This window comes from Micromonospora sp. C28SCA-DRY-2, from assembly GCF_030519475.1.
In the GTDB taxonomy this organism is placed as follows: Bacteria; Actinomycetota; Actinomycetes; order Mycobacteriales; family Micromonosporaceae; genus Micromonospora.
Genome location: NZ_JAUMKD010000011.1, coordinates 1 through 115,343, shown reverse-complemented (window position 1 = coordinate 115,343; position 115,343 = coordinate 1). Strand labels below are relative to the sequence as shown.

Annotated in this window: 96 protein-coding genes, 1 pseudogene and 1 riboswitch; of the genes and pseudogenes, 54 read left to right on the top strand and 43 right to left on the bottom strand. The window is 74.3% G+C overall.

Going from position 1 to position 115,343, the window contains the following annotated elements; translation table 11 throughout:
- Positions 1-21: 21 nt before the first annotated feature.
- A complete protein-coding gene (locus Q3W71_RS30345; protein ID WP_302922902.1) occupies positions 22-864 on the bottom strand; it encodes a peptidase M23 in 843 nt (280 codons plus the stop codon).
- Positions 865-1,284: 420 nt separating this feature from the next.
- On the opposite strand from Q3W71_RS30345, the gene Q3W71_RS30340 reads away from it, so the two are divergent.
- The 3 genes from Q3W71_RS30340 (at position 1,285) to Q3W71_RS30330 (ending at position 3,482) form a co-directional block, all read left to right on the top strand.
- Positions 1,285-2,205, top strand: a complete 921-nt coding sequence (locus Q3W71_RS30340; RefSeq protein WP_302922901.1) for a proteasome assembly chaperone family protein — start codon at positions 1,285-1,287, stop codon at positions 2,203-2,205.
- Positions 2,206-2,290: 85 nt separating this feature from the next.
- Positions 2,291-3,088, top strand: coding sequence for an exodeoxyribonuclease III (locus Q3W71_RS30335; RefSeq protein WP_302922900.1), 798 nt, complete (start codon positions 2,291-2,293; stop codon positions 3,086-3,088).
- Between the two features lie 82 nt (positions 3,089-3,170).
- On the top strand, positions 3,171-3,482 hold the full coding sequence (locus Q3W71_RS30330) for an antibiotic biosynthesis monooxygenase (RefSeq protein ID WP_302922899.1): 312 nt from the start codon (positions 3,171-3,173) through the stop codon (positions 3,480-3,482).
- Between the two features lie 64 nt (positions 3,483-3,546).
- Here Q3W71_RS30330 and Q3W71_RS30325 read toward each other — a convergent pair whose 3' ends face one another.
- Together Q3W71_RS30325 and Q3W71_RS30320 are read right to left on the bottom strand one after the other, a co-directional pair.
- Positions 3,547-4,212 (bottom strand): class F sortase, encoded by a 666-nt coding sequence (locus Q3W71_RS30325; RefSeq protein ID WP_302922898.1) that lies wholly within the window; start codon positions 4,210-4,212, stop codon positions 3,547-3,549.
- A 10-nt stretch (positions 4,213-4,222) separates the two neighbouring features.
- Complete coding sequence (locus tag Q3W71_RS30320) at positions 4,223-4,756, bottom strand: hypothetical protein (RefSeq protein WP_302922947.1); 534 nt, start codon at positions 4,754-4,756, stop codon at positions 4,223-4,225.
- A gap of 216 nt (positions 4,757-4,972) precedes the next feature.
- On the opposite strand from Q3W71_RS30320, the gene trmB reads away from it, so the two are divergent.
- The 6 genes from trmB to Q3W71_RS30290 all read left to right on the top strand — a co-directional run bounded on the left by trmB (position 4,973) and on the right by Q3W71_RS30290 (position 13,720).
- On the top strand, positions 4,973-5,602 hold the full coding sequence (gene trmB, locus Q3W71_RS30315; protein ID WP_302922946.1) for a tRNA (guanosine(46)-N7)-methyltransferase TrmB: 630 nt from the start codon (positions 4,973-4,975) through the stop codon (positions 5,600-5,602).
- A gap of 82 nt (positions 5,603-5,684) precedes the next feature.
- Entirely contained in the window at positions 5,685-8,189 is a 2,505-nt protein-coding gene (locus tag Q3W71_RS30310; RefSeq protein ID WP_302922897.1) for an RNA helicase, read from the top strand.
- 196 nt (positions 8,190-8,385) lie between these two features.
- A complete protein-coding gene (locus tag Q3W71_RS30305) occupies positions 8,386-11,124 on the top strand; it encodes a LuxR C-terminal-related transcriptional regulator (RefSeq protein WP_302922896.1) in 2,739 nt (912 codons plus the stop codon).
- 222 nt (positions 11,125-11,346) lie between these two features.
- Positions 11,347-11,838 (top strand): SRPBCC domain-containing protein, encoded by a 492-nt coding sequence (locus tag Q3W71_RS30300; protein WP_302922895.1) that lies wholly within the window; start codon positions 11,347-11,349, stop codon positions 11,836-11,838.
- 193 nt (positions 11,839-12,031) lie between these two features.
- On the top strand, positions 12,032-12,676 hold the full coding sequence (locus Q3W71_RS30295) for a hypothetical protein (RefSeq protein ID WP_302922894.1): 645 nt from the start codon (positions 12,032-12,034) through the stop codon (positions 12,674-12,676).
- A gap of 147 nt (positions 12,677-12,823) precedes the next feature.
- Entirely contained in the window at positions 12,824-13,720 is an 897-nt protein-coding gene (locus tag Q3W71_RS30290; protein WP_302922893.1) for an endonuclease domain-containing protein, read from the top strand.
- Positions 13,721-13,820: 100 nt separating this feature from the next.
- Here the strand turns inward: Q3W71_RS30290 and Q3W71_RS30285 are convergent, their stop codons facing one another.
- From Q3W71_RS30285 to Q3W71_RS30270, 4 genes and pseudogenes are all read right to left on the bottom strand, one after another.
- Complete coding sequence (locus tag Q3W71_RS30285; protein ID WP_302922892.1) at positions 13,821-14,765, bottom strand: ABC transporter substrate-binding protein; 945 nt, start codon at positions 14,763-14,765, stop codon at positions 13,821-13,823.
- 323 nt (positions 14,766-15,088) lie between these two features.
- Positions 15,089-15,853: pseudogene (locus Q3W71_RS30280) on the bottom strand (ABC transporter ATP-binding protein); the annotation flags it as partial.
- Positions 15,854-15,915: 62 nt separating this feature from the next.
- On the bottom strand, positions 15,916-17,007 hold the full coding sequence (locus Q3W71_RS30275) for an iron chelate uptake ABC transporter family permease subunit (RefSeq protein ID WP_302922891.1): 1,092 nt from the start codon (positions 17,005-17,007) through the stop codon (positions 15,916-15,918).
- Entirely contained in the window at positions 17,004-18,050 is a 1,047-nt protein-coding gene (locus tag Q3W71_RS30270; RefSeq protein ID WP_302922890.1) for an iron ABC transporter permease, read from the bottom strand. The genes Q3W71_RS30275 and Q3W71_RS30270 overlap by 4 nt, the downstream gene beginning before the upstream one ends.
- A 153-nt stretch (positions 18,051-18,203) precedes the next feature.
- On the opposite strand from Q3W71_RS30270, the gene Q3W71_RS30265 reads away from it, so the two are divergent.
- Entirely contained in the window at positions 18,204-18,563 is a 360-nt protein-coding gene (locus tag Q3W71_RS30265; protein ID WP_302922889.1) for a YciI family protein, read from the top strand.
- A gap of 22 nt (positions 18,564-18,585) precedes the next feature.
- Here Q3W71_RS30265 and Q3W71_RS30260 read toward each other — a convergent pair whose 3' ends face one another.
- Entirely contained in the window at positions 18,586-19,026 is a 441-nt protein-coding gene (locus Q3W71_RS30260; protein ID WP_302922888.1) for a cytidine deaminase, read from the bottom strand.
- Between the two features lie 227 nt (positions 19,027-19,253).
- On the opposite strand from Q3W71_RS30260, the gene hrpA reads away from it, so the two are divergent.
- Positions 19,254-23,312 (top strand): ATP-dependent RNA helicase HrpA, encoded by a 4,059-nt coding sequence (gene hrpA / locus Q3W71_RS30255; RefSeq protein WP_302922887.1) that lies wholly within the window; start codon positions 19,254-19,256, stop codon positions 23,310-23,312.
- A 13-nt stretch (positions 23,313-23,325) separates the two neighbouring features.
- Here the strand turns inward: hrpA and Q3W71_RS30250 are convergent, their stop codons facing one another.
- Positions 23,326-24,258 carry a LysR family transcriptional regulator gene (locus Q3W71_RS30250; RefSeq protein WP_302922886.1) on the bottom strand — a complete coding sequence of 311 codons (933 nt, stop codon included), beginning with the start codon at positions 24,256-24,258 and terminating at the stop codon, positions 23,326-23,328.
- Between the two features lie 77 nt (positions 24,259-24,335).
- On the opposite strand from Q3W71_RS30250, the gene Q3W71_RS30245 reads away from it, so the two are divergent.
- The 7 genes from Q3W71_RS30245 (at position 24,336) to Q3W71_RS30215 (ending at position 32,420) form a co-directional block, all read left to right on the top strand.
- Positions 24,336-25,025, top strand: a complete 690-nt coding sequence (locus Q3W71_RS30245) for a succinate dehydrogenase cytochrome b subunit (RefSeq protein WP_302922885.1) — start codon at positions 24,336-24,338, stop codon at positions 25,023-25,025.
- A gap of 1 nt (position 25,026) precedes the next feature.
- A complete protein-coding gene (locus tag Q3W71_RS30240) occupies positions 25,027-26,964 on the top strand; it encodes a fumarate reductase/succinate dehydrogenase flavoprotein subunit (protein WP_302922884.1) in 1,938 nt (645 codons plus the stop codon).
- Positions 26,961-27,722, top strand: coding sequence for a succinate dehydrogenase/fumarate reductase iron-sulfur subunit (locus Q3W71_RS30235; protein WP_302922883.1), 762 nt, complete (start codon positions 26,961-26,963; stop codon positions 27,720-27,722). The genes Q3W71_RS30240 and Q3W71_RS30235 overlap by 4 nt, the downstream gene beginning before the upstream one ends.
- Positions 27,723-27,950: 228 nt before the next feature.
- Positions 27,951-29,135, top strand: a complete 1,185-nt coding sequence (locus Q3W71_RS30230) for a zinc-dependent alcohol dehydrogenase (protein ID WP_302922882.1) — start codon at positions 27,951-27,953, stop codon at positions 29,133-29,135.
- A complete protein-coding gene (locus tag Q3W71_RS30225; protein WP_302922881.1) occupies positions 29,132-30,076 on the top strand; it encodes an SDR family NAD(P)-dependent oxidoreductase in 945 nt (314 codons plus the stop codon). The genes Q3W71_RS30230 and Q3W71_RS30225 overlap by 4 nt, the downstream gene beginning before the upstream one ends.
- 75 nt (positions 30,077-30,151) lie before the next feature.
- A complete protein-coding gene (locus Q3W71_RS30220; RefSeq protein ID WP_302922880.1) occupies positions 30,152-31,180 on the top strand; it encodes a serine hydrolase in 1,029 nt (342 codons plus the stop codon).
- Positions 31,181-31,274: 94 nt separating this feature from the next.
- Positions 31,275-32,420: an MBL fold metallo-hydrolase gene (locus Q3W71_RS30215; RefSeq protein WP_302922879.1), complete on the top strand. Its 1,146-nt coding sequence runs from the start codon at positions 31,275-31,277 to the stop codon at positions 32,418-32,420.
- 99 nt (positions 32,421-32,519) lie between these two features.
- Here the strand turns inward: Q3W71_RS30215 and dgt are convergent, their stop codons facing one another.
- Positions 32,520-34,031 (bottom strand): deoxyguanosinetriphosphate triphosphohydrolase family protein, encoded by a 1,512-nt coding sequence (dgt, locus tag Q3W71_RS30210; protein WP_302922878.1) that lies wholly within the window; start codon positions 34,029-34,031, stop codon positions 32,520-32,522.
- Positions 34,032-34,124: 93 nt separating this feature from the next.
- Here dgt and Q3W71_RS30205 point away from each other — a divergent pair, with 93 nt between their 5' ends.
- Positions 34,125-36,626 (top strand): Tex family protein, encoded by a 2,502-nt coding sequence (locus Q3W71_RS30205; RefSeq protein WP_302922877.1) that lies wholly within the window; start codon positions 34,125-34,127, stop codon positions 36,624-36,626.
- A gap of 542 nt (positions 36,627-37,168) precedes the next feature.
- A complete protein-coding gene (locus tag Q3W71_RS30200; RefSeq protein ID WP_302922876.1) occupies positions 37,169-37,603 on the top strand; it encodes a hypothetical protein in 435 nt (144 codons plus the stop codon).
- A 145-nt stretch (positions 37,604-37,748) separates the two neighbouring features.
- Here Q3W71_RS30200 and Q3W71_RS30195 read toward each other — a convergent pair whose 3' ends face one another.
- Positions 37,749-38,705, bottom strand: coding sequence for a DUF389 domain-containing protein (locus tag Q3W71_RS30195; RefSeq protein WP_302922875.1), 957 nt, complete (start codon positions 38,703-38,705; stop codon positions 37,749-37,751).
- 215 nt (positions 38,706-38,920) lie between these two features.
- Here Q3W71_RS30195 and Q3W71_RS30190 point away from each other — a divergent pair, with 215 nt between their 5' ends.
- The 6 genes from Q3W71_RS30190 (at position 38,921) to Q3W71_RS30165 (ending at position 45,989) form a co-directional block, all read left to right on the top strand.
- Positions 38,921-39,601 carry a sugar transferase gene (locus tag Q3W71_RS30190; RefSeq protein WP_302922874.1) on the top strand — a complete coding sequence of 227 codons (681 nt, stop codon included), beginning with the start codon at positions 38,921-38,923 and terminating at the stop codon, positions 39,599-39,601.
- A gap of 22 nt (positions 39,602-39,623) precedes the next feature.
- A complete protein-coding gene (locus Q3W71_RS30185; protein ID WP_302922873.1) occupies positions 39,624-40,772 on the top strand; it encodes a DegT/DnrJ/EryC1/StrS aminotransferase family protein in 1,149 nt (382 codons plus the stop codon).
- A complete protein-coding gene (locus Q3W71_RS30180) occupies positions 40,769-41,413 on the top strand; it encodes an acetyltransferase (protein WP_302922872.1) in 645 nt (214 codons plus the stop codon). Before Q3W71_RS30185 ends, Q3W71_RS30180 begins: the two co-directional genes overlap by 4 nt.
- 153 nt (positions 41,414-41,566) lie before the next feature.
- Entirely contained in the window at positions 41,567-43,438 is a 1,872-nt protein-coding gene (locus tag Q3W71_RS30175; protein WP_302922871.1) for a nucleoside-diphosphate sugar epimerase/dehydratase, read from the top strand.
- Between the two features lie 39 nt (positions 43,439-43,477).
- Complete coding sequence (locus Q3W71_RS30170) at positions 43,478-44,704, top strand: glycosyltransferase family 4 protein (RefSeq protein WP_302922870.1); 1,227 nt, start codon at positions 43,478-43,480, stop codon at positions 44,702-44,704.
- A 64-nt stretch (positions 44,705-44,768) separates the two neighbouring features.
- The gene (locus tag Q3W71_RS30165) at positions 44,769-45,989 is read left to right on the top strand and encodes a glycosyltransferase (RefSeq protein ID WP_302922869.1); all 1,221 of its coding nucleotides are present in this window, start codon (positions 44,769-44,771) and stop codon (positions 45,987-45,989) included.
- Between the two features lie 79 nt (positions 45,990-46,068).
- Here the strand turns inward: Q3W71_RS30165 and Q3W71_RS30160 are convergent, their stop codons facing one another.
- From Q3W71_RS30160 to Q3W71_RS30135, 6 genes are all read right to left on the bottom strand, one after another.
- Positions 46,069-47,430, bottom strand: coding sequence for a glycosyltransferase (locus tag Q3W71_RS30160; protein WP_302922868.1), 1,362 nt, complete (start codon positions 47,428-47,430; stop codon positions 46,069-46,071).
- Positions 47,431-47,645: 215 nt separating this feature from the next.
- Complete coding sequence (locus Q3W71_RS30155; protein ID WP_302922867.1) at positions 47,646-48,944, bottom strand: lipopolysaccharide biosynthesis protein; 1,299 nt, start codon at positions 48,942-48,944, stop codon at positions 47,646-47,648.
- Between the two features lie 20 nt (positions 48,945-48,964).
- The gene (locus Q3W71_RS30150; protein ID WP_302922866.1) at positions 48,965-50,230 is read right to left on the bottom strand and encodes an O-antigen ligase; all 1,266 of its coding nucleotides are present in this window, start codon (positions 50,228-50,230) and stop codon (positions 48,965-48,967) included.
- A 222-nt stretch (positions 50,231-50,452) separates the two neighbouring features.
- A complete protein-coding gene (locus tag Q3W71_RS30145; protein WP_302922865.1) occupies positions 50,453-51,460 on the bottom strand; it encodes an SDR family NAD(P)-dependent oxidoreductase in 1,008 nt (335 codons plus the stop codon).
- On the bottom strand, positions 51,457-52,428 hold the full coding sequence (locus tag Q3W71_RS30140; protein ID WP_302922864.1) for an NAD(P)-dependent oxidoreductase: 972 nt from the start codon (positions 52,426-52,428) through the stop codon (positions 51,457-51,459). Before Q3W71_RS30140 ends, Q3W71_RS30145 begins: the two co-directional genes overlap by 4 nt.
- Entirely contained in the window at positions 52,425-53,153 is a 729-nt protein-coding gene (locus Q3W71_RS30135; RefSeq protein ID WP_302922863.1) for a sugar phosphate nucleotidyltransferase, read from the bottom strand. Before Q3W71_RS30135 ends, Q3W71_RS30140 begins: the two co-directional genes overlap by 4 nt.
- A 184-nt stretch (positions 53,154-53,337) precedes the next feature.
- Between Q3W71_RS30135 and Q3W71_RS30130 the strand changes: the two genes are divergently transcribed.
- Positions 53,338-54,267 carry an NAD(+)/NADH kinase gene (locus Q3W71_RS30130; protein WP_302922862.1) on the top strand — a complete coding sequence of 310 codons (930 nt, stop codon included), beginning with the start codon at positions 53,338-53,340 and terminating at the stop codon, positions 54,265-54,267.
- A gap of 16 nt (positions 54,268-54,283) precedes the next feature.
- On the opposite strand, the gene pgm is transcribed toward Q3W71_RS30130, so the two are convergent.
- Positions 54,284-55,927, bottom strand: coding sequence for a phosphoglucomutase (alpha-D-glucose-1,6-bisphosphate-dependent) (pgm, locus tag Q3W71_RS30125; RefSeq protein WP_302922861.1), 1,644 nt, complete (start codon positions 55,925-55,927; stop codon positions 54,284-54,286).
- A 74-nt stretch (positions 55,928-56,001) separates the two neighbouring features.
- Positions 56,002-57,234: a glucose-1-phosphate adenylyltransferase gene (glgC, locus tag Q3W71_RS30120; RefSeq protein ID WP_302922860.1), complete on the bottom strand. Its 1,233-nt coding sequence runs from the start codon at positions 57,232-57,234 to the stop codon at positions 56,002-56,004.
- 71 nt (positions 57,235-57,305) lie between these two features.
- Between glgC and glgA the strand changes: the two genes are divergently transcribed.
- From glgA to glgB, 4 genes are all read left to right on the top strand, one after another.
- Positions 57,306-58,514: a glycogen synthase gene (gene glgA / locus Q3W71_RS30115; RefSeq protein WP_302922859.1), complete on the top strand. Its 1,209-nt coding sequence runs from the start codon at positions 57,306-57,308 to the stop codon at positions 58,512-58,514.
- Between the two features lie 124 nt (positions 58,515-58,638).
- Positions 58,639-59,703, top strand: a complete 1,065-nt coding sequence (locus tag Q3W71_RS30110; RefSeq protein WP_302922858.1) for an N-acetylmuramoyl-L-alanine amidase — start codon at positions 58,639-58,641, stop codon at positions 59,701-59,703.
- Between the two features lie 157 nt (positions 59,704-59,860).
- Positions 59,861-61,957, top strand: a complete 2,097-nt coding sequence (locus Q3W71_RS30105; protein WP_302922857.1) for an alpha-1,4-glucan--maltose-1-phosphate maltosyltransferase — start codon at positions 59,861-59,863, stop codon at positions 61,955-61,957.
- The gene (gene glgB / locus Q3W71_RS30100; protein WP_302922856.1) at positions 61,945-64,047 is read left to right on the top strand and encodes a 1,4-alpha-glucan branching protein GlgB; all 2,103 of its coding nucleotides are present in this window, start codon (positions 61,945-61,947) and stop codon (positions 64,045-64,047) included. The genes Q3W71_RS30105 and glgB overlap by 13 nt, the downstream gene beginning before the upstream one ends.
- Before the next feature lie 54 nt (positions 64,048-64,101).
- Here glgB and Q3W71_RS30095 read toward each other — a convergent pair whose 3' ends face one another.
- From Q3W71_RS30095 to Q3W71_RS30085, 3 genes are all read right to left on the bottom strand, one after another.
- The gene (locus Q3W71_RS30095; RefSeq protein ID WP_368051377.1) at positions 64,102-66,081 is read right to left on the bottom strand and encodes a family 10 glycosylhydrolase; all 1,980 of its coding nucleotides are present in this window, start codon (positions 66,079-66,081) and stop codon (positions 64,102-64,104) included.
- A 171-nt stretch (positions 66,082-66,252) separates the two neighbouring features.
- Positions 66,253-66,477: a GntR family transcriptional regulator gene (locus Q3W71_RS30090; protein ID WP_302922855.1), complete on the bottom strand. Its 225-nt coding sequence runs from the start codon at positions 66,475-66,477 to the stop codon at positions 66,253-66,255.
- A 90-nt stretch (positions 66,478-66,567) separates the two neighbouring features.
- Complete coding sequence (locus Q3W71_RS30085) at positions 66,568-66,789, bottom strand: winged helix-turn-helix domain-containing protein (RefSeq protein WP_302922854.1); 222 nt, start codon at positions 66,787-66,789, stop codon at positions 66,568-66,570.
- Between the two features lie 225 nt (positions 66,790-67,014).
- Here Q3W71_RS30085 and Q3W71_RS30080 point away from each other — a divergent pair, with 225 nt between their 5' ends.
- Positions 67,015-67,218 (top strand): hypothetical protein, encoded by a 204-nt coding sequence (locus Q3W71_RS30080; RefSeq protein WP_302922853.1) that lies wholly within the window; start codon positions 67,015-67,017, stop codon positions 67,216-67,218.
- Between the two features lie 40 nt (positions 67,219-67,258).
- On the opposite strand, the gene Q3W71_RS30075 is transcribed toward Q3W71_RS30080, so the two are convergent.
- The gene (locus tag Q3W71_RS30075) at positions 67,259-68,299 is read right to left on the bottom strand and encodes an App1 family protein (RefSeq protein ID WP_302922852.1); all 1,041 of its coding nucleotides are present in this window, start codon (positions 68,297-68,299) and stop codon (positions 67,259-67,261) included.
- Positions 68,300-68,540: 241 nt separating this feature from the next.
- On the opposite strand from Q3W71_RS30075, the gene Q3W71_RS30070 reads away from it, so the two are divergent.
- From Q3W71_RS30070 to Q3W71_RS30055, 4 genes are all read left to right on the top strand, one after another.
- Complete coding sequence (locus Q3W71_RS30070; protein WP_302922851.1) at positions 68,541-70,154, top strand: hypothetical protein; 1,614 nt, start codon at positions 68,541-68,543, stop codon at positions 70,152-70,154.
- A 58-nt stretch (positions 70,155-70,212) separates the two neighbouring features.
- Complete coding sequence (gene yaaA, locus Q3W71_RS30065) at positions 70,213-71,007, top strand: peroxide stress protein YaaA (protein ID WP_302922850.1); 795 nt, start codon at positions 70,213-70,215, stop codon at positions 71,005-71,007.
- Positions 71,008-71,107: 100 nt separating this feature from the next.
- The gene (locus Q3W71_RS30060; RefSeq protein WP_302922849.1) at positions 71,108-71,770 is read left to right on the top strand and encodes a hypothetical protein; all 663 of its coding nucleotides are present in this window, start codon (positions 71,108-71,110) and stop codon (positions 71,768-71,770) included.
- A 77-nt stretch (positions 71,771-71,847) separates the two neighbouring features.
- Complete coding sequence (locus tag Q3W71_RS30055) at positions 71,848-72,804, top strand: TAXI family TRAP transporter solute-binding subunit (RefSeq protein ID WP_302922944.1); 957 nt, start codon at positions 71,848-71,850, stop codon at positions 72,802-72,804.
- Positions 72,805-72,874: 70 nt separating this feature from the next.
- Here the strand turns inward: Q3W71_RS30055 and Q3W71_RS30050 are convergent, their stop codons facing one another.
- The 3 genes from Q3W71_RS30050 to Q3W71_RS30040 all read right to left on the bottom strand — a co-directional run bounded on the left by Q3W71_RS30050 (position 72,875) and on the right by Q3W71_RS30040 (position 75,369).
- Positions 72,875-74,293 carry a HAMP domain-containing sensor histidine kinase gene (locus Q3W71_RS30050; protein ID WP_302922848.1) on the bottom strand — a complete coding sequence of 473 codons (1,419 nt, stop codon included), beginning with the start codon at positions 74,291-74,293 and terminating at the stop codon, positions 72,875-72,877.
- Between the two features lie 10 nt (positions 74,294-74,303).
- Positions 74,304-74,960, bottom strand: coding sequence for a response regulator transcription factor (locus Q3W71_RS30045; protein ID WP_302922847.1), 657 nt, complete (start codon positions 74,958-74,960; stop codon positions 74,304-74,306).
- Between the two features lie 97 nt (positions 74,961-75,057).
- Positions 75,058-75,369, bottom strand: a complete 312-nt coding sequence (locus tag Q3W71_RS30040) for a hypothetical protein (protein ID WP_302922846.1) — start codon at positions 75,367-75,369, stop codon at positions 75,058-75,060.
- 128 nt (positions 75,370-75,497) lie between these two features.
- Here Q3W71_RS30040 and Q3W71_RS30035 point away from each other — a divergent pair, with 128 nt between their 5' ends.
- Entirely contained in the window at positions 75,498-75,836 is a 339-nt protein-coding gene (locus Q3W71_RS30035; RefSeq protein ID WP_302922845.1) for a DUF952 domain-containing protein, read from the top strand.
- Positions 75,837-75,926: 90 nt separating this feature from the next.
- On the opposite strand, the gene Q3W71_RS30030 is transcribed toward Q3W71_RS30035, so the two are convergent.
- The 3 genes from Q3W71_RS30030 to Q3W71_RS30020 form a co-directional block, all read right to left on the bottom strand.
- Positions 75,927-77,687 (bottom strand): CDP-glycerol glycerophosphotransferase family protein, encoded by a 1,761-nt coding sequence (locus tag Q3W71_RS30030; RefSeq protein WP_302922844.1) that lies wholly within the window; start codon positions 77,685-77,687, stop codon positions 75,927-75,929.
- A gap of 215 nt (positions 77,688-77,902) precedes the next feature.
- A complete protein-coding gene (locus tag Q3W71_RS30025; protein WP_302922843.1) occupies positions 77,903-79,993 on the bottom strand; it encodes a DUF6077 domain-containing protein in 2,091 nt (696 codons plus the stop codon).
- Between the two features lie 151 nt (positions 79,994-80,144).
- Positions 80,145-80,783 carry a TetR/AcrR family transcriptional regulator gene (locus Q3W71_RS30020; RefSeq protein ID WP_302922842.1) on the bottom strand — a complete coding sequence of 213 codons (639 nt, stop codon included), beginning with the start codon at positions 80,781-80,783 and terminating at the stop codon, positions 80,145-80,147.
- A gap of 179 nt (positions 80,784-80,962) precedes the next feature.
- On the opposite strand from Q3W71_RS30020, the gene Q3W71_RS30015 reads away from it, so the two are divergent.
- The 5 genes from Q3W71_RS30015 to Q3W71_RS29995 all read left to right on the top strand — a co-directional run bounded on the left by Q3W71_RS30015 (position 80,963) and on the right by Q3W71_RS29995 (position 86,782).
- Positions 80,963-81,859 (top strand): ABC transporter permease, encoded by an 897-nt coding sequence (locus Q3W71_RS30015; protein WP_302922841.1) that lies wholly within the window; start codon positions 80,963-80,965, stop codon positions 81,857-81,859.
- The gene (locus Q3W71_RS30010) at positions 81,852-82,670 is read left to right on the top strand and encodes an ABC transporter ATP-binding protein (RefSeq protein WP_302922840.1); all 819 of its coding nucleotides are present in this window, start codon (positions 81,852-81,854) and stop codon (positions 82,668-82,670) included. Before Q3W71_RS30015 ends, Q3W71_RS30010 begins: the two co-directional genes overlap by 8 nt.
- A 133-nt stretch (positions 82,671-82,803) precedes the next feature.
- Complete coding sequence (locus Q3W71_RS30005) at positions 82,804-84,306, top strand: bifunctional cytidylyltransferase/SDR family oxidoreductase (RefSeq protein WP_302922839.1); 1,503 nt, start codon at positions 82,804-82,806, stop codon at positions 84,304-84,306.
- 34 nt (positions 84,307-84,340) lie between these two features.
- Positions 84,341-86,050, top strand: a complete 1,710-nt coding sequence (locus tag Q3W71_RS30000; protein ID WP_302922838.1) for a CDP-glycerol glycerophosphotransferase family protein — start codon at positions 84,341-84,343, stop codon at positions 86,048-86,050.
- Positions 86,051-86,236: 186 nt separating this feature from the next.
- On the top strand, positions 86,237-86,782 hold the full coding sequence (locus Q3W71_RS29995) for an acyltransferase (protein WP_302922837.1): 546 nt from the start codon (positions 86,237-86,239) through the stop codon (positions 86,780-86,782).
- Positions 86,783-86,880: 98 nt separating this feature from the next.
- Here the strand turns inward: Q3W71_RS29995 and Q3W71_RS29990 are convergent, their stop codons facing one another.
- The 8 genes from Q3W71_RS29990 to Q3W71_RS29955 all read right to left on the bottom strand — a co-directional run bounded on the left by Q3W71_RS29990 (position 86,881) and on the right by Q3W71_RS29955 (position 95,802).
- Positions 86,881-88,164, bottom strand: coding sequence for a nucleotide sugar dehydrogenase (locus Q3W71_RS29990; RefSeq protein WP_302922836.1), 1,284 nt, complete (start codon positions 88,162-88,164; stop codon positions 86,881-86,883).
- 119 nt (positions 88,165-88,283) lie between these two features.
- Entirely contained in the window at positions 88,284-89,318 is a 1,035-nt protein-coding gene (locus tag Q3W71_RS29985; RefSeq protein WP_302922835.1) for a Gfo/Idh/MocA family protein, read from the bottom strand.
- Positions 89,315-90,427, bottom strand: a complete 1,113-nt coding sequence (locus tag Q3W71_RS29980; RefSeq protein ID WP_302922834.1) for a DegT/DnrJ/EryC1/StrS aminotransferase family protein — start codon at positions 90,425-90,427, stop codon at positions 89,315-89,317. The genes Q3W71_RS29985 and Q3W71_RS29980 overlap by 4 nt, the downstream gene beginning before the upstream one ends.
- A 241-nt stretch (positions 90,428-90,668) precedes the next feature.
- Positions 90,669-91,415: an alpha/beta fold hydrolase gene (locus Q3W71_RS29975; protein WP_302922833.1), complete on the bottom strand. Its 747-nt coding sequence runs from the start codon at positions 91,413-91,415 to the stop codon at positions 90,669-90,671.
- A gap of 116 nt (positions 91,416-91,531) precedes the next feature.
- Positions 91,532-92,359, bottom strand: a complete 828-nt coding sequence (locus Q3W71_RS29970) for a C39 family peptidase (protein ID WP_302922832.1) — start codon at positions 92,357-92,359, stop codon at positions 91,532-91,534.
- Positions 92,360-92,594: 235 nt separating this feature from the next.
- Positions 92,595-92,736: riboswitch (cyclic di-AMP (ydaO/yuaA leader) on the bottom strand.
- Between the two features lie 287 nt (positions 92,737-93,023).
- Positions 93,024-93,782, bottom strand: coding sequence for a hypothetical protein (locus Q3W71_RS29965; RefSeq protein ID WP_302922831.1), 759 nt, complete (start codon positions 93,780-93,782; stop codon positions 93,024-93,026).
- Positions 93,783-93,907: 125 nt separating this feature from the next.
- Positions 93,908-94,498 (bottom strand): hypothetical protein, encoded by a 591-nt coding sequence (locus Q3W71_RS29960; protein ID WP_302922830.1) that lies wholly within the window; start codon positions 94,496-94,498, stop codon positions 93,908-93,910.
- Positions 94,499-94,590: 92 nt separating this feature from the next.
- The gene (locus Q3W71_RS29955; protein WP_302922829.1) at positions 94,591-95,802 is read right to left on the bottom strand and encodes an acyltransferase; all 1,212 of its coding nucleotides are present in this window, start codon (positions 95,800-95,802) and stop codon (positions 94,591-94,593) included.
- 316 nt (positions 95,803-96,118) lie between these two features.
- On the opposite strand from Q3W71_RS29955, the gene Q3W71_RS29950 reads away from it, so the two are divergent.
- From Q3W71_RS29950 to pseI, 3 genes are all read left to right on the top strand, one after another.
- Entirely contained in the window at positions 96,119-97,444 is a 1,326-nt protein-coding gene (locus Q3W71_RS29950; protein WP_302922828.1) for a polysaccharide pyruvyl transferase family protein, read from the top strand.
- 89 nt (positions 97,445-97,533) lie between these two features.
- Entirely contained in the window at positions 97,534-98,655 is a 1,122-nt protein-coding gene (locus Q3W71_RS29945) for a glycosyltransferase (RefSeq protein WP_302922827.1), read from the top strand.
- Between the two features lie 52 nt (positions 98,656-98,707).
- On the top strand, positions 98,708-99,760 hold the full coding sequence (gene pseI / locus Q3W71_RS29940; protein WP_302922826.1) for a pseudaminic acid synthase: 1,053 nt from the start codon (positions 98,708-98,710) through the stop codon (positions 99,758-99,760).
- A gap of 446 nt (positions 99,761-100,206) precedes the next feature.
- Here pseI and Q3W71_RS29935 read toward each other — a convergent pair whose 3' ends face one another.
- Genes Q3W71_RS29935 through Q3W71_RS29920 form a run of 4 tightly spaced genes read right to left on the bottom strand, consistent with a single transcriptional unit; the run spans position 100,207 to position 103,018 of the window.
- Positions 100,207-100,701, bottom strand: coding sequence for a hypothetical protein (locus tag Q3W71_RS29935; RefSeq protein WP_302922825.1), 495 nt, complete (start codon positions 100,699-100,701; stop codon positions 100,207-100,209).
- Positions 100,685-101,440 carry an SDR family NAD(P)-dependent oxidoreductase gene (locus tag Q3W71_RS29930; protein WP_302922824.1) on the bottom strand — a complete coding sequence of 252 codons (756 nt, stop codon included), beginning with the start codon at positions 101,438-101,440 and terminating at the stop codon, positions 100,685-100,687. Before Q3W71_RS29930 ends, Q3W71_RS29935 begins: the two co-directional genes overlap by 17 nt.
- A complete protein-coding gene (locus Q3W71_RS29925) occupies positions 101,433-102,770 on the bottom strand; it encodes an AMP-binding protein (RefSeq protein WP_302922823.1) in 1,338 nt (445 codons plus the stop codon). The genes Q3W71_RS29930 and Q3W71_RS29925 overlap by 8 nt, the downstream gene beginning before the upstream one ends.
- Positions 102,767-103,018: an acyl carrier protein gene (locus tag Q3W71_RS29920; RefSeq protein WP_088995045.1), complete on the bottom strand. Its 252-nt coding sequence runs from the start codon at positions 103,016-103,018 to the stop codon at positions 102,767-102,769. Before Q3W71_RS29920 ends, Q3W71_RS29925 begins: the two co-directional genes overlap by 4 nt.
- 99 nt (positions 103,019-103,117) lie before the next feature.
- Between Q3W71_RS29920 and Q3W71_RS29915 the strand changes: the two genes are divergently transcribed.
- Positions 103,118-103,627 carry a GNAT family N-acetyltransferase gene (locus Q3W71_RS29915; RefSeq protein WP_302922822.1) on the top strand — a complete coding sequence of 170 codons (510 nt, stop codon included), beginning with the start codon at positions 103,118-103,120 and terminating at the stop codon, positions 103,625-103,627.
- Positions 103,628-103,745: 118 nt separating this feature from the next.
- On the opposite strand, the gene Q3W71_RS29910 is transcribed toward Q3W71_RS29915, so the two are convergent.
- Positions 103,746-105,581, bottom strand: a complete 1,836-nt coding sequence (locus tag Q3W71_RS29910; RefSeq protein ID WP_302922821.1) for a hypothetical protein — start codon at positions 105,579-105,581, stop codon at positions 103,746-103,748.
- A 365-nt stretch (positions 105,582-105,946) separates the two neighbouring features.
- Here Q3W71_RS29910 and pseB point away from each other — a divergent pair, with 365 nt between their 5' ends.
- From pseB to Q3W71_RS29875, 7 genes are all read left to right on the top strand, one after another.
- Positions 105,947-106,930, top strand: coding sequence for a UDP-N-acetylglucosamine 4,6-dehydratase (inverting) (gene pseB / locus Q3W71_RS29905; protein WP_302922820.1), 984 nt, complete (start codon positions 105,947-105,949; stop codon positions 106,928-106,930).
- Positions 106,930-108,078, top strand: a complete 1,149-nt coding sequence (locus Q3W71_RS29900; RefSeq protein WP_302922943.1) for a DegT/DnrJ/EryC1/StrS aminotransferase family protein — start codon at positions 106,930-106,932, stop codon at positions 108,076-108,078. The genes pseB and Q3W71_RS29900 overlap by 1 nt, the downstream gene beginning before the upstream one ends.
- A gap of 10 nt (positions 108,079-108,088) precedes the next feature.
- On the top strand, positions 108,089-108,925 hold the full coding sequence (locus tag Q3W71_RS29895) for a hypothetical protein (protein WP_302922819.1): 837 nt from the start codon (positions 108,089-108,091) through the stop codon (positions 108,923-108,925).
- Positions 108,922-110,736 carry a class I SAM-dependent methyltransferase gene (locus tag Q3W71_RS29890; protein ID WP_302922818.1) on the top strand — a complete coding sequence of 605 codons (1,815 nt, stop codon included), beginning with the start codon at positions 108,922-108,924 and terminating at the stop codon, positions 110,734-110,736. Before Q3W71_RS29895 ends, Q3W71_RS29890 begins: the two co-directional genes overlap by 4 nt.
- Positions 110,737-110,855: 119 nt before the next feature.
- Positions 110,856-111,578 (top strand): glycosyltransferase family protein, encoded by a 723-nt coding sequence (locus Q3W71_RS29885; RefSeq protein WP_302922942.1) that lies wholly within the window; start codon positions 110,856-110,858, stop codon positions 111,576-111,578.
- Positions 111,575-112,636 (top strand): PseG/SpsG family protein, encoded by a 1,062-nt coding sequence (locus Q3W71_RS29880; protein WP_302922941.1) that lies wholly within the window; start codon positions 111,575-111,577, stop codon positions 112,634-112,636. Before Q3W71_RS29885 ends, Q3W71_RS29880 begins: the two co-directional genes overlap by 4 nt.
- A gap of 37 nt (positions 112,637-112,673) precedes the next feature.
- Positions 112,674-113,309: an alpha-ketoglutarate-dependent dioxygenase AlkB gene (locus tag Q3W71_RS29875; protein ID WP_302922817.1), complete on the top strand. Its 636-nt coding sequence runs from the start codon at positions 112,674-112,676 to the stop codon at positions 113,307-113,309.
- 16 nt (positions 113,310-113,325) lie between these two features.
- On the opposite strand, the gene Q3W71_RS29870 is transcribed toward Q3W71_RS29875, so the two are convergent.
- Positions 113,326-113,844: a TrmH family RNA methyltransferase gene (locus tag Q3W71_RS29870; protein WP_302922816.1), complete on the bottom strand. Its 519-nt coding sequence runs from the start codon at positions 113,842-113,844 to the stop codon at positions 113,326-113,328.
- Between the two features lie 198 nt (positions 113,845-114,042).
- Between Q3W71_RS29870 and Q3W71_RS29865 the strand changes: the two genes are divergently transcribed.
- Positions 114,043-115,343 (top strand): uracil-xanthine permease family protein (locus tag Q3W71_RS29865; protein ID WP_302922815.1); only part of this gene is annotated, 1,301 nt, incomplete at its 3' end.

The window sequence follows — 115,343 nt, the reverse complement described above, 5'->3', positions numbered from 1 at the left end:
TCCACTGTGGTCTCCGGGAGACTACTTCCCGGCCGGGACGATGGCCTCGACGACCTTGCTGGCCCGCCACTCGTGCTTGGCGTAGTGCTCCGGGTAGGCGGAGATCTGCACCGCCTGGGCGGCGTCGGTCAGCCGCATCCGCTGCCAGCCCGGCACCTGCTCGAGCGCGGAGAGGAACTGCCGGGTGGCGAACTCGGGCTCCATCAGGCGCCCCACCGGGCCCCAGCCGCTGCTCGGGCGCTGCTGGAACAGCCCGACCGAGTCGTGGTCCCAGCCGATGGCCTGGTGCGGGTAGTTCTGCGACTCGGGCAGCACGCCGCTGGCGTAGTTGTAGAGGTTGCTCTCCTGCATGGCGGTGGCCACCGCGATGACCAGCGCGCGGCGGGGCACGCCCATCTCCCGGCCGGTCCGCACGATCGCCTCGGCGTTCTCCATCTGGGCCTCGGTGAGCCCGGCGACCGGGGCCGGGTCGACCGGCTTCGGCTTGCGGGTGGGCCGGGCGTCGGTGTCCGGGTCGGCGGCCGGCGTGGCCGGGGTGGCCGAGGTGGCCGTCCGCTCCGCGTCCCGGCTGGGCCGGTCCTGCTCGGCCCGCTGGACGGCACCGGCGCTGGCGGTGAGCGCGTCGGCCCGGGTCGCCGCGTCGGCGCTCTCCCCCTGGGTCTGGGCGACCGCCGCCAGGCCGAGGCAGCAGAGCACGCCGGTGGCGAGCGCCACCCGGGCCCGGGCCGGCCCGTACAGCAGGTTCCGGGCGTACCCGGCGGAGGCACGGAGGGCTGTCCACCGATCAGTGGAGGGGGTATCGTCCGAACGGTCAGTCGGGTCACCAGGGGTGATCTGGGTGTCGAGGGTGCGGTCGTCACGCATCAGCCGAGGCTAGGCAGGCCAAAACCCCGATCACCCACGGTGATCACGTGGTCCTCGTTACAGTATCGGCGCCCGCGCCCGGACGGCCGGGGCGAGCCGGGCGGGACCGGGCACGGACCTCGCGGAACCGGCAGACCTCCGGATCGCCGCAAGCTCCGGAGCGCGGGCGGAAACCTCGCGATCCTCCGGCGACCACCCCATGATCGACCAGATCCACCGTACGGCCGATGGGCGGTTCGGCCGAACAGCCAACACTGGCCGGCCGCCGGCCGAGATCAGGCGATACCCACCCATCCCCACCCACCCGCCGGCCGCCCGACCGAGGCGGGAAGGAATGCATCAGGATGGCGGGTACGTTCCCCGAACCGGGTGCCGTCCCCGAGCGGCGACCCGTACGCGCCTTCAGGGAGGTCCGCACCGGTGCTCGACCCACACGAGCTGTACGAACTCACCGACGAGCTGCCCGACCTCGGTCAGCCGGTCCTGATCCAGGCGCTGACCGGTTTCGTCGACGCCGGCAACGCCACCCGGTTGGCCCGCGAGCAACTGCTCAGCTCGCTGGAGTCCCGGCCGATCGCCCGGTTCGACGTCGACCAGGTCTTCGACTACCGCTCCCGCCGGCCGGTGATGACCTTCGTCGAGGACCACTGGGAGGCGTACGACGCGCCGAAGCTGGAGCTGCACCTGCTCCGCGACGACGACGAGACCCCCTTCCTGCTGCTCACCGGCCCCGAGCCGGACCTGCAGTGGGAGCGGTTCGTGGCGGCCGTCGCCGGGCTCTCCGCGCGGCTGGACGTCCGGCTCACCGTGGGGCTGAACTCGATCCCGATGGCGGTGCCGCACACCCGGCCCACCGGGGTGACCGCGCACGCCACCCGGCGCGACCTGATCGCCGGTTACGAGCCGTGGTTGCAGCGGGTGCAGGTGCCGGGCAGCGTCGGCCACCTGCTGGAGTACCGCCTCGGCGAGCAGGGCCGCGACGCGCTCGGCTTCGCCGCGCACGTGCCGCACTACGTGGCGCAGAGCGAGTACCCGGCCGCCGCCGAGGTGCTGCTCGCCTCGGTCTCCCGCAGCACCGGGCTGCTGCTGCCGCGCGACGGGCTGCGCGCGTCCGCCGAGGTGGTCCGGGTCGAGATCGACCGGCAGGTCGCCCAGACCGAGGACGCCGCCGCGCTGGTCCAGGCGCTGGAGGAGCAGTACGACGCGTTCGCCCGCGGCCGGGGCGAGAAGAACCTGCTGGCTCCCGAGACCGGCCCGCTGCCCACCGCCGACGAACTCGGCGCCGAGCTGGAACGCTTCCTGGCCGAGCAGACCCGCCCGGGCGACAACCCGCCGAGCTGACCGGCGACGACCCGCCGAGCCGACCGGCGCGACACCCCGGGCGGCTGACCCGGCGGCGGGGCGGCGGATACGGCAGGCTGGTGCCATGCGCCTGGCGACCTGGAACGTGAACTCGGTGAAGGCCCGCCTGCCCCGGCTGCTGGACTGGTTGGCCGGCACCGGCCCGGACGTGGTCTGCCTGCAGGAGACCAAGTGCCCGGACGGGGCCTTCCCGGTGGCCGAGGTGGGCGAGCTGGGCTACACCGTGGCCAGCCACAGCGACGGCCGGTGGAACGGGGTGGCGATCCTGTCCCGGGTCGGGCTGTCCGACGTCACCGTCGGGTTCGCCGGCGAGCCCGGGTTTCCCGACCCGGAGGCCCGGGCCATCTCGGCCACCTGCGACGGGCTGCGGGTCTGGTCGGTGTACGTGCCGAACGGGCGGTCGCCGGAGGACCCGCACTACGCGTACAAGCTGGCCTGGTTCGCCGCGCTGCGGGACGCGCTGGAGACGGAGCTGACCGGCCCGCTGCCGGTGGCCGTCTGCGGCGACTTCAACGTCGCCCCCACCGACGCCGACGTCTGGGACCCGGCGGTGTTCCGGCACTCCACCCACGTGACCCCGGCCGAGCGGGCCGCCCTCGCGGCGCTGCGCGACCTCGGCCTGGTCGACGTGGTGCCGACCCCGATGAAGGGCCCGCACCCCTTCACCTACTGGGACTACCGGGCCGGGATGTTCCACCAGAACAAGGGCATGCGGATCGACCTGGTGTACGCCTCGGCGCCGTTCGCCCGGGCGGTCCGCTCGGCGTACGTGGACCGGGAGGCCCGCAAGGGCAAGGGCCCCTCCGACCACGCCCCGATCGTGGTCGACGCCGACCTGGTGCCGGCGGTCGAGTCGTTCTGAGCCGGCCGGCCCGCGCCCTGAGCCGGCCGGCCCGCGCCCTGAGCCGGCCGGCCCGCACCCGGGGGCTGGTTAGGGTGAGGGCATGGCAGTCGTGAAGATCAACGCGATCGAGGTGCCGCCCGGTGCGGGCGAGGAGCTGGAGAAGCGGTTCGCCGCCCGGGCCGGCGCGGTGGAGAACTCCCCGGGCTTCCTCGGCTTCGAGCTGCTCCGCCCGGTCGGCGGGGAGAGCCGCTACTTCGTCTACACCAAGTGGGAGTCCGAGGAGGCGTACCAGGCGTGGGCCGCCGGCCCCTCCCGCGCCGCCCACGCCGCCGCCCCCGGCGAGCCGAAGCGCCCCCCGGTCGCCTCCGGCGCCACCCTCCTGGAGTTCGAGGTCGTCCAGCAGGTCCCCTGACCCACCGCGGTGATCATGGAGTTGGCGGCGGTGTCGATCTCCTCGGCTGCCGCCAACCTCATGATCAACCCTGGTCGTCCCGGCGGTTGGCGAGGGAGGCGAAGGCGATGACGTTGTCGGTGTAGCCGGTGCGACCGCCGACGAACTGGCCGCCGCAGGTGATCAGGCGCAGGCCCGGCGGGCCGTCGTCGCGGTAGACCCGGTCGGCGGGCAGGCGGTCCTTCGGGAACCGCTCGACCGAGTCGACCCGGAACACCACCACCGAGCCGTCGGCGCGGGTCACCTCGATGGTGTCGCCCGCGCGCAGCTCCCCGAGGTCGTGGAAGACCGACGGGCCGTCCTTGGTGTCCACGTGCCCGACGATGACCGCCCAGCCCGGTTCACCGGGGGTCGGCCCGCGGTCGTACCAGCCGGTCTCGTGGTGCCGGCTCAGCGGCGGTACGGCGATCGACCCGTCCCGGGCCTGGCCGACCGGCTCCACCGGCGCGGCGACCTTGATCGCCGGCACCGAGAGGCGCACCGGCCGGCTGGCCTTCAGCGCGCCCGACTCGCCGCGGGCCGGCCGGTCCCCGCCGGCGGCGACCCAGTCGAGCGGTCCCACCGAGCGGCCCAGCCCCGCCCCGGTGGCGAAGACGCCGACCAGCACCAGCACCACGGCCAGCGGGATCGTCCACGGGCTCCGGCCACCGGCCCGGCGACGGTCCGGCTGCGCGCTGCGGGTGGTGGTCATGGCGGCGGCCTCAGCGTCGGGCGCGGACGGTACGGGGCCGGCGCAGCGCCAGCACCCAGACGACCAGGCCGACCACGGTGAGCGCCAGCCCGCCGGGGATCAGCAGCCCGCCGGTCATCCCGCCGGCACCGCCGCCGAACCCGGTCGCCGGGCCGCGGCTGGGCTTCACCGCCTTGACCACCTGGAGCATGGTCGAGGCGGTCTCGCCGTCCGGGCACTCCAGCTTGACCCGGTAGTTGCCCGGCCGGGTGCGCTCGCGGACCATCGGCGCCGCGGTCAGCAGCCCGCGCTGCGGCTGCACCTGCACCCGGCCGAAGGCGTCCGAGACGACGATCGCCGGGATCGAGTTGTCCTTGCAACTGGCCTTGATGCCGACTAGGAAACCCGGCTCGACGGTGCTCGGGCTCACCTCGACGAAGACCGTCGGGCCGGGGATCGGCTGGGGGGCGGCCAGCGGTGCGGCCTGGGCCGGGGCAGCGAGCAACGGGCCGGCGAGCAGGGCCGCGGCCGAGAGCGCCAGACCACCGCGGGTCACTGACACGATGCCCCCTCCCGGCGCGCTGGAGCAGTGCCGGACAGCCGAGGCGCCCGGGCCTGCCGTACGGGATGGATCCTCTCATCCCCGGTCGTACATCACATCCGATCCGGCGCGGCCGTCGCGTACGCTCGGGTCGCTGTGACCACCACCGACTCCGAACCCGCCACCGTCGCGCCGCCCGCGCCCCGGTCGATCCGCACCTTCCACCCGCGCCGCGGCCGGATGACCGACCGCCAGCGCGAGGCGCTGGAGCAGCTCTGGCCGGCGTACGGCCTGCCGGTCCCGGACGACGGCCGGACCGCCGTCGACCCGGCCGAGCTGTTCGGGCGCCGGGCCCCGCTGGTGCTCGAGATCGGGTCCGGCATGGGTGACGCCACCGCCGCGATGGCCGCTGCCGACCCGGATCGAGACTATCTGGCGGTCGAGGTGCACACGCCCGGAATCGCCAACCTGCTGGACCTGGTCCGGCGGCTCGGGCTGGGCAACGTGCGGGTCGCCCGGGGCGACGCACTCGACCTGGTCCGGGCCCTGCCCGCCGGTTCGCTGGACGCGGTGCACGTCTTCTTCCCCGACCCGTGGCCGAAGGCCCGGCACCACAAGCGGCGGCTCATCCAGCCGGCGCACGTCGCCCTGCTGCGCTCCCGGCTGGCGCCCGGCGGCACGCTGCACTGCGCCACCGACTGGGCCGAGTACGCCGCGGCGATGCGGGAGACGCTGGACGCCGACCCCGGGCTGGTGAACGCCCACGACGGCTACGCGCCGCGCCCGGCGCACCGGCCGGTGACCAAGTTCGAGCGGCGTGCCCTGACCGCCGGGCGGGAGATCTTCGACCTGGTGCACCGCCGCCGCTGACCCCGGTGCCGGCGGCTCCGTCCGGCCAGCCGGTGGGCCCGGTTGGCGCGCGGGGTCATGATCCAGGCACCATGGACGCGCTATGACGCTCACCGCCGCGCTGCCGAGAAGCGCCGACCCCGACACCCTCTACGACGCGTTCGCCGGCTGGGCGAAGGAGCGCGGCCTCGACCTCTACCCCCACCAGGAGGAGGCGGTCATCGAGATCGTCTCCGGCGCCAACGTGATCATGAACACCCCGACCGGCTCCGGAAAGAGCCTGGTCGCCATCGCGGCGCACTTCGCGGCCCTGGCCGACGACCGGACCACCTTCTACACCGCGCCGATCAAGGCCCTGGTGTCGGAGAAGTTCTTCGCGCTCTGCGAGGTGTTCGGCGCCGAGAACGTCGGCATGCTCACCGGCGACGCCAGCGTCAACGCCGACGCCCCGATCATCTGCTGCACCGCGGAGATCCTGGCCAACCTCGCGCTGCGCGAGGGCGACCGGGCCGACGTCGGCCAGGTGATCATGGATGAGTTCCACTTCTACGCCGAGCCGGACCGGGGCTGGGCCTGGCAGGTGCCGCTGATCGAGCTGCCGCAGGCCCAGTTCGTCCTGATGTCGGCCACCCTCGGCGACACCACCCGGTTCGTCGAGGACCTCACCCGGCGCACCGGGCGGCCGACCGCCGTCGTGCGCTCGGCCGAGCGGCCGGTCCCGCTGCTCTTCTCGTACGCGATGACGCCGCTGCACGAGACCCTCGAAGAACTGCTGGAGACCAAGCAGGCCCCGGTCTACGTGGTGCACTTCACCCAGGCCGCCGCACTGGAACGCGCGCAGGCGCTGATGAGCGTGAACGTCTGCACCCGCGCCGAGAAGGACATGATCGCGAGCGCGATCGGCAACTTCCGGTTCACCTCCGGCTTCGGCAAGACGCTGTCCCGGCTGGTCCGGCACGGCATCGGCGTGCACCACGCGGGCATGCTGCCCAAGTACCGCCGGCTCGTGGAGACCCTCGCCCAGGCCGGCCTGCTCAAGGTCATCTGCGGCACCGACACCCTCGGCGTGGGCATCAACGTGCCGATCCGCACAGTGCTCTTCACCGGCCTGAGCAAGTACGACGGGACGCGGACCCGGCTGCTCAAGGCCCGCGAGTTCCACCAGATCGCCGGCCGGGCCGGCCGGGCCGGCTTCGACACCGTCGGCCGGGTGGTGGTGCAGGCCCCCGAGCACGTCATCGAGAACTCCAAGGCCCTGGCCAAGGCGGGCGACGACCCGAAGAAGCGGCGCAAGGTGGTCAAGAAGAAGCCGCCGGAGGGGTCGATCGGCTGGGGCGAGCCGACCTTCCAGCGCCTGGTGGAGGCCGAGCCGGAGCCGCTCACCTCCAGCTTCCAGGTCAGCCACTCGATGCTGCTGAACGTCATCGGCCGGCCCGGCGACGCGTTCGCCGCGATGCGGCACCTGCTCACCGACAACCACGAGGACCGCGCCGCCCAGCGCAGGCACATCCGGCGCGCCATCGCCATCTACCGGGCGCTGCGCGCCGGCGGGGTGGTCGAGGAGCTGCCCGAGCCGGACGAGACCGGGCGGCGGGTCCGGCTCACCGTCGACCTCCAGCTCGACTTCGCGCTCAACCAGCCGCTGTCGCCGCTCGCGCTGGCCGCGATCGAGCTGCTGGACCGGGAGTCCCCGTCGTACGCCCTCGACGTGCTCTCGGTGATCGAGTCGATCCTCGACGACCCGCGCCAGGTGCTCTCCGCGCAGCAGTTCAAGGCCCGCGGCGAGGCGGTCGCCGCGATGAAGGCCGAGGGCATCGAGTACGAGGCCCGCCTCGAACTGCTCGACGAGGTGACCTGGCCCAAGCCGCTGGCGGAGCTGCTGGAGTCGGCGTACGAGATGTACCGGCAGGGGCATCCGTGGGTGGCCGACCACCAGCTCTCGCCCAAGTCCGTGGTGCGGGACATGTACGAGCGGGCGATGACCTTCACCGAGTACGTGCAGTTCTACGGGCTGTCCCGCTCGGAGGGGCTGGTGCTGCGCTACCTCGCGGACGCGTACAAGACGCTGCGGCAGACAGTGCCCGAGGACGCCAAGACCGAGGAGCTGGTCGACCTCATCGAGTGGCTCGGCGAGCTGGTCCGGCAGGTCGACTCCAGCCTGATCGACGAGTGGGAGCGGCTGCGCAACCCGTCCGACGTGGCCGAGGTCGCCTCCACCCTGGACGAGCGGCCGCCGGCGGTCACCCGCAACGCCCGCGCGTTCCGGGTGCTGGTGCGCAACGCGCTGTTCCGCCGGGTGGAGCTGGCCGCCCTGCGCCGCTGGGATCTCCTCGGCGAGCTGGACGGCGCGGACGGCTGGGACGCGGACGCCTGGGCGGACGCGCTGGAGCCGTACTTCGACACCCACGACGCGATCGGGACCGGGCCGGACGCCCGCGGGCCGGCGCTGCTCATGATCGAGCAGGGCCGGGAGCGCTGGACGGTCCGGCAGATCCTCGACGACCCCGAGGGCGACCACGACTGGGGGATCAGCGCCGAGGTCGACCTCGCGGCCTCGGACGAGGTGGGCGCGGCGGTCGTCCGGATCACCGCGGTCGGCCAGCTCTAGGCGCGCCGCCGGCCGCCGTGCGCATGCCGCCGGCCGGCGCTGGGCACGCCGCCGGCCGGCTCCGGGCGCCAGGCACGCGGTCGGGGTCTGCGGGCCGGCGGCGGTGCGGACGGCCACTCGGCCCGACGCCGTACCCTGCCAACGTGGGAGACCGAGCAGCGCGCCACGCCGGCCCGCGGTGGCACCGCACGGGCCGATGAGCGGACCGCGGGAGACGCAGGTTTCCGCCCGGGAGGCGGAGGTGCTCGCCCTGCTGGGTGAGCACCGCACCAACGCGGAGATCGCGGCACGGCTGTTCATCTCCGTCCGTACCGTGGAAAGCCACGTCTCGTCGCTGTTGCGCAAGCACGGCGTGCCCGACCGGCGGGCGCTGTCCGCGCTCGCCGCCCCGGCCGGCGGGGGGCCGCCGGCCGCCCCGCCCCGCGTCACCGGACTGCCGCCGACCGCCAGCAGCTTCGTCGGCCGAGGGCAGGAACGCGAGCAGGTGGCGGCGGTGCTCACCGAGGCCCGGCTGGTGACCCTCGTCGGGCCCGGCGGGGTGGGCAAGACCAGACTCGCCACCGCGCTGGCGGCCGAGCTCGCGCCCCGGTTCCGCGACGGTGGCGCCTTCGTCGACCTGGTGCCGGTCCGCAGTGGATACGTCGTTCCCGCGGTGGCCGCCGCGCTCGGGGTCACCCCGGCCCCGAGTCAGCCGCTGCTCGGCGCGGTGACGGCGGAACTCGGTACCCGGCGACTGTTGCTCGTGATCGACAACTGCGAGCATCTGCTGGACGCGGCGGCGGCGTTCGTGGCGGAGGTCCTGTCCGCGTGTCCCGGGGTGACCGTGCTGGCCACCAGCCGGGAGCAGTTGGGGGCCGCCGAGGAGCGGGTGGTCCGGATCGGACCGCTCTCCGACTCCGCGGGGCGGACCCTCTTCGACGACCGGGCCCGGGCCGCCGGTGCGGACGTGCCGGGCGACCCGGCGCTCGTCGGCGAGCTGTGCGGCCGGCTCGACAACATGCCGCTGGCCATCGAACTCGCCGCCGCGCGCAGCGCGTCACTGGGCCCGGCCGGTCTGCTCACCGCGCTCGCCGACCCGCTCCGGGCACTGGCGGGCGCGCGCCGGGCCGACGCCCGGCACCGGTCCCTGCGGGCGGTCCTGGGCTGGAGCTACGACCTGCTGCGACCCGCCGAGCAGGCGCTGTTCCGGCGCCTCTCGGTGTTCGCCGGCGGCTTCGACCTGGCCGCGGCGGCGGCGGTGTGCGGCGCGGGCGACCCGGCGGGCAGCGCCGACCTGCTCGGCCGGCTGGTCGACAAGAGCCTGGTGACCCGGGAGCGGGATCCCGGCCGCTGGCGGCTGCTCGGCACCGTCCGCGCCTTCGCCCGGGAGCAACTCGACGCCGACCCGGCGCGCGGGGACGTCTCCGACCGTTACCTGGAGTGGGCCGCCTCGGTGGCGGCAGACCTCGCCGGGCGGCTGGACGGCCACTGGCGCGACGACTACGACCTGGTCGCCGACGACCTGCGCGCCGCGCTGCTCGGTCGCGCGCCCGGCCGCGACCCGGCGGCGCACCGGCTGGCCCGGGCCCTCGGCCGCCTGACGTACGCCCGTCGCTTCCTGGCCGAGTCGCTCGACTACTACCGGCAGGCGGCCGTGCTGGCCGGTGATCCGGCGGAGGCGGCCCGGGACCTGCGCAGCGCGGCGGACTGCGCGTTGATCGGCACCGAACCCGGGGCACGGGTGCTGAACCTGCTGCTGGCGGCCGCCGACCAGGCCGGCGTGGCGGGCGACGGCAACGCCGAGGCGCTCGCCCTGGCCCGGGTGGTCGAGCTGGTCCACCGCTTCGACGGCCGGATCGCCACCGGCATCTCCCGGGAACGGCTCACCGGACTGCTGGAGCGGGCCCGCGCCGCCGGGGACGCCGCCGACCCGGTGGTCGCGGCGACGCTCGCCATCGCCGCGGCGTGGCACGCCGGCGCTCGGCCGTACGACCCGGACCCGGCCCTGGCCGAGGACGCCGAACGGATCGCCCGCCGCAGTGGCGACCCGGTGCTGGTGAGCGCGGGCCTGGACGTGCTGGGCACGGCCGCGACCCAGCGCGGTCGGGCGGAGCAGGCCCGCCGGATCGGCGAGCAGCGGCTGGCGCTGCTGGACTCGCTGGACCGCACCGACCCGCGGACGGCGCCGGAGATCGGTGACATCCTCCTCGTCGCGGCCACCGTCGCGCTGCGGGCCGGGGACCTGCCCGGCGCGCTGCGGGTGGCTCGCCGGATGGACCGGGACGACCTGCTGGGCGACCGTTCCTACCGGTCGATCGGCACGATGGTGCCGGCCCTGGTCCTCAACGGCGAGCTGGACGAGGCGCTGGCGCGGGCGGAGACGCTGTGGGACGGCTGGCGACGCAACGGGCGTCCGCCGAGTGGCGACGTGGCCAGCGCGATGGCGTTCGCCCTGCTCGCCTGCGGACTGCGGGGTGACCGGGCGGGCCTGCCGTACTGGCGGCAGCGGCTGCGCCGGTGCACCTCCGGCGTGGACGTCTCCTCGCTGGCGTCGGCGGTGTTCGCGGCGGGGCGGGTCGCCCTGCACCTGGCGGACTTCACCGAGGCGGCCGGCCTGGTCGAGCAGAGCTTCGGCGAGTTCCCCAACTTCCGCTACGACACGTACGCCCGCGCCGTCGGTGCGGAACTCGGGGTCGCCGCCGGCCTGCCGGACGCCGCCGGACGGCTCGCGGCCGCCGAGCGGTCGACCGCCGGCAACGCCTGGGCCGCCGCCTGCCTGGCCCGGGCGCGGGGCCGGTTGACCGGTGACCCCGACGCGATCGCCGCCACGCTCCCCCGGTGGGAGCGCCTCGGTGCCCGCGCCGAGTACGCCTGCACGCTGGCGCTGCTGCCCGGCCGCGAAGCCGAGGCGCGGACGGAGTTGACAGCTCTGGGCATCGCGCCGCCGCACCGCTGACCCAGGTTCACGCTCTCCGACCGACCCGGTCGAGGCACCGACCGACCCGGTGGTCCGGTCGCCGGCGGCGGTCGGGTCGCCAGCCGGTGGCACGGTCCGTGGCCCGATCCGTGGCTGGATCCGTGGTCGGCACGGATGTCCGTCCAGCCGGTGCGGCGGAGGCTGACGGGGACGCCGGCGCCAGTCGGGTGTCGGCCAACCGATCCGCGAGGAGCAGCAAGGATGAGCACCCTGCAACAGACCGAGGTACAGACCTACCGCGTCTACCTGAAGGCGACCCCGGAGCAGATCTGGACGGCGCTGACCCAGTCCGACTGGACCCAGCGCTACGGCTACGGCGGGCGCGTCGACATCGACACCCGCCCGGGCGGGGCGTTCCGCCAGTACGCCAGCGAGGCGATGGTCGGCCCGGGCGTCAGCATGGTCGTGGTCGAGGGCGAGGTGATCGAGGCCGACCCGAACACCCGGCTGGCGCTGACCTGGCGGATGATCGGCGATCCCGGCATGGCCGTCGAGACGCCCAGCCGGCTGACGTACGAGATCGGCCAGGACGAGCGCGGGCTGACCACCCTCACGGTCACCCACGACGTGACCGACGCCCCGCAGACGGCCGCCCTGGTCGGCGGCGCCCTGCCCGGCACCGGCGGCGGCTGGTCCTTCGTCCTCAGCGACCTGAAGTCGCTGCTGGAGACCGGCACCGGCGTGGCGGGCTGACGGTGTGGCGGCCGGGAGCCGGGGCGTTCCCCACCGGCTCCCGGCCGCCCCTGCGCCCACCGTCGTGCCGATCGCCACCGGCTGCGTGGACCGGCCGGACCGGGCCGGATGGCGGCCAACTTTCCCTGGGCGATGTCAGACCCGTCTATTAGAATGTATGTACTAATCGACGCCCTGACCTGGGAGGACGACCGTGACCGCGCCCGCCTCCACGCCGCTCACCCCCTACGCCACGCTGCTCGGCTTCACCCGCTACGTCGACCGCACCGGCCCCACCAAGGCCACCTTCGTCGGCGGGCTGCGCAAGCAGCGAGCCAGCCGTTCCGGCTTCAACCCGCACGGCCAGTTCGTCAAGGCGCTCAAGGCCGACATCGCCTTCCACACCGGCGGCACCCACCTCGACCAGGTGGTCGACGTGGTCAAGCCCCGCTGGCGCCCGCTCTACCAGGCGCTGGTGCCGGGCGCGACCGCCTGGCTGCGCTCGTTGGGCGAGCCCACCGCCGTCGACCTGGCCCAGACCCGCGACGCACTCGCCATGCTCGGCGACCTGCCCGTCAAGATCAACCCCCACTTCGGCGTACGCCACGCCGACGGCCGGGCCGAGGCCGTCCGGCTGCACTTCGACGAGACCCCGCCGAGCGAGGAGGCCGTGCTCGCCACCCTGCACCTGATGGCCCGGCACATGGACCACATCCTCCCGCACGCCGAGCCGGTCCTGGTCGACGTACGGCGCGGCCAGGCCCACCGGATGCCCGAGGGCGCCAAGTTCGACCAGATCGAGCACTGGCTGGCCGGTGAAGCGGCCGCCTTCCGCGCCATCTGGTCCACCGCCGCCTGACCCCCCTCAACACGGAACACGCACGTACACGGAAAGAGTGGCTATTTCTCGTCGGATAGCCACTCTTTCCGTGTACGTGCGTGTGGTCGGGGCGTGGTTGTCCACAGGGGGTGGTGTGGGGGTAGTGGGGTGGGGGAGGGTGCGGGGGTGAGTTGCGAACCGCGCCGGCCGGCGGAACTCGTCGGGCGGGTCTTCTACTCCCGTGAAGCGATTCAGCGTGGCCTGTTGACGAAGAACGATCTCCGCACACGCGCGTGGCGGCGGCTCTTCCACAACGTCTACGCCGATGCGCGGCTGGAGATCTCGCACCGTACCCGCTGCCGCGCCGCCGCGTCGTGGCTCTTCCCGCCCGGGTGTGCGATAGCAGGCAGGTCCGCGGTAGCGCTCCACGGCGGGGCCACCTGCGGGCCGGACGACGATGTCGAGGTGGTCGTCGAGCCGTCAGCACGGTTCGGTCCACTGGCTGGTCTCCTGATCCACGTCGCCCCGTGGCGGGAGGGCGAGGTCGGCCGGATCGACGACATGCCGGTCACCACCGTCGAACGCACGTGTTGGGATGTGGCGTGCTGGCTCGACATCGTCGACGCCGTCGCCCTCATCGACTCGCTCGGCCGTGTCGGCGCAGTCGGACGCGCCGAGCTGGAGCGGTATCTCGGGACGCGGCGCGGTGAGCGCGGCTCGCGCAGGTTCGCCGAGGCGATCAGCCTGACCGACCCTGGCGCGGAGTCGCTGCCTGAGTCGCGCCTGCGGGTGCGGCTCATCAAGGCGGGACTCCCGCGCCCCGTGACGCAGCACGTCATCACCCGGGCTGGAAGGTTCGTCGCCCGCGTCGATCTCGCCTGGCCCGAACTCAAGGTCGCCATCGAGTACGACGGCCTCTGGCACCACGATCCCGCACAGTTCCACCGTGACCGGCAGCGCCTCAACCGAATCCTCGGCGACGACTGGATCGTGCTGCACGTCACGAGCAAGCGGATGCGCGAGGACTTCGACGGCTTCCTCGCGGAAGTCCGCGCCGCCCTAACCCGCCGCGCCCGCCCCTAACCCACCCACCCATCCACACCTGCCAAACAGAGAAAGAGTGGCTATTCCGCGCGGAATAGCCACTCTTTCTGTGAACGTGCGCGCCGTGAGCGCAGGGGGGTCAGGCAGTGAGGTACTTCTGGAGGTCGTCGAGGATCTTGTTGGCGGCGCCGACACCGATGCCGGTCATCCAGATCTCGTCGGAGACCACGTGCGCCTTGCCCGCCTTGACCGCCGGCAGAGCCTTCCAGAGCGTCCCGCCGGTGACCTTCGCCTGCTCGGCCGCGGCCTTCTCGCCGTACGCGGTCACGAAGATGACGTCGCCGTCCACCTCGCCGATCCGCTCCGGGCTGACCCGGTCCATCCGCCGGTCCTCCTTGCCGGTCAGCTGCTGCCGCTCGGGGCGGCCCAGGCCGGTGTCGCCGATCACGATGCCGGAGAACGAGTCCGGCCCGTAGACCCGGATCTCGGTCGGCATGAAGCGGACGATGGAGATCTTGCGGTTGGCGGCGTCGCCGAGCTTGGTGCCGAACTCCTTGGCCCGCGTCTCGTACGTGGTCAGCAGGTCCTTGGCCTGCTGCTCCTTGCCGAGCGCCTTGCCGTCGAGGAGGAAGTTCTCCTTCCAGGTGACGCCCACCTTCTCGGTGAACACGGTCGGCGCGATGGCCTTCAGCTCGTCGTAGAACTTCTCCTGGCGGAACTTGCTGCCCAGGATCAGGTCCGGCTTGAGGGCGTTGATGGCCTCCAGGTCGGGCTCGGTGAGCACCCCGACCTCCTTGATGCCGGCGAGCTTCTCCTCGCCGAAGTAGGTCGGCCAGCTCTTCGCCTCACCGGCGGTGGCGGCCCCGACCGGCGTGATGCCGAGGGAGAGCGCGGTGTCGATCTTGTCGGTGTCGAGCACGACGACGCGCTTCGGCTCGGCCGGCACCTTGGTGGTGCCCATGGCGTGGGTGATCTCCCGGGTCTCCCCGGTGGTGGTGCCGGCGACCGGGTCGCTCTCACCGCAGGCGGTGAGCCCGACGCCGAGGACGGCGGCCGCGGCGAGGGCGGCGACGAGACGACGCATCAGATTCCTTCCGAGGGGTACGAGCCGGCGAGAGCGTTCCCGCCGACGGCTGGGGTGGCGCCGGACGGCGCGGCACCGGAGGGGGCGCCGCCGGACCGGGCGGCGCCCGGGGCGGCGTCGGGCGACGCGGCAGCCGAGGAGGTGGCACCGGCCGAACCGGCGCCCGGGGCGGCGTCGGACGACGCGGCACCCGAGGAGGTGGCACCGGCGGAACCGGCGCCCGGGGCGCGGGCCCGGCCGGCACCGGCAGGCCCGGCAGCCGGGGCGGCGGCGCCGGCCGGGGTGGACTGTGCCGGCGGGGTGGCCAGGGTGGGGCTGGTGAGCGCGGGCACCACCAGCGGCGCCCCGGTCACCGGGCAGGGCACGACCACGCAGTCCAGGCCGAAGACGTCCCGGACCAGGTCGGCGGTGAGGATCTCCCGGGGCGGCCCGGCGGCCACCACGGCACCGGCCCGCATCGCGATCAGGTGGTCGGCGTACCGGGCGGCCTGGTTGAGGTCGTGCAGCACGGCCACCACGGTGCGGCCGCGCTCGACGCGCAGCCGGTGCAGCAGGTCCAGCACCTCGACCTGGTGGGCGAGGTCGAGGAAGGTGGTCGGCTCGTCGAGCAGCAGCGCCTCGGTGTCCTGGGCGAGGGTCATGGCGATCCAGACCCGCTGCCGCTGGCCGCCGGAGAGGGTGTCCACCGGCCGGTCGGCCAGCCCGGCGACGTCGGCGAGCGCCATCGCCCGGTCGACCGCGGCGCTGTCCTGCTCCGACCACTGCCGCCACCAGCGCTGGTACGGCTGCCGGCCCCGGCCGACCAGGTCGGCGACGGTGACGCCCTCGGGCACCAGCGGGCTCTGCGGCAGCACGGCGAGCCGGCGGGCGACCTCCCGGGTCGGCAGCTCCCGGATGGCGGTGCCGTCCAGCAGCACGGTGCCGCGGCGGGGCGTGAGCAGCCGGGCCAGGGTGCGCAGCAGGGTGGACTTGCCGCAGGCGTTCGGGCCGACGATGACCGTGAACGCGTCGGCGGGCAGTTCCAGGTCCAGCCCGTCCAGCACGGTGCGCTCGTCGTAGCCGGCGACCAGGTCGCGGGTGGAGAGCATCGCGCCTCCTTCGAGGGGTCGGCTGTCGGGGGCCGGACCGCGACGGCCCGGGTCGGCGGACGTCACGACGACCGCCGGCGGCCGCGGAGCAGCAGGAACATCAGGTAGGGGCCGCCGATCGCGGCGGTGAGCACGCCGGCGGGCAACTGGGTGGGGGCGAACAGCCGCCGGCCGGCCAGGTCGGCCAGCACCAGCAGCAGCGCGCCGAGCAGCGCGGCGCAGAGCAGCGGCGGGCGCTCCGCGCGGACCAGCCGCCGGGCCAGTTGCGGGGCGACCAGGGCGACGAAGTCGACCGCGCCGACCTGGGCGGTGACCGCCGCGGCGGCGAGCACCCCGGTCACGGCGAGCCCGATCCGGCGGGCCACCGGACGCAGCCCGATCCCCCGGGCCGTGTCGTCGTCCAGGGCCGAGCTGTTCAGCGCCCAACCGGCCCAGAGCAGCACCGGCAGCAGCGCCAGCAGGGTGAGCGCGATCCAGACCGTCTCGGTCCAACCCTTGCCGGCGAGCGTGCCGATCAGCCAGATCTGCGCCCGCAGCCCGTCGATCGGGTCGGCGGTGAGCATGACCACCTCGGTGAGCGCCCGCAGCGCGAAGGCGACCGCCACCCCGGCGAGCACGAACCGCTGCGCTGCCAGCCCGTGCCGGGCCCCGAGGACGAGCAGCAGCAGCGCGGCGGCCAGCCCGCCGGCCAGCGCGGCGGGCGCCACCACCACGGCCGCCGCCCCGGTGGTCAGCGCCACCGTGGCGGCCAGGCCGGCGCCCTGGGTGATGCCGATGACGTCCGGGCTGGCCAGCGGGTTGCGGGCCACGCTCTGGATCAGGGTGCCGGCCACCCCGAACGCCGCGCCGGCCACCGCGGCCAGCACCAGCCGGGGCAGCCGCAGGTCGAAGACCACCAGGTCGTACGGGGTGCCGGCGCCGGAGAGGGCGCGCAGCACGTCGGCCGGGGCGACGTACGGGGTGCCGAGGGAGAGGCTGAGCACCCCGGCGACCAGCAGCAGCACGACCAGCGCGGCGGCGACCAGCACCGAGCGGCGGCGCACCTGGAGGCTGACCGGGCCGACCCGCAGCAGCGAGCGGCCGGGCAGGCCGGCGATCCCGGGGCCGGCGGTCGTCGGCTCGGCGGCCGGGGCCGGCGCTACCGGGGCGCTCACGCGGTCACCACCTTGGCGCGGCGGACCAGGAAGGCGAGCAGCGGGGCACCGATCAGCGCGGTGACGATGCCGGCCGGCACCTCCCCGGGCGGGGCGACGAGCCGGCCGACCACGTCGGCGCCGAGCAGCAGGGCCGGCCCGAGCAGCGCGGAGACGACGAGGGTCCAGCGGTGGTCGGCGCCGACCAGAGCCCGGGCCAGGTGGGGCACGGCGAGCCCGACGAACGCGATCGGCCCGGCGGCGGCGACCGCGGCGCCGGTGAGCAGGACGGCGGCCGCGCCACCGCCGACGCGGACCAGCCCGATCCGGTGCCCCAGGCCCCGGGCGACGTCGTCGCCGAGGGCGAGCGCGTCCAGGCCGCGGGCGACCAGGGCGGCCAGCGCGAGCCCGGCGAGCACGAACGGCAGCACCTGGGCGGCCACCGTGAGGTCCCGGCCGGTCAGCCCGCCGACCACCCAGAACCGGTACTCCTCGAAGGTGCGCGCGTCGATGCTGAGCAGCGCGTACACCACGGAGGCGAGACTGGCGTCGAGGGCCGCGCCGACCAGCGCGAGGGTGACCGGGCTGGCGCCCTCCCGGGCCCGGCTGGCGACGGCGAAGACGAGCAGCCCGGCCAGCAGCGCGCCGCCGATGCCGAACCAGACGTAGCCGGCGAGGGTGCCGACGCCGAAGACGGAGATGGCCAGCACCACGCCGGTCGACGCGCCGGCGCTGATGCCGAGGATCCGGGGTTCGGCGAGGGGGTTGCGGGTCAGTGCCTGGAACAGCACCCCGGCGACGGCCAACGCGAGCCCGACGGCCAGCCCGAGGGCGGTCCGCGGCATGCGCAGCTCCCGGACGATGGTGCTGGCCTCGCCGCCGTCCGGGGCGACCAGCGCGTGCCAGACCTGGTCGACCGCGAGCGGCCGGCTGCCCAGCGCGAAGCTGGCCAGCACGGCGAGGAGTAGGGCGAGCGCGGCGGCGAGGGTGACCGCCACCCGGCGGCCGCCACGGCCGCCGATCCGGCCGCCGGCGGGCGCCGGTCGGGTGGCGAGGGTGGTCACGGATCTCCTGCACGTTCACGCTTAGGTACGCCTTACCTTAGCTGACCGACTTAGCCCGACCTAACTCGCGGACGTCGATCCGCGGCCCCTCCGAGCTGGGCGGACCGCGCCGGTTCGGGGCGCGGCGGGCCCGCACCGCCCTAGGGTGTGGGCATGCGATTCGACCAGCACACGGTCGTGCTCCTGGTCCGCCCGCCGGACGCCCCGGACCTGCCACTCGACGCGCTCGACCGGTTGCAGGACGCGCACCTGGCCCACCAGGCGGGGCTGGTGGAACAGGGCCTCGTCCTCGCCGCCGGCCCGTTCGTGGACGCCGACGACGAGCGGCTGCGCGGTTTCGTCGTCCTGTCGGTCAGCCCGGACGAGGCCCGCGAGCTGTACCAGAACGACCCGGCGGTGCGGGCCGGGCGGCTGGCCGTGCGGGTGATGAGCTGGATGGTGCCGGAGGGCAACCTGCGGTTCGAGAGCGTGCCGATGCCGCGCTCGATGCTGGAGGCCGCGGCCGGCGACTGACCGGCGCGCCCGCCGGGGGCGGTCAGTCGCCGGAGCGCGGCGCGGGCACCGGGCCGGCCGCCGCGTCGAGCTGGTGGTCGGCCCAGACGTAGGTGTCGGGCAGCAGGTCACCGATCGGCACCACGCGCGGCGCGTCCGGCGGCCCGACGATCACCCGCAGGTCCGGGAAGTAGTCCCGCAGCACCTGCCGGCAGCGCCCGCACGGCGGGATCACCCCGCGCCCCCGGTCGCCCACCGCGACGATGGTCTCCAGTTCGGTCACGCCCTGGGTGGCGGCGGCGCCGATCGCCACCACCTCGGCGCACGGCCCGCCGGTGAAGTGGTAGACGTTCACGCCGCTGAAGACCCGGCCGTCGGCGCTGCGGACGGCGGCGGCCACGGTGTGGTTCTCGCTGCGGCAGCGCAACTTGGCCACCGCCGTGGCGGCCTGCACCAGCGCCCGGTCGGTCTCGCGCATCGTCATCCCGCTCCCCCACGCCTCGATCGGCGGTCAACTCTAGACCGGGCGGCGGGCCGCGCCACGGGCCGGCGCCCCCTGGCGCCACCCGCCGACGTCCCCGCCGCCGACCCGGCGACCGGGGCGCCCCCGGGGGCGCCGCGGCGCCCGACCGGCACCCCGCGCGGCGGCCGGTGCGGGGCCGGATAACCCGGGGGCGGTCCCGCGCCCGGCTGCCTATCCTTGGCCACGACATGCAGAATCCAGCCGCACCCGCCGGGACCGACGTCCGCGACCTGCACCGCCGCCTGAACCCGCTGATGTTCCGTGACCAGCGCCGCCTCCAGCGGCGGCTGGACGGGGTGCGGAAGCTGCGGGACCCGCAGCGCCGGGAGTCGGCGCTCGCCGAGATCGCCGCCGAGGTCACGGCGGCGGAGCTGCGGCTGGAGTCGCGCCGGGCCGCGGTGCCGGTGATCACCTACCCGGCCGGGTTGCCGGTCAGCGAGCGCTCCGCCGAGATCGCCGCCGCGATCCGCGACCACCAGGTGGTGATCGTGGCCGGCGAGACCGGCTCCGGCAAGACCACCCAGCTGCCGAAGATCTGCCTGGAGCTGGGGCGCGGCGTGCACGGGCTGATCGGGCACACCCAGCCCCGCCGGCTGGCCGCCCGTACGGTGGCCGACCGGATCGCCGAGGAGCTCGGCACCGAGCTGGGCGACGTGGTCGGCTACAAGGTGCGCTTCACCGACCAGGTGAGCGACCGCAGCCTGGTGAAGCTGATGACCGACGGCATCCTGCTGGCCGAGTTGCAGACCGACCGGATGCTGCGCCAGTACGACACGCTGATCATCGACGAGGCGCACGAGCGCAGCCTCAACATCGACTTCATCCTCGGCTACCTCCGGCAACTGCTGCCCCGCCGCCCCGACCTCAAGGTCATCATCACCTCGGCGACCATCGAGACCGAGCGCTTCGCCCGGCACTTCGCCGGCCCCGCCACCGACGAGCATCCCGAGGGCACCCCGGCGCCGGTCGTCGAGGTCTCCGGCCGGACCTACCCGGTCGAGGTGCGCTACCGCCCGCTGGTCGAGGTCACCGAGGCCGAGGAGGAGGACGCCGAGGACGAGGAGAACGTCCGGGACCAGATCCAGGCAATCGGCGACGCGGTGGAGGAGCTGGCCGCCGAGGGGCCCGGCGACATCCTGGTCTTCCTCAGCGGGGAGCGGGAGATCCGGGACACCGCCGAGGCGCTGGGCAAGCTGGTGCAGTCCAAGCGCGCGCTGCTCGGCACCGAGATCCTGCCGCTGTACGCCCGGCTCTCCACCGCCGAGCAGCACCGGGTCTTCGCCCCGCACTCCGGGCGCCGGGTGGTGCTGGCCACCAACGTGGCGGAGACCTCGCTCACCGTCCCCGGCATCAAGTACGTGGTGGACCCGGGCACCGCCCGGATCTCCCGCTACAGCAACCGGCTCAAGGTGCAGCGGCTGCCGATCGAGCCGATCTCCCAGGCGTCGGCCAACCAGCGCAAGGGGCGCTGCGGGCGTACCTCGGACGGCATCTGCATCCGGCTCTACGACGAGCAGGACTTCCTCTCCCGCCCGGAGTTCACCGACCCGGAGATCCTGCGGACCAACCTGGCCTCGGTCATCCTCCAGATGACCGCGATCGGCCTCGGCGACATCGCCGCCTTCCCCTTCATCGACCCGCCGGACCGGCGCAACATCACCGACGGCGTCAACCTGCTGCACGAGCTGGGCGGGCTGGACGTCACCGAGACCGACCCGGCGAAGCGGCTCACCCCGCTGGGCCGGCGGCTGGCCCAGCTCCCGGTCGACCCGCGGCTGGCCCGGATGGTGGTCGAGGGCGAGCGCAACGGCTGCGCCACCGAGGTGATCGTGATCGCCGCCGCGCTGTCGATCCAGGACCCCCGGGAGCGGCCGGCCGACAAGCAGGCCCAGGCCGACCAGGCGCACGCCCGGTTCACCGACCGGGAGTCGGACTTCGTCACGCTGCTCAACCTCTGGCGGTACCTGCGCGAGCAGCAGCGCGCGCTCTCCTCCAGCGCGTTCCGCCGGATGTGCAAGGCCGAGTTCCTCAACTACCTGCGGGTGCGCGAGTGGCAGGACATCGTCAGCCAGCTGCGCCAGGTGCTGCGTACGCCCGAGGGGGACGGGCGGGGACGCGGCCGGCGCGGCGCCGGCGAGGCCGCGGCGGACGGCGGCCGGCGTGCCACCGCCGGCGCGGACCTGCCGGAGGAGATCGACACCCCGAAGGTGCACCAGTCGCTGCTGGCCGGCCTGCTCTCGCACGTCGGGCTGAAGGACGCGCAGAAGAACGAGTACCTGGGCGCGCGGGGGGCGAAGTTCGCGCTCTTCCCCGGCTCGGCGCTGTTCCGCAAGCCGCCGCGCTGGGTGATGGCCGCCGAGCTGGTGGAGACCTCCCGGCTCTGGGGCCGGGTGGCCGGCCGGATCGAGCCGGAGTGGGTCGAGCCGCTCGCCCAGCACCTGGTGAAGCGCAGCTACAGCGAGCCGCACTGGGAGAAGAAGCAGGCGGCGGTGCTGGCCCACGAGAAGGTCACCCTGTACGGCGTCCCGCTGGTCACCTCTCGCAAGGTCAACTTCGGCCGGATCGACCCGGCGCTGAGCCGCGAGCTGTTCATCCGGCACGCGCTGGTCGAGGGCGACTGGTCCACCCACCACCAGTTCTGGCGGGACAACCAGCGGCTGCTGGCCGAGATCGAGGAGCTGGAACACCGGGCCCGGCGGCGGGACATCCTGGTCGACGACGAGACGATCTTCCACTTCTACGACGAGCGGATCCCGGCCGACGTGGTCTCCGGCCGGCACTTCGACGCGTGGTGGAAGAAGACCCGGCGGGAGCGGCCGGAGCTGCTCACCTTCACCCGCGAGCTGCTGGTCAACGCCGGCCGGGGCGGGGTGGACGAGGCCGACTACCCCGACGAGTGGTCCGCCGACGGGGTGAGCCTGCCGCTGACCTACCGGTTCGAGCCGGGCACCCCGACCGACGGGGTGACCGTGGACATCCCGCTGCCGCTGCTCAACCAGGTGCCGGCGGAGAGCTTCGACTGGCAGGTGCCGGGGCTGCGCGAGGAACTGGTGGTCGCGCTGATCCGCTCGCTACCGAAGGCGGTGCGCCGCAACTTCGTCCCGGTGCCCGACTACGCCCGGGCGGCGCTGGCGGCGATGGCGGCCGGCGAGGAGCCGCTGCTCGACGCGCTGACCCGGCAGCTGCGCCGGATGACCGGGGTGACCGTGCCCCGGGACGCGTGGGACCTGGAGAAGCTGCCGCCGCACCTGCGGGTCCGGTTCCGGGTGCTGGACGAGGAGAACAAGCCGGTCGCCGAGGGCAAGGACCTGCCGGCCCTGCAACGCCAGCTCAAGGCGGAGGTACGCCAGGTGGTGGCGGCCGCCGCGCCGGACGTGGCGCGCACCGGGCTGCGCGAGTGGGGTATCGGCACCCTGCCGCGCACCATCGAGCAGGTCCGCGCCGGCTACGCGGTGACCGCGTACCCGGCGCTGGTGGACGAGGGCGCCACGGTCGGGGTGAAGGTGTTCGACTCGCCGGCCGAGCAGGAGACCGCGCACTGGGCCGGCACCCGGCGGCTGCTGCGGCTGACCGTGCCGTCGCCGGCGAAGTTCCTCCAGGGGCGGCTGTCGAACGAGGCGAAGCTGGCGCTCAGCCGCAACCCGCACGGCGGGGTGCAGGCGCTCATCGAGGATGCCGCGGGTGCGGCGATCGACAAGCTGGTCGCCGACGCCGGCGGGCCGGCCTGGGACGCCGACGGCTTCGCCGCGCTGCGCGAGAAGGTGCGCGCCGACCTGGTGGACACCGTGGTCGACGTGATGGACCGGGTGCGCCGGGTGCTCGCCGCCGCGTACGCGGTGGAGCAGCGGCTCGGCCGGACCCAGAACCTGGCGGTGGTGGCCGCGCTGGCCGACATCCGGGCCCAGCTCACCGGCCTGGTGCACGCCGGCTTCATCACCGAGACCGGGTACGCCAGGCTGCCCGACCTGCTGCGCTACCTGACCGCGATCGAGCGGCGGCTGGACCGGCTGCCGGGCAACCCGCAGCGCGACAAGCAGCAGCAGGACCGGGTCGCGGTGGTGTGGAAGGAGTACCAGGACATGCTCGCCGCCCTGCCGCCGACGAAGCGGAACTCGGCGGCGGTCCGGCAGATCCGCTGGATGATCGAGGAGCTGCGGGTGAACGTCTTCGCCCAGGCGCTGGGCACCCCGTACCCGGTCTCCGAGCAGCGCATCTACCGGGCGATGGACGAGGCCGAGGGCCGCTGACCCCGACGGCCGGCTACGGCAGGGGCTCGACGCCCGCCGGGAGCTGGCCCTCGGCGGTCGCGTCGCGGACGTAGTCGAGCAGGATCCGGCGCAGCTCCCGCCCGGCGTGGGTGGGCACCACGTCCCGGCGGCGGGCCACCGCGATGGTCCGGGTCACCCCCGGCGGCGCCAGCCGGGTGAACCGCATGCCCGGGCGGCGGGCGACCACGATGCCCGGCACCAGCGCGATGCCCAGCCCCGCCTCGACGAAGCTGAGCACCGCGTCCATCTCGCCGCCGTCGACCGCGACGGTCGGCTCGAAGCCCGCCGCCCGGCACGCCTGGAGGGTGGCGTCGCGCAGGTCGTATCCCTCGCGGAACATCACCATCGGCTGGTCGCGCAGGTCGGTGATGAGCAGCCGCCCGGTCGGCACCGCGGCCGGCAGCTCCTGCACCGACGCCACCACCAGGCTCTCCCGCAGGATCGGGTCGGCGCGCAGGCCCGGGTCGATCCCCTGCGCGGGCATGATGATCAGGGCCAGGTCGAGGTCGCCGCGGAGCAGGTCGCGGACCAGGTCCTGCGAGCCGCCCTCCTCCACCCGCAGGTCGATGGTGGGGTGCGCGTCGCGGAACCGGCGCAGCACCGGCGGGGCGAGCGAGGTGGCCAGGCTCGGGGTGGCGCCGAGCCGGACCCGGCCGCGCCGCAGCCCGACCAGCTCCTGCACCTCGCGGGTGGCGGTGTCGACGTCGGCGAGGATGCGCTTGGCCAACGGCAGCAGCACCTCGCCGGCCGCGGTGAGGCTGATGTTGCCCCTTACCCGCTCGAAGAGCGGGGCCCCGAGGTCGGTCTCCAGGGCGTGAATTTGCTTACTCAACGAAGGCTGGGTTATCCCCACCAGGTCGGCCGCTTGGGTGAAATGTCGTACTTCTGCGACGGCGACGAAGTACCGGAGCTGATGGAGTTGCATCTACATAGCTTATGGCTATCAAGACTGCGAGGTCGATGCATTGGACGACTGATCAAACTGCTCCTAGCGTCGATCGCGTGGTAGTCACGAGAACACGGTCGCCCATCCGCTCCAACGTCGGCCTCAAGGCCGTCATGGCGGTGACGGGCATCATCCTGGTGCTGTTCCTGATCCTGCACATGCTCGGCAACCTGAAGGTGTTCACGGGGGAGACCTCGTTCGACCACTACGCGCACTGGCTGCGCGACATCGGCAAGCCGCTGCTGCCGGGGGTCTGGTTCCTCTGGATCCAGCGCGGCGTGCTGACCGTCGCCGTGGTGGCGCACATCGCCGCCGCCACCGCGCTGGCCCGGCGCTCCCGCGCCGCCCGCCCGGTCCGCTACGCGCACCGCCCGAAGGTCCAGGGCAGCTACGCGGCCCGCACGATGCGCTGGGGCGGCGTGATCATCATGCTCTTCGTGATCTACCACCTGCTGGACCTGACCACCGGCCACCTCAACCCGGTCGGCGACCCGACCAGGCCGTACGCCAACGTCGTCGCCGACTTCGCGCCGGAGCGCTGGTACGTCACGCTCTTCTACACCCTGGCGGTCGTCGCGCTCGGCTTCCACCTGCGGCACGGTGCGTTCAGCGCGTTCCGCAGCCTGGGGCAGCAGACCCCGAAGGGCGAGCGCCGGGCGCGTACCGCGGCGCTGGTCTTCGCCGTCGCGCTCTGCGCCGGCTTCCTGGTGGTCCCGTTCGCCGTACTCACCGGATTGGTGTCCTGACATGGATCTCTACACCGAGGGCGACCCGATCGCCGACACCAAGGCTCCCGACGGCCCGATCGAGACCCGCTGGGAACGCCGCCGCTTCGAGGCGAAGCTGGTCAACCCGGCCAACCGCCGGAAGATGACGGTGATCGTGGTCGGCACCGGCCTGGCCGGCGGCTCGGCCGCCGCCACGCTCGCCGAGCAGGGCTACCGGGTCAAGTCCTACTGCTACCAGGACAGCCCGCGCCGGGCCCACTCGATCGCCGCCCAGGGCGGCATCAACGCCGCCAAGAACTACCGCAACGACGGCGACTCGGTGCACCGGCTCTTCTACGACACCGTCAAGGGCGGCGACTTCCGCTCCCGCGAGTCGAACGTGCACCGGCTGGCCGAGGTCTCGGTGAACATCATCGACCAGTGCGTGGCCCAGGGCGTGCCGTTCGCCCGCGAGTACGGCGGCCTGCTGGACACCCGCTCGTTCGGCGGCGCCCAGGTGCAGCGCACCTTCTACGCCCGGGGCCAGACGGGCCAGCAGCTGCTGCTCGGCGCGTACCAGGCGCTGGAGCGGCAGATCGGCCTGGGCAACGTGGAGATGAACGCCCGGCACGAGATGCTGGAGCTGATCGTGGTGGACGGCCGGGCCCGGGGCATCGTGGTCCGGGACCTGGTCACCGGCGAGATCACCACGGAGTTCGCGGACGCGGTCGTGCTCGCCTCCGGCGGCTACGGCAACGTCTTCTACCTCTCCACCAACGCCAAGGGCTGCAACGTCACCGCCACCTGGCGGGCGCACCGCAAGGGCGCGTACTTCGCCAACCCCTGCTACACCCAGATCCACCCGACCTGCATCCCGGTCTCCGGCGACCACCAGTCGAAGCTGACCCTGATGAGCGAGTCGCTGCGCAACGACGGCCGGGTGTGGGTGCCGAAGGCCAAGGGCGACAACCGCCGCCCGAAGGACATCCCCGAGGACGAGCGGGACTACTACCTGGAGCGGATCTACCCCTCCTTCGGCAACCTGGTCCCCCGGGACATCGCCTCCCGGGCCGCGAAGAACGTGTGCGACGAGGGGCGGGGCGTCGGCCCGACCGGGCTCGGCGTCTACCTCGACTTCGCCGACGCGATCCAGCGGCTGGGCCGCAAGGCCATCGAGGCCAAGTACGGCAACCTCTTCGAGATGTACGAGCGGATCACCGGCGAGGACCCGTACGAGGTGCCGATGCGGATCTACCCCGCCGTGCACTACACGATGGGCGGCCTCTGGGTCGACTACGACCTGCAGTCCACCATCCCCGGCCTGTTCGTGATCGGTGAGGCGAACTTCTCCGATCACGGCGCCAACCGGCTCGGCGCCTCGGCGCTGATGCAGGGCCTGGCCGACGGCTACTTCGTGCTGCCGAACACCATCGCCAACTACCTGGCCGCCGGCCCGTTCGAGACCGTCGACCCGAGCCACCCGGCGGCGGTCGAGGCGCGGCGCGACGTGGAGGACCGGATCCAGCGGCTGCTGGCGGTCAACGGCGACCGGACCGTCGACTCGTTCCACCGCGAGCTGGGCCAGATCATGTGGGACCACTGCGGCATGGAGCGCAGCGAGGCCGGCCTGCGCAAGGCGATCGACGAGATCCGGGCCCTGCGCGAGCAGTTCTGGCAGCGGGTCCGGGTGCTCGGCGACGGCGACGGGCTCAACCAGTCGCTGGAGAAGGCCGGCCGGGTGGCCGACTTCTTCGAGCTGGCCGAGCTGATGTGCATCGACGCCCTGCACCGCGAGGAGTCCTGCGGCGGCCACTTCCGGGCCGAGCACCAGACCCCGGACGGCGAGGCGCAGCGCGACGACGAGCGGTTCGCCTACGTCGCGGCCTGGGAGTTCACCGCCACCGGCGAGCCCTCGGTGCTGCACAAGGAAGACCTGAAGTTCGAATACGTCCACCCCACGCAGCGGAGCTACAAGTGAACCTGACCCTGCGCATCTGGCGCCAGTCCGGCCCCGAGGACAAGGGTCGGATGGTGACCTACCAGGTCGACGACGTCTCCCCGGACATGTCGTTCCTGGAGATGCTCGACGTGCTCAACGAGCGGCTGATCCTCGCCGGCGAGGAGCCGGTGGCGTTCGACCACGACTGCCGCGAGGGCATCTGCGGCATGTGCGGCCTGATGATCAACGGCAACGCGCACGGGCCGCAGCGCGGCACCACCGCGTGCCAGCTGCACATGCGGCAGTTCAAGGACGGGGACACGATCGACATCGAGCCGTGGCGCGCCCGGGCCTTCCCGGTGATCAAGGACCTGGTGGTCAACCGCAGCGCGTTCGACAAGATCATCGCAGCGGGCGGCTACATCACCGCGCCGACCGGCAGCGCCCCGGAGGCGCACTCGGTGCCGGTGGCCAAGGCCAACGCGGACGCGGCCTTCGAGTCGGCGGCCTGCATCGGCTGCGGCGCCTGCGTGGCGGCCTGCCCGAACGGCTCGGGCATGCTCTTCACCGCGGCGAAGGTCACCCAGCTCTCGCTGCTGCCGCAGGGCCAGCCGGAGCGGTACACCCGGGTGATCGGCATGGTCGACGCGCACGACGAGGCCGGCTTCGGCGGCTGCACCAACGCCGGCGAGTGCACGGTGGTCTGCCCGAAGGGCATCCCGCTGAACACCATCGGCCGGCTGAACCGGGACTACCTGAAGGCCACCGCCAAGCGGGGCGACACCCCCGGCTCCTGAGCCTGGCGGCTCCGCGGACGGGCCGTCGCACTCCCCGATCGGGAGCGCGGCGGCCCGTCCCCCTTTCCCGGCTCCCCGCAACGGCGGCCCGGCCGAACGGCGGCCCGGCACAGCGGCAGCCCCAGCCCGAGCGGCGGCTCCGGCCAGGGACCGCCCGGCCGGCGGCCGGTTCAAGCCGGCCTGCCGGGGTAGCACCCGGGGGGACGCCCACGGCGAAGGGAATCGGGCATGAAGGCACTGACCTGGCAGGGCAAGCGGGACGTACGGGTGGAGGAGGTGCCCGACCCGCGGATCGAGGAGCCGACCGACGCGATCGTCCGGATCACCTCCACCGCGATCTGCGGCTCGGACCTGCACCTGTACGAGGTGCTCGGGCCGTACCTGAAGCCCGGCGACGTGCTCGGCCACGAGCCGATGGGCATCGTCGAGGAGGTCGGCGCGGGGGTGACCCGGCTCAGGCCCGGTGACCGGGTGGTGGTGCCGTTCAACATCGCCTGCGGCTCCTGCTGGATGTGCGACCGGCAGCTCTACGCGCAGTGCGAGACCACCCAGGTCACCGCGCACGGCAAGGGCGCCGCCCTGTTCGGCTACACCTCGCTCTACGGGTCGGTGCCCGGCGGGCAGGCCGAGTACCTGCGGGTGCCGCACGCCGAGTTCGGCCCGATCAAGGTGCCGGCGACCGGCCCCGACGAGCGGTGGCTCTACCTCTCCGACATCCTCCCCACCGCCTGGCAGGCGGTGAAGTACGCCGACACCCCGCCGGGCGGCACCCTGGCCGTGTTCGGGCTGGGCCCGGTGGGGCAGTTCTGCGCCCGCGTGGGGCGGCACCTCGGCGCGGGCCGGGTGATCGGGCTGGACCTGGTGCCGGAGCGGCTGGCGATGGCCCGCCGGCACGGCATCGAGGTGCTCGACGTCAGCGAGCTGGACGACGTGCCGGGCACGCTGATCGACCTGGTCGACGGGCGCGGTCCGGACGCGGTGATCGACGCGGTCGGCATGGAGGCGCACGGCGCGCCGCTGGGCAAGATCGCCCAGACCGCCGCCGGGCTGCTGCCGGACGCGCTCGCCCGGACCATGACCGACAAGCTCGGCGTGGACCGGCTCGTCGTGCTCAAGGCCGCGCTCAAGGCGGTCCGCCGCGGCGGCACCGTCTCCATCTCCGGGGTGTACGGCGGCGAGGTCGATCCACTGCCGCTGATGGAGATGTTCGACCGGGGCGTGCAGCTGCGGATGGGGCAGTGCCACGTGCGCCGCTGGGTCGACGAGATCATGCCGCTGCTCGCCGACGACAGCGACCCGCTGGGCGTGGCGGACCTGCGTACCCACCGGGTGCCGCTGGCGCGGGCGCCGCAGGCGTACGAGATGTTCCAGAAGAAGGAGGACGGCTGCGTCAAGGTCGTGCTCGAACCGTGAGCCGGGTGGTGGTGGTCACCGGTGCCACCAGCGGGATCGGCCGGGCGGCGGCACGGGCGTTCGCCGGACGCGGGGATCGGCTGGTGCTCGCGGCCCGCTCCCCCACGACCCTCGCCGAGGTACGCGCCGAGTGTGCCACCGCCGGCGCGGAGGCGCTGGACGTGCCGACCGACATCACGGCCGGCGGCGCGGTGGACGCGCTCGCGGCCGCGGCGGTGGACCGGTTCGGCCGGGTCGACGTCTGGCTGCACACCGCCGCGGTGATGGCGTACGGCCGGTTCGAGGAGACCCCGGAACGGGTTTTCGAGCAGGTGGTACGCACGGACCTGCTGGGCGCCGCGACGGTGGCCCGGGTGGCGCTGGGGCGGTTCCGGGCGGCCGGTGGCGGCACGCTGATCCTCGTCGGCTCGGTGCTCGGGCACATCACCGCCCCCTACCTGAGCGGCTACGTGGCGAGCAAGTGGGGGGTGCAGGGGCTGGCCCGGGTGCTGCAGCAGGAGGCCCGGGACGTCCCCGGGGTCGAGGTGTGCCTGATCAGTCCGGGCAGTGTGGACACCCCGGTCTACCAGCGGGCCGCGAACCACCTGGGTCGGCTCGGCCGCCCGCCGCTGCCGGTGACCAGCCCGGAGCGGGTCGCCCGGGCCATCCTGGACTGCGCCGACCGGCCCCGCCGGGAGGTCTCCGTGGGTCGGGCCAACACGGTGATGCGGGTCGGCTTCACCGTGCTGCCCGGCCTCTACGACGTCCTGGTCGGACCGCTGATGCGGCTGCTCGCGCTGACCGACCGGCGGATCCCGCCGGGCGACGGGGTGGTGTTCGTCCCCGACCCGTCCAGCGAGGTGGTTCGCGGCGGCTGGCTGCCCGGCCTCGGACAGGTGGCCCGCGCCGTCGGCGCCCTGCCCGGCGCGGTCGGCTCGGCGCTGCGGCGGCGGCCGTGGTGAGCACGGGATCACCCGTTTCGATCTCTTCCCCTATGGTGGCCGGAGGACACGATCCACGCCGGACGGGAGAGACGATTGGCGATCAGAGTGAACCGCAGGACCGCACTGGGCATCGGCACGGTGGCCACCGCCGGCACCGTGCTGGGTGGCGCCGTGCCGGCCGCCGCTGAGCCGGGGTCGTCGGCCGTCGCCGGCCGGTCCACCCGGGTCGCCGCCCGACCGGAACTGGTCGCGCCGCTGATCGAGGCGGCCTACCTGCGGGAGACGACCACGGCCGGCGGGAACTGGCAGGCCTATCTCAGCCTGGCCACCGCCGAGGGACCGCTGGAGGTGGTGGCCGACTCGCCCGACCAGGTGCTCGAGGCGTACAGCGTGAACAAGATCGCGGTCGCGGTGGCGGTGCTGGACAAGGTCGACCGGGGGCTGCTCACGCTGGACCAGCGGGTCGACGTGACCGCCGCGATCGTGGTGCCGGGCGGGGACGGCATCTTCAGCCTGGACAACGCCTACCCCAGTTCGGTCACCCTCGGCCACGCGCTCGCCGCCCTGCTGACCGTCTCGGACGACACGGCGGTACGCCTCTGCGGCCTGGTCTGCCCGGCCGCCGAGCTGAACAGCATCCTGGTGGCCAAGGGCTTCCCGAAGACGCAGGTGCAGCCGGTGGCCAACCCGAACCGGTTCTTCCTCGGCACCAGCACGCCCCGGGAGACGCACGACCTGCTGCGGGCGCTGGTCGCCGGCACCCTGCTCACGCCGGCCTCCACCGCGTTCCTGCTCAAGCTGCTGCGCTCCCCCATCGCGTTCAACGAGGGGATCCGGCGCACCACCTCGTCGGCCGAGCGGGCCCGGATCGCCACCAAGGCCGGCTGGTTCGCCGACGCCCGGCACGAGGCCGGTGTGATCTTCGACGCCGCCGGGGCGCCGCTGGTGACGTACGTGCTCTTCGCCGACGGGCAGGCCGACCCGGACAACTACGGCGCCACCCACCCCGCCGTGGCGGCCCGGGCCCGGCTGGGCCGGCGGATGCTGGACGTGACGGCCAACCTCACCGGCGCCGGGGTGACCCACCGGGTCGCCGCCCAGCGGCCGAGCAACGGCGGCTGAACCGCCCGCGTACCGCCGTGGCCGCCGGTTCGCCGGGCCACGGCGGTACCGCGGTGGCTACCGTGTAGGGCGGGAGACGGCGGAGGGGACGGCGATGCGGCGACCAGCGGGGCGATCGGAACTCGACCGGGCGTGGGGGCGCCGGCTGCGCGGCAGCGCCGGGCTGGCCGCCCTGGCCGGGCTGGCCTGGGCCGCCCGGGACGTGCCGGCGGCCCTGGGCGGCCGGCTCACCGGCGCCCGCGCCGAGCGGGCCGCCCGCTCGCCGCAGTTCCGCGACGGCACCTTCCACAACCGGGAGAGCACCCGGACGATGGTCGCCGACCCCGGCCGCAACCTGCTCTGGGAACTGGTCTTCGGCAAGCAGCGGCGCCGGCCCCGCTCGGCGGTGCCGCTGCTGCGCCCGGCCGAGCCGCCGGCCACCGACACCGACCGGCAGCTCAACGTCGTCTGGTACGGCCACGCCTCCGCGCTGATCGAGATCGAGGGCCGGCGGGTGCTGCTCGACCCGGTGTGGAGCGAGCGCTGCTCGCCGTCGGCCGTGGTCGGCCCGCGCCGGCTGCACGAGCCCCCGGTACGCCTCGACGAACTGCCGCCGGTCGACGCGATCCTGATCTCGCACGACCACTACGACCACCTCGACATGGCCACCGTGCGGGCGCTGCTGGCGAGCCAGTCCGCGCCGTTCCTGGTGCCGCTCGGGGTCGGCGCGCACCTGGACCGCTGGGGCGTACCGGCGGAGCGGATCGTCGAGCTGGACTGGTCGGAGTGCCACCGGGTGGCCGGGCTGGAGTTCACCGCCACCGCGGCCCAGCACTTCTCCGGGCGGGGGCTGCGCCGCGACGGCACGCTCTGGAGCTCCTGGGTGATCGCCGGGGCCCGGCGCAAGGTCTTCTACACCGGCGACTCCGGCTACTTCGACGGGTACGCCGAGATCGGCGCGGAGCACGGGCCGTTCGACGTGACCCTGATGCAGATCGGCGCGTACGACCGGGCCTGGCCGAGCATCCACATGTTCCCGGAGGAGGCGGTCGACGCCCACCTGGACCTGCGCGGCGGGCTGCTGATCCCGGTGCACTGGGCCACCTTCAACCTGGCCCTGCACGACTGGTCCGAGCCGGTGGACCGGCTCTGGGCCGAGGCGAAGGCGCGCGACGTGCGGCTGGCCGTGCCGCGGCCCGGCGAGCGGGTGGTGGTGGACGACCCGCCCGCGGTCGACGGCTGGTGGCAGTCGGTCGCCTGAACGGGCGCCACGGGCGGGGTGCCGCCGGTTTCCGGGTGCGGGGCTCGGCCGCGTTCCGGGCTCGGGGCGCCGCCGGAGGGCCGGACGCCCGGCCGGGGGTCAGAGCACGAAGGCGTCGGTCCAGAGGGCGCCGGAGCGGCCGGAGAGCGCGTCCAGCATGGCGACCGCCTGGTTGTCGGTGAGCTGCGCGACGAAGTCGACGATGGCCCGGCCCCGGGCCTTGCCGATCCGGTCCGGGGTACGCGGGTGCAGCTCCGCCTCGGCCAGCTCCACCAGGTCGTGCAGCCGGCGCGGCAGGCGGGACTCCTCCTCGGGGTCGAGCAGCCACTCCAGCAGCGCCTCCACCAGCGTGCCCAGCAGCCGGGCCTGGCCGCGCTGGTGCAGCGCCAGGTCGGGGCGGGCCAGCACGAACCGGTGGTGGACGAACTTGAGCACCTGCACCTCGTGCCACTGCGCCGGGGCCAGCAGCACGTGCCCGGAGCGCACCGAGGGGTGCTCCACCACGGTGATCGCGTCGACGAGCCGGGTGGTCCACCGGGCGGAGAAGCGGGCCACGTACTGCTCGGCCTCGATCGAGCCGTCGAACGGCACCGCGAGCAGCCCCTCGACCAGTTCCTCGCGGACGTGCTCGACCGCGGCGGCGAACGCGTCGTCGTCGGCGACCCAGGAGTCCTTGCGGTGCAGCTGCCGGCGCAGCCGCTCGATCGCCGCGCCGGGTCGGCGCGACGCGCTGGCCAGCGCCGCGTCGGTGATGGCCCGGAAGTGCCCGCTCTCGCGCTGCCAGGCCATCAGCTCGGCGGCCACCGCGCCCTGCTGGAGCACGCCGACCCGGTAGAAGTCCTCCACGTCGTGGATGGCGTACGCGATGTCGTCGGCGGTGTCCATCACGGAGGCCTCGACGGTCTGCTGCCAGTCGGCGATCCGGCCGACGAACGGCTCCCGGGCCTGGCGCAGGTCGTCCACCTCGGTCCGGTACGCGCCGAACTTCGCCGAACCGCTGGCCGGGTCGTCCGGCGGCGGGGTGGCGCCGCGCGGCGGCGGCTCCATCAGCCGGGGGTGCGGGTCGGGGTGGTCGAGCCGGGTCCACGGGTACTTCAGCAGCGCCGCCCGGACCGCCGCGGTCAGGTCCAGGCCGGTGGTCGCCGCGCCGCGGATCTCGGTGCTGGTGACGATCCGGTACGACTGCGCGTTGCCCTCGAAGCCGTCGGCGAGCCCCAGCCGGTGCCGGGCCAGCCGGTCCAGCACCCGCTCCCCCAGGTGCCCGAACGGCGGGTGGCCGAGGTCGTGCGCGAGCGCTGCCGCCTCCACCACGTCCGGATCGCAGCCGCCGAGCTTCGCCAGCAGGTCGCGGTGCTCGCCGTCGGCGGTGAGCCGTTCGGCGATCGCCCGGGCCACCTGGGCGACCTTGAGGCTGTGGGTGAGCCGGTTGTGCACCAGCAGACCGGAGCCGACCGGGCTGATCACCTGGGTGACCCCGCCGAGGCGGGCGAAGAACGGCGAGCCGACGATCCGGTCCCGGTCCGACCGGAACGGGCTGGTCGCCAGGTCGCCGAGGGCCCGGGCGCTGCCGCCGAAGAGCCGCCGGGCGCGCGGCTCCGCAGGTTGCTCCATGATCGCCACGCTAGCGCAGGGTGGCCGGCGCCGACGACGGGTCGCCGGCGTCCCGGCCGGGCGCGACGACGGTCGTCGGGGCCGGCCGGCACAATGCAGGGCGGAACCCAGACCCGAAGGCGGATCGAGATCGTGACCCTCTCTGTTCATCAGCGGATCGCCGAGGAGCTCGGCGTCGCCGAGCGTCAGGTGCGGGCGGCCGTGGAGCTGCTCGACGGCGGCGCCACCGTGCCGTTCATCGCCCGGTACCGCAAGGAGGCCACCGGCCTGCTCGACGACACCCAGCTGCGCACCCTGGAGGAGCGGCTGCGCTACCTGCGCGAGCTGGACGAGCGGCGGGCCGCCGTGCTGGAGTCGATCCGCGGCCAGGGCAAGCTGGACGAGGCGCTGGAAGCGCAGATCATGGCCGCCGACTCCAAGTCCCGGCTGGAGGACATCTACCTGCCGTACAAGCCGAAGCGGCGGACCCGGGCGCAGATCGCCCGCGAGGCGGGGCTGGAGCCGCTCGCCGACGCGCTGCTGGCCGATCCGTCCCGGGAGCCCCGGGAGGTGGCCGCCGGTTTCGTCGACGCCGACAAGGGGGTGGCCGACGCGGCCGCCGCGCTGGACGGCGCCCGGGCCATCCTGATCGAGCGGTTCGCCGAGGACGCCGACCTGATCGGGTCGCTGCGCGAGCAGATGTGGTCGCGGGGCCGGCTGGTCTCCCGGGTACGCGAGGGGCAGGAGCAGGCCGGCGCGAAGTTCGCCGACTACTTCGACTTCGCCGAGCCGTACCCGAAGCTGCCGTCGCACCGGATCCTGGCGATGTTCCGGGGCGAGAAGGAGGGCGTGCTCGACCTGACGATGGACCCGGAGCCGGAGGGTGAGGCGGACGCCGTGGCCACCGGCCCGACCCGCTACGAGGCGGCCATCGCCGGCCGGTTCGGGATCACCGACCACGGGCGCCCGGCCGACCGGTGGCTGGCCGACACGGTGCGCTGGGCCTGGCGTACCCGGATCCTCATCCACCTCGGCGCGGACCTGCGGATGCGGCTGTGGCAGGCGGCCGAGGAGGAGGCGGTGCGGGTCTTCGCCACCAACCTGCGCGACCTGCTGCTCGCCGCCCCGGCGGGCACCCGGGCGACCATGGGCCTCGACCCGGGCCTGCGCACCGGGGTGAAGGTCGCCGTCGTGGACGCCACCGGCAAGGTGGTCGCCACCGACACGATCTACCCGCACGAGCCGCGCCGGCAGTGGGACGCCTCGATCGAGACGCTGGCCCGGCTCGCCGCGGCGCACCGGGTGGAGCTGGTGGCGATCGGCAACGGCACCGCCTCGCGGGAGACCGACAAGCTCGCCGGTGAGCTGATCAAGCGCCACCCGCAGCTCAACCTCACCAAGGTGGTGGTCTCCGAGGCCGGCGCGTCGGTCTACTCGGCGTCCGCGTACGCCGCCCAGGAGCTGCCCGGGCTGGACGTCTCGCTGCGCGGGGCGGTCTCCATCGCCCGGCGCCTGCAGGACCCGCTCGCCGAGCTGGTCAAGATCGACCCGCGGTCGATCGGGGTCGGCCAGTACCAGCACGACCTGTCGGAGGTGAAGCTCTCCCGGTCGCTGGACGCGGTGGTGGAGGACTGCGTGAACGCGGTCGGGGTGGACGTCAACACCGCGTCCGCGCCGCTGCTGACCCGGGTCTCCGGCATCGGCGCCGGGCTGGCGGAGAACATCGTGCTGCACCGGGACGCCAACGGTCCGTTCCGTTCCCGGGCCGAGCTGAAGAAGGTGCCGCGGCTCGGCCCCAAGGCGTTCGAGCAGTGCGCGGGCTTCCTGCGCATCCCCGACGGCGACGATCCGCTGGACTCCTCCAGCGTGCACCCGGAGGCGTACCCGGTGGTGCGGCGGATCCTCGCGCACACCGGGCAGGACCTGCGGTCGCTGATCGGCAGGAGCGCCATCCTGCGCGGGCTGCGGGCCACCGACTTCGTCGACGAGACGTTCGGCCTGCCCACGGTCACCGACATCCTCGCCGAACTGGAGAAGCCGGGACGCGACCCGCGCCCGGAGTTCCGCACCGCCACCTTCGTCGAGGGGGTTGAGAAGATCAGCGACCTGACGCCGGGCATGGTGCTGGAGGGCGTGGTGACCAACGTGGCCGCGTTCGGCGCGTTCGTGGACGTCGGGGTGCACCAGGACGGCCTGGTGCACGTCTCGGCGATGTCCCGGACGTTCGTGAAGGACCCCCGCGAGGTGGTCAAGTCCGGTGACGTGGTCCGGGTCAAGGTGCTCGACGTCGACGTGCCCCGCAAGCGGATCTCGCTGACCCTGCGGCTGGAGGACGACGCGGAGCCCGGCGCCCGCCGGGAGCGCGGCGGTCCCCGTGGCGAGCAGGGCGGCCCGCGCGCCGAGCGCGGCGGCCAGAGCGGGCGCGGCAGCGGCCAGGGCGCCCGTGGCGGGCGGGACGGGCGGGACGGCCAGGGTGGGCGCGGCGGCGGCCAGGGCGGTCGCGGTGGCGGCCAGGGCGGTCGCGGTGGGGCACAGCGGCAGGGCCGCGGTGGTGCCGCCCCGGCGCCGGCGAACGGCGCGATGGCCGACGCGCTGCGCCGGGCCGGCCTGGCCTGACGGGTCGCGCCGGCGCGGCGCGACGGGAGGCGATGCTGCGCCGGCCCGGCCGGGCCAGACCGGGCCAGCCGGGCCAGCCGGGCCAGACCGGGCCGGGCCGGCGCAGCGCAGCGCGCACGGCGTCGGGCGGCCCGCTCTGGTCGGGCGGACGCTGTGGAGCAGATGTCGCAGACGGATCACCGGGGGGCGTCAGGATCGGTCAGGTCGAACCCGACAGGACCTGATCCGCTGGGGCGGGCAGGGCCTGCGGCGGCGGTCGTTGGCGGTGTCGCCCCCGTCCGGTCTGGCCGCCGGCGGTGCGCCGGGGTGGTCGCGCCCTTTGGAGCTGCCCGCACAGACGGGGCAGACCAGCCGGTGAACCGTCGACCGTGGGGGCGGTTCGGGGCGGCCGCTCACCGCGGCCGAAGGACGGCACCGACCGCCCGTGCGCCACGACCGAAGGACGGACGAGGCGTCCGCCCGACCAGGAGCACGACGGCCACCACCACGACCCGCCGCACCTGGCCGCAGGGCGGACGGGCGGGTGGGCGTACGGTCGCGTCGTGGGTGAGGGTGACGGCCTGGACTGGCGGGAGCGGCAGCGGCGGGCGGTGCGGGCGCACGCGGCGGCCGACGAGCGGCGCCGGGCGGCGGAGCGGGCCGAGGCCGCCGAGCTGGTGGCCGGGTTCGTGGCCGAGGCGACCCGGCGCGGGTTGGCCACCACCCGGCTGGTCGCCAGCGACTACGCCGGGCGCGGCCGGTACCGGACCCGGCTCACCGGCTGGTACGTCGACCGGGCCCGCAGCCGGGCGGTGGACGTCGACGGGCGGTTCCACCTGCTGACCGTGCCGGGTGGTCTGCGGGCGCGGCTGTTCGGCGCCGAGCCGCAGCCCAGCCCGCCGCCGCTGATCGTCGGGGAGGGCGGCCGGGACGGCGAGTCGGTCCCGCTCCGGACGCTGCTCGCCCGCCGGCTCGACGCCGGCGACACCTGGCCGTGACCTGATCCAGCGCCCGCGCCGCGCGAGCGGCCCGCGCTCGCCCGCCGGCTCGACGCCGGCGACACCTGGCCGTGACCGGGCTCAGCGCCCGAGCCGCGCGAGCCGCCCGGGCTCGCCCGCCGGCGACACCTGGCCGTGACCGGGCTCAGCGCCCCCGCCGTGTGGGCCGCCCGGCCTCGCGCCGGGCCAGCCGCCACCAGCCGAGCTGCTGCACGGCGAGGGTGAGCAGGCCGGCGAGCACGATCGCGCACAGGTTGATCAGCAGCTGGAGCGCCGAGCCGGCCGCCTCGTGCCAGACCCGGTACGCGGCGGCCACCGCGACGTTCGCGGCGGCCGGGACAGTGGTGACCGAGATCAGCACGCCGACCAGGCTGCCGGACTTCTTCGAGGTGAGCGAGAGCATGCCGGCCACCCCGGCGAGCAGACCGACCACCCAGGAGAGCGCGTCGGGCCGCCAGATGAAGTCGGTCAGCGGCCGTTCGGCCAGCAGCATGTCGCGGCTGACCAGGCCGGCCGCGTCCAGCGCCCAGGTGCTCAGCACCGTGGCAACCATGGCGGCCAGGAACCCGACCACCAGCGCCTGCACCGACCGGAGGATGACCCGGCCGCGGCGCCGCAGCAGCGCCACGCAGAGCGCGGCCAGCGGGCCGAACTCCGGGCCCACCACCATCGCGCCGACGACGAGGATCGGCTGGTCCAGCAGCACGCCGATGCCGGCGATCATCGTGGCCACGATGAGCAGCACCAGGTAGGTCGCGGAGAGTTCGGTCTGCTCGCCGGTCTTCGCGGCGATCTCGTCCCAGACCACCGCGTCCGCCCCGCTGCCGGGGGCGGTGCGGGCGGCCCGGTCCGCGGCCGTGGAGATGGTCAGCTCCACGTCGTCGGCGGCGATGCCGCCGCGCGCCTCCACGCCGAGCTGCCGTAGCCCGTGCAGCACGCTGTCGGCGCTCTCCCGCACCACGTCGCAGAGGATCAGGTCACCCCGGGGCTGGCGCGCGGCGTCGGTGAGCACCACCAGGTGGGTCACCCCCGGATCGGCGGTCAGCAGATCCGCCACGGCCGAGGACTGGTCCGACGGCACGATGACCCGCAGGTGCAGCACGGCACTCCCCTCGCCCGATCGGCCGCCGAGCACTCTACTGCCCGGCCGCCAGCCCGGCCGTCCCGCGGGATCCACCTGGTCAGGGCCGTTTCCTCGGCGGGAGTTCTGTGGTTGATCCGACTGGTTACCGCCCGACTGTCGCGATTCGGTGCCGGTGCGAGCTATTTGCTTGATAAAACCCTTTTATCCGGATGACTGTTGCGGGAGGTCGAACCGTGCCTGGTCTCGTGATTGCGCCCGAGCGCCCGCCGCGGCAGCAGGGCCGGCTCGACCGGGGCAAGCGGATCCTCGACGTGGCGGTGGCCGCCGTGCTGCTGGTGCTCGCCACCCCGGCGCTGGCCCTGGTGGCGCTCCTGGTCGCGCTGGGCCTCGGCCGCCCGGTGCTGTTCCGCCAGCGCCGCGCCGGGCTGCACGGCCGGCTCTTCGACGTGGTCAAGTTCCGCACCATGCGGCCACCCGATCCGGATCGCGGGCTGGTCACCGACGGCGACCGGCTCACCCCGCTGGGCCGCTGGCTGCGCGCCACCAGCCTGGACGAGCTGCCCACCTTGTGGAACGTGCTGCGCGGCGACATGAGCCTGGTCGGGCCGCGGCCGCTGCTGCCGGAGTACCTGCCCCGCTACTCCCCCACCCAGGCCCGCCGGCACGAGGTCCGCCCCGGCGTCACCGGGCTGGCCCAGGTCCGCGGCCGTAACGGCCTGAGCTGGGAGGAGAAGTTCGACCTCGACGTGGCGTACGTCGACAACCGCTGCCTCCGGCTGGACCTGTCGATCCTCGTGGCGACCGTCCGCACGGTGCTGCGCCGCGAGGGCATCGCCGCGGCCGGCTCCCCGACCGCTCCCGAGTTCCTGGGCACGCCGAACCTCTCGGCGTCCCTCGATCGCACCCCGGCATGACCACCTGCCCCGGAGGCGCCCGATGAGCCCGACCATCTACCTGTCACCGCCCGACGTCGGGCCCCTGGAGGAGTCGTACCTGCTCGCCGCCCTGCGCTCGGGGTGGGTCGCGCCGGTCGGTCCCGACCTCGACGCGTTCGAGCACGACGTGGCCGAGCGGGTGGGCACCCGCGGCGCGGTCGCGGTGAGTTCCGGTACCGCCGCCCTGCACCTCGCCCTGCTGGGCGTCGGGGTCGGACCAGGTGACGTGGTCGTCGTGCCGACGCTGACCTTCGTGGCCACCGCGAACGCGGTCCGCTACACCGGCGCCCGGCCGGTCTTCGTCGACTGCGACCCGCACACCGGCAACGTCGACGTGCCGCTGCTGGCCGACCTGCTGCGCCGGTTGACCGGCCGGGGCGAGCGGGTCGGCGCGGTGGTGCCGGTGGACATGTTCGGCAGTTGCGCCGACTACACGGCCCTGCTGCCGCTCTGCGCCGAGGCGGGCGTACCGGTGGTGGAGGACGCGGCCGAGGCGCTCGGCGCCCGGCACGGCGGGCGGCCAGCCGGCACGTTCGGCCGGATCGGCGCCCTCTCCTTCAACGGCAACAAGATCATCACCACCTCCGGCGGCGGCATGCTGGTCTCCGACGACCTGGCGTTGCTCGCCCGGGCCCGGCACCTGGCCACCCAGGCGCGCGAGCCGCTGCCGCACTACGAGCACCGCGAGACCGGCTACAACTACCGGCTGAGCAACCTGCTGGCCGCGCTGGGCCGGGCCCAGCTGGTCCGGCTGGACGGCATGATCGCCCGCCGCCGGCAGCTGCGCGACCGGTACGCCAAGCTCTTCGCGCCGGTGCCCGGGGTCGAGCTGATCGGCGCCGAGGACACCGAGGCCAACTGCTGGCTCACCTGCATCCGGGTCGACCCGGAGCGGGCCGGATGGCCGGCCGCCGACCTCGCGACCCACCTCGCCGGCCGGGAGATCGAGACCCGGCCGGTGTGGCAGCCGATGCACCGGCAACCGGCGTACGCCGGGGCCGAGAGCCTGCTCACCGGCGCGGCGGACGCGCTCTTCGCCGAAGGGCTCACCCTGCCCAGCGGCAGCGCGCTCACCGACTCGCAGGTCGGCTACGTCCTCGGCGCGATCGACGAGTTCCTGGCCGTGCGGACCGGAGCGGCGACGGCGTGACGATCCCACTGGTGGTCGTCGGCTGCGGCGGCCACGGCCGCGAGGTGCTGACCATCGCCCGCGCCATGGACGCCGCCGCCGGCCGGCCGCGCTGGCGGCTGCTCGGCTTCCTCGACGACCGGCCCTCCGAGCAGAACCTCAAGCGGGTGCAGCGGCTGGACGTGCCGTACCTGGGTGGGCTCGCCTGGTTGCGCGACGCGCCGCCGGACACCCACCACGTCATCGGCATCGGGGACCCGCGCGTCCGGCGGGCGGTCGGGCAACGCGTCGACCGGTACGGCACACCGGCGGCCAGCCTGGTCCACCCGGCCGCCACGATCGGCCCGGACACCGTGCACGGGCCGGGATTCGTCGCGTTCGCCGGCGCCCGGGTCACCACCAACGTGACCATCGGCCGGCACGTGCACCTCAACCAGAACGTCACCGTCGGGCACGACAGCACGTTCGCCGACTACGTCTCGGTGAACCCGCTCGCCGCCGTGTCAGGTGACTGCCACCTGGCCGAAGGGGTGCTGATCGGCACCACCGCCGCGGTGTTGCAGGGGCTGCGGGTCGGACGGGACAGCACGGTCGGCGCGGGTGCCTGCGTGGTCCGGGACGTGCCCGAGGGCGTGGTGGTCAAGGGCGTGCCCGCCCGGTGAGGCGGGACGGTCCCATCGGCGAACGCGGCCGGACATTCGGCCGGCAATTCGAGAAACGCCCAAACGGCTCAGTTTGATTGTAAGAAGCTGTAACCGGCACAAACTCCTCCCGTCCACGGCGGTAGGAGGTCGGAGACGGGACAAGGAGCACACATGCCGCTGGACACGGAGAGCCTGCGACGGACGGACGACAGGGCACGCCGTGCCCGAGCCCGCCGCCGTGCCGTCGGTTTTCTCGCCACCGACACCACCGCCTGGCTCGGCGGTTTCCTCGCGGCCGCCTGGACCCGTTACGAGTTCCAACCGCCCCCCGGCCTGCTGGGCCGAGCCGCCGGCATCGGCGCGCTCGCCGCGGTGGTCCACGTGGCGGTGGCCGCGCTGCGCCGGCTCTACTCCGGACGCCACCCGCTGGGCAGCCTCCAGGAGGTGCAGGGCGTCGCCGGCACGACGATCACCACCGCCGGGATCGTGCTGCTCGGCCTGCTGCCGTCCGTCGACCGACCGGTGCCGGCGAGCACTCCGCTGGTCGCGGGCGCGCTCGCCCTGCTGTTCATGTTCGGCGCCCGGTTCGCCTACCGGTACCGCCGGGATCTCGCCATGCGTCCGGACGCCCGGTCGGCCACCCCGGTGCTGCTCTTCGGCATGGGTGACGCCGGCCAGGGCCTGCTGCGGGCGATGCTCAGCGACCCGCGCGGCCGGTACCTGCCGGTCGGCGCGCTCGACGACGACCCGGACAAGCGCGACCTGCGCATCGGTGGGGTGCGGGTGCTCGGCGGCCGGCACGACGTGGGCACAGCCGTCCGCCGCACCGGCGCCAGCACCGTGATCTTCTCGGTCGCCAACGCCGACGCGGCCCTGATCCGGCAGATCCGGGAGGCGACCCTCCAGACCGGTGCCGCGTTCAAGGTGCTGCCCCCGGTCCGTGACCTGGTCGACCACCGGATCACCGTCACCGATGTCCGCGACGTGCGGATCAGCGACCTGCTCGGCCGCCGGCAGGTCGTCGCCGACCTGCCCCTGACCAGCAACAGCCTCGCCGGCCGCCGGGTCCTGGTCACCGGCGCCGGCGGTTCGATCGGTTCCGAGCTGTGCCGCCAGCTGATGAAGGCCGACCCGGGCGAGCTGATGATGCTCGACCGGGACGAGTCGGCCCTGCACAGCCTCCAGATGTCGCTGGCCGGGCGGGCCCTGCTGGACGGCCCCGAGCTGATCCTGGCCGACCTGCGCGACGACGAGGGCATCCGCCGGATCATCCAGGAGCGCCGGCCGGACGTCATCTTCCACGCGGCCGCGCTGAAGCACCTCACGCTGCTGCAACGGCACCCCGGCGAGGCGGTCAAGACGAACGTCTGGGGCACCCTGTCGGTGCTGGACGCCTGCCGCGACGTGGCCAAGTTCGTGAACATCTCCACCGACAAGGCGGCCGACCCGATCAGCGTGCTCGGCTACTCGAAGCGGATCACCGAGCTGCTGACCGCGCACGCCGCCTCCCGGTTTCCCGGCACCTTCCTCAGCGTCCGGTTCGGCAACGTGCTGAGCAGCCGGGGGTCGGTGGTGACCGCGTTCCAACGGCAGATCGAGGCGGGCCGCCCGCTGACCGTCACCCACCCCGAGGTGACCCGTTACCTGATGACGGTGCAGGAGGCGGTCCACCTGGTGCTCCAGGCCGCGGAGATCGGCCGGGACGGCGAGGCGTTGGTGCTCGACATGGGTGAACCGGTGCGCATCGCCGACCTGGCCCGGCAGCTGGCCGAGCAGGCGCAGAGCTCGGTGCCGATCGTCTACACCGGGCTGCGCCCCGGCGAGAAGCTGCACGAGGACCTGCTGGGCACCGGCGAGACGGACGCCCGGCCGCTGCACCCGCTGATCTCGCACGTGACGGTTCCGGCGCTGGACCCGATGGAGGTCAGCGGTCTCGACCCGTACGACGACCCGGAGAAGGTCATCGCACAACTGGCGCAGCTCTGCGCCCAGCGGGCGGTATCCGCCGTGGACCGCCCGCGGGAGGCGCCGCTGCCCCGCTGACGTGTCGACGCAGGCCGTGATGGAGGGAGTTCCGGCAAGGTGACATCGACCGACGAGAGGCGCGGCCAGCGGCAGCACCGGCCGGCGACGGCCCGGCGACTCCGGATCGCCGTGCTGCTCAAGACGAACAGCGGTGGGGCCTGGATCCTGCCCCAGGTGGAGGCGATGCGCGAGCGTGGACACCAGGTCTTCGTGGTGCTCCCACCCGGGGAGGGCCGGCTCACCACCGAGTTGCGCCGACGCCGGTTCGAGGTGGTCGAGTGCCCGGTTCCGGTCCGGCCGGGCCCGTCGATGCTGCTCGGGTTCTGGCGGCTGCGCCGGCTGATGCGCCGGCTGCGGCCGGACGTCCTGCAGTACCACCTGATCGCGTCGGCGTACCTGGCGAGACTGGCGACCATCGGCCTGCCACTGCGCCGGGTGCACACCGTCGCCGGCCCGCTCTACCTGGACTCGCCCCTGATCAGGGCGGCCGAACGGGTGATGTGGCGGCTCGACGACGTCATCGTGTGCGGCTGCGCGAACGCCTCGGAGCGGTACGCGGCGCTGGGCTGCCCGCCGCGGCGGCGGGCGGTCGCCACGTACGGCGTGGACACCGGCGCGTTCGATCCGACCGGTACCGGGCCGGACGAGCGCGCGGCGGCCCGGGCCGAACTGGGCATCCCGCCGGACGCCTTCCTCGCCGTGATGGTCGCGTACGTGTATCCGCCGAAACGGCTCGTGTACCGGGGCCGCGGCATCAAGGGCCACGACGTGCTGCTGGAGGCGTGGCGGACGTTCCGCCGGCGGCATCCCCGGGCGCACCTGTTGCTGGTCGGTGGCGGCTGGACGGCGCCCGGCGAGGCGCACCGCCGGGAGCTGATCGAACGCTTCCACGTGGCGGACGACCCGAGCATCACCTGGCTGGAGACCGTCCCGGACGTCCGCCCCTGCTACCAGGCGGCCGATGTCAGCGTCAGCCCCTCGCTGAGCGAGAGTCACGGCGCGGCGGTCGAGGCGGGTGCGATGGCCGTGCCGAGCATCGTCAGCGACGCCGGCGGGCTCCCCGAGACGGTCGACGAGAGGTCCGGGTGGGTGGTGCCCCGCGACGACCCGGCGGCGCTGGTGGCCGCGCTGACCAGCGCCCACGCCGAGTTCACGGCGGGCACGCTGGGCAGCCGGGGCCAGGCCGCCCGGCGGCGGATGGTCGACCTGTTCGACAACCGCCGCACGGCCCGCCAGGTGACCGAGGTTTGCGAGCAGGTCGCCGCCGTGGCGAGGCCCCGATGAACGGGTCGGTCGGGGCGGACGGCGGCGCGGCGGGCGTGCGCCGGGCGGCTGGTGGGAGGCGCTGATGCGGGTCGTGGTGACGTCGGAGTCCCGGTTCAGTCGTACGCCCGACGGCCGGGTCTGGGTCCAGGCCGGACCGGACTATGCGATCTGGCGACGGTATCTGGTGGCGTTCGATCGGGTGCGGATCGCCGCCCGCACGCTCGACGTGCCGGAGGTGCCCGAGGGTGCCGCCCGGGTCGACGGCGACGGCGTCGAGGTCTGGCCGCTGCCGTACTACGTCGGTCCACGCCAGTACGTGCTGCGCCGGCGCGCGGTGGCCCGGTCGGTCGTCACCGCGGCCGACCGGGGGGACGCGGTCATCCTGCGGGTGCCCTCCCCGATCGGCTCCCTGCTGGCCGCGGCGCGCGAGCGGGCGCGGCTGCCGTACGCCCTCGAGGTGATCGGCGATCCGTACGACGTGCTGGCCCCCGGCGTGGTGCGCCACCCGTTGCGGCCGGTGCTGCGCGCCTCGTCCACCCGACGGCTGCGTCAGCAGTGCCGCTCCGCCGCCGCCGTGGCGTACGAGACGGAGCGCCATCTGCAGCGCCGCTATCCCGCCCTGCCGGCGACGCCGACGGCCGGCATCTCCAGCGTCGACCTGCCCGCGGTCGCCTTCGTGCCGAACCCCCGCCCCGTCCGGCCAGCGCTGACCGAGGCCAGGCTCGTCTCGATCGGCTCGCTCGAACAGCTCTACAAGGGCATCGACACGCTCGTCGCGGCGCTCGCCCACCCGGCCGGCCCCGGCCCCCGGCTCCGGTTGGTGCACGTCGGGGCCGGTGCGTACCGGCCGCACCTGGAACAGCTGGCGGACCGGCTCGGCGTCACCGACCGGGTCACCTTCGCCGGCGTCCTGCCCACCGTCGAGGACGTCCGCCGCCACCTCGACGCGGCCGACCTGTTCGTCATGCCGTCGCGTACCGAAGGCCTGCCGCGGGCCCTGATCGAGGCGATGGCCCGGGCCCTCCCGGCGATCGGCTCGACCGCGGGTGGGATCCCGGAGCTGCTCGCCCCGGCGGACCTGGTTCCCCCCGACGACCCCGCGGCGCTGGCCGCCGCGCTCGGCCGGATGGTCACCGACCCGGACCGGCTCGCCGCCGCGTCGGCCCGCAACCTGGCCCGGGCCCGCCAGTTCTCCGCCGAGACACTCGACGCCCGGCGGGCCGACTACTACCGGGCGGTGGCCGAGGCGACCGAACGGCGGGGCTGGCCGGCCCGCGGCCTGCGGGTGCCGGCCCCGCGCTGACCGCAGCCGCCCCGACCCGCCCGCCCACCACGACGATGGTCCCCGCCCCTCACCGGGCGGGGACCATCCGCTGAGCCCGTTACGACCGCCGACCCACCCGGGCGCGCCGGCCGGGCGCGCCCCCGTCGGCCACCCGCCGCAGGAGGTCCAGGTAGCCGGTGAGCTGGTCCTCCCGGAAGAGGCCGTCCAGCGCGGAGGCGGGCACCGCCGGCAGCTGGCCGTGGCGCTCCTTCACGGCCAGCCACTCCCGTAGCTGGTCCGCGATCGCGTGTTTGTCGTTGCGCACCACTCCGGCGCCGCGGTCCCGGAGCAGCTTCGCCGCCACCCCCGCCTCGTAGCCGAGCAACAGGATCGGGCGCCGGGCCAGGAGGTAGTCGAAGATCTTCCCGGTCACCGTGCCGGCGTCCCGCGGGTCGTTCCACATCAGCAGCACGAGGGCGTCCGCCTCGGCCTGGATGCGCCAGGACTTCTCGGCGGAGACGTGGCCGAGCAGGGTGACGGAGTCGCCGACGCCGGCCCGGTCGACCGCCGCCCGGACGATCCCGTTGTCCTCCCCGGCGAAGACCACGTGCACCCGGGCGGCATCCGGCCCGAGCAGCGCGATCGCGTCCAGCAACGGCCCGGGGTCCCGCCTGCCCGGGTAGACGTACCCGGTGTGGGCCAGGGTCAGCACCGCGCCCGGCCGGCCCTCGCCGGAACGATCGGCGGCCACCGCGCCGACCGGGGCGGGCGCGGGCACCGGCCGCCGGTCGATGCCGTTCATGACCACGTGGGTGTCCACCCCGAACGTGCGGCGCACGGTCTCCGCCAGCGGCTCGGAGACGGTCACGCAGGTGGCCACCGAGCGCAGCACCCGCCCTTCCAGCCGGCGGTCCACCGCGCGGCGCAGGCCGGAGCGCACCCAGTACTCGTTGCCGACCGACCACAGGTCCCGGTAGTCGGCGACCCAGGGCACCCCGAACCGGCGGGCCAGCGCGGCGGCCACCACGAAACCGGAGAACGGCGGTCCGGAGGCCAGGATGACGTCCGGCCGCCAACCACCGTGCCGCCGCAGGAAGCCGCGGGTCGCCGCCCGGATCCAGTTGACCTGCGGGTCGGGGATGAGCAGCTCCATGCCGGCCTTCCAGATCAACCGGCCGGCCGCGGCCCGGGCGCCGGCGAGCCGGGCCCGCCCCGGCGTCCCGGCGCCCCCGTCCCGCCGCGGACCGGACGTCCGGTTGACCCGGGGCAGCTGGGGCGCGGGGAGGGCCCGGACCACCAGGCCCTCGGGGATCCCGACCGGCGTCCCGCCCTGCTCCGCCCCGATGGCGGTCAGCACGCGCACGTCCCAGCCCTGGTCCAGGGCGAAGGCGGCGAGCGCCCCCGGCCGGCGGGCGCCGACCGTCTCGGCCGGCGGAAAGTGGTACGAGACGACGAGCAGCCGGGGCGGCGCCCCGGGCACCGACCCGGGGTCCGGACCGCCGGCGGCGTCTCCCCCGCCTCCCCACGGGCGGCCCGTCATCGGGACCCCCCGAACGACCACCGGCACCCGACATGTCGACGCTCAGCGCCCTGCATCGCCTCAAGCCCCTCTCTTCGGACGGCTATCCGGATCAACGAGTGCGGGGGTGACCGGGACGTGCGATTCACCCCAGAAGGTGTGGGGTCGCCCGGCGCTCACGTCCGGGCCAGCGCCGCTGGTTCGGCCGTCCGTTCCGGCCGGGTCGCCGCCCCACTCGTCACGGCGCGCAGCGACATCAACCAGCACGCCAGGTACGCGAGCGCGCCGGAGACGCTCATGGTCCAGATGGCGGCCAGCGGCGACGCTCCGGACAGGGCGGCGGCGGACACCGCGCCGGAGACCAGCACGACGCGACCCAGGTCCCAGGCGAGCTGACGGCCGTGCTGCCCGAAGACGACAAGCGTCTGCGACATCGGCGAGGCGACGAACTGCACGGCCATGTAGACCGCGAGCGCCTGGGCGTACGACCCGCTGGTCGCCCATCCGGCGCCGAAGAGGACCGAGAACGCCGCCGGCGCGGCGACGACGAGCAGGAGGGCGCTCGGCACGGCGATCAGGGTCAGCTTCCGGCTCGCTCCGACGAAGATGCGCCGTCCCGTGCCGGCGCCCTCCCGGGCCGCCCGGGAGATCTCCGCCAGGTAGACCTGGGCGACCGCCGACGCCACCAGGGCGGCCGGCATGGCGACCACCCGTTGGGTCAGCCCGAGCCAGCCGGCGACGGAAGCGCCGTACCAGGAGGCGATGAGCAGCACCGGGAACTGGGTGCCGAGGATGTTGAGCAGCCCGGACGGCGCGAGCAGCAACGGGAACCGGCGGTACCGGCGGGCCACCGCCCGCAGCCGCCGGCGGTCGCGTCCCGCCCTGCCCTCCGCGCTGCGCAGGCCGGCGTCGCGCAGCAGGACGACAGCGGAGGCGACCTGGCCGACGCCGAGGCCCAGCGCCATGCCGCCGGGGCGGAGCCCGGCGAGGCCGGCGCCGAGTTGGGTGACCACGATGGTCAGCGACTGGGCGAAGCTGCGCTGGCCGATCGAGCCGTACCGGCGGTGCCGGACGGCGAGCTGGTTGAGAACCAGGACGACCCCCATGGCGGCCGCGGCCGGCGGCACCACCCACAGCCACCGCGCCAGCTCCGGCTGACCGAAGAGCCGGCTGACGTCCGCGCCGGCGACGAGCACCACGACGGTGCCCAGCAGCGCGGTGACGCCGGCGGCGGCCAGGCCCAGGGCGACCAGGGCCTGCGCGTCCCGCTCCTCCTCGGGTAGTGGTACCGCCAGTTCGAAGCGGAACGCGGCCACGGTGCCGATCGTCACCACCAGGGCCGCCACCACGGCGAAGACGCCGAAGTCGGCCGGGCGGTAGATCCGGGACAGCAGCGGGGCGGCCGCCAGCGCGAGCACCTGACCCCCGGCCGAACCGGCGGCGATGGCGACCACGCCCCGCCGGCTCGCCGACATCCGGGCAGCACGCGGCCACCTCACCGGCGGGCGTACTCCCCGGTCGTCGGCCCGGCGGGCCGGCCGGACCCGGACCGGGCGTGGGACGCGGCACCTTCCCGGTACCCGTGCCCGGGCACCGGTCCGGCCCGCCGCGGCCGGCGGGCGACGTGGCCAGCGGACCGGCGGGGACGGTCGCCGGACCGGCGGTGTCGACCGCCGTCGGACGTCGCCCGGATGAGCACGAGCACGCCGAGGGCCAGCGAGCAGAACAGGGTCCGGCTGGCGTTGACGTCCCCGGACGTGGCGACCGCTACCGCGTTGAACGCCAGCAGCGCGAGGACGAACCCGGCCACGGTGTCCACCCTGGCCGCGCGCCAGAGCCCGATCGCCACGGCGGCGACCGCCAGGATGAACGCCCCACCCACCAGCCAGCCGGCCTCGGCGAGGAGTTCGAGCCAGAGGTTGTGCGGATAGTTGTGCTCGGGCATCCAGGCGTGGTAGTTCCAGTTCCCGTAGCCGACGCCCATCGGGTGGTCGGCGATCACGGTCATCGTGCGCTCCCGCATCTCCGCCCGCGCGGTGCCGAACAACTCGTCCGACGGGTCGACGATCAGGGCGTACATCCGGGGCGGGAGCAGCGCGGGCAGGGCCATCACGGCGGCCACCAGCCCGCCCATCAGGCCCAGCATGACCCACTCGCGACGGCCCCGGCTGGTCTGCCGCCGCAGCCCGGCGAGGACGAGTACGAGCAGCGCGACCACGGTCGCCACCAACGGCCCCCGGGAGCCGGTGGCGAACAGCCCGAGCGCGAGCAGGACCGCCACCGCCGCCGCCGGCCAGGGCGCCAGCCGCCGGCACAGGTACAGCCAGACGACGGCCACGATCGCGCCGCCGATGGCCCGGGCCAGCCAGATGGGGTTGGACCCGAACCCGCCCGACCGGCCGTTCTGGGCGTCACCGGCCAACGCCGCGAGCGCCAACACGACACCGCAGACGACGAACACCGCGGCGAACATCTCCACGTCGCGCCGATTGCGGACGATCGCGACGGCGACGGTGGCGAGCAGTGTCAGGGTGAGCAGGAGGAAGAACTTCTGCTGGCCGTACTCCGACTCCGGGACGCGCAGGAAGCCGGGCAGGGCGAGGACCCCGAACGTCAGCAGGACCCAGAACACCACCACCCGGGCCCGGGAGGCGGGCCGGAGCACCTCGTAGAGCACCAGCGGCACCGCCAGCGCCGCCGCGGTGAGCAGGAAGCTCCGGCCGACCGTCCGCGGGAACTGGTCGAAGTTGAGCAGCAGCACGACGACCGTCGCGCGGAGGACGGTGGAACCGAGCCCGGCGCGCGGTCGTGGCGCTGCCCGATCCGGCGACGGCGGGACAGGGTTCCCGTTCTCGGGCGACCAGACGTCGCCACGCACCATCATCACGTCGATCCTCCCGTCCGGGTCCGCCATCCGCTCAACGAGCGGCCGGCGACCCGGACGTCCAGGTACGCCCTTGCGGGTGAACATCCGGCGATGGCCCTACACCGCCCGGTCGGTGCGGTAACGGGCCAGGTTGGCGGGGTCGAGGAACCACTCCACGGTCGCCTTCAGGCCGTCGTCGATGGTGGTGGCGGGTTGCCAGCCGGTCCGGGCCCGCAGCAGGCTGCTGTCGCCGACGAGCCGCTCCACCTCGGACTCGGCGGGACGCAGCCGCCCCTCGGTGACCACCACCTCCGGTTCCCTGCCGAACATCGCCGCGATCTTGCGGACCAGCTCGGCGATCGCGGTCTCCCGGCCGGTGGCCGCCTGGAAGACCCGGCCCACCACGGCCGCTTCCGCGGCGGTGCCGACCGCGATGAACGCCGCCACCGTGTCGGCCACGTACACCAGGTCACGGGTGGTGGTGAGCGCGCCGAGCTGGACGGCGCCGGTGGTCTTGGCGAGCTGGCTGACGATGGTCGGGATGACCGCCCGGGTCGACTGCCGCGGTCCGTAGGTGTTGAACGGCCGGAGGGTGACCACCGGCAGCGCGAAGCTGAGGTGGTAGCTCTCGGCCAGCTTGTCCGCGCCGATCTTGGACGCGGCGTACGGGGACTGGCCCCGCAGCCGGTGCTCCTCGGTCATCGGGACGGTGGTCGCGGTGCCGTACACCTCGCTCGTGGAGGTGACCACCACCCGGCCGGTGCCGGCCGTCCGGGCGCTCTCCAGCACGTTGAGGGTCCCGGTGACGTTCGTGTCGACGTACGACTGCGGCGCCAGGTAGGAGTACGGGATCCCGCCGAGCGCGGCGAGGTGGTAGACGACGGCGACGTCGTCCACCAGCCGCTGGACCATCCCCCGGTCCCGGATGTCACCGGCCACCACCTCGACCTCGGCGAGCAGCTCCGGGCTCAGCGTGTCCAGCCAGCCGTGCGAGCCGGCGCCGTTGTAGTGGACGAGGGCCCGCACCCGGTGCCCCTGGTTGACCAGGGCCTCGACCAGGTGCGAGCCGATGAAACCGCCTGCGCCGGTGACGGCGACCAGGTCGCCGGTGGGGTGCTTCGTCATGTCATCTGCTCCTCTTTCTGCGGTCCGCCCCGTTCCGGGGCGGGCACGGTGCCAGTCCGGCCGGCACGGACCGGATCGGGTACGGCCGACTCGGCGGCCACGGCATGCCACAACATCCGGATCGAGTCGGTCAGCTCGTGGCGGGGCGTCCAACCCAGCACGGTCGCGGCGCGGCGGATGTCGGCGCGGACCCAGTCGACGGCCGCCGACCGTGGGGACGGCGGCCGGTTCTCCCGGACCTCCACCGCCGCTCCCGCCGTGCGGACCAGCAGCCGGACGGCCTCCCGCACCGGGACCGCCCGCCCGCTGCCGATGTTGACCACCCGCGCCGCGGGAGCGGGCACGCTCACCGCGGCCCGGACCGCCGCCGCCACGTCGCGGACGTCGACGAAGTCGCGGTGGGCGTCCAGCGGGCCGGTGGGCAGGTCGGCGCCCGGGGCGAGCCGGGCGACCGACGCCGCCACCCGCCCGAGCAGTGTCGTCCGTGGCAGGCCCGGGCCGATCGGGTTGAACACCCGGAGCACGACCGGATCGACCCGACCGGTGCGCGCCGCCAGTTCGACGAACCGGGTCGCCGCGGCCTGGCTGATGCCGTAGTCGCTGACCGGCCGCGGCGGCGTGTCCTCGGTGACCGAGGTGCCGAACGGCACCGGCCCGTACTCGGCGGCCGAGCCGAGCCGGACCAACCGGGCGCGGGGCGCGGCGACGGCGACGGCGTCGACGAGCTTGGCGGCGCTCAGCGTGTTGGCCCGGACCAGCTCGGCGGCGCTGCCGACGGTGGCGCCCACACAGCTCACGACCGCCCGGGGACGAACGGCGGCGACCAGGTCACGCAGGTCCTCACGGTCGCAGCCGGCGAGGTCGCACTCGGCGCGCCCGGGGCAGACGAGGTCCGCGTCGGCTTCCAACGCCCGCCGGACCTGGCTGCCGATGAAACCGGAGGCGCCGAAGAGCAGCAGCCTCGTCATGCCGGTGACGGCGTACCGACGGGCAGCAGCATCGGCGCCACGTCGGGGAAGGCCCGGTTGGCCTCGTCGTAGTCCTCGGGCCGGCCGATGTCCAGCCAGTAGCCGTCGAACTCGTAGCCCGCCGGCGGCTGGCCCCTGCCGAGGAGGTCCAGGACGAGCTGGTCGAACCCGAAGGGCTGGCCCACCGGATAGGACGCGATGGTGCTCCGGGAGAGCCCGTAGACCCCCATGCTGACCCGGTAGTGCAGGACGGGTTTCTCGGAGAAGGAGGTGACCTTGTCGCCCTCGGTCTCCAGCACCCCGAAATCGATCTTCACGGTGCGCCGGTAGGTGGCGACGGTCAGCGGTGCGCCGGAATCCCGATGGGTGGCCAGCAGGTCGGCGTAGTCCAGATTGGTGAGGACGTCACCGTTCATCACGAGGAAGTGCTCCGGCAGCCGGTCCCGGATGCCGAACAGCGGCCCGATGGTGGACAGCGGCTGCCGCTCCTCGACGTACTCCACTGTCAGGTTGAACCGGGATCCGTCGCCGACGAACGCGCGGATCAACGAGCCGAGGTGGTTGATGGCCAGGGTGACGTGGGTGAAGCCATGGGCCGCCAACTGGTGCAGGATGATCTCCAGGATGGCGTAGCTCTCCCCGATCGGCACCAGCGGCTTCGGTAGCGTCGAGGTGAACGGACGCAGTCGCACCCCCGCGCCGCCGGCCATGATCACGACGTGCATCGCCCCTCGCCCCTCCGCTCGTCCCGTGACGCCTTCCATCGCCGTTCAACGAGCCCAACCTGCTCAAGGTACGCAAAAAGCCCGGTTGAGCAGCGCGAACACGATTCACCCGCTGGTTCGCCGACCGCCGTCGCTCCCGCCGGTACGGCCGTTCCGGGCGTCCGGAATGTGGTGAGGTGGAGGCATGGAACGGATCCGGCTCGGGCTGGTGCTGCACCCCACCCGGGACGTCTCCGAGGTGGTCGGCATCGTCGCCGAGTGGGCGGCCCGGCACGGGATGGGCCTGGCGGTACGCGCCGAGGACCGGCACCGGGTGCCGGCGATGGCCGAGCCGCTGCCGGCCGCGGAGGTGGCCGCCGCGTCGAGCGCCCTGATCGCCATCGGCGGCGACGGCACCATGCTCGGCGCGCTGCGCTCCGCGGTGCGCGACCCGAAGCCCGTGCTCGGCGTGCACGTCGGCAAGCTGGGCTTCCTGGTGGAGGTGGAGCCGCCGGACCTGCCGCGGGCGCTGGACCGGCTGGCGAACAAGGACTTCACCGTCGAGCGGCACAGCTGCCTGGCCTGCGACGTGTGCGGCGACGACGTGGTCGCGTTCAACGACATCGCGCTGGTCCGCCAGCCCGGCGCCGGCTTCGTCAACGCCACCCTCTCCGTCGACGGGCAGCAGTACGGCTACTACCGCTGCGACGCGCTGGTGGTGAGCACCCCGACCGGGTCGACCGCGTACAGCTACGCCGCTGGCGGACCGCTGATCTCCCCCGCCACCGACGCGGTGGTGGTCACCCCCTCCGCGCCGATGGCCGGGATCTCCCGCTCGGTGGTGCTCTCCCCGGAGGAGACCATCCGGCTGGACCTGCGTCCGGGCTCCGGGCCGGTCGCCGTCGAGATGGACGGCGTGATCCTCCGGGACGCCGCGACCGAGGGTTCGGTGCAGGTGCGCTACCGCCGGGACGCCGGCCTGGTCGTCCGCCTGGACCCGCGCCGCTACCAGGAGCGCAACCAGCTCAAGCTGAGCCTGCTGGATCTCCCGCTGCTCCCCGAGCAGCTGCGCGAGCTGCTTCCCGAGAACCTGCGCCAGCAGCTCAACCGCCGGGAACTGCCGCCGCCGCGCTGAACCGGGCCGGGGCGGCTCAGGCCTGCTTGAGTACCTCGGAGACCAGGTCCTTCGCCTCCTGCTGGATCCGGGTCAGGTGCTCCGGGCCCTGGAACGACTCCGCGTAGATCTTGTAGACGTCCTCGGTGCCGGAGGGCCGGGCGGCGAACCAGCCCGACTCGGTGGTCACCTTGAGCCCGCCGATCGGGGCGCCGTTGCCCGGCGCGGTGGTGAGCGTCGCGGTGATCGGCTCGCCGGCCAGTTCGGTGGCGGTCACCTGCTCCGGGGAGAGCTTGGCCAGCACCGCCTTCTCCGCCCGGCTCGCCGGGGCGTCGATGCGGGCGTACGCGGGCGCGCCGAAGCGCTCGGCCAGCTCGGTCCAGTGCTGGCTGGGGGTGCGCCCGGTGGTCGCGATGATCTCGGCGGCGAGCAGGCAGAGCAGGATGCCGTCCTTGTCGGTGGTCCAGGTGCTCCCGTCGCGGCGCAGGAACGACGCGCCGGCGCTCTCCTCGCCGCCGAAGCCGACCGCGCCGTCGAGCAGCCCCGGGACGAACCACTTGAAGCCGACCGGCACCTCCAGCAGCGGGCGGCCCAGGTCGGCGGCGACCCGGTCGATCATCGACGAGGAGACCAGGGTCTTGCCGACGGCGGCCGCCGGCCCCCACTCGGTGCGGGTGCGGAACAGGTGGGCGATCGCCACCGCGAGGTAGTGGTTGGGGTTCATCAGGCCGGCGTCGGGGGTGACGATGCCGTGCCGGTCGGCGTCCGCGTCGTTGCCGGTGGAGACCTGGTAGTCGGCCCGGGCGGCGATCAGCGACGCCATCGCGTTCGGCGAGGAGCAGTCCATCCGGATCTTGCCGTCGCCGTCCAGGGTCATGAACCGCCAGGTGGGGTCGACCGTCGGGTTGACCACTGTCAGGTCCAGCCGGTGCCGCTCGGCGATCTCACCCCAGTAGGCCACGCTCGCTCCGCCGAGCGGATCGGCGCCGATCCGCACGCCGGCGGCGCGGATCGCGTCGATGTCGAGGACCGCCGGCAGGTCGTCCACATAGCGGGCGAGGAAGTCGTACGTCCCGGTGGTGTCCGCGGCGCGGGCCCGGGCGTACGGGACGCGCTTCACCTCGGTCAGCCCGCCGGCCAGGATCTCGTTGGCCCGGTCCTGGATCCACTTCGTGACGTCGGTGTCCGCCGGGCCGCCGTGGGTGGGGTTGTACTTGAAGCCCCCGTCGTCGGGCGGGTTGTGCGACGGGGTGATCACGATGCCGTCGGCGAGCCCGCTGGTGCGCCCCCGGTTGTGGGTCAGCACGGCGTGCGACAGCGCCGGGGTCGGGGTGTAGCCGTCCCGGCTGTCCACCAGCACGGTGACCCCGTTGGCGGCGAGCACCTCCAGCGCGGTCACCGCGGCCGGGGCGGAGAGGGCGTGGGTGTCCCGGGCGAGGAAGAGCGGGCCGTCCGGGCCGCGCTCGCGGCGGTGGTCGCAGAGCGCCTGGGTGACGGCGAGGATGTGGTCGGAGTTGAACGCGTTGCGCAGGCTCGACCCGCGGTGGCCGGAGGTGCCGAAGGAGACCTGCTGCGCCGGGTCGTGCGGATCCGGGTGCTCGGCGTAGTAGGCGGTCACCAGCCGCGGCACGTCGACCAGGTCGGCGGGCTCGGCGGGCTGGCCGGCACGGGGATGGGCCACTGCGGCAACCTCCTCAGGCAGGGACGGACGCTGACTCTTTCCCTCGGTCGGGCGGGGTCACACGTGGCGGTGCCTCACAGCTCGACCCGCTGGCCCTTGCCGATCACCACGACGCCGTTGTCGGACACGGTGTAGCGCTGCCGGTCCTTCTCCAGGTCGACGCCGATCTCGGCCCCCTCGGGCACGAACACGTTCTTGTCGAGGATGGCCCGGCGGACCACGGCGTGCCGGCCGATCTCGACGCCCTCCATCAGCACCGAGCCGTCGACGTGCGCCCAGGAGTGCACCTTCACCTTCGGCGAGACGACCGAGTTCTCCACCAGCGAGCCGGAGATCACCGCGCCGGGCGACACCATCGAGGCGACCGCCCGGCCGACCCGCTCGCCCCACTGGTGCACGAACTTGGCCGGCGGGAACGGTGGCTGCGCGGTGTAGATCGGCCACTCGAAGTTGTAGAGGTTGAACACCGGGTGCACGTTGATCAGATCCATGTGCGCGTCGTAGAACGAGTCGAGCGTCCCCACGTCGCGCCAGTAGCCGCGGTCCCGGTCGGTGCTGCCCGGCACCTCGTTGTCGCGGAAGTCGTAGACGTTCGCCTCGCCGCGTTCGACCAGCATCGGGATGATGCTGCCGCCCATGTCGTGCTTGCTGGACTTGTCCTCCGCGTCGCGCTCGACGGCGTCGCAGAGCGCCTTGGTGGTGAAGACGTAGTTGCCCATCGAGGCGTAGATCTGGTCGGGGGCGTCGGGCAGGCCGACCGCGTCGGTGGGCTTCTCGCGGAACGCCCGGATCCGCCGGCCGTCCTCGCCGACCTCGATCACCCCGAACTGGTCGGCCATCGCCAACGGCTGCCGGATGCCGGCCACGGTGACCCCGGCGCCGGAGGCGATGTGGTCCTCCACCATCTGCCGCGGGTCCATCCGGTAGATGTGGTCGGCGCCGAAGACGATCACGTAGTCGGGCTGCTCGTCGTGGATCAGGTTGAAGCTCTGGTAGATCGCGTCGGCCGAGCCGGCGAACCACCAGGGGCCGCGGCGCTGCTGCGCCGGCACCGGGGTCACGTAGTTGCCCAGCAGGGTGGACATCCGCCAGGTCTTGGTGATGTGCCGGTCGAGCGAGTGCGACTTGTACTGGGTCAGCACCACGATCTTGAGGTAGCCGGCGTTGGCCAGGTTGGAGAGGACGAAGTCGACCATGCGGTACATCCCCCCGAAGGGGACGGCCGGCTTCGCCCGGTCCGTGGTGAGCGGCATCAGGCGCTTGCCCTCCCCGCCGGCCAGGACGATCGCGAGCACCTTGTCAGCCATGCTCCGACGCTATCCATCCGCGTCGCACTTCACCACTCGTACGGGCACTCTTCTGCACTAGGGTGCGGGGGGTGACCGACACCCCTCAGCTGCGCGTCGACCTGCTCACCCGGGAGTACCCGCCGGAGGTGTACGGCGGGGCCGGGGTGCACGTCGAGTACCTGGCCCGGGAGCTGCGCCGGCTGGCCGAGGTGCGGGTGCACTGCTTCGGCGCGCCGCGCACCGAGCCGGGCGTCACCGCGTACGCCGAGCCGTTCGGGCTGACCGGCGCGAACGCCGCGCTGCGCACCATGGGGGTCGACCTGGAGATGGCGGCCGGCTGCGCCGGCACCGACGTGGTGCACAGCCACACCTGGTACGCCAACCTGGCGGGGCACACCGCGAAGCTGCTGTACGGGGTGCCGCACGTGGTCACCGCGCACAGCCTGGAGCCGCTGCGGCCGTGGAAGGCCGAGCAGCTCGGCGGCGGCTACGCGCTCTCCTCCTGGTGCGAGCGGACGGCGGTGGAGGCCGCCGACGCGGTGATCGCGGTCAGCGCGGGGATGCGCCGCGACGTGCTGGCCGCGTACCCGGCGGTGGACCCGGAGCGGGTCCGGGTGGTGCACAACGGCATCGACACCGGGCAGTACGCGCCGGACCCGGGCACCGACGTGGTGGACCGGCTCGGCATCGACCCGGCCCGGCCGAGCGTGGTGTACGTCGGCCGGATCACCCGGCAGAAGGGGCTACCGTACCTGCTGCGGGCGGCCCGGTCGCTGCCGCCGGACACCCAGCTCGTGCTGCTCGCCGGCGCGCCGGACACCCCGGAGATCGCCGTCGAGGTGGAGAACCTGGTGCACGAGCTGCGGGCCACCCGCTCGGGGGTGGTCTGGGTGGCCGAGATGCTGCCCAAGCACGAGGTGATCCAGGTGCTCACGCACGCCACCGTCTTCGTCTGCCCGTCGGTCTACGAGCCGATGGGCATCGTCAACCTGGAGGCGATGGCCTGCGAGACCGCCGTGGTGGCGACCGCCACCGGCGGCATCCCGGAGGTGGTCGCCGACGGCGAGACCGGGCTGCTGGTGCCGATCGAGCAGGCCACCGACGGTTCCGGCCGACCGCTGAACCCGGAGGCCTTCGTCGCCGACCTGGCGGCCCGGATCAACGAGGTGCTGGCCGACCCGGAGCGGGCCGCCGAGTTCGGCCGGGCCGGCCGGCGCCGGGCGGTGGAGCACTTCTCCTGGGACACCGTGGCCCGGCGGACGCTGGAGGTGTACCGGTCGGTGGGCGCCGCCGGCTGAGGGGTCGGTTGGACGGAAACCTTCGACCATTAGATCCGAACACGTAGACATCTTTCATGTGCATCGACGCTCCGCTATATTTTGGGAGTCGTTGATCTTTGCTGATTCCCCAAGCGAGGTGCACATGTTCGATGACTCGGCGCTGCGGCGACGTACCCTGCTCGCGGCCCTCGCCGGCGCCGCGGCCGTCCCCCTCCTCGGCGGCCGCGCGCAGGCCGCGTCGCCCAAGGTCTACATCGACCCGGGCCACGGCGGCACCGACCCCGGGGCGGTCGGCAACGGGCTGCAGGAGAAGGCCCTGACGCTCGACATCTCCCTGCAACTGCGCACCATCCTGCAGGCCAACTGGGCCGTGGACGTCCGCATGTCCCGGACGACCGACATCACCCGCAGCCTGGCCTACCGCACCGACGACGCCAACGCCTGGGGCGCGAACCTCTTCGTGAGCGTGCACATCAACTCCGGCGGCGGCACCGGCTTCGAGAGCTACCGGTATCCGACGGCGGACGCCGCCACCGTGAACCTGCACAACGCGGTGCACCCGAAGGTGCTCGCCGCCATGCGGTCGGTCGGTTCGGTCACCGACCGGGGGCCGAAGACCGCCAACTTCCACGTGCTGCGCGAGACGACAATGCCCGCGGTGCTCACCGAGAACCTCTTCATCGACACCCTCGCCGACGCGAACCTGCTCAAGCGGGCCGACTTCATCACCGCCATCGCCCGGGGTCACGCCGACGGCATCGCCACCTACCTGGGGCTGGGCAGCCCGAACCCGCCCACCTTCAGCGTGATCGTGGACAACGCCACCGCCGGGCGGTTCACGGCGAGCACCAACTGGGGAACCTCGGCCTACTCCAGCCAGCGCTACGGCGCCGACTACCGCTTCGCCACCCCCACCCCCGCCAGCGACGCCGCCTGGTTCAAGGTCGACATCCCGGCGGCCGGGAACTACCGGATCGAGGTACGACACCCGGCCGACCCGGGTTACAGCAGCGCGGCCCCGCACGTCGTCGTCACCTCCGCGGGCAACCAGACGGTCAACGTGGACCAGCGCTCCAACGGCGGCGTCTGGCGCTCGCTCGGCACCTTCCCGCTCGCCGCCGGTGACCGCAACCTGCTCGCGGTGAGCCGGTGGACCAACGCCACCGGCTACGTCGTGGCGGACGCCGTCCGGGTCACCCGGGTCTAGGTCCGGGCCGCTCCGGCCCGCCACGGGCTCCGATACCGCGCGGGGCGTCCCGCCACCGTCCACCGGGCAGGTGGGCCGGCGGTGGTGGCGTCCGCGCGCGGGCCGGAAGGAGACGCTTGACCGAGCGCGAGACGATCTCCCGCAGTAGGTTGAAGCGGTGACTGGTCGCTTCCCGATCGAAGACGTCTCCCCCGTCGTCTCGTGCGGTCGCTACCCGGCCAAGGCAGTTGTCGGCGAGGCGGTGCCGGTCGCGGCGCGGGCCTACCGGGAGGGCCACGACGCGCTCGGCTGCAACGTGGTCTGGCGTGGGCCCGACGGGCGGCCGCGCCCGTTCACCCGGATGCGCCCCGGCGAGCCCGGGCAGGACCGCTGGCACGCCACCATCCGCCCGGACGCGGTCGGCACCTGGACCTTCGCCGTGGAGGCGTTCCAGGATCCGTACCTCACCTGGCAGAACGCGGTCAGCAAGAAGATCGCCGCGGGTCAGGGCGCGGCCGAGCTGGCCAACGACCTGGCCGAGGGGGCCCGGGTGCTGACGGCGGCGGTGGAGCTGGTGCCGGCCGCCGACCGGGACCGGGTCCGCGCGGCGGCGGCGGCGCTGCGCGACGACGAGGTCGACCTGCCCCGGCGGGTCGCACCGGCCCTCGACCTGGCCGGGCTGCTCTGGGAGCACCCGGTGCGCGAACTGGTCACCACCGGCACGGAGTACCAGCTCTGGGTGGACCGGGAGCGGGCCCTCTTCTCCGCCTGGTACGAGTTCTTCCCCCGCTCCGAGGGGGCGATCCCGGCCACCGTCGACGCGCCGGCCCGTTCCGGCACCTTCGCCACCGCCACCGAGCGCCTGCCCGGCGTCGCCGCGATGGGCTTCGACGTGCTGTACCTGCCGCCGATCCACCCGATCGGCCGGATCAACCGCAAGGGCCGCAACAACTCGCTCACCGCCGGGCCGGACGACGTCGGCTCGCCCTGGGCGATCGGCGCCGAGGAGGGTGGGCACGACGCCATCCACCCCGACCTGGGTACGGCCGAGGACTTCCGGGACTTCATCGCCGCCGCCGCCGAGCAGGGCCTGGAGGTGGCGATGGACCTGGCCCTGCAGTGCGCGCCGGACCACCCCTGGGTGACCGAGCACCCGGAGTGGTTCACCACCCGGGCCGACGGCAGCATCGCGTACGCGGAGAACCCGCCGAAGAAGTACCAGGACATCTACCCGCTGAACTTCGACAACGACCCGGAGGGGATCCGCGCGGAGATCCTGCGGGTGGTGCTGCACTGGGTCGGCGAGGGCATCCGGATCTTCCGGGTGGACAACCCGCACACCAAGCCGTTCGACTTCTGGCACTGGCTGATCTGGCGGGTGAAGCAGGTCGACCCGGACGTGCTCTTCCTCGCCGAGGCGTTCACCCGGCCGGCCATCATGCACGGGCTCGGCAAGATCGGCTTCACCCAGTCGTACACCTACTTCACCTGGCGCACCTCGGCGGCCGAGATGCGGGCGTACTGCGCGGAGCTGGTCGCGGCGGCCGACTACATGCGACCGAACTTCTGGCCGAACACGCCGGACATCCTCCACGAGTCGTTGCAGCACGGCGGTCCGCCGATGTTCAAGATCCGGGCGGTGCTGGCGGCCCTGCTCTCCCCCTCCTGGGGCATGTACGCCGGCTACGAACTCTTCGAGCACACCGCCCGCCCCGGCGCCGAGGAGTACCTGGACAACGAGAAGTACGAGCTGCGCCCCCGGGACTGGGCCGGCGCGCAGGCGCAGGGGCGCTCGCTGGCCCCGTTCATCGCCACCCTCAACCGGGTCCGCCGGGACAATCCGGCCCTGCACCGGCTGCGCAACCTGGTCTTCCACGACATCGACAACCCGGCGCTGCTCTGCTGGTCCAAGCACGACCCGGACACCGGCAACGCGGTCATCGTGGTCTGCTCGTTCGACCCGCGCGAGGTGCAGTGGGGCAACACCACGCTCGACCTGCCGGCGCTCGGCTTCGACTGGCACGAGCGGTTCACCGTGCACGACGAGCTGACCGGCGCCCGGTACGAGTGGGGGCAGCGCAACGCGGTCCGCCTCGACCCGTACCTGCAACCCGCGCACGTGCTGACGGTGCGCCGCCCGGCCGCTCCCGACACCCCGCCCCCGGCGGTGCCGGCGCCGGCCGAGTTGACCGTCGCCGACGTGCCCGCCGAGCTGTCGGGCGGCACCGCCCCCACCGCCCCCGCGCAGGAGGACGACGCCCGATGGAGCAGCTGATCAGCGGCGCGACGCACGACCCGCACGCCGTGCTCGGCGCCCACCCGGCCGACGGCCGGACCACCATCCGCACCCTGCGCCGGGGCGCCGGCGACGTGAGCGTCCTGGTCGGCGAGGAGCGGCACCCGATGAAGCGGGTGCACGACGCGGGCGTCTTCGAGGCCGTCGTGCCGGGCAGCGTGCTCGACTACCGGCTGGAGGTCGACGGCACCGTCCACGACGACCCGTACCGTTACCCGCCCACCGTGGGCGAGCTGGACCTGCACCTGATCGGCGAGGGCCGGCACGAGCGGCTCTGGGAGGCGCTCGGCGCCCGCGTCTTCGACGAGGGGGTCGCCTTCACGGTCTGGGCGCCGAACGCACGCGGGGTGCGGGTGGTCGGCGACTTCACCGGCTGGGCCCCGGACGACGGCTGGCCGATGCGCTCGCTCGGCGCCAGCGGGGTGTGGGAGGTGTTCGTGCCCGGTGTCCAGGTCGGCGCCCGCTACAAGTACCGGGTGCACGGCGCCGACGGGCAGTGGCGGGACAAGGCCGACCCGTTCGCCGCGTACGCGGAGGTGCCGCCGGCCACCGCCTCGGTGGTGCACCACTCCCGCTACGAGTGGACCGACGCCGCCTGGCTGGAGCGGCGGGCCGCCCGCCGGCCGCACCAGGAGCCGATGAGCGTCTACGAGGTGCACCTGGGCTCCTGGCGGCCCGGCCTGGGCTACCGGGAGCTGGCCGACGAGCTGACCGCGTACGTCACCGAGCTGGGCTTCACCCACGTGGAGTTCCTGCCGGTGATGGAGCACCCGTTCGGCGGCTCGTGGGGCTACCAGGTCACCGGCTACTACGCCCCCACCTCCCGGTTCGGCGACCCGGACGACTTCCGGTACCTGGTGGACCGGCTGCACGGCGCCGGGATCGGGGTGATCCTGGACTGGGTGCCGGCGCACTTCCCCAAGGACGAGTGGGCGCTGGCCCGCTTCGACGGCACGCCGCTCTACGAGCACCCCGACCCGCGCCGGGGCGAGCACCCCGACTGGGGCACGTACGTCTTCGACTTCGGCCGCCGGGAGGTGCGCAACTTCCTGGTCGCCAACGCGCTCTACTGGTTGACCGAATTCCACGTCGACGGGCTGCGGGTGGACGCGGTCGCGTCGATGCTCTACCTGGACTACTCCCGCCAGGAGGGGCAGTGGACGCCGAACGTGCACGGCGGCCGGGAGAACCTGGAGGCGATCGCCTTCCTCCAGGAGGTCAACGCCACCGTCTACAAGCACCACGCCGGGGTGCTGATGGTCGCCGAGGAGTCGACGGCCTGGCCGGGGGTGACCCGGTCGACCGCCGACGGCGGGCTCGGCTTCGGCTTCAAGTGGAACATGGGCTGGATGCACGACACCCTGCTCTACACCTCGAAGGACCCGATCTACCGGCAGCACCACCATCACCAGCTCACCTTCTCGCTGGCGTACGCGTGGAGCGAGAACTACGTGCTGCCGATCAGCCACGACGAGGTGGTGCACGGCAAGGGCTCGCTGGCCGGGAAGATGCCCGGCGACACCTGGCAGCGGTTGGCCACCGTGCGGGCGCTGCTGGCGTACATGTGGGCGCACCCGGGCAAGCAACTGCTCTTCATGGGCTGCGAGCTGGCCGACGACCGGGAGTGGAGCGAGGAACGCGGGCTGGACTGGTACCTGCTGCACGACCCGGCCCGGGCCGGGGTGCAGCGGCTGGTCGGCGACCTGAACACGGTCTACCGGGACACCCCGGCGCTCTGGGCGCAGGACACCGAGCCGGCCGGGTTCCGCTGGATCGCCGGTGACGACGTCGCCAACAACACCGTGTCGTTCGTCCGGATCGCCCCGGACGGCTCCACGCTGGTCTGCGTGGCGAACTTCTCCGCCCGGCCGCTGCGGGACTACCGGGTCGGGCTGCCGTCCGGCGGCGCCTGGGCCGAGGTGCTCAACACCGACGCGCACCACTACGGCGGGTCGGGGGTGGGCAACCTGGGCGAGGTGCACGCCGAGGACATGCCGTGGCACGGGATGCCGGCCTCCGCCGCGCTCCAGGTGCCGCCGCTGGGCGTGCTCTGGCTGCGCCGCGACTGAACCGGCGCGCGCCCGCCCCGACCTGCCGGGCGGGCGCGACCGACGGACGCGCGCTCAGAGCCGGGTGATCCGGACGGCGTCGGCGACGACGTACCCCTGGGTGCTGGTCCAGCGGCTGACCCCGACCACCTGGCGGGTGCCCGCGGCGAGGTCGTAGGTGCCCAGCACCCGCCACTGCCCGCCGCCGCCGCGCTGGTCGACCCGGACGGTCACGGTCCCGTTCGCGGTCGCCACCAGGTAGGGAGTGGCGCTGTTGTAGCCGGGGTCGGCCGGGTACCAGACCTCGACCCGGTAGGAGCCGGCGGCGGGCAGCGTCGCGGTGAACCAGGCCGGGTCGCTGACCGCCTGCGGCTCGGCGAACCGGTAGTTGGCGCCGTACCGGGCCGGAAGGTACGACGACGTGCCCCAGCTGCCGGCGGCGGTGAAGCCACCGGCGGTGGCGTTGTCCACGATCACGCTGAACGTGCCGCCGCTGCCGCTGACCACCCGCGCGTTGCTGGCCGGGCTCTCGTGGTGCAGCCGGTCCAGCGCGGTCACCAGGTAGCGGTACGTCGAGCCGGCGCCCGCGGTCGCGTCGGTGAACGTCCCGGTGGTGCCCGCGGCGCGGACCGTGCCGAGCAGGTGCCGGGCGTCGGCCAGGTCGCAGGGGTCCACCGCGCCGTCGCCGGGCAGCCGGTACACGGCGTACGCGGCGGTGCTGCCGGTGGCGCCGCGCTGCCAGGTCAGGGTCACGCCGCCGGTGCCGCGTACCGCCGAGGTGAGGTTGGGTGCGGCGGGCGCCGCGCCGCCCACCCCGGCCGGCGCCAGCGCGGGCCGGCGGTAGTGGTCGCCGGCGACCCGGGTGACGGCGCCGATCCGGTCGGCGCGCACGTCCTTGGCGCTGAAGTGGATGTCGCCCACCACGCGCGGGTGGCTGCGGTTCAGGGTCAGGTGGTCGGTCAGCTCCGCCGGGTCCTGCCAGGCCGCGTCCTGCCCGGCCGCGCCGGCACGGTAGGTGGCCTGCCCCACGACCAGGTGCACGTCGGTGCCGGTCACCGTCTCGGACCACCAGCGGACCAGCTCCGCGTAGTCGGCCGCCGGGTGGCCGATGTGCCAGTAGATCTGCGGGGCGATGTAGTCGACCCAGCCCTGGCGCACCCAGCGGCGGGTGTCGGCGTAGATCGCGTCGTACGACTGGAGGCCGGTGGTGCGCGAGCCGAGCGGGTCGGTGCCGGCGTTGCGCCAGATGCCGAACGGGCTGATGCCGAACCTGACCCACGGCTTCGCCGCCCGGATCCGGGCGCCCATCTCCCGCACCAGCAGGTCGACGTTGTTGCGCCGCCAGTCGGCGATGCTGCTGAAGCCGCCGCCGTACTGGGCGAAGGTGGCCTGGTCGGGGAAGGTCACCCCGCTGACCGGGTATGGGTAGAAGTAGTCGTCCCAGTGCACGCCGTCGATGTCGTAGCGGCGGACCGCGTCCATCATCGCGTCCTGCACGAAGGCGCGGACGGCGGGGATGCCCGGGTTGTAGTAGAGGTGGCCGCCGTAGGCGACGGCCCACCCCGGGTTGGTGCGGGCCGGGTGGCTGGCCGTCAGCCTGCTCGGGTCGGTGTGGTTGGCCACCCGGTACGGGTTGAACCAGGCGTGGAACTCCAGGTTGCGGGCGTGCGCCTCGGCCACCATGAAGGCCAGCGGGTCGTAGCCGGGGTTGCCGCCCTGGGTGCCGGTGAGCCACTGCGACCACGGCTCGTACGTCGACGGCCAGAACGCGTCGGCGGCGGGGCGGATCTGCACGACGACGGCGTTCATCCGCCGCTGCTGGGCCAGGTCGAGCCAGGACCGGTACTCCGCCTGCTGGGCGGCCGGGGTGAGCCCGGTGCGGCTGGGCCAGTCGATGTTGGCCACGCTGGCGATCCACATGGCGCGCAGCTGCCGTTTCGGGGTGGCCGGGTCGGTCACGCAGGCCGCCTCGGCGGCCACCGGCACGGCGTCCGGCGGGACGGACGGTGATGCGGGGGCGTCGGCCGCCGCGGCGGCGCCGACCGCCAGCGCCACCGCCAGCACCAACCCGGATAGGAATCGACCAGAGTCTCTGCGAATGAAGGAGATCTTCGATGCCGTCAGAGTTTTGCGCAACTATCCTTCACCGGCACGCGCGACACCCGACAGCGAGGATGCGCGCACCTGCCACCGGCCGCACCGTCGCCATCAGGGCGTGGTCCGCGCCTACTCGGGCTCCGCCACGAATACGCCCTGCCCCTGCTGCCCGTAGACCAGGTTCCGCGCGTGCAGCTCCTTGACGGCTCGGTACGCCGTCGAGCGGGCGACGTTGTAGATCTCCCCGATCTCGGAAACCGATGGCAACTGATGACCGGGTGGGTACTCGCCGGATTTGATCTTCTGCTCGATGTCGTCAGCAACGCGGCGGTAGTGCGGTGGCCTGGTCGGCATGATCGGCTCTCCTGGACTACAGCAGCGAATCGACCAGAGCCTCTACCCATGAGGGATCTTCGATGCGGCCAGAGGCTCGCGCAAGTGTCCTTAACGCTCCGCGACCCAGAGTCCACGACCCTGTAGTCCGACGACCAGGCCCCGAGTCTGGAGGACGATGATTGATCTCTGGACCGTGGTCACGCTGACCTCGTAGAGGTCCGCAAGCTCCTTGTAGGTCGGCAATCGTTCACCGGGGGCATACTCGCCACTCTTGATGCGGGCCGTGAGGTCTTCGGCGACCTCGCGGTATCCGCCGGTCGGTATGGGCATGTGGAGGTTCCTTCGTTCGGCACCTTCCATCGGATCACGCCGTCTACCCAGCTTCAAGACCAACGGTGCCTTAGGTACTAAGGTCTCTAAGGATGCTCCTGTGGCGAGGCTCCTTCGTTCGGCAAACGGTGGGCCGCGTCACCAAGCCGCCCAAGGGAGACACGACGCACCGCCCCTGCCTCCCTTGGGCGCGCCTACTCGCAACCCATCCGGAAGGTGCCGACCATGCCGATCGACGAGCCGGCGTCACGGGCGACGGAGTTGTTCACGGCGAAGCGGATCCTCGACGCGCACTGGACCCGGGCGCTCGACACCCCGTCGCGCGGCGGTGGCTGCCTGGAGTGCCGGGATCGGCACACCTGCCCCCAGCTGGACTGGGCGTTGGAACTCGTGGCGGATGTCGCCTCGGTGGTCTTCCAGCCGCGGTGACCGTCGCGCTGCCGGCATCGGCGCCCCGCGTGGCCGGGGATCAGACCAGGCCCGCCTCGCGCAGCAGCTTCCACAGCCCGGCGCCGTCCGGCGCGGAGAGCCACTTCTGCCCCGCCGGCCCCTGCGACGACGGCCCGGCCGGAGCCGGCAGGGTGCCGGCCAGCACCGCCTGGGTCGGCGACAGCCGGCGGATCGCCACCCCGGCCACGTTCTCCGGGTGGGCGACCACGAACTCGCGGTAGATCTCCTGGTCGTGCTGGCCGTCGTCGCCGACCAGCAGCCACCGCACGTCGGGGAACTCCTTGGCCAGCCGGGCCAGGGTGACCCGCTTGTGCTCGCGGCCGCTGCGGAACCAGCGGTCGGCCGTCGGACCCCAGTCGGTGAGCAGCAGCGGCCCGGCCGGGTAGAGGTGCCGGGACAGGAACCGGGTCAGCGTCGGCGCGACGTTCCACGCGCCGGTGGAGAGGTAGAAGACCGGCGCTCCCGGATGCGCGGTGACCAGCCGCTCGTAAAGCACCGCCATGCCGGGCACCGCGGTGCGGGCGTGCTCGTCCAGGACGAACGTGTTCCACGCGGCGAGCAGCGGGCGGGGCAGCGCGGTCACCATGACCGTGTCGTCGATGTCGGAGACGACACCGAACCGGACCTCCGGGTCGAGGATGCGGACCGGCGCCTCCACCGGCTCGGCCTCCGGCATGCTCAGCCGCACCGACCCCCAGCCGGGCGGCAGGTCGGCCGCCACCACCGTGTCGATGAAGCCGCTGCGGTCGGCCTGCGCCTCGTGCCGCACCCCGCCCGCCTCGATGGTCACCGTCACGTGCTTGGCGGGCAGGGTGGTGAAGCTGCGCCACCCCCGCACCTTCTCCAGCCGGGCCCGCTGGCGGGTGTCCGGCCGGCCCAGCAGCACCCGGCACATCACCCGCACCCAACCGGGCGCGCCGTAGCCGGTGTACGCGATGATGTTGGTCCGCCAGCCGGTGCGCCGCAGCCGGCGCTCGACCAGCTGGTGGACGGCGTCCTCGATCCGCGCGGCCCGGTGCAGGTGCGGTACGGCCAGCTGGCCGGCGGGAGTGGGTGGCACGGTGCAACCCTGCCACAGCCCGGCCACGCCGGCCACGCGAGACGACCGCGCGGGACGGCCCCGCCGGCCACGCATGATCCACTCCGGTTGCCGTACATGGGGGTATTCCAGCGCCACGGATACCGCGATATCGCGTACATCGTGTGGATCAACCGCAGACCGCGCCGACTCCGCCGATCCGCCCCGCCCGTCCGGCCGTACGTGAAACACTCCGGTCGGGACGACGACGGGGGCGTTGGTCGTGTCGCAACCAGTACGCAACCGGGGGCGTTGGCGCCCGCAGCTCGACCGGCCGGCGCTCGTCGCGCTGCTGTTCGGCCTGGTCGGGGTGGGCTACCGGCTGGCCCTGACGCTCCAGACGGTGCCCGTCTCCAACAGCGACGAGGCGACCTTCGGGCTGGCCGCGCTGCACATCGCCGAGGGCCGCGAGTTGCCCGTCTTCCTCTACGGCCAGCGCTACATGGGGATGCTGGAGTCGTACCTGGCCGCGCCGCTGGTGGCGCTGGCCGGCCCGAGCTGGCCGGTGCTGCGGCTGCCGCTGCTGGTGCTCTACACGCTCTTCCTCTGGCTGATCCACCGGCTGACCCGCCGGATCGGCTCGCCGTGGTTCGCCACCCTCGTCGTCGGCCTGCTGGCACTCGGCTCGGAACGGGTGATCCGGGACCAGATCACCGTGGTCGGTGGCCGGCCCGAGGTGAAGGTGGCGGTGCTGCTGATGCTGCTGATCGTGGTGGGGCTGGCGCAGCGCACCCTGCGCCACCGGCGGCTGGCCGTCGGGCTGTTCGGCCTGCTCGCCGGGGTGGCCGTGTGGTCGGACTGGCTGATCGCGCCGTACCTGGCGGTCGCCGGGCTGGCCCTGCTCTGGGTGCTGCGGCGCGAGCTGATCGGCTGGGCCGGCGCGCTGTTGCTGGTCGGCTTCGGGCTCGGCGTGGCGCCGATGGTCCGGGACAACCTCGTCGCCCCGCCCGGGGAGGACTCGGTGTCGGTGTTCCGCGAGATCAGCGCCGGCACCGGGGCCGTCCCGGCGTGGTCCGAGCGGCTGCGCGGCGGGCTGCTGGAGGGGGTGCCGCTGGCCGGCGGGCTCTGCCCGGTCGACGGCTGCGACCGGTGGCAGGAGTGGTTCGGCCTGCTCTACCCGGTGCTGCTGCTGGTCGCCGCGGCGGTGGCGGTGGTCGCGTACCGCCGTGGTGGCCCGCCGGACCGGCGGGTCGGCCCGGTGGTGCACCTCGCGCTGGTCGTCGGCGCCGCCGCCACCCTGGCGTCGTACCTGCGCAGCCCGCAGGCCGCCACCGACCCGCTGGGCAACGCGCGTTACCTGTCGGTGCTCCAGCTGTCGCTGCCGGCGGTGCTCTGGCCGCTCTGGCTGGCGGCGGTGGCCTGCTGGCGGGGCACGGTCGGGGTGGCCGGCCGGCTGACCGGTGCGCTCGCCACCGCCGTGCTGGCCGCGCTGGCCGCCACCACGCTCGTGGTCACCGTGCTCTTCGCCGCCGCCGGCACGGCGGCCTCCCGGACCGAGGAGCGGCAGGCCCGCGAGCTGGCCGCCGCGGTGCGCGGCAGCGGCCTGCGCGAGGTGTACGGGGACTACTGGACCTGCAACCGGCTGGTCTTCAACACCGCGGAGGAGGTGGTCTGCGCGGTGCTCGACGACTACCTCACCCCGGGGCAGAACCGGGTGCCGGCGTACTGGGACCGGGTGGGGCGGGCCGACCGGCCGGGTTACGTGGTCGAGGCCGGCTCGACGCTGGAGCGGCGGCTGCGCCGGCTGCTCGGCGACGGGGCCGACGCCGCGCCGGTCGCCGACGTCGGCGGGTATCGCGTGTACCACCCGGCGGAGCCGGTGCGGCCGTGGCGGTAGCCCCGCCCCGTACGCTGGCCGGGCCGGCCCGACCGCCGGGGAGATCGAGGAGTCACCGATGCTCGTCCTGCTGCCGCCCTCGGAGGGGAAGGCCGACGCCGGCGCCGGCCGCCGGCTGGACCTGACCCGGCTCTCCCTGCCGGAGCTGACCCCGGCCCGGGAGGAGGTGCTGGCCGCCCTGGTCGCCCTGGCCACCGGCGACCCGGAGACGGCCCGGGCCGCGCTCGGGCTCAGCCCCGGGCAGGCCGGCGAGCTGCGGCGCAACGCCCGGCTGCGGGAGGCCGCCACCGCACCCGCCGGCCGGATCTACACCGGGGTGCTCTACGAGGCGCTCGACCTGGCCTCGCTCCCCCCGGCGGCGCTGCGCGCGGCGCGCCGGTCGGTGCTGGTCAGCTCCGGCCTATGGGGCGCGGTCCGGCTCACCGACCGGATCCCGCCCTACCGCTGCCCGATCGGGGTGAAGCTGCCCGGCGTCGGCGCGCTGGCCGCCCGGTGGCGGCGGGCGCTCGCGCCGGTCCTGGCGGAGGCGGCCGGCGACGGGCCGGTGCTCGACCTGCGCTCCGGCGCGTACGCGGCGACCTGGGCGCCGCGCGGCGCGCTGGCCGAGCGCACGGTGACCGTCCGGGTGCTGCACGAGCGGGAGGTCGACGGGGTGCCCGTCCGGTCCGTGGTGAGCCACTTCAACAAGGCGACCAAGGGTCGGCTGGTCCGTGACCTGCTGCTCGCCGGGGCGCGCCCGCGTACCGCCGACGGGCTGGTGACGGCGCTGCGCGACCTGAAGTACCCGGTGCTGGAGCAGCCCACGGCCCCCGGACGGCCACGGGTGGTCGACGTGGTGGTCACCGAGCTGTAGGGCAGCCGCAAGATTTCCTCAAGGCTGGACCGGATCGGTACCGCCGGGGCGGCGCACGGGTAACGGTAAGGGGACCCGACGCCCCACGAGGAGCGCCCCGTTGGAACCGATCCTGCTCGACCGCCCCCGGCTGCCGGCGACGCCGCCGCCGCTGGACTGGCTGACCCTGGCCGACGCGTTCGAGGCCGCCTGCCTGCTGCGCTGCATGCCCCCACCGGCCGGCGCCGGGCACCGGCAGCCGCCCCCGCCGCACCGCAACGGCACGGTGGAGTTCAACCGGGAGGAGGCGGCCCAGCGGATGCGGCAACTGCTCGCCCGGCTGGACGTGCCGGTGGAGCACGAGTTGGCCGTCGGCGGGCTGCGCCGCCGCTACGAACTGCACCGGCTCTCGGTGCCCCGGGAACACCGGCCGGCGTACGCCCGGCTGCTGGAGGCCGGCTGGCGGCAGGGCCGGCGGGAACTGCTCGGCGGGCCGTTCCCCGGCGCCTCGATGCCGCGCCGGGTGTGGCGGCCGCGGCTGGCCGCGGCGGCCTGGCGGGCCGCCCTGCTGGCCGGCGGGCGGCACGTCCGCCGGCACATCCTCGGCGTGCGGCTGACCGACCGGGAACTCGCCGCCGTGCTGATCCGCGGCGCCGCCCTGCTGGAGGTCCCGGCGCTGCTCCGCCCCGGCACCGGCTGCTTCCTGGTCAGCGTCGCCGACGGCCCCGACCGCGAGCGCATCCTGCACAGCACCGCCCTCGGCCCGGCCGACCGGGCCAGCTGACCCCACCCGGCGCTCCGGGCGCGGTCCGGGCTTGCGTGCCGTCGGCCGCAGGGCGCAGAGTGCAGCCCGTGAGTCGAATCCGGTCCCGCCGCGCCCGCCCGCGCCCCGGCCGACCGCGGGCGCTGCTGGCGCTGCTGCTGGTCGCGGCGCTGACCGGCCTCACCGGCTGCCGGGACGCCCCCGCCACGCCGGTGCCGATCCGGATCGCCACCGGCAGCCCGACCGCTGTGTACCACGCCTTCGGGCAGTCGCTGGCCGCCATCCTCAACCGGGAACTGCCCGGCGTGCGGGCCAGCGTGGTGGTCACCGCCGCCTCCGCGGAGAACGTCCGGCTGGTCGGCAACGGCGAGGCCGAACTCGGCTTCACCCAGGCCGACGTGCTGCCGGCCGCGCCCGCCGCGCACCCGTCGGTGCTGGCGGTGGCCCGGGTCTACGACGACCTGCTGCACCTGGTCACCACCGCCGGCGGCCCGGTGCGCACGCTGGCCGACCTGCGCGGCCGGCGGGTGTCGGTGGGCGCGGCCGGGTCCGGCACCGAGATCACCGCGAGCCGGCTGCTGGAGGTGGCGCGGCTGGGCGACGACGCGGTGCACCGGGAGCGGCTGGGCCTGGACGACTCGGTCGCCGCGCTGCGCGCCGGGCGGATCGACGCGTTCTTCTTCTCCGGCGGGCTGCCGGTGCGGGGCGTCGAGGAGCTGTCCGGCGCCACCGCCATCCGGATCGTCGACCTCGGCGACTGGACCGAGCCGCTGCGCCGCGGCAACCCCGAGGTGTACGTCTCCCGGGACATCCCCCGCTCCGTGTACGGCGTCGACCCGGTCACCACCGTGGCCAACCCGAACTTCCTGGTGGTCCGGGCCGACCTGCCCGAGTCGCTGGTGCGGGAGGTGACCCGGCTGCTGATGGAGCGCCGGGAGGAACTCGCCGCCGCGCATCCGGCGGCCGGGCGGATGAGCCCCCGCGCGGCGATCGCCACCGCCCCGCTCCCCCTGCACCCCGGCGCCGCCGGCTGGTACCGGGCCACCAAGCCGTGACCGGGCCGGGTCGACCCGCTGCCGCCGGGCGGGGCCGGCCCGGCCGGTGCGGCCCCCGGCGATCAGACGATCACGAGGCCCGACCCTCGACGGCCAGTGGGGTGGGGGTGGCGGGTTCGTCGGTGGGGGCGGGGAACCAGAGTCCGGCGATCAGGCCGCGGGGCTGGCCGCGACGCATGGTGAGCCGCCCGTCCGAGGCGTCGACCAGCACCGCGACGATGGTCAGGCCCAGCCCGGCGCCGTCGACGTTCTGCACCTCCGGCGCCCGCCAGAAGCGTTCGGTCGCCTGACCGAGCTGGCTGGCGGTCATGCCGGGGCCGGTGTCGCGCACCTCGAGCGCGATCCCGCCGTCCTGGCGCCGGACGGTCACCGTCACCTCGCCGCCGGCACCGCTGAACTTCACCGCGTTGTCGATCAGCGCGTCCAGGGCCTGGTCGATGGCGGTCGGCACGGTCCGCGCGTACGCGGGCGTGTCGGGGGCCACCAGCCGGAGGGTGACCGACCGGTGCCGGGCCAGCGGCTCCCAGGCGGCCATCCGGGCGGCCGCCACCGCCGCCGCGTCCACGGTCACCCGCTGGTTCTCCCGCCGCTCGGCGCGGGCCAGGGTGAGCAGCGCGTCCAGCACCAGGGCCAGCCGGTCGGTCTCCTCCAGGGCGAGCCGGTGCTCCGCGCACCCCTGCGGGTCGGTCAGGCTCGGCCCCAGCTCCTCCACCCGCAGCCGCAGCGCGGTGAGCGGGTTGCGCAGCTGGTGGCTGGCGTGCGCGACGAAGGCGCGTTGCCGGTCCATCACGTCCGACACCACGTCCGCCATGTGGTTGAAGCTGGTCGCCAGCCGGCGCAGCTCGGGCGGGCCCAGCCGGTGCTGCACCCGCGCGCCGCGGTCCCCCTCGGCGATCTCGTGGGTGACCGCGTCCAGCTCGGTGACCGGGCGCAGCACCCAGCCGGCCAGCCCGAACGCGGTCAGCACGCAGGCCAGCACGGCGAGCAGGCCGGTGCCGGCCAGCAGCAGCCACCAGGCGGTGACGGTACGGCGGACCGCGTCGGCCGGGGTGGCGATCACCACCGCGCCGAGCACCTCACCGCCGTCGTTGATCGGCACCGCCACCACGATCGGCCCGTCCACCCACGGCCAGACCGACTCCGGCCCGCTGGCCTGCTGGCCGGAGAGGGCGGTGTCCAGCGCCGCGCCGGTGCCCGGGGCGCCCTCCCAGCTCGCCGAGGCGACCACTGTGCGGCGGTCCCGGTCGACCACCGCCGCGCCGATCCCGTACAGCTCGTCGTAGCTGCGCAGCTCGTTGTCGATCGGGCCGGGCGTGCCGCCGCGCAGCGCCGGGCCGGCCAGCGAGGCGAACCGGGTCGCGTCGGCGAGCCGGTCGGCGCGGACCCGGTCGGTCTCCCGGGTGGCCAGGGTGGCTGCCAGCGGGGTCTCCAGCGCCATCAGGACCAGCACCATCAGCAGCAGGTAGCTGATCACCAGGCGGCGTCGCACCCGTCCCCCTTCACTCGCCGCGCAGCCGGTAGCCGACCCCGCGCACCGTCTCCACCAGGCGCGGGTCGCCCAGCTTGCCGCGCAGCGAGCCGACGTGCACCTCCACCGTGTGCCGGTCGGCCCAGGTGGTGCCCCAGGCGTCGAGCAGGATCCGGTCGCGGGGCACCGCCACCCCGGGCTGCCGGGCCAGCGAGAGCAGGATGTCGAACTCCTTGCGGGTGAGCGCCACCGCCCGGCCGGCCACGGTCACCGTACGGGCCGCCACGTCGATCCGGACCGGCCCGGACTCGATCAGGTTCCGCTCCGGCACGCTGTTCGCCGCCCGGCGCAGCACCGCCTCGATCCGGGCCTGCAGCTCCACCATCGAGAACGGCTTGACCACGTAGTCGTCGGCGCCGAGCCGCAGGCCGAGCACCCGGTCCCGCTCCTCGCCCCGGGCGGTCACCGCGATGATGCCGAGCTGCGAGCTGCGCCGGCGCAGCTCCCGGCACAGGTCGGTGCCGTCGCCGTCGGGCAGGGTCAGGTCCAGCAGGACCAGGTCGCAGGGGGCGGCGGACAGCGCGGCGGCGACGGTCGCGGCGTGCTCGACCTCGTAGCCCCGCCGGGTGAGGGCGGACGAGAGCGCGGCGGCCACCCGGCGGTCGTCCTCGACCAGCAGGATGCGCAAGCGGTTCCCCCATTCGTCGGTCCGTCGACCCGAATGGTGGCAGAAGCCGGACCGGGGCGGGAGGGCCGGTCCGGTGGTACCGCGGCGATCCGACGCGCTAGAGGCCGAACGTGTCGTCGGCGACGGCGTCCCGGACCCCGTCCACGAAGCCCCGGAAGCCGGGATCGTCGTGGCTGGCCGGCACGCTGGTCACGTTCTCCCCGGTGGCCTGGGTGACCGCGTCGACCAGCGGCGGGAAGTCGATCTCGGCGTCGGCCAGGGTGTCGTCGTCGGCCTCACCGAGGTTGATCACGTGCTGCACGTCCTCGCTCGGGGTGTCCGGGTCGTCGGCCCACTCCCCGCCGGCCTGGTAACACTCGTCGTACAGCGCGCGCTGGCTGTCGGTCCAGTCGTCGTCGTAGCTCTGCATCGCCATCCCTCTCCGACCCGCTCCACCTGAGCATGCCGGGCCGGGGGCGACGCAAGGGCCGGTACCGGCGAAACCGGCCGTGCCGGGACGAGCCGCCCGCCGCCCGCCCGGACGCGTAGGCTCCCGATGTGATCTACAAGCTGCTGCCGACCACGGAGTGGGACGAGGCACTGGCCGCCGGCCACCTGGCGGGCACGGCCGTGGACCGGCAGGACGGCTTCGTCCACCTCTCGGCCGCCGACCAGGTGGTGGAGACCGCCCGCCGGCACTTCGCCGGGGCCACCGGGCTGACCCTGCTGACCGTCGACCCGGCCCGGCTGGGCGACGCGCTGCGGTGGGAGCCCTCCCGGGGCGGGCAGCTCTTCCCGCACCTGTACGGCCCGCTGCCGGTGGCCGCGGTGGTGGCCGCGCAGGCGCTGCCGGCGGACACCCCGGCCGCCGACGCGGTGGCCGCCCTGCTCGGCTGAACGGCCCACGGCTCCCGGCGTACCCCGGAGACGACAGCGCCCGGGACGACGCGGTCGTCCCGGGCGCGGCGGGGTCGGTGCGGCGCGCGCTCAGCGGCCGCAGAGCCGGGCGATCTCCTCCTGGAACCGGTCCATCGGGTTGGCCTCCGCGGGGCCGAGCAGGTACGTCTTCAGCTCCCGGCGGGCCTCGGTCAACGGGTCGTCCCCGGCCCGGGTCAGCGAGACGATCTTCTCCAGCTCGCCGCAGTCGGCGGAGAGCAGGTACGCCGCGCGGGCGGTCGGGTACTCCCGGCGGAACTCGTCCTCCGGCAGCCCGCCCGGATTGGCCACCACGTACGGCCGCTGGCTCTGCACGAAGTCGGAGACCACACTGGACACGTCGCTGATCAGCAGGTCGGTCTGGTTGAAGCAATCGAACAGCGCCGGCGTGCGGCCGGTGACCACCAGGTGCCGGGTGCCGTCCAGCGAGGTCGCGTCGGGGTCGCCGCCGGCCGCCCGGATCCGCCCGACGATCCGGTCGTGCACCGCCTTGGCCTCCTTGGCCCGCGAGCCGGTCAGCGGGTGCGGCTTGTAGATCAGCCGGATCCGGGGCGAGACGGCGAGCAGCCCCTTGACGATCCGCTCACCCATCAGCACCAGCGAGGTGTGGTAGGGGTCGTCGTCGAGCCAGCCCTCCCAGGTGGGCGCGTAGAGGACGGTGAACGGCCGGTCCACCGCCTCGGCGCCGAAGGTGTGCACGCCGGCCAGCTGCGGGCGTCCGATCTCGACGATGTCGGAGTCCAGCACGCCCACCCCGGCCCGGGCGTACCGCTCCCGGCCGGCGAGCCCGGCGACCCAGACCTCGTCGTACACCTTGCTGTACGGGTTGACGCTGGCCGCCTTGTCGCTGTCGCCGTGGCCGACGAAGACGTGCTTCATGCCCGGCTCGCGGAGCATGTGGATGTTCGCGCCGACGTTGGCGGCGTAGAGCGCCGCGCGCACGCTGCCCAGTTCGAGGTTCATGAAGTCCACCCCGGCCGGTACGCAGATCACCGGCAGCCGGGTGTCGGCGAGGTCGAGGAAGGCCTCCTTGTTGCGCAGCAGCACCACCGCGCGCTGCTGGAGCGCCTCGGTCGGGGCCAGCCACATGTTGGCCTGGTAGACGTCCTTGGCCGGGCCGGCGAAGTAGAGCGCCACCTCGGGGCGGTAGGTGTCCAGCCAGCGCTGCACCGCGGGCAGCAGCGGGCTCTGCCCGCTGCCCCGGCCGCGCAGCCAGGTCAGCGCGACGATCGCGCCGACCACCCCGGTCACCGCGACCGCCACCGCGGCGGTGACCAGGAACGGGGTCACGTCGTCGGACACCGCGGCGACCACCGCGGCGGGAACGAGCAGCACGTTGACCACCGGCATCCGGTCACCGGCGATGGCGGACGCCCAGGCCGGCGGCTCGGGAGCCGAGCGGAGCGGACCCAGCTCGATGTTGCGCACCAGCGCCGACTGCGGGTTGCGCCGCTCGATCATGGTGACCAGCGCGCCGGAGAAGACCGCGACCACCCAGACCGCGGCGGGCAGCACGAGCAGCAGGCTGAGCTCGATCCCGGTCAGCGCCACCTCGGCGGCCACCAGCAGCACGGCCGCCAGGTCCCGGGTCAGCTGCCGGTAGCCGCGGTTCAGCCCGACCTTCTCCAGCAGCACGTCGGAGGCGGGTGACCAGCGCATCAGGGCGAACTCCCCGAGCACCGCGACCAGCCCGGCGACGGCGAACAAGCCGATCCAGCCGAGGGCGCCCGCAGCGAGCATGACCAGGTAGGACAGCACCAGCAGCGCGCCGCGGGCGGCGACTCCGATCCGTCCTGTCAACGTGCCGAACAACGAGTACGCTCCCTACGAAGATCGATGACGGGCCGGGCCCATGTCGTGCTCTCCCCCCGCGGCGGGCCGTCAGCGCGTGCTGCGACCTTAACGCGAACGGACAGCCGGGCGTCGCTCGGGTATCCGGCACCTTTCGGTCAAACCAGCATCCGGCCGCCCGCGCCGCACCGCGGGGCCCGTTCCCACGGCGTCGTCGCGGACGGCCGGCGGGTCGGTCAGCCGCGCCGGTAGCAGGTCACCGCGCCGGGCGCCGGGCGCTCGGCGAACTGTTCGAAGCCGAGCCGCGGCGCCATCTGGCGGGCGTAGCTGTTGCCGTTGTAGACACAGATGGTGCCGACGCCGAGCCGGTCGATGGCCGCGGCCACCTCCGCCTCCGACGGGGTGATGGCGCCGTCGGCGAACTTGGCGAGCAGCAGCCGGTCCTTGGCGAAGTCGGAGTTCAGGTCGTACTCCACCAGGTAGAAGTCGCGGGGCAGGACCACCCGGACCCGGCTGGTGACGATCAGCGAGGTCCGCATGATCACCGACGGGGCGAGGACGAGGCCGTCCGGCCGGTCCAGGTCCTTGATCCAGAAGGCGATCCCCTGCCGCTGCTGCGGCAGCTTCCAGGTGGGCCGGTCGTGCACGGTGACCCAGCTCTCCTTCGACCACATCGGGGTGGCGAAGACCGCGAACGAGGCGACCATGGCCGCCGCGACGCCGACGCCGACCACCCGGCGCAGGGCCGGCATCCGCACGGGGACGTCCACCGTGCAGAGCAACCCGACCAGCGTGGGCAGCGCCAGCAGCCAGGGCACCCGCCAGAGCACCACCGAGATGCCACTGAGGTCGCTGAGCAGCTCCAGCACGCCGGGAACGAGCAGCACGCTGAGCGTCAGGGTGCCGCCGGCGGCGAGCAGCGCCGGGGTGCGCCGGCGGGCCAGCAGCGGGCCGCACCACAGCGCCAGCCCGCAGATCACCCCGACCACGCCGATCATCAGCGTCCGCCGGTAGGTGTACTCGGCGTCGAAGAACGCGTCGTCCGCGCCGGTGGCGGCCGCCATGTCGAGGACCAGCTGGGAGACCACCACCGAGCCCACCGGGTACGCCACCGCCGCCGCGCCGGCCAGCAGCGCGTCCTTCCAGCGGCCGACCAGCAGCATGGCGAACGCCGCCGCGCCGACCAGCATCGGCAGGATGATGGCGGCGGTGGTGGTGAGCCCGGTCGCGGTCACCGAGAGCGCGACGATGAGCAGCAGGCCCCAGCGCGAGCGGTTGTCGAACCAGTTGGTCAGGTAGAGCCACATCAGCGGGATGACCGCCGAGACGAACATCCCCTTGCCCTCGTAGAGCCGGGGCAGGTGGAAGGTGCCGAGCGCGGCGTCGCTGCCGGCCACCAGGTAGAGGAAGGCGACGGCCACGCTGAACGCGAGCAGCGGCCGGCGCGGGGCCCAGCGGTGCACCAGGCGCCAGAGGGCCAGGATGGCGAGCACCGCGAGCACCGGCAGCAGCACGTACCAGGTGGCGGAGGCGCCGTGGATGCCGAAGACCCGGCCGAGCGCCCCGGCGAACACCTCGATGGACGCGATCGGCGGCTGGGAACCCATCGGCGGCGCGACGTTCTCGGTGAACAGGAAGTCGTTGAGCGGGATGATGTCCCGCTCGGCCACCCACACCGACTTGCCGACGTAGTAGACGTCGTCCGGGGTGTTGCGGGCGATGAAGAACGAGGAGATGGCGACCAGCAGCGAGACGACCAGCGCGTACCCGGACTGGACGGCGGTCGGGACCGGCGCGGCCGACGCGGTCGCCGGCGAGCCGAGCCACATCCGGCGGATCAGCAGCATCCCGCCGACCGCCGCGACCGCCCCGGCGCTGGCCGGGACCCACCAGGACATCCCGTCGCCGGCCGTGGTGTTGGCCAGGCCGGCGGTGACCGCGGCCACCGCCGCCGCGGCCAGCACCACGACCAGCCAGCGGCGGGGGTACCCGGCCGTGTCCGGCTCGGCGGCCGTCGGCGCGGCGGGCGCCGCGGGGTCGGCCACGGGCGCCGACCGGTGCCGCCGCGCGGCCCGCAGCACCGCCGCCCCGGCCAGCACCACGCAGCTGACCAGCCAGATCGTGAAGGTCACCGACGGGGCCAGGTTGAACAGGAACGCCGCGTGGTAGAGCACCGTCCAGAGCGCGAACGCCAGCACGCCGGCGTCGGTGAGGACGGCGGGTGCGGCGGCGATCAGGGACCGGAGCCGGCCGGGTTCCGCCGGGGCCGGGGTCGCGGCGGCGCCGGAGCGCGGCGGGGCGACGGCGACGTGGTCGACTTTCGACACGGGGGGTCCTTGTCGTTGTACGGGCACGGTGTGGGCGATGAAACGGGACGGCGGGGCCGGCGGGGCCCGTCGGTGACCCGATTGGCAAGCAGAGTAGCCGGACCGCCCGGGCGCCGGTGTACGGCGCGGGTGGCACCGGCGGGTCGGCAGGTCAGCCGGTGACCGGTGCCTCCCGTTGCCGGGGCAGCGGCCCGTCGGCGCCCAGCCCGACCGCCACCGACTCGACCAGCGTGTCGAGGTAGCCGGCGGTGAGCGGGGTGCGGGCGATGGCGAGCCGCCAGTAGAGCGGGCCGACGATGAGGTCCACCGCCGCCTCCGGGTCGGTGTCGGCGGGCAGCTCGCCGCGCTGCACGGCGCGGCCGATCAGCCGGCCGCCGATCTCCTGCTGCCGGGCGCGCAGCACCCGCTGCAGGGTCTCGTCGATGGTCGGGTTGCGGGCCGCCTCGGCCAGCAGGTCGGGAATGATCTGCGAGGCCAGTGGGTGCCGCAGCGCGTGCGCCACCACCTGGAAGAGCAGTTCGAGGTCGCCGCGCAGGGTCCCGGTGTCCAGCGCCGGCAGCTTGCCGCCGGCCGCGGCGGAGACGATCTCCAGCACGAGTTCCAGTTTCGAGCTCCACCGCCGGTAGATCGCGGTCTTGCTCACCCCGGCGCGGCGGGCCACCGCCTCGATGGAGAGCCGGCCGTAGCCGACCGCCGCGAGCTCCTGCATCAGTGCCCGGCGGATGGCCGTGGTGATGTCGTCCCGGAGCACGGCCGCGCCGGCCGGCGTGCGCCGCTTCTCGGTCGTCACCTGGGACTCTTCTCGGCTGTCACGTGGAACAATGTAGCGCAACGACGGTACGGTTGCGTCCCGACGTGTTTTGAACTACGGTCCACGCAGCGACGGGGGCGGCGCTCCACGCACTGGCCACGCTAGATTCCATCGTCGCGCGCATCCCCGTTGACCCGAAAGATCGGAGCGCCCATCCCATGGCCGACACGGCGCTGGCCGACCCCGACGCCGGCCTCACCCAGGCGCAGCTCGCCGCCCGGTACGGGCTGCGGGTCGCCGGCGAACGCCCCTCGCTGGCCGAGTACAGCCGGCGGCTCTGGCACTACCGGCACTTCATCTCCGCGTACGCGAACGCCAAGCTGGTCGCGTCGTTCAGCAATGCCAAGCTGGGGCAGCTGTGGCAGGTGCTCACCCCGCTGACCAACGCGGCGGTCTACTACCTGATCTTCGGCCTGGTGCTGGAGCAGCGGGAGATCCCGAACTTCATCGCGTACCTCTGCACCGGCCTGTTCATCTTCAACTTCACCCAGACGGCGGTGCAGAACGGCACCCAGTCGATCACCGGCAACCTGGGCCTGATCCGGGCGCTGCACTTCCCCCGGGCCTGCCTGCCGCTCGCGGTCACCGTGACCCAGTTCCAGCAGCTGCTCGGGGCGATGGTGGTGCTGATCGCGATCGTGCTGGTCACCGGCGAGCCGATCACGCTGGCCTGGCTGGTGCTGGTGCCGGCGATCCTGCTCCAGACGATCTTCAACGCCGGGCTCACCATGGCGGTGGCCCGCCTCGGCGCGAAGGTGGCCGACCTGAAGCAGGTCATGCCGTTCCTGCTGCGCGCCTGGATGTACGGCTCCGGGGTGCTCTACAGCGTCACGCTCTTCGAGGAGAACCTGCCCGGCTGGGCCACCCGGCTGGTGGAGCTGAACCCGATGCTGGTCTACATCGAGCTGGGCCGGGTCGCCCTGCTGGAGGACGCCCCGCTGCTCAACTCCTCCCTGTCGCAGCTCTGGCTGGTGGCGGTGGGCTGGGCGATCGTGATGGGCGCCGGGGGTTTCCTCTACTTCTGGCGCGGCGAACAGGAGTACGGCCGTGGTTGAGCACTTCGAGACGTCCAACGACGTGACGGTCACCCTGCCCCGGATCCGGGAGCGGATCCCGACGGTGGTGGTCGACGACGCGCACGTGATCTACCGGGTGCACAAGGGCGCCGGTGGCGGCGGCGGGCCGGTGGGCGCGCTGAAGCGGATCGTGACCCGCACCTCCGCGCCGAACATCCGCGAGGTGCACGCGGTCAAGGGGGTCAGCTTCACCGCGTACCGGGGCGAGGCGATCGGGCTGATCGGCAGCAACGGCTCGGGCAAGTCGACGATCCTGCGGGCGATCGCCGGCCTGCTGCCGGTGAACCGCGGCGCGATCTACACCCAGGGCCAGCCGTCGCTGCTGGGCGTGAACGCCGCCCTCTTCAACGACCTCGCCGGCGAGCGCAACGTCGTGCTGGGCTGCCTGGCGATGGGGATGCACCCGGCCGAGGTGCAGCGACAGACCCCGGAGATCATCGAGTTCTCCGGGATCAACCAGCGCGGCGACTTCGCCTCGCTGCCGATGCGCACCTACTCCTCCGGCATGGCCGCCCGGCTGCGCTTCTCCATCGCCGCGGCGAAGAAGCACGACGTGCTGCTCATCGACGAGGCGCTGGCCACCGGCGACAAGGGCTTCCGCAAGCGCAGCGAGCAGCGGGTGCGGGAGCTGCGGGAGAGCGCCGGCACGGTGTTCCTGGTCAGCCACCAGCTCTCCTCCGTCCGCGACACGTGCGAACGGACAATCTGGTTGGAATCGGGCGTCCTGCGGATGGACGGCCCGACCGACGAGGTGGTCCGGGCCTACGAGGCGTTCGCCAACGGCAAGTAGGCCGAGCCATCGACCCGCGTACGCGCGGGCCGCGTCGTCGCGTTGGGGCGGCGCGGCCGGCGCGTTAAGGTTCATCCCGTCGCCGCGCCGGCGGAACCTTCTGTTCACGTACCCCTGAGAGTGAGGATCGGCAATGACGCAGGACCACACCACTGGCCCGGACGCCGCGCCGCAGACCCCGGCGCCGTGGCGGCCCTCGCGGACGGTGGCGGTGGTCCTGGCGGGTGGCACCGGGACCCGGCTGGGCCTCGGCATCCCCAAGCAGTTGCTGAAGATCGCCGGCAAGCCGATCATCGAGCACACCCTGGCGGTCTTCGAGGCGGCCCCGGAGATCGACGAGATCATCGTGCTGATGGCCGCCGGCCACGTCGCCGAGGCCCAGCAGATCGTCGAGAAGGCCGGCTTCCGCAAGGTCAGCAAGGTGATCGAGGGCGGTGACACGCGCAACGCCACCACCCGGATCGCGCTGGACGCGGTCGGCCCGGACGACTGCAACATCCTCTTCCACGACGCGGTCCGGCCCCTGGTCAGCGGCCGGATCGTGCGGGAGTGCGTGAACGCGCTCTGGACGTACTCGGCGGTCGACGTGGCCATCCCGTCGGCCGACACGATCATCCAGGTCGACGAGAACGACTGCATCACCGACATCCCGGTACGGTCGTCGCTGCGCCGGGGGCAGACCCCCCAGGCGTTCCGCTCCGGCACCATCCGGGAGGCGTACCGGCGCGCCGAGGGCGACCCGAACTTCGCCGCCACCGACGACTGCGGCGTGGTGCTGCGCTACCTGCCGGGCACGCCGATCAAGGTGATCGACGGCTCGGACGAGAACATCAAGGTCACCCACCCGGTCGACGTGCACCTGGCGGACAAGCTCTTCCAGCTCGCCGCCGCCCAGGCGCCCCGGCTGACCGACCACCGCAGCTACACCGAGGAGCTGACCGGCCGGACGATCGTGGTGTTCGGCGGCAGCTACGGCATCGGGCACGACCTGACCGAGCTGGCCCGCCGCTACGGCGCCCAGGTCTTCCCGTTCAGCCGCTCCAGCACCGGCACCCACGTCGAGCGCGCCGCCGACGTCGAGGCGGCGCTGAAGACCGCCTTCGAGGCCACCGGACGGATCGACCACGTGGTGGTCACCGCCGGCATCCTGGAGAAGGGCGCCCTCGTCGAGATGGACGAGGAGACCATGGACCGGGTGCTCCAGGTCAACTTCGTCGGGCCGGTCATCGCCGCCCGGCAGGCGCTGCCCTACCTCCAGCAGACCAAGGGCCAGCTGCTGCTCTACACCTCCAGCTCCTACACCCGGGGCCGGGCCCAGTACGCGCTCTACTCGTCCACCAAGGCGGCGCTGGTCAACCTCACCCAGGCGCTGTCCGACGAGTGGGCCGAGTTCGGCGTCCGGGTCAACTGCATCAACCCGGAGCGGACCGCCACCCCGATGCGCACCAAGGCGTTCGGCGAGGAGCCGGAGCACACCCTGCTCGCCGCCGAGACCGTGGCCCGGGCGTCGCTGGACGTGCTGATCTCCGACCTCACCGGCCAGGTGATCGACGTCCGCCGGGCGCCGGGCGAGGTGCCCAGCCAGCCGACGCCGGCGCAGGCCGAGCAGGCGGCGGGCGCCGCGGTCGGCGGCTGAGCCGGGCCCGGCGACGGCGGGAGGCGCAGCCGAGATGCGTGGTGACCTGGTTCGGAAACTGGTCGCCCGGGGCCTGACCACCGGGCTGGCCGTGCTGGCGTTCCTGGTGGTGGCGCTGACCGGCGCCACCGGCTGGGGGCTCGGCCTGGCGGTGGCCGCGCTGGCCGCGGCGGCGTGGGAGCGGCGGGTCCGCCCGGGCGCCGACAGCGTGCCGGAGACCGTGCTGGTCGCGGCCGGCATCCTGGTCGGCTACGCCCGGCGGCTCGACGCCGGGTTCGATCCGGTGCTGGCCGCCACCGCGCTCGTCCTGCTGGGTCTGGTGCTGCTCGTCGGGCCGCTGCGCGACGCCGGCAACCTGGAGATCCGGGCCGCCAACCTGCCCGTGCGTGGCTGGACGCCGCTGGTCGCCGCACAGTTGGGCAGCGCCCTGCTCGGGCTGCTCGCGGTGGTGGCGCTGGCGGCCGCGTTCGCGCTGCCCGCCGCCGTCGCGCTGGTCGCCAGCCTGCTGGTCGGCGCGAGCGCCGGCGCGGTCGGCCTCGACCTGGCCCGGCGGCGGTTCCGGCCGCCGGCCGGCGGGTCGGCGGTGACCCGGGCGCTGCGCCGGCACCAGCCCGAGTTCCTGCTGCACTTCTCCGCGCCGCCCGGCTCCGAGTACCAGGTCACCATGTGGCTGCCGTACCTGGAGCGGATCGGCCGGCCGTTCCTGGTGATGGTGCGCGAGCCGGAGTTCCTGCGCACGATCGCGGCGGCCACCACCGCCCCGGTGGTCTACTGCCCCACGCTGAAGGCGATGGACGAGGCGCTGGTGCCGAGCCTGCGGGTGGCCTTCTACGTCAACCACGGCGCGAAGAACAGCCACTGCATCCGGTTCACCCAGCTCACCCACGTGCAACTGCACCACGGCGACAGCGACAAGGCGCCCAGCGCCAACCCGGTCTCGGCGATCTTCGACCGGATCTTCGTGGCCGGCGAGGCCGCCATCGACCGGTACGCGCGGGCCGGGGTGGAGATCCCGGCCGAGAAGTTCGAGGTGGTCGGCCGGCCGCAGGTGGAGGCGATCGAGGTCCGCCCGGAGCCGGTCCGCGGCCTGACGCAGCCGACCGTGCTCTACACGCCGACCTGGACCGGGCACCACGCGGACGCCAACTACTGCTCGCTGCCGGTGGCGGAGACGCTGCTGCGCCGGCTGCTGGCGCGCGGCGCCACGGTGATCCTGCGGGCCCACCCGTACACCGCGCAGAACCCGGCCTCGGCCCGCCAGCTGGGCCGGCTCACCGAACTGCTGGCCGCCGACCGGGCGAAGACCGGCCGGCAGCACGTCTTCGGCGCCGCCGCCCGCGAGCTGACCCTGACCGAGTGTGTGAACCGCTCGGACGCGCTGGTCTCCGACGTGTCCGGGGTGATCTCCGACTACCTCTACTCGGGCAAGCCGTACGCGGTGACCGACATGGGCGGCGACGGCGACCGGTTCACCGAGCGCTTCCCGCTGGCCGGCTCCGGCTACGTGCTGCGCCGGGACATGTCCAACGTCGACGAGGTGCTCACCGCGCTGCTAGACACCGACCCGCTGGCCCCGGACCGGTGGGCCACCCGGCGCCGCTACCTGGGCGACTTCCCGGCCGAGTCGTACGCGGAGGCGTTCCTGGCCGCCGCCCGGCGGGAACTCGACCGGGGCGGCCGGCCGCCGGCGCCCCGGACCGGCGGGCTGCCGGTCGAACCGGAGACCGTCGCCCCTGCCACCTGACCGGTCCTTCGCGGCGGTCGGCTCGACGGCCGACGTGCGGAACCCGCCACACCCGGCCGGCCCCGCCGGCCCGGACGCGGCGCGCGGTGACCGGGATGAGGGCCACCACGGCGCGGTGGCGGGCCAAATCGGACAACAAGGGCGTATCCTACGCCGAGTCCCGCTACCCGAGTCCTGCGAGTTGACATGGCTGACACCGCGCTCTCCCCGGTCTTCGTCCACCCCACCGCCGACGTCGAGGAGGGCGCCTACGTCGGGGACGGCACCAAGGTCTGGCACCTGGCGCACGTCCGGTCCTCCGCCCGGGTCGGCGCCGGCTGCGTCATCGGCCGCAACGTGTACGTCGACGCCGGGGTGACCGTCGGCGACCTGGTGAAGATCCAGAACAACGTCTCCGTCTACCGGGGCGTCACGCTGGAGGACGAGGTCTTCGTCGGCCCGTGCGTGGTCTTCACCAACGACCTGCGCCCCCGCGCGCAGAACCCGGACTGGACGATCACGCCGACCCTGGTCCGCCGGGGCGCCTCGATCGGCGCCAACGCCACCCTGGTCTGCGGCATCGAGGTGGGCGCGTACGCGATGGTCGCGGCCGGCTCGGTGGTGACCCGGGACGTGCCGCCGTACCAACTCGTGGCCGGGAACCCGGCCCGCCCGCTGGGCTGGGTGGACGCGAGGGGCGAGGTGGTCTCCCGCGACCCGGGCACCCGCCCCGCCGGCCTCGACGAGGGCTGACCGGACGAGCCACGCCGGCCCCGGGGCCCGGCCCGCGAGGCACGCTCCCGGTAGCCGTTCCGCGGCGCCCCCGCCCACGGGCGTCGGCCGCCCGGCGGTCAGGCGCCGATCACGATCCGCCGGACGCCGGTCCAGCGCGCCGGGTCGGTGACCCGGCGACCGTCCACCAGTACCCGCACCGAGGGCAGGTCGGCGGGGGTCAGCGACCGGTACTCCGGGTGGTCGGCCTGGATCACCGCGGCGGTGACGGCCTGGTCGGCGTACGCCGGCAGCCCCAGCGCGGTCAGCTCGGCGGCCGTGTACATCGGGTCGCAGACGTACGGCCGGGCACCCCGGGCGCGCAGCGCGTCGACGGTCGGGAAGACGCCGGAGAAGGCGGTCTCCTTCACCCCGCCCCGGTAGGCGGCGCCGAGGACCAGCACCTCCACCCCGGTCAGGTCGCCGTACGCGGTGGCGAGCAGGTCGACGGCGTACTGCGGCATCTGCGCGTTGGCCTCCCGGGCCGCGCGGACCACGCTCGCGGCCGGGTCGTTCCACAGGTACATCCGGGGGTAGACCGGGATGCAGTGCCCGCCGACCGCGATGCCGGGCTGGTGGATGTGGCTGTACGGCTGGGTGTTGCAGGCCTCGATCACGGTGGTGACGTCGACCCCGACGGTGGCGGCGAACCGGGCGAACTGGTTGGCCAGCCCGATGTTCACGTCCCGGTAGGTGGTCTCGGCCAGCTTCGCCAGCTCCGCCGCCTCGGCCGAGCCGAGATCCCACACCCCGTTGGCCCGGGGCAGGTCCGGCCGGGGGTCGAACTGGAGCACCGACTCGTAGAACGCCACGCCCCGCGCTGTCGACGCCCGGTCCACCCCGCCGACCAGCTTCGGGTAGCGGCGCAGGTCGGCGAAGACCCGGCCGGTGAGCACCCGCTCGGGGCTGAACACCAGGTGGAAGTCCTCGCCCACGGTCAGCCCGCTGCCCCGCTCCAGCATCGGGGCGAAGCGGTGCCGGGTGGTGCCCACCGGCAGCGTGGTCTCGTAGCTGACCAGGGTGCCCGGCCGGAGCCCGGCCGCCACCGCCCGGGTCGCGTCGTCCATCCACCCGAAGTCCGGCATCCCCCGGCCGTCCACGACGAGCGGCACCACCAGGACCACCGCCTCACAGCGGGCGACGGCCGCCGCGGTGTCGGTGGTCGCCGACAACATCCCGGCCGCCACCACCTCCTTCAGCCGGACGTCCAGGTCGGCCTCGCCCGGGAACGGGACCGCCCCGTCGTTGACCAGCCCGACGACCCGCTCGGAGACGTCGGCGCCGATCACCCGGTGCCCGCTCGTCGCGAACTGCACGGCGAGCGGCAGCCCGATCTTCCCGAGGGCGACGACACAGATGTTCATGGCTCTTCTTTCTTCGTCATGTCATGGACCCGGGAGCCGGCCGATCCGGTGGCCCGGGCGCTACGGCGATAACGAGCCGGCCGCACGGTTGGTGCCGCGAGGGCCGGTACGGCCGGGGGTCAGGACAGCGGGACGGTCGCGGGGTGCTCGGGTGCGGCGTCGGCATCGATCTCGACGGTGCTGCCCTCGGCGGCCGACTGGAGCAGCGCGGCGGCGACCCGCACCGTGCGCAGCCCCTGCCGCAGGGTGACGATGTCGCTCTCCTTGCCGTCGACCGCGTCGCGGAACCGCTCGTGCTCCACCAGCAGCGGCTCGCGCTTCGGGATCGCGTACCGGACCATGTCGCCCTCGGCCACGCCGCGGAAGGCGCGCAGCGCCTCCCACTCGGTGTCGATCGCCCCGTTGGCGTACCAGGTCAGGTCGGCGGTGAGGGTGTCGGCGACGAAGCAGCCCCGCTCGCCGGTGACCACCGTGGACCGCTCCTTCAGCGGGCTCAGCCAGTTGACCAGGTGGTTGACCATCGCGCCGCCGGCCAACTGGCCGACCGCGGCGACCATGTCCTCGTGCAGCCGGCCGCTGCGCGAGACGGTCCGCGCCGACACGGTCCGGTACTCCCGGCCGACCACCCAGCTGGTCAGGTCGATGTCGTGGGTGGCCAGGTCCATCACCACGCCCACGTCGGCGATCCGGTGCGGGAACGGCCCCTGCCGCCGGGTGACCACCTGGAACACCTCGCCCAGCTCGCCGGCCTCCAGCCGCAGGCGCAGGCTCTGCAGGGCCGGGTTGTACCGCTCGATGTGGCCGACCCCGGCCACCAGGCCGGCGGCCTCGAACGCGTCGACCAGGCGGCCGGCGGCGGCCACCGAGGGGGCGAGCGGCTTCTCGACGAGCGCGGGCACCCCGCTGGCGGCCAGCGCCAGACCGACCTGCTCGTGCAGCGCCGTCGGGCAGGCGACCACCGCGTAGTCGACGCCGAGCGCCAGCAGGGCGTCCAGGTCGGGTACGACCGGCACCCGGAGCGCGCCGGCCGGATCGCCCGCCGGGTCGACGACGCCGACCAGCTCCACCCCGTCCAGGGCGGCGAGGACCCGGGCGTGGTTACGCCCCATCGCGCCGAGGCCGATCAGGCCGGCGCGCAGCCGGGCCCGGGTCATCGGGCACCCCCGGCCAGGTTGGCGCCCTCGGCGACCCGCTCCAGGTCCCGCTGGGACAGCGTCGGGTGCACCGGCAACGAGAGCACCTCGGCGGCGGCCCGGTCGGTCTCCGGCAGGTCCCACGGACCCGGTCGGCCGTCGTCGGCGAGGTAGGGCCGGAGGCGGTGGATCGGCGTGGGGTAGTAGACCGCGTTGCCGACGCCCAGCTCGGTGAGGCGCCGCCCGGCCGCGTCGCGGCGACCGCCCGGCACCCGCACCGTGTACTGGTGGTAGACGTGCCGGGCGGCGTCGGCGACCGGCGGGGTGAGCAGGCCGGTGATCCGGGCGTCGAGCAGCTTCGCGTTGGCCCGCCGCTGCTCCGTCCACTCCGGCAGTTGACGCAGCTGCACCCGGCCGATCGCCGCCGCCACGTCGGTCATCCGCATGTTGGCGCCGACGATCTCGTTGGCGTACCGCTGCTCCATGCCCTGGTTGCGCAGCAGCCGCAGGGTACGGGCCAGCTCGCCGTCGGCGGTGCTGACCATGCCGCCCTCCAGGGAGTGCATGTTCTTGGTGGGGTAGAAGCTGAAGCAGCCGGCCGTGCCGAACGCGCCGACCGGCCGTCCGGCCAGGGTGGCGCCGTGCGCCTGGGCGGCGTCCTCGACCACGGCCAGCCCGTGCCGGTCGGCGATCGCCATGATCCGGTCCATCGCGGCGGGGTGGCCGTAGAGGTGCACCGGCAGGATCGCCACCGTGCGCGGGGTGACCGCCGCGGCGACCGCCGCCGGGTCGAGGCAGAAGCTGGCCGGTTCGATGTCGACGAAGACCGGCCGGGCGCCCACCAGCCGGACCGCGTTGGCGCTGGCGGCGAAGGAGAACGACGGGACGATCACCTCGTCGCCGGGGCCGAATCCGAGCGCCATCAGGGTCAGCTGGAGGGCGGACGTGCCCGAGTTGACAGCGACGCAGTGCCGGCCGGCGACCAGCTCGCCGAACTCCGCCTCGAACGCGGCCACCTCCGGCCCCTGCACGACGCGGCCGCTGCGCAGCACCCGCACCGCCGCCTCGATCTCGGCCTCGCCGATGACCGGCCTCGCCGGTGGAATCACTTCTGTGGTCAGCCCGGCCATGGGGCTTCCTCCTGTCGAACAGCTACCGCGTCCGGATCGGACGCGGCGCTACGTCGTTCGGATGTGGACAGGAGGGGTGGTGGGGTTACGGACGGGTGACCCGGTGGGGGTCGGCGCGGAAGGGCCACCCGGACAAACAGGACGCCCGGCGTACTCCGGGACGTACGGGCATGTTATCCCGAGGACTCGGGGCGTCGCGGCACAACACCCTGATCCCCGCCGGGAACCGGCGCGGCGGGGCTCAGCGGTACGGGTCGACCAGGGCGAGCACCGACTCCGGGTCCTCCACGTGCGCGTTGTGCCCGAGACCGGGCAGCGTCACCACCGGCACCCCGAACTCCTTGAGCTGCTCGTCGGAGACCATCGGGTCACGCTCGCCGCGCGCCAGCACCACCGGCACGTCGGTCGCCGCCAGCAGAGCCGGCAGGTCCGGCTCCCCCACCGCGAACGCGGCGTTGTCCATCGCCAGCCGCCAGCGGCCGTCGACCTGCCGCAGCCCGGCCTCGACGACGGGATGGTCCGGGGCGAACAGTCCGGTCAGCCCGGCCACCCGCAGGTAGCGACGGGCCGCCTCGTCGCGGCTGGCGAACCAGGTGACCGGGCGGGCGGCCAGCTCGGCGGTCCGCTCCAGTTCGGCCGGCGACCAGACCGCCTTGATGCCGAGCCCGACCACCGCGTCCACCGTCAGCCCGGCGGTACGCGCGGCCAGCGCCAGACCCACCACGCCGCCGAGGGAGTGCCCCAGCACGACGAGCCGGTCACCCGGCTTCAGGCCACCGGCGACCTGCCCGGCCAGCCCGGCGAAGGAGTACCGCGGCAGCGGCGGGGACCAGCCGTGCCCGGCCAGGTCCGGCGCCAGCCACCGGCCGGCCCACCGGCGCTCCAGCAGGGGCGCCCAGGGCAGCCACACCTCGCCGGTGGCGCCCATGCCGTGCAGCAGCAGCAGGAGCGGTCGCCCGCCGTCCCGGGTACCCGATTCGTCGACCATAGGGCGCAGTGTGCCACCGGTCGGACACCCGGGGCGAGAGCCGGGCGCCCCTACGCGCCGGGCGCCGGCCCCCGTGGTGGGGAGCCGGCGCCCGAGACGGAGGGACGCGGCGGCGGTCAGGCGGAGTAGCCGCGGGTCGCCGCCCAGTTCGCCAGGTCGATGGTGGTCATCCAGTACGAGGCGGTGGCCGGGTTCGCCGAGTCGGCGATCTTCACCAGCCGGCCGTCGTCGTCGTAGCCGACCACGGCGATGTAGTGCCCGCCGGGGAAGGAGTGCCAGCCGCCGCCGGTGTCGGTGGCGCTGCCGGCCACGTTCACCACAACACCGCGCTTGTCGGTGATGGCCCGGACCACGTCGGCCTGGAGCTGGTCCATCTGGGCCGGGGTGGCGGCCCCGCCCGGGATCATCCGGGTCCGGTACGGGTCGCCCTTCACCACCGCGTTGAGCACCCGGGTGGTGTCGTTGGCGGAGTTGGTGCCCATCTCGGTGGTGCCCAGCTGGGCGCCGAGGGCGTCCTGGCTGCGGTCGATACCGGCGGCGCTGAGCGCGTTCCGCACGGCCGCCGGGCCGCAGTTGTAGAAGGTCGTCTGGGCCTGGTAGTCGTAGTCGAGGACCTTGCGCGACGGCGGCTTCGGCGCCGCCTTGCGGGTCAGGTCCGGGTTCGGCGCGGCCGACGAGGCGGCGGCCGAGGGAGCGGCGCTGGACGGGGCGGCGCTCGACGGGGCGGCGCCGATCCGGGCCTCGCCACGCGACGCCACGGCGGGCGCGTCACGCAGTTCGGCGACCGTGGCCTGGGCCGGCGCCGAGGTCGGGGCCTCGTCGGTGCCGGCGGCGAGCGCGCCGGCGCCGGAGGCCAGCACCAGGGCCGCGGCCGAGGCGGCGGCCACCTGGTAGGGGCGCTCGGTGGCGATGCGCCGCAACTGGCGCTTGAGGTGGTGCTTCATGGTTCCTCCACGGGACTCGGGGGCGAGCGGCGCACACGCGGTGCCGGCGGGCAGGCCGGCTCGACCGCGCGGACCCCTGGTCCGCGGGTTGGTGGGCCACTCAGGGAAGCGCCCGGACGTCGGGCGGGGCGGTTGCCGGCGGGTCAGCTCGCGACCGGGGCGAGCAGGACGGGCACCGCGGGGCCGTGGAGGCGGGGGAAGAACCGAGGGGTGGGATCGTGCTGCACGAGGATGGAACTCCTTCCGACACCGCCGACCGGGTTAGCTGACGGATTCGGGCGGGAAGTACGCCCTACCACGGGCCGCGGCCCGCGGATTCACCCCAGAGGTGCATTGGTTCCCCGGTTCGTGTGATCACGATTGAGCGGGTCGGCGCGGCGTCGCCTCTTGCGATCGGTTACCGCACCGGACGGGCCGACACTACTGGTCGGTTCGGAGCCTGCCAAGCCCGGTTCACCTGCGTAAACCTGCTTCGGCGCGACAATTTTGCGGTCAGTTACGCACTGGCGTGACTCAATGGGACAGCCCTCTCCGACCGCGTTACCGGGCGACAATCGGACAAGCGTGCGGCGTCGGCCGGGAATTGTCGGCGCACCTCGGCCGGTCCGTGCCGGATGACCGTTTTCCCATCGGCTGTGACCGGCGTCACCGGAATATTTCCCGATCAACCAACCCGGGCCGGGCGCCACCGGGCCGGGGCCACGGAACGGGCCGGCACCGCGTCGACCCGGGACGCGGGCAGCCGGCCCGGCCGGAGCCGGGCCGCGGCGGCGTACGCCTCGGCGGCGAGGGCCCGCGCCGCCTCGGCGGCCAGTTCGGCGTCCCGCCACGCCGACCGCTCCCGCTCGGCGGCCAGCCGGTAGCCGGCCCGGCGCTGCTCGCGTACCGCCCGGGCGAGCACGATCTCCTGCTCCACCGGGTGCCGCCGGGGATCCCAGCCGGCCCGGTGGCAGAACACGTCGGACAGCTGCCGGGCGGACAGTTCCCCGCGCCAGTGGGCGGCCATCGCCGCGTGGTGCAGCCAGCGCTCGCGGGCGGCGTACTCGGCCGGTGTGCGCGGGGTGCGCGGGGCCGGCAGGGCGGCGGCCCCGGCGAACCGGCGGGCGGCGGTCTCCGCCTCGTCGTAGGCCTGCCAGGTGCGCTCCACCTCGGCCTGCGCGGCGAGCCAGTCGGCACGCCGGCGGCGGGCGGTCTGCGCCGCACGGGTGGCGGCGACGGCCACCTCCTCGGCGTACCGGCGCAGATCGGCGAGGTCGGGCTCGGCCGGCTCGGCGGCCGCCGGGGCGGACTCCTCGTCCGTGGGGCGCTCCGGGCGGGCGACCAGCACGGTGAGCACGGTCAGCGCCAGCACCAGCAGGCCGGACCAGATGGCGGCGGCCCGCGGCACGTCGATCAGGAACTGGTGGTAGAGGACGGTCTCCAAGGTCGGCACCTCACGGGGGAAGCGGATGCGGAAGCGGGAGCCGCGCCCGGACGTGGTGGAAACACCGCCGACGCCGGACGGGGGCGGATTGCGATCGCGGGCGGGGCGGGGACCCCGCGGACGGATCAGGCGTGCGGCGGGGCGCGCGGGGTGCGGACGGCCGGGACGGACCCGGCCGGCACCGGCGCGGCAGCGGCGAGGGCCGCGGGTGGGGCGGCGGCCGGCACGACCCAGGCGACCCCGCCGGCGAGCGCGGCGGGCCGCTCGTCGCCGGCGGCCGTCGACGCGGACCCGGCGAGCACGACGGCCGCCCCGGAGGAAACAGCGAGGCCGGGGACCGGGCGGCCGGTCGGACCGGCGACGGCGACACCCGGGACCGGCTCGCCGGCGAGGCCGACGCCGTGGACGGGGCGGCCGGCGAGGGCGGCGTCGTGGACCGGGTGGCCGGTCGGGCCGGTGAGAGCGGCCCGGTGCGCCGGGTGGGCCCCGGGTCCGTCGGCGAAGGCCGCGCCGGGCCGGGTCGACGCGACCGGACCGGCCGGCGTGTCGGTGAGGCGGGGCACGGCGGCGCACACCGCCGGCTCCGGGCCGGCCGGTGCGGCGACCGCGCCGGGCGCTCCGAGGGCGATCGCCACGGCGACGGCGAGGCCGGCCGTCAGTCGCGCGGCCCAGCGCGCCACCCACCACAACGGACAGGTGAGCGCGACCGGAAGCACGACGACAACGCTACCGCCCGGCCCGGTCCCCCGCACCGCTGCCGGGCGTGTCGCGGTTTCGCCGCGCCGACGGCACGACCAGGGTGGACGGGTCAGCGCGAGTCGACGTACGCCGATGGCCGCTCGGGCGCGCGCGGGCTCGGCACGGCGCTGCCCGGGGCCGGCGGGGTGGGCGTGCCGGCTGCCGCGTCCGGCACCGCGCCGCCGACCGTCCGCTTCGGACGGCGCGGCGCCAGCCGGCGCATCATCGGCGTCTCGACCCAGCGGTGCAGCAGCGCGGCCAGCCCCAGGTTCAGCAGCAGGAAGCCGAGCACCACGAGCAGGCCCCACCAGCCGGTGAAGCCGGTCCCCCAGTCCCCGGTGAGCCGGAGCACGGTGATCATCACGAAGACGTGCACCAGGTAGAAGGCGAACGAGACCTCACCGAGCCAGATCATCGGCCGGGAGCGCCACGGCGAGCGCAGCCCGCGCACGTCGGCGTCCGCCGCCGCGGTGATGACCAGGATGTACGCCACCGAGAGCAGCGCCGCCCACAGCTCGGCCCGGATCCACTGCGCGGCGACCACCCAGGTGACCGCGAAGATCAGGCTGGCCAGCGGCAGTCCCGGCCCCCGCCACCGGCCCCGGCGCATCAGCTCGGCCGCGGCCACCCCCATCCAGAACTCCAGCGACCGCACCGGCGGGAAGACCTGGGTGAACCACCAGCGGTCGGCCTCGGGCACCAGGGCCTGGCCGGGCCAGAGCGCGAGGATCAGCAGCGGCACCCCGACCACCACCGCCCACAGTGCCCCGGACCGGGCCCGGCGCACCAGGGGCAGCACCAGCGGCAGGCAGAAGTAGAAGAAGAACTCGCAGGACAGCGACCAGCTCACGGTGTTGACGCTGTAGAAGTAGCCGGGTCGCGGGTCCCAGGCCTGCACCAGGAAGAGGTTTTCCAGCGCGGCGCCGACGTCGACCGGGTCGGCGAACCAGAGCCCGACCAGCAGGACCAGCGCCCAGAGCAGCAGGTGGTTGGGGTAGATCTTGGCGAACCGGCGACGCCAGAAGGCCCACGGGGAGTCGCCGGGACGGGCCGACCAGACCAGCACGAACCCGCTCAGGATGAAGAAGAACTGCACGCCGGACAGGCCCAGGGTGAAGAACCAGTTCACCACGGCCTGGTGGTCGGGCTCCGCGATGATCCGCATGGTGCCGGCGTGGAAGCCGAAGACCAGCAGCGCGGCGATCCAGCGCAACCCGGTCAGCGACGGCAGGCGGTTGGCGGACCGCGTGGTGCAGCCCGGCGCGACGGTGGCGCCCGTCATGCGCGACTCCCGGCAGTCGGCGAGCTGACCAGCACGTACGGCTCCTTCTCGGCGGCGTCATGGGCGGCCGCCGGCCGGAGCACCGGGTGGCGTTCCGGGGCGAATCGCCCGCCCGGGCACCCTACCCGGCCCGGCCGACCGGTCGGCCGGGCCGGGGCACGACGGTGACGGGCGTCTGTGCACGGGGCGGCGGGTGGCCTAATATTCCCCGAACCCTCAGGTGCGAGCCGCCCGGCCCGGTGGCCGGCCGGAGTCGAGCGGTGACGCGGTGTCCGCACGACCGCTCCCGAGGGCGGACGAGAGGCGGAGCGGCGCGATGCACCAGCGGATCCTGATGCGGGCCAAGAAGGGCCCGTTCGACGTCTACTCCCCCGAGGAGGCGTTCGAGGGCAACTGGATCGGCGAGAACAACGGCAACCTCGTCTTCAGCCACGCCGCGCACAAGCTGCTCAAGACCCGCGGCACCGAGATCACCTCGAACGAGTTCCGGATCGACCTGCGCGAGGCCGACCTGGTCAACGAGCGGTACGACGTGTTCGTCATCCCGCTCGCGAACGCCTTCCGGCGCAGCTACGCGCACCGGCTGGTCACCATGACCAAGTTCATCGAGCGGCTGAAGATCCCGGTGGTGGTGCTCGGCGTCGGCGTGCAGACCGACGTCAACGGCGACCGGGAGTACCTGCGTCCGATCGACGACGTGGTGACCAAGTTCGTCCGGGCGGTGCTGGACCGGTCGCACAGCATCGGCGTACGCGGCGAGATCACCGAGGGCTACCTGCGCACCCTGGGCTTCTCCGCGGTCGACGTGATCGGCTGCCCGTCGATGTTCCTGCACGGCGACAGCCTGCGGGTGGAGAAGAAGAAGGCCACCCTCGACCGGGACGACCGGGTGGCGCTGACCATCTCCCCGTACGTCAAGTCGATGGCGAAGATCGTCGCCGCGCACCTGGAGCGCTACCCCAACCTGCGCTACCTGCCGCAGGACCTGAAGACGCTGGGCACGCTGCTCTACGGCGACGCGCCGGAGGACCGGGGCAAGACCGCGGCGATCCCGATCCACACCTCGCACCCGCTGTTCGTCGAGGACAAGGTGCGGATGTTCCTCGACCCGTGGACCTGGATGGACTACCTCTCCGGGTTCGAGTTCGCCTTCGGCACCCGGATCCACGGCACCATCACCGCGCTGGTCTCGGGCACGCCCGGTTACCTGTTCGCGCACGACTCGCGCACCCTGGAACTCGCCCGCTACTTCGACATCCCGCACCGGGTGATGAAGGACGTGCCGGCCGACGTCGACGCCGCGCAGCTCTACGACGAGGCCGACTACACGGCGCTCAACGACGGCCACAAGGCCCGGTACGAGACCATGCTGTCCTTCCTGACCAAGCACGACCTGGGCAACTCGTTCGCCGACGGCGACAGCGCGGCCCGCTTCGACGCCCAGGTGCGGGCGACCACCTTCCCGCCCGCCGTGCGACCGGCCGCCGCCACCGACCGGGACACGCTGCTGGCCCGGGTGCAGTGGCTGCACGACCGGAACGTCGGCTTGCAGCAGGAGGTCGAGACCCTCCAGGAGCAGCAGTTGCGGGCCCGGGTCCGGCGGGCGGTCGGCGGGCCGGTGCGGCGCATCCTGAACCGTTAACCCGCCGCTCGGCGGACGTTCGATGACTCCACCTCCGCCGGTCACGTGAGGTTCCGGCGCCGGCCACCCTCGGGGTCGAGGGTGGCGGCGTGGTCACTGAGCCGACGCAACCACCGCTGCTGAGCATCGTCGTCCCGGTGTACGGCGTCGAGGCGTACCTGTACCAGTGCCTCGAGTCGGTCCGGGCCGACGTCCCGGCCGGCGAGGCGGGCACCGTGGAGATCGTCGCGGTGGACGACGCCTCACCGGACCGGTGTGGGGAGATGCTGCGCTCGTACGCGGCCGGCCGGGCCGGCGTGCGGACGGTGCACCTCACCCGCAACGTCGGCCTGGGGCTGGCGCGCAACGCCGGGCTGGACGCGGCCACCGGCCGGTACGTCTGGTTCGTCGACAGCGACGACTGGCTGCCGCCGGGCACGATCCCGGCGGTGCTGGACCGGCTGCGCGCGCACCAGCCGGACGTGCTGATGCTGGACCACCTGCGGGTGCACGAGAACGGCCGGCGGGAGGTCGACGCGAGCAGCCACCTGCTGCGCGGCATTCCCGGCGTGGTGCGCCTGGCCGACCAGCCGCGGCTGCTGCGGGTGCAGCACACCGCCTGGAACAAGGTGGTCCGCCGGGACTTCCTGGCCGAACTGGAACTGCGCTTCCACCCCGGCTGGTACGAGGACATCCCGTTCAGCCACCCGCTGCTGATCGGCGCGGAGAAGATCTCGGTGCTCGACCGGGTCTGCTACCTGTACCGGCAGGGACGGCTCGGGGCGATCACCTCCACCCGCAGCGGCCGGCACTTCGACGCGTTCGACCAGTACGAGCGGCTGCTGGACTGGGTGCGCCGGCGCTACCCGGACGAGCGGCTGCACGCCGAACTGTTCCAGCTGATGGTCAACCACTACCTGGTGGTGGCGGGCAACGACGACCGGCTGCACCCGCACCTGCGCCGCGCCTTCTTCCGCCGGGTCGCCGAGCACTACCGCCGCTACCTGCCCGCCGGCGGCTATTCCCGGCCGGGCGGGGTGGCCGGGCTCAAGCACCGGCTGGTGGGCCGGAACAACTACCTGGCGTACGCGGCGCTGCGCCGGGCGCACCGGCTGGCCGGACGGCTGCGGCGGGCTCCCGAGCCGGCCCGCCCCGACCCGGTGACCGGTCCCGGGCCCGCGGCGGTGGACCGGGCCCGACCCGAGGCGCTGAGCGGGCACCCCCGGGCATGAGGACGACGACAGGACCGCACCCGGTGCGGACGTACGGTGAGCAGAGGTCGGCATGACGACGACGGTGAAGATCGGACCGCACGCGGTGGGGCCCGGGGAACGACCCCTGGTGGTCGCCGAGATGTCCGGGAACCACAACGGTGACCTGGACCGGGCACTGGCCATCGTGGACGCGGTCGCGGCCAGCGGGGCGCACGCGCTCAAGCTCCAGACGTACCGGCCGGACACCATCACCATCGACGTGGACACCCCGGCGTTCCGCATCTCGGGCGAGCACGAGCTGTGGGGCGGGGAGAACCTCTACCGGCTCTACGAGCGCGCGCACACCCCGTACGAGTGGCACGAGCCGATCTTCGCGCGGGCCCGGCGGCACGGGCTGACCGTCTTCTCCTCGCCGTTCGACGCCTCCGCCGTGCGGCTGCTGGAGGAGCTGGACGCCCCGGCGTACAAGATCGCCTCGTCGGAGCTGGTGGACCTGCCCCTGATCCGGCTGGTCGCGAGCACCGGCAAGCCCCTGGTCATCTCGACCGGGATGGCCACCGTCGCGGAGATCGACGCCGCGGTGCGCACCGCCCGGGCCGGCGGCGCCGGCGGCATCGTGCTGCTGGCCTGCACCGCCTCCTACCCGGCGCCGCCGGCGGACAGCAACCTGCGCCGGCTGCCGGTGCTGGCGGACGCCTTCGGCGTGCCGGTCGGGCTCTCCGACCACACCCCGGGCATCGGCGTGGCGGTGGCCTCGGTGGCGCTCGGCGCCTGCTTCATCGAGAAGCACGTGACCCTCGACCGGGCCGACGGCGGGGTCGACTCGGACTTCTCGCTGGACCCGGGCGAGCTGGCGGCCCTGGTGGTCGAGTCGGAGCGGGCGTACGCGGCCCTCGGCGGCACCGCGATCGGCCCGACCCCGGCCGAGCGGGAGGGGCTGCGTTTCCGCCGCTCGCTCTTCGTGGTCGAGGACGTCCGCGCCGGCGACCCGGTGACGGCGGCCAACGTCCGGTCCATCCGGCCCGCCGGCGGCCTGCCGCCGGTGGAGATCGACCGGGTGCTCGGGCGCAGCTTCACCGTCGACGTCCCGCGCGGCACTCCCCTGAGCTGGGATCTGATCTGACCCCACCCGGCTACCCGGTCTCGCCGCCCCGGCAGGCACCACAACGCCGGCGGCCGGTGGTGGTCACCTGTTCGCGTCCTGTCGAGCTGCCCCGCCCCACGGGGCACGAACCGACCGGCACGCCAGCGCCCGGCGTCAGCTCCCTGTGCGCCCTGTCGGCCGCCCGTGTGTGACAACCGCCGGGGTGGGTCCCGGGTTGCGACCGCGCCCGGGCCGCCGCGCGGCACCTCCGGACGCAACGCCGGTGCGGGCGGTCGCATGGATGGGGCAGCTCGACAGCCGCTGTGACCGGCGGTCGCACCGGCGCGGGCGGTCGCATGGACGGGGCAGCTCGACAGCCGCCGTGACCGGCGGTCGCACCGGCGCGGGCGGTCGCATGGACGGGGCAGCTCGACAGGCGGCGTGCCGGTGGTCGTGCGGGCAGTTCACCGAGGCGAGCGCCGGGTTCAGCGGGTGGTCGGCGGCGGGGCGAAGGCGACGGTGACCACCAGGTCGGCCAGGCGCAGGGTGCGCCAGAGCGCGCCGGTGCCCGCCGGGACGACCAGCTCGTACCGGCGCCACCAGGTGGCCATCGGCACGTCGGCGAGCTTGCAGAGGCACTCCGCCCGGGTCCACCGGGCCCAGAAGTCGGCCGCGCCGAAGCGGTGGGCCAGCGCCGGCGGGACGGGCGCGCCGACCCGCTCCGCGTCCACGGCCACCCGCCAGCCGGCGGTCGGGCCGTACCAGCCGACGCACCGGCCGTCGTCGAGGTGGCTGCGGGTGACCGCGGTGGCCAGCTCGGCGGGGGTACCGACCCGCAGGTGCCGGTCGGCGGCGCCGAGCAGCGCCGGCACCGGCCGCGGCCCGACCGCCGGCGCCGGCCGGGCGCCCGGCGCGGGCGGGGCGACCGGGGCGGCCGGTACGGGCCGGACGGCCCCGGCCGGCTCAGACGGACGCGGCACCGTCGACCACGATGACCTGGCCGTTGATGTTGGTCTGCTCGCGGAGCAGCATCCGCACCACCGGCACCACCTCCTCCGGCTCGGTGAGGTGACCGGTCGGGGTACGCCGCACGATCTGGTCGAGCTGGGTGCGGCCGAGCACCGCGGACATCTCCGAGGCGAAGAAGCCCGGGGCGACCGCGTTGACCAGCATCCGGCCGCCGAGTTCCCGGGCCAGCGACCGGGTGGCGGCGTCCATCCCGCCCTTCGTGGCCGAGTAGGCGACCAGGCCGGGGAAGCCGCGCTGCGCGCAGATCGAGGTGACGTTGACGATCCGTCCGCGCAGCCCCCGGGCCAGCAGCCGGCGCACCACCAGCCGGGTGAGCCGCAGCGGGGCGGTCAGGTTGGTCTCGACGATCCGGGCGATGTCCTCGGCGGCGGTGTGGGCGTGCAGCGAGTCCTGCCCCACCGCGGCGTTGTTCACCAGCCCGTCGACCGGGCCGAGCCGCTGCTCGGCGGCCCGCAGGAAGGAACTCGTGGCGCCGTGGTCGGTGACGTCCACCGCGTCGACGTGCGTGCGGTCGGGGTGTTCGGCGGCGAGCTTGGCCAGTTCCGGGGTGACCGTACGGGCGAAGGCGGCCACCCGTACCCCCCGGTCGACCAGGTCGGTGACGATGGCCAGGCCCAGTCCGCGGGAGCCGCCCGAGACGAGCACCACCGAGGCGGGCGGGACGGGCTGCGGGTCGGTGTGCTCAGACATCGCTCTTCAGGGTCTCCTTGACGGGGATCTCGGTCAGTACCCGGATCCGGCGCGGTACGGCGTGGTCGGGCAGTCGGTCGGCGCACCAGCGGACGAGGGCCGCCTCGTCGGGCGGCTCGGCGGCGTCCGGCGCCGGGACCACCTCGGCGACCACCATCCGGCCGAGCAGCGGCGCCCGGCGACCGGTGACCCGGGCCCACGCCAGCCGGGGATGCGCGGTGAGCACGTCGCGGACCAGGCCGGCGGAGACCTTGCTGCCGCCGACGTTGATCTCGTCGGAGTCGAGCCGCCCGGTGATCAGCACCCGGTCGTCCACCACCCGCACCCGGTCGCCGGTGCGGACCGGGCCGTCCAGCCCCATCCCGTGGTACGGCGAGGTGATCACCAGCTCGTCGCCGCGCACCGAGAGGGTGGGCCGCCCGGGAACGTCCCGGTCCAGCCAGTCGACCGGGAAGCCGGCCCGGCCGTCGTGCACCACGATCGACGCGCCGACCTCGGACGAGGCGTAGATCCAGGAGATCCGGGCCGCCGGGAACAGCTCCCGCAACTGGTCCAGGATCGCCTGGTCGACCGGCTCCCCGCCGAGGGTGAGCTGGCGCAGCGGCACCCGGGCCAGCGCGGCGGCGTCCCGGTACAGCGTGCGCCGCCAGAAGGTCGGGGTGCCGGAGACCGCGTCGACGCCGTGCGCCGCGGCCAGCACCGGCCACTCGTCCAGCTCGTCCGGCTCGACCACCACCAGGTGTTGCCCGGGCTGGGTCAGGGAGAGCGTCACCACCTGCCACCAGGCGTAGCTGCCGGGGGCGTACGGGCAGAGCCAGGTGCGCTCCGGCTGGGCGCCGCGGACGGTGGTCAGCGAGTCGAGGGTGTGCCCGACCCGCTTGGGCCGACCGGTCGAACCGGAGGTCAACAGCCAGAGCCGCCCCGGCTCGGCCGGACGCGACCCGCCCGAGCCCGACCCGCCGCCGGCCGGGCCACCCCCGTCGGGGTCGCCCCCGGCGGCCGGATCGTCGCGGTCGGCCGCGACACCCTCGTCGGGCCGGGTACCGTGGTCGCCCAGGGCGGTCACGATGAAGCCGGCGGCGCGCAGCTCGGCCCGCATCACCGGGTCGACCCGGCCGGGCGTGCCGAGCAGCAGCTCGGTGCCGTGCACCGCGTGGTGGCGGGCGGCGGCGAGCGCGGCCCGGGCGGAGTGCGCGAGCACCGCGGCCGGCTCGGGCAGGCTCAGCTCGGGCAGGTCCCGCCAGCTGACCGCGACGCCGCCGACGACCAGCCGGTTGTCAGCGCCCGCCGGCTCGCGGGTGGCGGCCGGGCGGGCGGTGGAGACGGTCACTGTCGCTGCAGCTCGACCAGGAAGTCGAGCACGTCGCCGACGGTGGCGATGCGACGCAGGCCGGGGGCGTCGAAGTTCAGCTCCTCGCCGGTCTCGTCCTCCACCCGCAGGGCCAGCTCGGAGAAGTCCAGCGACCGGAAGCCGATCTCCCGCAGCTGCGCGGCGTCGTCGTCCGGCAGCGCCCGGCCCTGGTTCCGCAACACCTGCGCCATGAGGTCGCGAATCTGCGCGCGACTCAATTCTTCCATGCGCCGGAGTGTACCGCCCGAAGAATGGATAACTGATTTACCGGGGGTTGCCGGTAGGGTGCGACCCGACCCGAACAACGGTACGGAAGCGAGATTGACGTGCTGCGCGAAGCGACCGGGGACGACGTTAACCTGATGTTGTCCTGGCGTAACCAGGAAATCAACCGGCAGGTCAGCCGGAACAGTCACGAGATCACCCCGGCCGAGCACGCCCGCTGGTGGTCCGGGGTGCGGGCCGACGAGTCCCGGCGGGTGCTGGTGTACGTCCGCGACGGCCGGCCGTGCGGCGTGGTGACCTTCTTCGACCTGCGCCTGACCGGCCCCAGGACCGGTTCGTGGGGCTTCTACCTGGACGCGGAGGGGCTGGCCGAGCGCGGCGAGACGCTGCCCGCCTGGCTGGAGATCATGCGGGAGGCGGTCGACCACGCCTTCGACGTGCTCGGGCTCGACCGGCTCGACGGCGAGGTGCTCGCCCACAACACCGTTGTGCGGCAGATGAACCGCCGGTTCCGGTTCGTCGAGGGCACCCCCCGCGACGAGCTTTCCGATGGCCGGGAAATCACCGTCATCCCGATTTCCCTCAACCGTTCCGACCGCCGTCTCCGCTGACATTCCGGCGGCCGTACGACAATTGTGCGTTCCGTTTTCACCAGCCCTCGCCCGGCCGGCCATCCGCCGTTAACCCGACCCGAGGAGAAGCGCCGGGAATTGTCGGAACGACGTCGGTTCAGCCGCGCCGCCAGGCGGCCCAGTGCTGCGCCGGGTTGCCGCCGAGCCGGACGAACCCGTGGCGGCCGCCGTCCCAGTCGTCCGGCTGGCCCGGGGCCCAGCGGGCGAGGACCACGTCGGCGGCGGCGGGCGGCCGGTCGTCGAACCACCGCACGTCGGTCCAGGTGACCTGGTGACTGAGGTTGAACCGCAGGATGTAGTGCACCCCGACCGAGGCGTAGACCCGATCCCCCGGGCGTACGCCCAGGTCGGCCACCCGGGGGGTCGGTTCGGTCGCGGCCACCATCGGCTCGACCAGCCGCTGCGTGATCACCTGCATGGTGCCCACGTTGACCACGACGAGCGCGACCAGCACCGGCACCCGCAGCCGGGGCACCCGCAGCGCCGCGACGAGCAGCACGCAGCCGGCCACCCCCACCAGCGCCCCGGCGAGCGGGCGCAGTTCCCGCCAGCCGCCGGTGAGCGCCATCAGGTCCGGCGCGCTGAAGCCGCCGTAGCGCAGTTGGTGGCCGCGACTGTCCACGTACGCCAGCCGGGCGGCGATCAGCGCGGCGCCGGCCAGCAGCAGGCCGACGGCGACGCCGGCCCGGCGCACCGCCTCCCGGCGCCCGGCGGCGAGCAGCACGCCAACCCCGACCAGCAGCCAGAACGGGGCGAGCATCTGCACGTACCGGCCGTAGATCGCGTCGAGGGGCTTGCCGGTGATGCCGGCCAGGATCACCGACGCGCCACCGGCCACCCCGACGGTGGTGACCAGCGCGACGCCGAGGGTCCAGCGGAGCGCGTCGTCGCCACCCGGCCGGCGCAGGTGCCGTACCACGGCGGCCCAGGCCACCCCGGCCAGCCCGAACGTGATCACCACCAGGTACCACAGCTGGGTGCCGACCGCGGCGCCGAGCCGCAGCAGCCCCTGGCCGGAGGCGACCGCCCGCAGCGTGCCGCCGCCGGGCGGGTCGCCGAGCAGGTAGACCCGGTCCCCGAGCAGCCGGATGCCCGCCTCGTTCACCAGCGCCAGGGCCAGTACCGGCAGCAGCGCGGCCAGCACCGCGCCGGGGCGGATCCGGCGGCGGGCCAGCAGCAGCAGGACCAGCCCGGCGTGCACGGCCACGATGACCAGCCCGCGCGAGTGCAGCAGGTGGAACGCCCCGGCCAGCGCCCCGACGGTGGCGGCCGCGAGCGGGCCGGGTCGGCGTACCCAGCGGTGCACGGCGAGCAGCCAGCCGACCAGCAGCGGAGCCAGCACCGCGTCGATCATCGCGACGGTGGCGTAGAAGACCGCCGCCGGCAGGGTGGCCGCGGCCGCGGCGGCAGCGAGGGCGTACCACCGGCGCAGCCCGAGCAGCCGCCGGGCCAGCAGGTACGACAGCGGGAAGAGGGCCGCGTTGACCAGCGCGTTGATCAGTTGCACCAGCCGGTAGCTGTCGGTGAAGTCGCGGTCGCCGAGGAACGCCGGGCTGATCAGCATCGGGTAGCCGACCCGGCGCAGCGGCCCGTTCTCGCTGCTGAAGCCGCCGGGTCCGCCGGCCAGCGCGCGGGCGGTGTTGAGGTAGCTGTCCTCGTCGGTGTGCGCGATCGGCAGCTCGATGTGCCGGCCGAGCCACATCCGCCAGCCGACGCCGAGCAGCCACCCGGCGACCAGCAGCACCGGCACCACCCAGCGCCGGCCGGCCGGGGCCCCGTCCGGAACCGCGCCCGCCGGGGCGCCACCGTCCGGCGCCGGGTGGGTCGGGCCGGTCGGGCCGCCCGCCGCGACGCCGGGCGCGGTCGGCGTACCCTCCGCGGTCGTCCCCGCCCGGGACGCCGGCCGCCGGGTCACGTCGCTGCCGGTAGCCATCGCGTCTCCTGCTCCCGTCGCCGGCGCCGGCCGCGCGCGTGCCCGCGGCGAACCCGCCGGACGACGTGTGGATGGGCCGCGAGCACCGGACGACCCGGCGCGGCGGCGTGGGAAAGCGCGGGCGACCCGGCCCGTACGGTCGTCGGGTCGCCTCGCGCGCCGCCACTGTAACGGCCCCCATCCGGCCCGGTCAGCCCGCCGCTGAGCTGGGCGGAAGTGTTCGCCTGCCCGGTGCCCGGCATTAACGGCGCCAGCCCGAGCGGTTCACCCGCGGGCGTCGGTGCGTTAACCCGCCGGGTCTAGCGTTCCGATCCGGTCGGCCGCCCGAGGGCCGCCGGATCATCCACGGACACGGGAGCACCACAGTGAGCGAGTTGAATGGTTCGTCCATTCTGGTCACCGGAGGAACGGGTTCCTTCGGCCGGACCTTCCTGCGGCACGTCCTGGCCGAGGCCGACCCGGCCCGGGTGGTGGTGTTCTCCCGCGACGAGCTCAAGCAGTACGAGCTGCGCCAGCAGCTCGGCGACGACCCGCGGCTGCGCTGGTTCATCGGCGACGTACGGGACCGGCACCGGCTGACCCGGGCGATGCACGGGGTGGACCACGTGGTGCACGCCGCCGCCCTGAAGCAGGTGGACACCGCCGAGTACAACCCGTCGGAGTTCATCGCCACCAACATCACCGGCTCGCAGCACGTGGTGGACGCCGCGATCGAGGCCGGCGTCAAGAAGGTCATCGCGCTCTCCACCGACAAGGCGTCCAGCCCGATCAACCTCTACGGGGCCACCAAGCTGGTCGGCGACAAGCTCTTCGTCTCCGCCAACCACTACGCCGCCCACCACCCGACCCGGTTCGCCGTGGTGCGCTACGGCAACGTGGTGGGCAGCCGCGGCTCGGTGGTGCCGCTGTTCCGCCGGCTGGCCGCCGAGGGCAAGAGCCTGCCGATCACCGACAAGCGGATGACCCGCTTCTGGATCACCCTCGACCAGGCGGTCCAGTTCGTCCTGGACTCCTTCGACCAGATGCAGGGCGGCGAGCTGTTCGTGCCGCGGATCCCCAGCATGCGGATCCTCGACCTGGTCGAGGCGGTCGCCCCGGACGCGACCACGCACGAGATCGGCATCCGGCCGGGCGAGAAGCTGCACGAGGAGATGATCGCCCCGGACGACAGCCGGCGGACGCTGCGCGCCCGGGACCGGTTCATCGTGCAGCCCACCATCGCGACCTGGGGCTACCAGCCGCCGGTCGACTGCGAGCCGGTGCCGGACGGGTTCGCGTACCAGTCGGACGGCAACGACGAGTGGCTCAGCGTGGCCCAGCTGCGCGACATGCTCGGCGTCGCGGCGTGATGCTCCCGTACGGCCGGCAGTCGGTCACCGACGACGACGTCGCCGCGGTGGTCGCCGCCCTGCGCAGCGACTGGCTCACCACCGGCCCGCAGGTCGCGGGGTTCGAGGCCGACCTGGCGGCGTGGACCGGCGGTGCCGGCTGCGCCGCCGTCTCCAACGGCACCGCGGCGCTGCACGTGGCGTACGCGGCGGCCGGCGTCGGCCCCGGCGACGACGTGGTGGTGCCGCCGATGACCTTCGTGGCGACCGCCAGCAGCGCCGCCCTGCTCGGCGCGCGGATCGTCTTCGCCGACGTCGAGGAGGAGACGTACACCCTCGACCCGGCGGCGGTGGCCGCCGCGACGACGGCGCGCACCCGGGTGGTGTCCGCCGTGGACTACGCCGGCCACCCGGCCGACTACGACGCCCTGCGGTCCGCGCTGGCCGGCTCGGACGCGCTGCTGCTGGCCGACGCGGCGCACTCGATCGGGGCCACCTACCGGGACCGGCCGGTCGGGTCGCTGGCCGACCTGACCACCTTCTCCTTCTTCCCCACCAAGAACCTGACCACCGCCGAGGGCGGCGCGGTCGCCAGCACCGATCCCGAGCTGCTGAAGCGGGCCCGCCGCTTCCGCAACATCGGGCTGGTCCGCGAGCGCGCCGAGCAGCGCTGGCCGGACGAGGGCGGCTGGCACCAGGAGGTGCACGAGTTCGGGCTGAACTACCGGCTGCCGGACGTGCTCTGCGCGCTCGGCCGCAGCCAGCTGCGCCGGCTCGACGACTTCCTCGCCCGCCGGGCCCGGCTGGTCGCCCGCTACGACGCGGCGCTGGCCGACCTGCCCGGGGTACGGATCCCCGGCCGGCGGGCCTGGGCCCAGCCGGCCTGGCACCTCTACCCGATCCGGGTGCTCGACGGCCGCCGCCGCGAGGTGTACGACCGGATGCGCGCCGCCGGCATCGGGGTGCAGGTCAACTACCTCCCGGTGCACTGGCACCCGGCCTTCGCCGACCTCGGCTACCGGCGGGGCTCCTGCCCGGTGGCCGAGTCGTTCTACGCCGAGCAGCTGTCCCTGCCGCTCTTCCCCGACCTCACCGACAGCGACCAGGACCGGGTGATCGACGCGCTGGACGCGGCGCTGCGCGGCGTCCCGGCGCGGACCGCCGCCTGAGGGACGACCGATGCACCACGCCAACCACTTCTACGGCCATGCCCACGTGCTGGCCCGCTACGCCGGCCTCGGCGACGGCCACCCGCCGCGGATCAACGGGTACGTCCAGCACGGCTGGAACATCGGCGACGGCCTCGCCCCCGGCCACCCGTACGCCGAGCGCACCCCGAGCCTGCTCTGGTCCGAGCAGACCCGCCGCCGGGCCTGGTCGGTGGGGCGGCGCAACGTCACGGTGATCGGGGCGCCGTTCGCGTACCTGCTGGCGCTGCGGCCCGAGGACCCGCCGGAGCGGGAACGGGAGGGAACCATCTGGTACCCGTTCCACGGCTGGGAGGGCCAGCACGTCAAGGGCAACCACCGCGAGCTCATCGCGCTGATCCGGGCCACCGAACCGGGCCCGGTCACCGTCTGCCTCTACTGGCACGAGCACCGGATGCGCCGGGTGCGCCGGCTCTACGAGAACGCCGGGTTCCGGGTCATCTGCCACGGCTACCGCGGCCACTGGTGGCGGGACACCGACCCGCTCTTCCTGGACAAGCAGCTCACCGAACTGCGCCGGCACCGCCGGGTGGCGTCGAACCGGTTGACCAGCGCCATTTTCTACGGCATCGCCGCCGGCTGCGAACCGGCGGTCTACGGCGACCCGATGGTGCTGGCCGACGAGGACCCCACCTTCGGCGGGACCGCCCGGATCCGCCGCCAGTGGCCCGAGCTGCACGGCGCGTCGGTGCACCTGCCGACCGCCGTCGAGATCGCCCGGGCCGAACTGGGCACCGACCACCGCTTGCCGCCGGCCGCGCTGCGTGAACTGCTCGGCTGGGCGCACCCGCAGGAGGAGACGAGTTGACCACTGACACGGCGCCCCCGGTCGCGCTGCCCGGCGGGGAGATGCTGGCCTGGTCCGACCTGCCGGCGGTCCGCCTCGCCACCGGCGGTCCGCTGGCCGCGCTGGTCGCCCGGGTGGTGCCCGCCGGGGCCCGGGTGCTGCTCGCCGGCCCGCACGACCCGGCGCTGCTCGACCGGCTGGCCCACGCCGAGGTGACCTGCCTGCTGCGCAGCTACCCGGACGGGGTGGCGCTGGCCGACCGGGCGACCCGGGTGGTGGTGGGCGGACCGGCCGGGCTGCCCGACGACGGGCCGTACGACGTGGTCGTCGCGGCGGCCGGGCTGGACGCGGTGGAGTCGGTCGAGGGTCCCCGGCTGGGCTGGGCCGCGGTGCTGGCGCGCCTGGTGGCCGCGCTGCGCCCCGGCGGTGACCTGCTGCTGCGGCTGGACAACCCGCTCGGGGTGCACCGGCTGGTCGCCGCCTCACCCTGGTACGCCGCCCGGGAGGACTCCGCCTGGACGGTGGGTGGGGTGCTCGACGCGGCGTACCCGGCCAACCTCGACCGGCTCCGCGACCGGCTGGCCGGCGCCGGGCTGGACGCCGACACCTGCTTCGCCGCGTACCCGCGGCCGGACGCGACCACCGCGCTGCTGGACGCCGCCGCGCTGGCCCGGCGGACCGACTCGGGGTTGTTCGACGCGGTGCTGCACGGCGCCTGCGCCGGCGGCTTCGCCGGCCGCGAGGTGCTGCGGGACCCGGCCCGGCTGGCGGTCGACGCGCTGCACGCCGGTCGGGCCGCCGACCTCGCGCCGGGTTGGCTGGTGCTCGCCCGCAAGGCCACCGGCCCCGACCGGCCGGCCGCCGGGGACCGGCCCGACCTGCCGGTGGCGCTGGTGCAGACCGGCCCGCCGGGGGTGGGCGTGGTGGAGGTGGTGGACGCGCCCGACGGGTGGCGCTGGCGGGCCGACCGGCCGGCCCACCGGGGCGGGCCGGCGGCGCCGTACGCCACCCGGGAGGCCGCCTACCGGGACCCGGCGGAGCTGACCGGCCCGGTCGCCGAGGGCCGCCTGCTGCGCACCCTGCTGCTCGACGGCTGCCTGCGCCGTGACCTGGACGGGCTGCGCCGGCTGCTGCGCGGGTACGCGGCCTGGCTCGCCGGCCAGGCCGGCCCCGACGGCCGGCTCGCCGGCGCGGTGGCGTTGGCCGGGGTGGACAACGTCGTGCTCGCCGGCGACCGGTACGCGGTGCTCGACCCGAGCTGGCGGGCCGCCGAGCCGCTGCCCGGCCCGGTGGTGCTGGCCCGGGCGCTGTGGCGGTTCGCCACCGAGCTGCTCACCGGCGGGTACGCCCACCCGTGGCCGTCCACCCTGGACGTGGCGGGGCTGACCATCGTGCTCGGCGGCCTGGCCGGGCACGACCTGAGCCGGGCCACCGTCGACGCGGCGGTGGAGACCGAGGCCGCGGTCACCGCCGCGCTGCACGGGCTGGACAGCGACCGGCGGGTGGCCCTCGCCGGCGAGCTGCGGGCGGTCGAGCCCACCGACCCGCCGCCGGGGCCGCGCAGCTACCAGCAGCTGCGCGAGGCGTGGCTGCGCCAGCGCGAGGAGCTGACCCGGCTCGGCGCGCTGCTGAAGTGGACCGAGGAGCTGCTCACCTCGCGGGAGCGGGCGCTGCGCCGGGCCGACGCGACGATCCAGCTGCTCAGCGGCTCGCTCAGCTACCGGGTGGGCCGGCTGGCCATCACCCCGGCCCGGCTGGCCAAGCGGGGCGCCCGGGCCGCGAAACGCCGGGCCCGCGCGGCGTTGGGCACCCGGCAGGAGGAGCAGCAGTGACCGCCCCGGAGCGGACGTCACCGCCCGCCGGTTCGGCAGCGGGTGCCGGCAGCCCGGTAGCTCAGGCCAGCGCAGCGGCGCGGGCCGGCACGGCGGCGCGGGTCGGGGCGGGGCCGCGGATCGTCGGCATCGTGCAGGCCCGGATGGGTTCGTCCCGGCTGCCCGGCAAGGTGCTCCGGCCGCTCGCCGGGCGCAGCGTGCTCGGCCGGGTGGTCCGGGCCGCCACCGACAGCGGCGTCCTCGCCGACCTGGTGGTGGCCACCAGCACCGACCCGGCCGACGACGCGGTGGTCGCCGAGTGCGACCGGCTCGGCGTGCCCTGCCACCGGGGGCCGGTCGACGACGTGCTGACCCGGTTCGTCGGCGCGCTGCGGGCGCACCCCGGCGACGCGGTCATGCGGTTCACCGCCGACTGCCCGCTGCTGGACCCGGAGATCGTCGCGCTGGTGGCCGGGGTCTACCGGGCGGTGCCCGGACTCGACTACGCCAGCACCTCGATCGCCCGTACGCTGCCCCGCGGGCTGGACGTCGAGATCGTCCGGGCCGGGGCGCTGGACGCCCTGGACCGGCTCGCCAGCGGCCACCACCGGGTGCACGTCACCTCGTACGCGTACACCCACCCGGAGCTGTTCCGGGTGCTCGGGGTGACCCTCACGCCGGACCGCTCGGGGCTGCGGCTCACCCTCGACACCGAGCAGGACTGGCGGCTGATGCGGGCGGTGACCGACCATTTCGGAGACGTCAGCGTGCCGCTGGCGAAGCTCGCCGACTGGCTCGACGGGCAGCCGGCGCTGCGCGCCCTCAACGCCGGGGTCCGGCAGAAGCGGCTGGAGGAGTCCTGAGCACGGTACGAGTCGGGCTGCGCTGCGACGCCGGGCCGAGCCGCGGCGTCGGTCACCTGGTCCGCTGCCTGGCGCTGGGCGAGGAGTTCCTGGTCCGGGGCGCCACCGTGGAGTTGTTCGGCTCCGTCGACCGGGTCGGCTGGGCGGCCACCCAGCTCGCCGCCCGGGGCATCCCGCTGCGTCCCGGCCCGGAGACCCCCGCCGACCTGGTCGCCGCCGCGCGCCGGCACCGGCTGGACGTGATGGTGCTCGACTCCTACGAGCTGGACCCGGCCGGGGCGGGCGCGCTGCGCGCGGCGGGGGTGCTGACCCTGGCCGTCGTCGACGGCGACACCCGGGGGCAGGACGCCGACCTCTACCTGGACCAGAACTTCGGCGCCCGGACCGTCGCGCCGGCCGGGCGGCTGCTCGCCGGCAGCGCGTACGCCCTGCTGCGGGACTCGGTGCTGGCCGCCCGGCCGGCGGCACCCCGGCCCGCGACGGCGGTGGGCCGCGCCCGGGTGCTGGCCTTCTTCGGCGGCACCGACGCGGTCGGCGCCGCCCCGGTGCTGGCCCGGGTGCTCGTCGCCACCGGGCACCCGATGGACCTCACCGTCGTGGTCGGCCGTCCCGAGGTGGCGGCGGACCTCGCGGCGGTGACGCCGGGACGCGGGCAGGCACTGCACCCGGTGCCGCCCACCGACGAGCTGCCCGCCCTGATCGGCGCGGCCGACCTGGTGGTCAGCGCCGCCGGCACCTCCACCTGGGAGCTGTGCTGCCTGGGCGCGCCGGCCGCGCTGGTCTGCGTGGTGGACAACCAGCGCGAGTCGTACCGCCGGGTGGTGGCCCACCGGCTCGCCGCCGGCCTCGGCGAGCTGCCGGCGCTGACCGGCCCCGGGGTGGCCGGCCGCGCGGCCCGCGCCTCGGCGGCCCGGATCCTGCGCGGGCTGCTCACCTCGCCGGCGCACCGCGCCGCGCTCTCCGCCCGGGCCTGGGCCGCGGTCGACGGGCACGGCCGGGCCCGGGTCGCCGACGCGGTGCTCGCCGCGGTCGCCGCCCCCGCCACCACCCCCCGTTAGTCGTACGCCTGTACGAAGACCCTGGTAGGGTGCGGACATGTCGCAGGCCGCCTACCAGCCCTCGATGCTCGACCTCACCGACGCCGGGCCGGCGCTCGGGCCGCTCGCCGGCGAGCTGCGCCGGCACGTGCTCAGCCGGGGCGCCTGGGTCGACCACCTGCCCGGCTGGGTGCGCGGCTCCGACCAGGTGCTCGACACGCTGCTGCGGGAGGTGCCGTGGCGGGCCGAGCGGCGCACCATGTACGACGCCGAGGTGGACGTGCCCCGCCTGCTCTGCTGGTACGCCGGCGGCCGGGAGCTGCCCCATCCGGTGCTCACCGAGGCGCGCGAGACGCTGACCCGGCACTACGCGCCGGAGCTGGGCGAGCCGTTCGTCACCGCCGGCATGTGCCTGTACCGCACCGGGCGCGACAGCGTGGCCTGGCACGGCGACACGCTGGGCCGGTCCGCGCACAGCGACACGATGGTCGCCATCGTCTCGTTCGGCTCGCCCCGGCCGCTGCTGCTCCGCCCGCGCGGTGGCGGGGCCAGCCTGCGCTTCCCGCTCGGGCACGGCGACCTGATCGTGATGGGCGGCTCCTGCCAGCGCACCTGGGAGCACGCCATCCCGAAGACCGCCCGGCCGGTCGGCCCCCGGGTCAGCGTGCAGTTCCGCCCGGCCGGCGTGGCCTGAGCCCCACCGGCGCTCCTCACAGCAGACCGGCGAGCTTGTAGAGCACCAGCGAGCCGGCGACGGCGACGTTCAGGCTCATCCCGCCGCCGACCATCGGGATCTCCACGGCCGCGTCCAGGGCGTCGAGCGCCTCCGGCGGGATGCCGGTGGCCTCGTGCCCCAGCACCACGACGGTACGGCCGCGCGCGGCGGGCAGGTCGCCGAGGCGGATCGCCTCGTCGGCCAACTCCACCCCGAGGATCCGGCTGCCGGCGGCCCGCTCGGCGGCCAGCCAGCGCAGCGGGCTGCCGATCCGGTGCACGCAGCCCGGCCGGCGCAGCGTGTTGCCCCGGGCGACCGCCTCGTCGACCCACCGGAACGGCGGCACGGCCAGGCAGGCGCCCACGGCGTCGCAGGTGCGCAACAGGGTGCCCAGGTTGGCGCCGTGCATCGGCCAGAGCGGGGCGGCGACCAGGTGGCCCCAGCAGCGGTGCGGACGGGGGCGGCGGGCGGCCCGCAACTCGCGGCGCGGCCGGACCCGGATGGCGGGGCTCACGCCGCTACGGCGACTCCGCCGTGGTGCAGATCGAGCATTGCAGGGGTGTGCTTCGCGGCGCACACGGGCCATCGACGGCGACAGGCCGCTCGATTCTAGACGGACCGGGCCCCGCGTGGCAGCACCACTGGCCATGTCAGAATCAACGCTCAGGGTCCCTCACGCCCCCGCCGCCACCCTCGACGCGAAGGGCGCTCCATGACCCAGTCCTCCACCGAGCCGCGATCCCGCTGGTCCCCGTGGTCCCTGCACGGCGACGGCCGGTCCATCCGCCCCGGCGACGTGGTGCACCCCGACGAACGACTCTCCTGGCCGCGCACCCTCGGCGTCGGCGTGCAGCACGTGGTGGCGATGTTCGGCGCCACCTTCACGGTGCCGCTGATCACCGGCTTCCCGCCGGCCACCACGCTCTTCTTCTCCGGCCTGGGCACGCTGCTGTTCCTGCTGATCACCGGCAACCGGCTGCCGTCGTACCTCGGCTCGTCGTTCGCCTTCATCGCGCCGGTGCTCGCGGCCAAGGCCGGCGGCGACATCGGGCCGGCGCTCGGCGGCATCCTGGTGGCCGGCGCCGCGCTGGCCGTGGTCGGGCTGGTGGTGCAACTGGCCGGCTCGCGCTGGATCGACGCGCTGATGCCGCCCGTGGTCACCGGCGCGATCGTCGCGCTGATCGGCCTGAACCTCGCCCCGGTCGCCTGGGACGGCGGCGGCAGCGGCACCGGGGTGAAGGCCCAGCCGCTGATCGCGGTGGTCACCCTGGTCGCCATCCTGCTCGCCACGGTCGCCTTCCGGGGCTTCCTGGCCCGGCTGTCCATTCTGCTCGGTGTGGTGGTCGGCTGGCTGCTCGCGGCGCTGCTCGGCGACCTCGACCCGAAGGCGGTCGACGGGCTGCGGGACGCCGCGTGGGTCGGCCTGCCGGACTTCCACGCGCCGAGCTTCAGCCTGCGCGCCGTCGTGCTGGTGATCCCGGTGATCCTGGTGCTGATCGCGGAGAACGCCGGCCACGTCAAGGCGGTCGCCGCGATGACCGGGCGCAACCTGGACCGGGACATGGGGCGGGCGTTCCTCGGCGACGGGCTGGCCACCGTGCTGGCCGGTTCCGGCGGCGGCTCCGGCACCACCACGTACGCGGAGAACATCGGCGTGATGGCGGCGACCCGGGTCTACTCGACCGCCGCGTACTGGGTGGCCGGGCTGGCGGCGGTGCTGCTCGGGCTGAGCCCGAAGTTCGGCGCGCTGATCCTCACCGTGCCGGCCGGCGTGCTGGGCGGCGCCACCACCGCGCTGTACGGGCTGATCGCCATCCTCGGCGCGCGGATCTGGATCGAGAACCGGGTGGACTTCCACGACCCGGTGAACCTGCTCACCGCGGCGGTCGCGGTGATCGTCGGCGCGGCGAACTACACGCTCACCGCCGGCGACCTGTCGTTCAACGGCATCGCCCTCGGCACGGCCGCCGCCCTGGTCATCTATCACGGCATGCGCCTGATCGCCCGCCTCCG

Coding starts and splice junctions, on each gene's coding strand:
- Q3W71_RS30345 (WP_302922902.1), bottom strand. CDS start 864: ATGCGTGACGACCGCACCCTCGACACCCAGATCACCCCTGGTGACCCG.
- Q3W71_RS30335 (WP_302922900.1), top strand. CDS start 2,291: ATGCGCCTGGCGACCTGGAACGTGAACTCGGTGAAGGCCCGCCTGCCC.
- Q3W71_RS30330 (WP_302922899.1), top strand. CDS start 3,171: ATGGCAGTCGTGAAGATCAACGCGATCGAGGTGCCGCCCGGTGCGGGC.
- Q3W71_RS30325 (WP_302922898.1), bottom strand. CDS start 4,212: ATGACCACCACCCGCAGCGCGCAGCCGGACCGTCGCCGGGCCGGTGGC.
- trmB (WP_302922946.1), top strand. CDS start 4,973: ATGACCGACCGCCAGCGCGAGGCGCTGGAGCAGCTCTGGCCGGCGTAC.
- Q3W71_RS30310 (WP_302922897.1), top strand. CDS start 5,685: ATGACGCTCACCGCCGCGCTGCCGAGAAGCGCCGACCCCGACACCCTC.
- Q3W71_RS30305 (WP_302922896.1), top strand. CDS start 8,386: ATGAGCGGACCGCGGGAGACGCAGGTTTCCGCCCGGGAGGCGGAGGTG.
- Q3W71_RS30300 (WP_302922895.1), top strand. CDS start 11,347: ATGAGCACCCTGCAACAGACCGAGGTACAGACCTACCGCGTCTACCTG.
- Q3W71_RS30285 (WP_302922892.1), bottom strand. CDS start 14,765: ATGCGTCGTCTCGTCGCCGCCCTCGCCGCGGCCGCCGTCCTCGGCGTC.
- Q3W71_RS30265 (WP_302922889.1), top strand. CDS start 18,204: ATGCGATTCGACCAGCACACGGTCGTGCTCCTGGTCCGCCCGCCGGAC.
- Q3W71_RS30260 (WP_302922888.1), bottom strand. CDS start 19,026: ATGACGATGCGCGAGACCGACCGGGCGCTGGTGCAGGCCGCCACGGCG.
- hrpA (WP_302922887.1), top strand. CDS start 19,254: ATGCAGAATCCAGCCGCACCCGCCGGGACCGACGTCCGCGACCTGCAC.
- Q3W71_RS30250 (WP_302922886.1), bottom strand. CDS start 24,258: ATGCAACTCCATCAGCTCCGGTACTTCGTCGCCGTCGCAGAAGTACGA.
- Q3W71_RS30240 (WP_302922884.1), top strand. CDS start 25,027: ATGGATCTCTACACCGAGGGCGACCCGATCGCCGACACCAAGGCTCCC.
- Q3W71_RS30230 (WP_302922882.1), top strand. CDS start 27,951: ATGAAGGCACTGACCTGGCAGGGCAAGCGGGACGTACGGGTGGAGGAG.
- Q3W71_RS30215 (WP_302922879.1), top strand. CDS start 31,275: ATGCGGCGACCAGCGGGGCGATCGGAACTCGACCGGGCGTGGGGGCGC.
- dgt (WP_302922878.1), bottom strand. CDS start 34,031: ATGGAGCAACCTGCGGAGCCGCGCGCCCGGCGGCTCTTCGGCGGCAGC.
- Q3W71_RS30205 (WP_302922877.1), top strand. CDS start 34,125: ATGCAGGGCGGAACCCAGACCCGAAGGCGGATCGAGATCGTGACCCTC.
- Q3W71_RS30185 (WP_302922873.1), top strand. CDS start 39,624: ATGAGCCCGACCATCTACCTGTCACCGCCCGACGTCGGGCCCCTGGAG.
- Q3W71_RS30175 (WP_302922871.1), top strand. CDS start 41,567: ATGCCGCTGGACACGGAGAGCCTGCGACGGACGGACGACAGGGCACGC.
- Q3W71_RS30165 (WP_302922869.1), top strand. CDS start 44,769: ATGCGGGTCGTGGTGACGTCGGAGTCCCGGTTCAGTCGTACGCCCGAC.
- Q3W71_RS30155 (WP_302922867.1), bottom strand. CDS start 48,944: ATGTCGGCGAGCCGGCGGGGCGTGGTCGCCATCGCCGCCGGTTCGGCC.
- Q3W71_RS30145 (WP_302922865.1), bottom strand. CDS start 51,460: ATGACGAAGCACCCCACCGGCGACCTGGTCGCCGTCACCGGCGCAGGC.
- Q3W71_RS30140 (WP_302922864.1), bottom strand. CDS start 52,428: ATGACGAGGCTGCTGCTCTTCGGCGCCTCCGGTTTCATCGGCAGCCAG.
- Q3W71_RS30135 (WP_302922863.1), bottom strand. CDS start 53,153: ATGCACGTCGTGATCATGGCCGGCGGCGCGGGGGTGCGACTGCGTCCG.
- Q3W71_RS30130 (WP_302922862.1), top strand. CDS start 53,338: ATGGAACGGATCCGGCTCGGGCTGGTGCTGCACCCCACCCGGGACGTC.
- glgC (WP_302922860.1), bottom strand. CDS start 57,234: ATGGCTGACAAGGTGCTCGCGATCGTCCTGGCCGGCGGGGAGGGCAAG.
- Q3W71_RS30110 (WP_302922858.1), top strand. CDS start 58,639: ATGTTCGATGACTCGGCGCTGCGGCGACGTACCCTGCTCGCGGCCCTC.
- glgB (WP_302922856.1), top strand. CDS start 61,945: ATGGAGCAGCTGATCAGCGGCGCGACGCACGACCCGCACGCCGTGCTC.
- Q3W71_RS30090 (WP_302922855.1), bottom strand. CDS start 66,477: ATGCCGACCAGGCCACCGCACTACCGCCGCGTTGCTGACGACATCGAG.
- Q3W71_RS30085 (WP_302922854.1), bottom strand. CDS start 66,789: ATGCCCATACCGACCGGCGGATACCGCGAGGTCGCCGAAGACCTCACG.
- Q3W71_RS30080 (WP_302922853.1), top strand. CDS start 67,015: ATGCCGATCGACGAGCCGGCGTCACGGGCGACGGAGTTGTTCACGGCG.
- yaaA (WP_302922850.1), top strand. CDS start 70,213: ATGCTCGTCCTGCTGCCGCCCTCGGAGGGGAAGGCCGACGCCGGCGCC.
- Q3W71_RS30040 (WP_302922846.1), bottom strand. CDS start 75,369: ATGCAGAGCTACGACGACGACTGGACCGACAGCCAGCGCGCGCTGTAC.
- Q3W71_RS30015 (WP_302922841.1), top strand. CDS start 80,963: ATGGCCGACACGGCGCTGGCCGACCCCGACGCCGGCCTCACCCAGGCG.
- Q3W71_RS30005 (WP_302922839.1), top strand. CDS start 82,804: ATGACGCAGGACCACACCACTGGCCCGGACGCCGCGCCGCAGACCCCG.
- Q3W71_RS30000 (WP_302922838.1), top strand. CDS start 84,341: ATGCGTGGTGACCTGGTTCGGAAACTGGTCGCCCGGGGCCTGACCACC.
- Q3W71_RS29995 (WP_302922837.1), top strand. CDS start 86,237: ATGGCTGACACCGCGCTCTCCCCGGTCTTCGTCCACCCCACCGCCGAC.
- Q3W71_RS29990 (WP_302922836.1), bottom strand. CDS start 88,164: ATGAACATCTGTGTCGTCGCCCTCGGGAAGATCGGGCTGCCGCTCGCC.
- Q3W71_RS29985 (WP_302922835.1), bottom strand. CDS start 89,318: ATGACCCGGGCCCGGCTGCGCGCCGGCCTGATCGGCCTCGGCGCGATG.
- Q3W71_RS29980 (WP_302922834.1), bottom strand. CDS start 90,427: ATGGCCGGGCTGACCACAGAAGTGATTCCACCGGCGAGGCCGGTCATC.
- Q3W71_RS29975 (WP_302922833.1), bottom strand. CDS start 91,415: ATGGTCGACGAATCGGGTACCCGGGACGGCGGGCGACCGCTCCTGCTG.
- Q3W71_RS29970 (WP_302922832.1), bottom strand. CDS start 92,359: ATGAAGCACCACCTCAAGCGCCAGTTGCGGCGCATCGCCACCGAGCGC.
- Q3W71_RS29955 (WP_302922829.1), bottom strand. CDS start 95,802: ATGACGGGCGCCACCGTCGCGCCGGGCTGCACCACGCGGTCCGCCAAC.
- Q3W71_RS29950 (WP_302922828.1), top strand. CDS start 96,119: ATGCACCAGCGGATCCTGATGCGGGCCAAGAAGGGCCCGTTCGACGTC.
- pseI (WP_302922826.1), top strand. CDS start 98,708: ATGACGACGACGGTGAAGATCGGACCGCACGCGGTGGGGCCCGGGGAA.
- Q3W71_RS29930 (WP_302922824.1), bottom strand. CDS start 101,440: ATGTCTGAGCACACCGACCCGCAGCCCGTCCCGCCCGCCTCGGTGGTG.
- Q3W71_RS29920 (WP_088995045.1), bottom strand. CDS start 103,018: ATGGAAGAATTGAGTCGCGCGCAGATTCGCGACCTCATGGCGCAGGTG.
- Q3W71_RS29910 (WP_302922821.1), bottom strand. CDS start 105,581: ATGGCTACCGGCAGCGACGTGACCCGGCGGCCGGCGTCCCGGGCGGGG.
- Q3W71_RS29900 (WP_302922943.1), top strand. CDS start 106,930: ATGCTCCCGTACGGCCGGCAGTCGGTCACCGACGACGACGTCGCCGCG.
- Q3W71_RS29895 (WP_302922819.1), top strand. CDS start 108,089: ATGCACCACGCCAACCACTTCTACGGCCATGCCCACGTGCTGGCCCGC.
- Q3W71_RS29875 (WP_302922817.1), top strand. CDS start 112,674: ATGTCGCAGGCCGCCTACCAGCCCTCGATGCTCGACCTCACCGACGCC.